Raw genomic sequence first — 102,578 nt, 5'->3', positions numbered from 1 at the left:
GCTGGGGTTCAACTTCGTGTGCGCCGGGGCTCGTACAACCCGCCCTCAACCGCACCGCTTCCCTTCTTCCCCCGCGCTGCGTTTCCGTTAGCGCGAAAGAGGCGTGATTCTAAGCACCTGCCCTCGTCTGCGCAACCCCTTTGTGAAAATATTTTGAAAAGCCCCCGTGCGCTGCCGCGCACGGGGGCTCGGGGTTCGTTGCACCAGGCGATCATGGCGGCGACCGACACCCGTCGCTCGCCAAGCTCCACCCGGCCGCCGGCGAATCAACGGTTCTTGAATACCGGTTTCCGCTTCTCGACGAATGCCGCCATCCCTTCCTTCTGATCTTCGGTCGCGAACAGCGAATGGAACAGTCGACGCTCGAAATGGACACCCTCGGCCAGCGTCGTCTCGTATGCGCGGTTCACCGACTCCTTGACCATCATGACCGCCGGCAGAGAAAACTCGGCGATCGTCGTCGCAGCGGCAATCGCCTCGTCGAGCAGCTTGTCGGCAGGCAGCACACGCGACACCAGCCCGGCCCGCTCCGCCTCGGCTGCATCCATGAAACGTGCGGTCAGGCACATGTCCATGGCCTTCGCCTTCGAGACAGCGCGCGGCAGGCGCTGCGTGCCGCCAGCGCCCGGCATCACGCCCAGCTTGATCTCGGGTTGACCGAACTTGGCCGTTTCCGCCGCGAAGATGATGTCGCACATCATCGCGAGCTCGCAGCCCCCGCCCAGCGCGAAGCCCGCGACGGCAGCAATGATCGGCTTGCGGATCTCGCGGACGGTCTCCCAGTTACGGGTGATGTAGTCGCCGCGGTAAACATCCATATAGGAATAGGTCGCCATCATGCCGATGTCGGCCCCGGCCGCGAACGCCTTCTCGCTCCCCGTCACGACGATTGCGCCGATCTCGTCGTCCGCGTCGAACGCTTTCAGCGCAGCGCCCAATTCATCCATCAATGCATCGTTCAGCGCATTCAGCGCCTTCGGACGATTCAGCGTGACCAGCCCGACTCGCCCCCGGGTCTCCACCAGGATGTTCTCGTAAGACATCTATTTCTCCTCGATCAATGAAATGAGAAACGCCTCGCACATGCGAATAGTTTGATGCTACCATTCTCCGACCAACCGGTCGGTTAATTAATCGATCCAACCCTTCTCAACGTCCATCAGGCCGCCGTCATGACCCATGCACTGTTCACGAAGCACGAAGACACGCTGAAACACGCCCTCGCCGCCATCGAGAGCCGCGGGTACTGGAGCCCGTTCGCGGAAATGCCGAGTCCCAAAGTGTACGGGGAAAGCGCGAACGCCGATGGCGAAGCGGCGTTCAAGGCACACCTCGGCAACACGTTCGTGCTCGACCAGCCGGCGTCCGGCGGAACCGTCGGCGCGGAGCAGTCGCCGTACGGGGTCGCGCTGGGCATCCGCTACCCGAAATCGACGCCCGACGAACTGATTGCCGCAGCCGCCGCGGCTCAGCGTGCATGGCGCGAAGCCGGCCCGAGCGCCTGGATCGGCGTCAGCCTGGAAATCCTCGCGCGACTGAATCGCGCGAGCTTCGAGATTGCCTACAGCGTGATGCACACGACGGGCCAGGCGTTCATGATGGCGTTCCAGGCCGGCGGCCCGCACGCGCAAGATCGAGCACTCGAAGCGGTCGCCTATGCATGGGACGAGTTGCGTCGCATCCCCGCCGATGCGCACTGGGAGAAGCCGCAAGGCAAGAACCCGCCGCTCGCGATGCACAAGCGCTATACGATCGTCCCGCGCGGCACCGGCCTCGTGCTCGGCTGCTGCACGTTCCCGACCTGGAACGGCTACCCAGGCCTGTTCGCCGATCTGGCGACCGGCAACACGGTGATCGTCAAACCCCATCCGGGCGCGATCCTGCCGCTCGCGATCACGGTCCGCATCGCCCGCGACGTGCTGCGCGAAGCCGGCTTCGATCCGAACGTCGTCACGCTCCTCGCGACCGAGCCGAACGACGGCGCCCTCGTGCAGGACCTCGCGCTGCGTCCTGAAATCAAGCTGATCGACTTCACGGGCAGCACGCAAAACGGCACGTGGCTCGAACGCAATGCGCACCAGGCACAGGTGTATACCGAGAAGGCGGGCGTCAACCAGATCGTGATCGACTCGACCGACGACCTGAAGGCCGCGGCCAAGAACATCGCGTTCTCGCTGGCGCTGTACTCCGGCCAGATGTGCACGGCACCGCAGAACATCTACGTGCCGCGCGACGGCATCCGGACGGCAGACGGTCATGCGAGCTTCGACGAAGTCGCGCAGGCCATCGCCGTCTCCGTGCAGAAGCTGACCGGCGACCCGGCGCGCTCGGTCGAACTGATCGGCGCGATCCAGAACGACGGCGTGACCGCGCGCATCGACGACGCGCGCAAGCTCGGCCGCGTACTCGCCGACAGCCAGACGCTCCAGCACCCGACGTTCGCCGACGCTCGCGTGCGCACGCCGCTCGTGCTGCAACTCGACGTGGCCGACCGCGCGAAGTTCACGCAGGAATGGTTCGGCCCGATCTCGTTCGTGATCGCGACCGATTCGACCGCGCAGTCGCTCGATCTCGCCGGCGAAATCGCGGCGGAACATGGCGCGCTGACGCTCTCCGTCTACAGCAACGACGACAAGGTGCTCGACGCTGCGCACGATGCGGCGGTGCGTGGCGGCGTCGCGCTGTCGATCAACCTGACGGGCGGCGTGTTCGTCAACCAGTCGGCCGCCTTCTCCGACTTCCACGGCACCGGCGCGAACCCGGCCGCCAACGCGGCGCTGGCAGACCCGGCGTTCGTCGCCAACCGGTTCCGCGTGGTGCAAAGCCGCGTCCATGTTGCGCCGAAGGCAGCGCCCGCGGAAGCCGGCCAGACGGCATAACCCGAATGGCCGACGTGCAAACGCCGCCACGTTCTCTACCATGAACGAATCCGTCAACCGGCGGGTTCGTTGCACATCGACACACCCATGACCGACGCCTACATCTGCGACGCGATTCGCACCCCCATCGGCCGCTACGGCGGCGCCCTGAAAGACGTTCGTGCCGACGATCTCGGCGCGGTGCCGCTCAAGGCGCTGATCGAACGCAACCGCAACGTCGACTGGTCGGCAATCGACGACGTGATCTACGGCTGCGCGAACCAGGCCGGCGAGGACAATCGCAACGTCGCGCGCATGTCCGCGCTGCTCGCGGGCCTACCGACCGCCGTGCCGGGCACGACGCTGAACCGGCTGTGCGGCTCAGGCATGGACGCCGTCGGCACCGCCGCGCGCGCGATCAAGGCGGGCGAGGCACGCTTGATGATCGCGGGCGGCGTCGAAAGCATGACGCGTGCGCCGTTCGTGATGGGCAAGGCCGCCAGCGCGTTCGCGCGCCAGGCCGCCATTTTCGACACGACGATCGGCTGGCGTTTCGTCAATCCGCTGATGAAACAGCAATACGGCGTCGATTCGATGCCGGAGACGGCCGAGAACGTCGCGGTCGACTACGACATCAGCCGCGCCGACCAGGATCTGTTCGCGCTGCGCAGCCAGCAGAAAGCCGCGCGCGCGCAGCGGGACGGCACGCTCGCCGAGGAAATCGTCCCGGTGACGATTCCGCAGAAGAAAGGCGACGCGCTCGTCGTATCCGTCGACGAGCATCCGCGCGAAACGTCGCTCGAAGCGCTCGCGAAGCTGAAGGGCGTCGTGCGCCCGGACGGCTCGGTGACGGCCGGCAACGCGTCGGGCGTCAACGACGGCGCATGCGCACTGCTGCTCGCCAACGCGGAAGCCGCCGATCAATACGGGCTGCGCTGCCGTGCGCGCGTCGTCGGCATGGCGACCGCCGGCGTCGAGCCGCGCGTGATGGGCATCGGCCCGGCGCCGGCCACGCAGAAACTGTTGCGCCAGCTCGGGATGACGATCGATCAGTTCGACGTGATCGAGCTGAACGAGGCATTCGCGTCGCAGGGTCTCGCGGTGCTGCGCATGCTCGGCGTCGCCGACGACGATCCGCGCGTGAACCCGAACGGCGGCGCGATCGCGCTCGGCCACCCGCTCGGCGCATCGGGCGCCCGGCTCGTGACCACGGCACTTCATCAACTCGAGCGTACGGGCGGCCGCTTTGCGCTCTGTACGATGTGCATCGGCGTCGGCCAGGGCATCGCGATCGCCATCGAACGCGTGTAACCGACGCACCGCGCGCCTATAACGAAGTCATGAAGGAGACACTGCATGTCATATCAGGCGATCCAGCTGGATATCGATCAGGCTGCCCACGTGGCCACGATCACCCTCAACCGTCCGGACAAGCTGAACAGCTTCACGCGGGCAATGCACCGCGAACTGCAGTCGGCACTCGATGAAGTCGAGACGGCCGGCGCGCGTGCGCTGATCCTGACGGGTGGGGGGCGCGGCTTCTGCGCAGGCCAGGACCTGGCCGACCTCGACTTCACGCCGGGCGCGTCCACCGACCTCGGCACGCTGATCGACGAACATTTCAATCCACTGATCCGCCGCCTGCAACGCATGCCGATTCCGGTGATCGCCGCCGTCAACGGCACGGCGGCCGGCGCCGGCGCGAATCTCGCGCTCGCCTGCGACATCGTGTTCGCCGCGCGCTCGAGCAGTTTCATCCAGGCCTTCGTCAAGATCGGGCTCGTGCCCGATTCGGGCGGCACATGGTTCCTGCCGCAACGCGTCGGCATGGCACGCGCGCTGGGGCTCGCCCTGACCGGCGACAAGCTCGGCGCCGAACAGGCCGAGCAATGGGGCTTGATCTGGCGCGCGGTCGACGACGATGCGCTCACCGCGTCGGCCCGTCAGGTCGCCAACCAGCTCGCGCAGCAACCGACGCTCGCGATCGCGTCGATCAAGCAGTCGATGCGCGACAGCGTCACGAATACGCTCGACCAGCAGCTCGACCTCGAGCGTGACCTGCAGCGCAAGCTCGGCCAGTCGTACGACTACGCGGAAGGCGTGAAGGCGTTCATCGAGAAGCGCGCGCCGCGGTTCGAGGGGCGTTGACATGACCACCTCCACCGACACGCTCGACCCCGATACGCTCGCCCGTGCGACAGCACGGGCCATGTACGACGCGGACGCCTGCAGCCGCGCGTTCGGCATGGAAATCGCCGAAGTGCGCGCCGGCTACGCACGCCTGCAGATGCGCGTACGGCCGGAATTCCTGAACGGGCACCAGACCTGCCACGGCGGCATCATCTTCACGCTCGCCGATTCGACGTTCGCGTTCGCGTGCAACTCGTACAACCTGAATACCGTTGCCGCGGGCTGCTCGATCGAATACCTGCGCCCCGTCTACGGCAACGACCTGCTGACGGCCGAGGCGATCGAGCAGACACGCAACGGCCGGCATGGCGTCTACGACATCCGCGTCACGAACCAGACAGGCGAAACGGTCGCGATGTTTCGCGGCAAATCGGCCCAGATCAAGGGCACGGTCCTCCCGGAAGACCGCTGACGTCCACGGCTCGCTCATAACAATCACTGGAGACAGGCATGACTACCCCGCTACCGCTCGAGCCGATCGAGACCGCTTCACGCGACGAGCTGACCGCGTTACAGCTCGAACGCCTGAAATGGTCGCTCCGGCATGCGTATGAGCACTCCCCCGTCTATCGCCGCAAATTCGACGAAGCGGGCGTGCATCCCGACGACCTGAAGACACTCACGGATCTGTCGCGCTTCCCGTTCACGACCAAGAGCGACCTGCGCGACAGCTACCCGTTCGGCATGTTCGCGGTGCCGCAGGACCAGATCTCGCGCATTCACGCGTCGTCGGGCACGACCGGCAAGCCGACCGTCGTCGGCTATACGGCGCGCGACATCGATACGTGGGCGAATCTCGTCGCGCGCTCGATCCGCGCGGCCGGCGCGCGGCGCGGCGACAAGGTTCATGTCAGCTACGGCTACGGTCTGTTCACCGGTGGGCTCGGCGCACACTACGGCGCCGAGCGCGCAGGGCTCACCGTGATCCCGTTCGGCGGCGGCCAGACCGAGAAGCAGGTGCAGCTGATCCAGGATTTCCGGCCCGACATCATCATGGTGACGCCGAGCTACATGCTGTCGATCGCCGACGAGATCGAGCGCCAGGGCCTCGATCCCGCGCAGAGTTCGCTGCGCATCGGCATCTTCGGCGCGGAACCGTGGACCAACGACATGCGCGTGGCCATCGAGCAGCGGATGGGCATCGACGCGGTCGACATCTACGGTCTGTCCGAAGTGATGGGCCCGGGCGTCGCGTCGGAATGCGTCGAGACCAAGGACGGCCCGACCATCTGGGAAGACTACTTCTACCCGGAAATCATCGACCCCGAAACCGGCGAAGTGCTGCCGGACGGCGAACTCGGCGAGCTGGTCTTCACGTCGCTGACGAAGGAAGCGCTGCCGATCATCCGCTACCGCACGCGCGACCTCACGCGCCTGCTGCCCGGCACCGCGCGCACGATGCGCCGGATGGAAAAGATCACCGGGCGCTCGGACGACATGATGATCGTGCGGGGCGTCAACGTCTTCCCGACGCAGATCGAGGAACAGCTGCTGAAGCAGCGGGCGCTGGCACCGCACTATCAGATCGTGCTGACGAAGGAAGGTCCGCTCGACGTGCTGACGCTCAATGTCGAGCCGTGCCCCGAAACCGCGCCCGACACGGCGGCGATCCATGCGGCCAGGCAGGCGCTCGCACACGACATCAAGTCGCTGATCGGCGTGACGGCCGTGATCAACGTGCTGCCCGTGAACGGAATCGAGCGCTCCGTCGGCAAGGCGCGACGCGTCATCGACAAGCGCAAGGGCTGATACCGGCTACGGCACGAGGGCGCTCCGGAACGGCGATCATGCGCGGCTCTCGAAAAAACAGCCCGACCGGCCAAAACCGGTCGGGCTGCCTCGTCTCGATGCGCCGGCTACACGTGCGTGCCGGCGTCACCGCGGATCAAGAATTCGGGAACAGCAGCCACATCCGGCCGATCTGCTTCATCCGTCCGGCCTGGTCGCCGGCGTCGTCGCCGAGCCCCCAGAAATAGTCGGCCCGCACGCCGCCCTTGATCGCGGAACCCGTGTCCTGCGCGAACACGAGCCGGTTCATCGGCGTATTCGTCAGCGGACGCGTGGTCTGCAGGAACACCGGCGTGCCGAGCGGGATCGACGACGGATCGACCGCGATCGAACGCTCCGCCGTGAGCGGCACGCCGAGCGCACCGATCGGGCCGTCCGCGCCGCCGTGCGGTGCATCTTCCTTCGTCGGCATGTCGCGGAAGAACACGAATCGCGGATTCGTGTCGAGCAACGCATCCACGCGAGTCGGGTTCGCCTTCGCCCATGCCTTGATGCCCTGCATCGTCGCCTGGGCGGGCGTCAGCTCGCCGCGATCGAGCAGCCACTTGCCGATCGAGCGATACGGCTGGTTGTTGGTGCCGCCGAAACCCACCCGCATCACCGAACCGTCGTCGAGCAGCACGCGTCCCGAGCCCTGCACCTGCAGGAAGAACGCCTCGATCGGATCGTCGACCCACACGAGTTCGTTGCCGTTCAGGATGCCGGCGCGCTCGAGCTGCGCGCGAGCGGGCAGCGCGGCACCGGCGCGATAGCCGGCCGGCCAGCGGTACAGCGCATATTGATAAGGACCGCGACGTACTCGGGAGCCGTGCAGCAGCGGCTCGTAATAGCCGGTCACGAGCCCGTCGAGCGTGCCGTCGGTGTTCGCCAGCTGGAACGGCGTGAAATACGTTTCGAAGAATGCGCGCGCACTGCTGACGTCGAGTTCGTCGAGGCGATCGGCGGCCGCGCAGGCGCGCTGCCATGCCGGCTGGCGCGCGAGCCGCACACAGTTCTGCCGCAGCGCGGCCGTCGCGCCGATCAGCGAATCGTCCTGCCAGCCCGGCACCTGTTGCCAGGCAACCGGCGTCAGCCGCTTCGCGGCGACCTGCCCCGGCACGATCGCCGCACCGGTCGGCGGCTTGAGCGTCGACGTGCGCGTCGGTGCGCCGCCGCACGCGGCAAGCAGCGCCGCCGTCGCGACCGCCGCAACCCAGCCGGCCGCCCGCGGCCCAAACCACATACAATGTCCGTTCTTGATGGAAACCGCCATGTCAGATTTTCTCGACCAATATCCGATGCTCATCTTCGCGCTCGAAGCCTTCGTAGCGCTTGCCCTGCTAATCTTCATCGTCGTGTGGACGTCGTCGGGCAGGAAGAAGCACGCCCGCGGCAACGACCGCCAGCCGCGCTGACCAGCGCCCGCACGCTCAATGCAGCGTGCGCGGCATGTGCAGCGCAAACTCGTCGACCGGCGCGTCGAACCGCTCGCCGTCCTCCGCCACGCAGAAGTACGCGCCGCGCATCGTGCCGACCGGCGTCGCGATCACGGCCCAGCTCGTGTATTCGAACTGTTCGCCCGGCTGCAGCAGCGGCTGGTGCCCGACGACGCCGAGCCCCTTCACTTCCTGCACGTGGTTTTCGCTGTCCGTGATGATCCAGTGACGCGCGATCAGCTGCGCCGCGACCTGCCCGGTATTGCGGATGGTCAGCGTGTACGCGAATGCGTATTGACGCCGATCGGGGTCGGATTGTTCCGGCAAGTAGCTGGTTTTCACCGAAACGGTGAACTGATACTGACTCATGATGTTTCCGCTGTAGGTAACCGCCCGCGCCGACTCGAGCGGCCGGGCCGCGGGCGCGCCGCACTGGTTCGGCATTCTATGCGGAATCGTGCCGCATCCGCACGGCCCGTCGCCGCGCACCGGGTCGCCGGACGGTAGAATGGCGGTTTTGCGCCGCTGCGTCCCCGCTCCCCTGTCATGACTCAATTCCGCATCGCTCCCAGCATCCTGTCGGCCGACTTTGCACGGCTCGGCGAAGAAGTCCGCAACGTGGTCGCCGCCGGCGCCGACTGGATTCACTTCGACGTGATGGACAACCATTATGTGCCGAACCTCACGATCGGCCCGCTCGTCTGCGAGGCGATCCGCCCGCACGTGCAGGTGCCGATCGACGTGCACCTGATGGTGCGCCCGGTCGACCGGATCGTGCCCGATTTCGCGAAAGCCGGCGCGAACCTGATCAGCTTCCACCCGGAAGGCTCGGACCACATCGATCGTACGCTGTCGCTGATCCGCGATCACGGCTGCAAGGCCGGCCTCGTGTTCAACCCGGCCACGCCGTTGAACTATCTCGACCACGTGATGGACCGCCTCGACTTCGTGCTGCTGATGTCGGTGAACCCCGGCTTCGGCGGCCAGTCGTTCATTCCGGAAACGCTGAACAAGCTGCGCGAAGCGCGCGCCCGCATCGACGCGTACACCGAGCGCACCGGCCGCGAGATCCTGCTCGAGGTCGACGGCGGCGTGAAGGCCGACAACATCGCGGAAATCGCGGCGGCCGGCGCGGACACCTTCGTCGCGGGTTCGGCGATCTTCGGCAAGCCCGACTACCGCACGGTGATCGACGAGATGCGTGCCGCGCTCGCCACCGTCGCGCGGAGCTGACGCCGTGGCCGATTCCTCGCTGGCCGGGCCCGCAGCTAACGGCACGGTCCGTTTCGCGACGCCGCGCATCGACGCGGCGCTGATCGACCTCGACGGCACGATGGTCGACACGGCCGACGATTTCACGGCCGGGCTGAACGGAATGCTCGCGCAGCTCGGCGCGCCGGCCACGTCGCGCGATGAGGTGATCGGCTACGTCGGCAAGGGCTCCGAGCATCTGATCCAGAGCGTGCTGAAGCCGCGCTTCACGCCCGACGAAGCGCACGCGCGCTTCGACGACGCGCTCGCGATCTACCAGACCGAGTACGCGAAGATCAACGGCCGCCACACGCGTCTCTATCCGGACGTCGCAACCGGCCTCGATGCGTTGCGCACGGCCGGCATCCGGCTCGCATGCGTGACGAACAAGCCGCACCGCTTCGCGGTCGAGCTGCTCGAGCAATACGGGCTGATCGATCGCTTCGGCATCGTGCTCGGCGGCGACAGCGTCGCGCGCAAGAAGCCCGATCCGCTGCCGATGCTGACGGCGTGCGAAGCGCTCGGCGTCGCGCCGGACGCGGCGGTTGCGATCGGCGACTCGGAAAACGACGCGCTGGCGGGCCGCGCGGCCGGCATGGCGACGCTGACGGTGCCATACGGCTACAACCACGGCAAAGCTATACAAACGATAAATTCGGATGGTATAGTCGATTCGTTGCTGGTCGCGGCCCGCGCGATCACCGCGCACAACGCCGGCCGGCCAACCCTCTGATTATTTCTTCCATCCGCATGTTTCTGAATAAAAAACGGAGTCTGAGCAGCATCGACCGGGGAGCCTGGCCCTGGCGTCGCTGGTCGCGCTAACCTCTTCGATGAGGTACGCTGAGGCACGTCTTCAGCGCCGTTTTTTATCTCGCTGCGCAGCCGCGCGCCGATCGTCGCACCACCTCGAGTTCTACCGCGTCCGAACGCTTGCGTTCAGGACCGGCCGCAGGCTCGCGACGTTCACGCCCGGCGTGCCGGCCGGCAACAGGCACTTCTCGATCGACCGCCCTTTCGCCGACGGCAGCCCGCGCAGCGTCAAGTGATCCCTGGCGCACGCCGCCGCTCGTCCCGAACAGGACCGGAACATGACCGAACTCGAATTCCAATCGCTTGCGAACGAAGGCTACAACCGCATCCCGCTGATCGCGGAAGCGCTCGCCGACCTCGAAACGCCGCTGTCCCTCTACCTGAAGCTGGCCCAGCCTGAACGCGCGGGCGCCAACTCGTTCCTGCTCGAGTCGGTAGTCGGCGGCGAACGCTTCGGCCGCTATTCGTTCATCGGCCTGCCGGCCCGCACGCTGGTGCGCACCCGCAACGGCGTGTCCGAAGTGGTGCGCGACGGCCAGGTCGTCGAGACGCACGACGGCGACCCGTTCGAATTCATCGAGTCGTTCCAGGCGCGCTTCAAGGTGGCGCAGCGCCCGGGCCTGCCGCGCTTCTGCGGCGGCCTCGCCGGCTATTTCGGTTACGACGCGGTGCGCTACATCGAGAAGAAACTTGCGAACACCGCGCCGCGCGACGATCTCGGCCTGCCCGACATCCAGCTGCTGCTCACCGAAGAAGTCGCGGTGATCGACAACCTCGCCGGCAAGCTCTATCTGATCATCTATGCGGATCCGGCCCAGCCGGAAGCCTATACGAAGGCCAAGCAGCGCCTGCGCGAGCTGAAGCAGCGCCTGCGCACGACCGTGCAGCCGCCCGTCACGTCGGCGAGTGTGCGCACCGAGACGTTCCGCGAGTTCAAGAAGGAAGACTATCTGGCCGCCGTGCGCCAGGCGAAGGAATACATCGCGGCCGGCGAACTGATGCAGATCCAGGTCGGCCAGCGTCTGACGAAGCCGTATCGCGACAATCCGCTGTCGCTGTATCGCGCGCTGCGTTCGCTGAATCCTTCGCCGTACATGTACTACTACAACTTCGGCGATTTCCACGTGGTCGGCGCGTCGCCGGAAATCCTGGTGCGCCAGGAAAAGCGCGGCGAAGACCAGATCGTCACGATCCGTCCGCTCGCCGGCACGCGTCCGCGCGGCAACACGCCCGAGCGCGATGCGGAACTCGCGACCGAACTGCTGAACGACCCGAAGGAAATCGCCGAGCACGTGATGCTGATCGACCTCGCGCGCAACGACGTCGGCCGCATCGCGGAAATCGGCTCGGTGCAGGTGACCGACAAGATGGTGATCGAGAAGTACTCGCACGTGCAGCACATCGTCAGCTCGGTCGAAGGCAAGCTGAAGCCCGGCATGACGAACTACGACGTGCTGCGCGCAACGTTCCCGGCCGGCACGCTGTCCGGCGCGCCGAAGGTGCGCGCGATGGAGCTGATCGACGAGCTCGAGCCGATCAAGCGCGGGCTGTACGGCGGCGCCGTCGGCTACCTGTCGTTCTCGGGCGAGATGGATCTCGCGATCGCGATCCGCACGGGCCTGATCCACAACGGCAACCTGTACGTGCAAGCGGCGGCCGGCGTCGTCGCGGACTCGGTGCCCGAATCCGAATGGCAAGAGACCGAGAACAAGGCGCGCGCGGTGCTGCGTGCGGCCGAACAGGTCCAGGACGGCCTCGATAGCGACTTCTGACCGGAGACTGACCATGCTGCTCATGATCGACAACTACGACTCGTTCACCTACAACCTGGTCCAGTACTTCGGCGAACTGGGCGAGGACGTGCACACCTATCGCAACGACGAAATCACGCTCGACGACATCGCGCGCCTGAATCCCGCCGCCATCTGCCTGTCGCCCGGCCCGAGCAATCCGCAGCACGCGGGCATCACGCTCGACGTGCTGCGCGAATTCGCGGGCAAGAAGCCGATCCTCGGCGTCTGCCTCGGCCACCAGGCGATCGGCGAAGCATTCGGCGGCCGCGTCGTGCGCGCGAAGACCATCATGCACGGCAAGGTGAGCCGGATCGAAACCGACTGCCGCGGCGTGTTCGCCGACCTGCCGAAGCATTTCGACGTCACGCGCTACCACTCGCTCGCGATCGAACGCGAATCGCTGCCCGACTGCCTCGAGGTGTCCGCGTGGACCGACGACGGCGAGATCATGGGCGTGCGCCACAAGACGCTGCCGGTCGAAGGCGTGCAGTTCCACCCGGAATCGATCCTCTCCGAGCACGGCCATGCGCTGCTCGAGAATTTCCTGAAGCAGAATCGCGCAGCGGCCCGCGCGGCCGCGCCGGCAGCCTGACGGGAGACGCACGATGACGATTACCCCGCAGGAAGCGCTGCAACGCACGATCGAGCACCGCGAGATCTTCCACGACGAAATGCTGCACCTGATGCGGCTCATCATGCGCGGCGACATGTCGCCCGTGATGGCGGCCGCGATCATCACCGGGCTGCGCGTGAAGAAGGAGACGATCGGCGAGATCGCCGCCGCCGCGACCGTGATGCGCGAATTCGCGAACCACGTCGAAGTGCAGGACAACTCGAACTTCGTCGACATCGTCGGCACGGGCGGCGACGGCGCGCACACGTTCAACATCTCGACCGCGTCGATGTTCATCACGGCGGCGGCCGGCGCGAAGGTCGCGAAGCACGGCAACCGCGGCGTGTCGAGCAAGTCCGGCAGCGCCGACGTGCTCGAGGCGCTCGGCGTGAACATCGACCTGCAGCCCGACCAGGTTGCCGCATCGATCGCCGAAACCGGCATGGGCTTCATGTTCGCGCCGAACCATCATCCGGCGATGAAGAACATTGCAGCCGTGCGCCGCGAGCTCGGCGTGCGGACGATCTTCAACATTCTCGGCCCGCTGACCAATCCGGCCGGCGCGCCGAACCAGCTGATGGGCGTGTTCCACCCCGACCTCGTCGGCATCCAGGTGCGCGTGATGCAGCGCCTCGGCGCGCAGCACGTGCTGGTCGTGTACGGCAAGGACGGGATGGATGAAGTGTCGCTGGGCGCCGCGACGCTCGTCGGCGAATTGCGCGACGGCAAGGTGCACGAATACGAGATCCATCCGGAGGACTTCGGCCTGCAGATGGTGTCGAACCGCACGCTGAAGGTGGAAAATGCCGAGGAATCGCGCACGATGCTGCTCGGCGCGCTGGACAACCAGCCGGGTGTCGCACGCGAGATCGTCACGCTGAACGCGGGCACCGCGCTCTATGCCGCCAATATCGCCGAATCGATCGCCGACGGCATCCAGCTCGCCCGCGAAGCGATCGCGAGCGGCAAGGCACGCGCGAAGGTCGACGAACTCGTGCGCTTCACGCAGCAGTTCAAGCGCTGACTCCCTTTACGAATCAAGCAGGAACCCACATGAGCGACATTCTCGACCGAATCATCGCCGTCAAGCGCGAAGAAGTCGCGGCGGCCATGCGCAGCACGCCGCTCGAGGCACTGAAACTGGACGCATCGGCGCGCGACCTGCGCGACTTCGTCGGCGCGCTGCGCGCGAAGCAGGCAGCCGGCCAGGCGGCGGTAATCGCCGAAGTGAAGAAGGCGAGCCCGTCGAAGGGCGTGCTGCGCGAGCATTTCGTACCGGCCGACATCGCGCGCTCGTATGCGGCCCACGGCGCCGCGTGCCTGTCGGTGCTGACCGACGAGCAATTCTTCCAGGGCAGCGTCCGCTATCTCGAGGAAGCGCGTGCGGCGTGCACGCTGCCGGTGCTGCGCAAGGACTTCATCGTCGACGCGTACCAGATCCTCGAGGCGCGCGCGATGGGTGCCGACGCGATCCTGCTGATCGCGGCCGCGCTCGACACGCCGCTGATGCAGGACCTCGAGGCGTACGCGCACTCGCTCGGCCTCGCGGTGCTGGTCGAAGTTCACGACCGCGACGAGATGGAACAGGCGCTGACGCTGAAGACGCCGCTGCTCGGCATCAACAACCGCAACCTGCGCACGTTCGAGACGACGATCCAGACCACGCTCGACATGCTCGACATGATTCCGCCGGATCGCATGGTCGTGACCGAGTCGGGCATCCTGTCGCGCACCGACGTCGACACGATGCGCGCGGCGAACGTGAACGCGTTCCTCGTCGGCGAAGCGTTCATGCGCGCCGACCAGCCGGGCGAGGAACTGGCGCGGATGTTTTTCTGATGGCGATCGAAAAGGAAATCAAGCTCGCGCTGCCGGCCGGCCAGGCCGATGCGGCGCGGCGCTTTTTCGAGACGCTGACCGGCGAAACCGGTAATGTGATCGCGCTCGCGAACGTCTACTACGACACGCCCGACCTCGCGCTGGCGCGCTCGAAGAGCGCGGTGCGCGTGCGCCGCACGCCGCACGGCTGGCTGCAGACCTTCAAGACGGTCGGCAGCGCGGAAGCCGGCCTGCATCGCCGCCATGAATGGGAATTGCCCGTCGCCGGCGATGCGCTCGAAATCGACGCGCTCGTCACCGCGTGCGACGTGCCGGAGGCTGCCGGCGCGCTGCGCGATGCGGCGCCCGCGCTGCACGCACTGTTCCGGACGGATTTTTCGCGTACGCTGTGGCGCATCGCAATCGGCGGCGCAACCGTCGAGGCCGCGGTGGACGTCGGCGAGATCGTCGTCCAGACGGAACGCGATACGCGCCGCGAACCGATCAGCGAAATCGAACTCGAACTGATCGACGGCCCGGAAGCGGCGCTCGCGACACTCGCCGCCGAACTGCAGCAAGCGCTGCCGGGCCTCGCCCCCGAAAACATCAGCAAGGCGCAACGCGGCTACCGGCTGCGCGCGCAATAAACCCGCATCACGCATGGCAACCCGCAAGACTCTCCGCACGCCGCAGCAGGCGTCGCTGTTCGATGATCCCGTGCCGGAAACGGCGCAGGACGATGTTCCCGCCCCGGCGCCTGCGCCGGCCGCAGCCGGGCGCAAGCCCGCAAAGAAGGCCGCGGCCGCCGCGCCGGTTTCCGCCGCGCCGCAGCCCGCTGCCGCCGACGCTCCCGGCACTCCCGCCGTCCCTGTTGTCGCGGATGTCCCGCACCTCGCCGCGCAATTCGACGCGCTGCCGGCCGTCTGGCGCGACGTGCTGAAACCCTTCACCGACAGCGACGCGTATGCGCCGCTGTGCCGCTTCGTCGACGACGAACGCGCGGCCGGCAAGACGGTCTACCCGACCGACGTGTTCCGCGCGCTGCGCCTGACGAGCCCGGACGACGTGAAGATCGTGATCCTCGGCCAGGACCCGTACCACGGCGACGACCGCGGCACGCCGCAGGCGCACGGCCTCGCGTTCTCGGTGCCGCCGGCCGTGCGCACGCCGCCGTCGCTGCGCAACATCTTCAAGGAAATCGCGGCGAACTTCGGCCACGACACGCCGCGTCACGGCTGCCTCGATACCTGGGCGCGCCAGGGCGTGCTGCTGCTCAACACCGTGCTGACGGTCGAGCGCGGTGCGGCCGCGAGCCACGCGAAGCGCGGCTGGGAGCAATGCACGGACACGCTGATCCGCGAACTCGCCAGCCGCCATCGCGGCCTCGTGTTCATGCTCTGGGGCGCGCATGCGCAGGCCAAGCGCGCGCTGTTCGACGCGAACGCGCACTGCGTGCTCGAGGCGCCGCATCCGTCGCCGCTGTCCGCTCACCGCGGTTTCCTCGGTTGCCGCCACTTCGCGCTCGCGAACGACTATCTGGTCGACGCGGGACGCGCGCCGATCGACTGGCGCCTGCCGGAGGTGGCCGAAACGCTTGCATAACCGCGTTGCGCATTTAGCGCTTCACGTTTCGCTTTCGTCCGCACCAAGCAAAAACGCCGCGCCCCTTTCGGGACGCGGCGTTTTTTTCATCCGTCGGACGCAGCGGGTGCGACGCACCCGCGTCGGCCTCAGACGGCAGCGATCGCTTCGCGTGCGCTGGCGAGCGCGGCGCTCTGCGCATCCGGCCCGAGGTTCAGGCCTTCAGCGTGGATGAAGTTCACGTCGGTCAGGCCGATGAAGCCGAGGAACGAGCGCAGGTACGGCGTCTGGCTGTCGTTCGGCGTACCCAGGTACTTGCCGCCGCGCGCCGTCACCACGTGAACCTTCTTGCCCTTGATCAGGCCTTCCGGACCGTTCTCGGTGTAGCGGAACGTGACGCCTGCGCGGGCGATCCAGTCGAAATACGTCTTCAGTTGCGACGACACGCCGAAGTTGTACATCGGTGCGCCGATCACGACGATGTCGGCCGCCTGCAGTTCGGCGATCAGCGCATCGCTCTTCGCGACGATCGCATTCTGTTCCGCGCTGCGCTGGTCGGCCGGCGTGAAGAATGCGCCGAGCACCGATTCATCGAGGTGCGGCAGCGCGTCGGCCAGCAGGTCGCGAACCACGACCTTCGAACCGGGGTTCGATTGTTGCAGCTTTGCCGTCAGTTCGTTGGCCAGCAGCGTGGATTGCGCACCTTGCGAGCGCGCCGCGGAATTGATTTGCAGAATGGTCGTCATGTCAGGCTCCGGTTTGGTTGCGCTTCGGTAGCGCGAGTGACGCCATTGTGCGTGGCCGCATGGCCGCGAAAAAGCGGGTTCAGGGCGACGGATTGTTGCAGCAACAGAACAATCCATGATCGCGCCCCGAAACCTGCCCGTGCATGCTCAGCCCTTCAGCCAGGCTTCGCGGGCCTTCTGCGCGGCAGCCGGTTTCGCGGCGGCCGCGAGCCGGTAGCGCGCGATTTCCGGCCCGTCCAGTTTCAGTTTCGCGGTCCGCAGCTCGTCGCGGCGGAACGCGTGCACCTCGACCTTGTCGCCCGGCCGGTAACGTGCGAGCAGCGTGTCGAGGTTCGTGCCGGTGACGCGCAGCCCGTCGAGCGCGATCAGCGTGTCGCCCGCCGACAGCCCCGCGCGATGCGCGCCGCCGCCTTCGTAGACCGCCGCCAGCGTGCAGTCCGCGCCGCCGCGCAGGCGCGCGCCGATGGTCGGCTTCGCGTTCGCACCCGCTGCAACTTCGGGCGTGAGCGTCACGCCGAACGGCGCGAGCAGGTCGGCGAGCGGCAGGTCGCGCGTGCCATGCACGGCGTCGGCGAACAGCCGGCCGAGCGCGACGCCCGTCGCTTCCTCGATCAGCGTCTCGACCTCGTTTTCTTCGACACCCGCCTGCTTGCCGCGATAGAACTCGCGGCCGTAGCGTTGCCACAGCAGACGCATCACGTCGTCGAGCGACTTGCGGTTGCGCGTCTGCGCGCGGATCGCGAGATCGAACGCAAGCGCGACGAGCGAACCCTTCGTGTAATAGCTGACGATCGCGTTGGTCGCGTTCTCGTCCTGACGGTAGTACTTGATCCACGCGTCGAACGAGCTGTCCGCGACGCTCTGCTTCAGGCGCCCCGTGCCGCGCAGCACGCCGCCGACGGTACGGCCGAGCGCCGCGAAATATTCGTCCTGCGACATCAGCCCGCTGCGCACCAGCATCAGGTCGTCGTAATACGACGTAAAGCCTTCGAACAGCCACAGCAGCGACGTGTAGTTTTCGCGCGCGAGGTCGTACGGCACGAACGCGGCCGGCTTGATGCGCTTCACGTTCCACGTATGGAAATACTCGTGGCTGCAAAGGCCGAGGTACGTGCGATAGCCTTCCGTCGTTTCCGGCCGGCCCTTCACCGGCAGGTCGGTGCGGTTGCAGATCAGCGCGGTCGACGCACGGTGCTCGAGGCCGCCGTAGCCGTCGCTGACCGCGAGCGTCATGAACACGTAGCGGTCCATCGGCGCCTGTTTCGATTTCGGTTCGAACAGCGCGATCTGCGCTTCGCACACGCGCTTCAGGTCGGTGCGCAGCCGCTCCATGTCGAGCTGCGTCACGCGCCCGGCGATCACGATGTCGTGCGGCACACCGTGCGCGTCGAACGTCGCCAGCGCGAATTCGCCGATCGTCACCGGATGGTCGGCGAGCTCGTCGTAGTTCGCTGCGCGATACGCGCCGAACCCGTAGCGCCTGGTCCCGCGTGCCTCGGGCAACGACGTGCCGACGCGCCACGTGCGAAACGCCGGGCCCGCCGGTTTCGCGATGTCGACCTCGCATGGCGCATCCTCGCGGCCGGCGGCGCTCAGGAACACGGCCGTGGCGTTGAAGAAGCCGCCCGAGTCGTCGAGATACGCGGAGCGGACCGACAGGTCCCATGCGTACACGTCATAGCGCAACGTCAGCGCGCCGTTCACCGGCGCGGCCTGCCACGTGTTCTTGTCGGTTTTCGCGATCCGCACCTTGCGGCCCGCGTCGTTGAACGCGGCGAGCGTCACGATGTTGCGCGCGAACTCGCGCACGAGGTAGCTGCCCGGAATCCATACCGGCAGCGAGAAGCGCTGGCCTTCGGGATCGGGATCGGCGACCGTCACCGTCACTTCGAACAGGTGCGCGGCAAGATCTTTCGGGGCAATCGAATAGCGGATCGGCTGGGTCATCGTGGCAATCGGTCGAAAATCGGACGGGAAATCAGACGGAATACGGCGGCGGAAACGAAGAGAGGCGCCGGCAGAGATCGCGGGCGCCCCTCGCTGGCCGGGCCATGCGGCCCGGCGTGTCGCCGGTTACTTGCTCGACGCGAGCGCCTGGTTCAGCTGGTCGGCCGACACCGCGCCCGGCAGGCGGCGGCCGTCGGGCAGGAAGATCGTCGGCGTGCCGGTGACGTTCATCCCGCGGCCGAGCGCGAGGTTCTTGTCGAGCGCGGTCGTATCGCAGGCGCCGGCGCCGGTCGGCACGCGATGGTCGAGCATCCAGCCCTCCCAGGATTTCGCGCGGTCGGTCGCGCACCAGATCGCCTTCGACTTCGTGGTCGAATCGGGCGACAGCACCGGATACAGGAACGTGTAGACGGTCACGTTGTCGACCGACTGCAGCGTCGTCTCGAGGCGCTTGCAGTACGGGCAGTTCGGATCGGAGAACACCGCGATCTTGCGGGCGCCGTTGCCCTTGACGACCTTGATCGCGTTCGCGAGCGGCAGGCTCGCGAAATCGATCTTGTTGAGGTCGGACAGGCGCGCGTCGGTCAGGTTCTTGTGCGTCTTGGTGTCGACGAGATCGCCGAGCAGCACGTAATCGCCGGCTGCATCGCTATAGATGATCTGCGTGCCGAGGTTCACTTCGTACAGGCCCGCGACGGGCGACTTCGACACGCTCTTGATCGGCGCGTCGTTGCCGAGACGCGCTTGCAGCGTGGCTTTCAGCTTGTCGGTGGTCTGGTCGGCCTGCGCGGTACAGCCGAGCGTCGCCATCGTGACGGCCAGCGCCAGCGATGCGATGCGGATCGTTTTTTTCATCCTGTCGTTCCTTCAGCTCAATCGGAGTGCACGTCACAGTGTACGCCGTAACGGAACCGAGTCCGACAGGCCGGAGGCACGAAGGTTCGCTCAGCCGAGCGCGGCCGACACGAGCCAGCGCTTCACGAGCGGTTGCGCGCCGACGAACGCCATGCCCGCGTTGCGGACCGCCTTCGCGAACGAGCCCGGAACCGCGAACAGCCGCTGCAGCCCGTCGGTCGCGACCATCAGTGCGCGGATGTCCTCGCGGCGCGAGCGCTCGTAGCGGCGCAGCAGCACCGTATCGCCGAGGTTGCGGAAGCTCTCCTTGTTCGCGATCGCATCGGCGAGTGCCGCGACGTCGCGCAGCCCGAGGTTCATCCCCTGCCCCGCGAGCGGATGGATCAGGTGCGCGGCATCGCCGACCAGCGCGACGCGCGGGGCGATCAGCTTGTCGACGGTCTGCAGCGCGAGCGGGAAACCGGCCGCCGGCGTCACGCATTCAAGCGTGCCGACCTGGCCGTGCGACACGCGCTCGACTTCCGCCGCGAGCTGCGCGGGATCGAGCGCGAGCAGTTCGTCCGCATGCGCGGTGTGCGCGGACCATACGAGCGACACGTGACCGTCCGGCAGCGGCAGCAACGCAATGATCTCGCCTTCGTGAAACCACTGACAGGCCGTCTCGCGGTGCGGCAGCGACGCCTTCAAGTTCGCGACGACACCCGTCTGCCGGTAATCGCGCCGCTCGACCCTGGCCCCCATTTGGGAACGCACCCACGAATGCGCGCCGTCCGCGCCGACCACGAGGTCCGCTTCGAGCACCTGGCCCGACGACAGCGTCAGCACGGCCGCGTCGTCGCGCACGTCGAAGCCCTGCGCACGCGCGTCGAACCACGTGAGGTTCGGCTGGAACCGCAGCGCCGCGTCGAGCGACGTCTCGATCAGCGACGATTCGGCGATCCAGGCCAGTTGCGGCACGGAGGCCTGGTACGCGGAGAAATGCAGCTCCGCGTGCGCGTCGCCGTACACGCGCATGTCGTAGACCGGCGCGAGCCGGCCATGGTCGAGCGCCTGCCAGACCCGCAGCCGCTCCAGCAATGCCTGCGAGCTGGACGACAGCGCGTAGATGCGGGTGTCGAACGCGAGATCGGCGGGGCGCGGCGTGGCCGGCTGGGCGAGCAAGGCGGTCTTGTAGCCGGACTGGGTCAGTGCGAGCGCGGCCGTCTTGCCGACGAGCCCGCCGCCGACCACGGCGACGTCGAAGGTGTGGTGGGCAGTCATGGCGGGCATTATAGCCGTGGGGCCAAACCCCTACGCGGCCGGACCTTGCGGGAAATCAGCAGAATCGCAGGCGGGTCCGGCAGCGCGGCGGCCCGTCGCATCGGGCGTTCGGGTGAAGGCCGGAAACCGGGGCGTCGGCACGGTACAATAGCGCCTTTGAACGTCGGCCCGCCGCGCCCCGCGCGCCGGCCGTCCCTATTTTCCCGCGCCGCCGTGCCTTGTCCGGCCGCGCTGCTCCACCCGTCCGAAGGATTCCATGAGTCTCAAATGCGGCATCGTCGGCTTGCCCAACGTCGGCAAGTCCACCCTGTTCAATGCGCTGACCAAGGCCGGCATCGCCGCCGAGAACTACCCGTTCTGCACGATCGAGCCGAACGTCGGCATCGTCGAAGTGCCTGACACGCGCCTGAAGGCGCTCGCCGAGATCATCAACCCCGAGCGCATCGTGCCGGCCGTCGTCGAATTCGTCGACATCGCGGGCCTCGTCGCGGGCGCGAGCAAGGGTGAAGGCCTCGGCAACCAGTTCCTCGCGAACATCCGCGAAACCGATGCGATCACGCACGTCGTGCGCTGCTTCGAGGACGACAACGTCATCCACGTCGCCGGCAAGGTCAGCCCGATCGACGACATCGAGGTGATCAACACCGAACTCGCGCTCGCCGACCTCGGCACCGTCGAGAAGGCGCTCACGCGCTACTCGAAGGCCGCGAAGTCGGGCAACGACAAGGAAGCGGTGAAGCTCGCCGCGGTGCTCGAGAAGGTGCGCGCGCACCTCGACCAGGGCAAGGCCGTGCGCGGCCTCGATCTGTCGGACGACGAGCAGGCGCTGCTCAAGCCGTTCTGCCTGATCACCGCGAAGCCCGCGATGTACGTCGCGAACGTGAAGGACGACGGCTTCGAGAACAACCCGCACCTCGAAGCGGTGCGCAAGTACGCGGAAAGCGAGAACTCGCCGGTGGTCGCGGTGTGCGCGGCGATCGAGGCGGAAATCGCCGATCTCGACGATGCGGACAAGGAAGCGTTCCTCGCCGACATGGGCATGGAAGAGCCGGGCCTCGACCGCGTGATCCGCGCGGGCTTCAAGCTGCTCGGCCTGCAGACCTACTTCACCGCGGGCGTGAAGGAAGTGCGCGCGTGGACGATCCATATCGGCGACACGGCGCCGCAAGCGGCCGGCGTGATTCATACGGACTTCGAGCGCGGCTTCATTCGCGCGCAGACGATCGCATTTGACGACTTCGTCGCGTACAAGGGCGAACAAGGTGCGAAGGAAGCCGGGAAGATGCGTGCGGAAGGGAAGGAATACGTCGTGCACGACGGGGATGTGATGAACTTCCTGTTCAACGTCTGAACCTTGCTCCGATACCCATGCAAAGCCCGCATTTTGCGGGCTTTTTGATTTTCGATTCCGGCAACTGCATCGCATTACTGCACCGTGCAATCCGACGTGCGCCCAACGCGGTTGCGCGGATGGTAACTTGACCAGACGAACTGACTGAAATAGCTCTCCGCGACCTCCGTCCATGTCCTAAGTCCATCGGCTTCCTGCAGCACATGCTTGGCGTTAACGAGCAACCACGACATCACGGCCTGGCTGTCGCGACACTTCGCGCATTCTCCTGAAGTACAGCAGCGCGCCAGCGTATGCAGGTCTGTCCGATACGCGTTGAATTTCGGCAACGCGGGCCACCCCGAGGCGAACCGTTCCGCATTCTGCGGATGACCTTCGCTGACACTCGGGCAACTGGCATAGCCGAATGTTCCCCAGGCGGTTTCCCCACGCATGAGTGCTGCCAGGTAGTACGGATGGCTCGCCACGGTTTCAGGGTATTTGGCCTTCAATTCGAGCAATACGTTCAGGAGTTGCTCCTCACCACGTCGGCGAAGCGGCCCGGCAACATCGTATGGACTGTAGTAATTGAACAGCAGTCGATTTCCGTTATCCCGGATCCTGCGCACCGTTTCTTCGATATAAGCCATTCCATCGATCGACACGGCAAAGACGAAACCTGCCCGTTCGTCGTCGCGATAATTAGCCAACGCCTTGTCGAACAAGCCAGTGAAACGCTTCCCGTTCGGGCCGATCGCGCGTAGTTCGTCATCGAGCGGGCCGCCACCGAACACCGAGACCGCAATGGTGACATCTTCGAAACCCTCGTAAGGAATTCGTCGAAGCCCGTTTGTCGAAACGGACACCTTCGGCATGTATTTCCTGAACACGCTTATCCGGTCCAGATAAAGCGCGGGCTCGCCGCCTATCAGCAATGGCGCGTTGATCCCGCGCGCCGCCTCATCCTTCACGCGTGCCTCGAGATGCAACGTATCGTTCAACTCATCCGACGCGACGTCGAATTCGTTTTCGAAGAACCAGCACCCCTTGCAGCGCAAATTGCATCGATTGGTGAGATGGTAAAGCGACGCGCGCGTCTCCCTCGCTTCGTTTCTGACTGCTTTGAAGCGCATCTTCATGTCGATTGAATCGTCCATCGTGGTCTCCTGATTTGAGGACGCAAGCGGGCCTGAGCGTCAACTCAGCAATCCTCTGGTGAGTTCCGGCCACAGCGACGCATGCTGGCGGCGGAACATGCCGACGTGACCGATTGCTCGGCCATCGCATTTTTCCGGGCTGATGAAATGGACGTGACATCTGGCTCGCGGCAACCATCGCAGCCAGTCTTCGATATTGGCCGGCGTCGCGAGCGGATCGTCAGTCGCTGCGACTACGGTGACGGGAGCGGAGAATTCGTTGTAGTAATGACGCGCAATGCCGACCCCGAACTCGTTCGCTACGTATCCGGGGCGGCGACACCATCGGGCCCACTGAAGCCCGACGCGTGCAGGCAGATCGTCGCCCCAGCCGAGCACCCGGGCAGGCACATAGCCGAGCAGACGTGCGGTAACCGGGACGTAGACATTTGCCAGCGACAATGTGGCAATTCGATTCGGCCACCGGATGTTGCCGACGTATCCGGATGAAGCGGATATCGCACACAGCGAGCGTACCGACGCGTGATTCGGCATCAGTCCGACCAGTTGTGCGCCGGCACTATGACCGATCAGATGCGCTTCGCTCGCGCCGGTTTCTCGAAGAAGCCAGTCAAGCGCTGCGGGCATGTCAAGCTGCCCCCAGTCTTGTTTGCGGGCACGCGACTGGCGAACGTGACGCACGTCGAGCGACGCCCCCATCCCCCGATAATCGAATACGAATACCGAATATCCCGTTGCGCGCAGCCAATCCGCGAATGGAAAATAAAACGACTGGCGAAGGCCCGTTGCAGGGCAAATGAGTACCGGTAAACAAGTGGCACCGGCCGCAGGAAAATACGTGCCCCCCAAGGGAAAACCGTCGCGTGCATGAAATGCAGCGCGTACACGGGGTATCGGCCGCCCGATCATCGCTCTGGGCTCGATAGGGTGAACACGCGAAGATGCGCCCCGTATTCGGTAACGAACCTACGGCCTGGTTTCTGAATCCAGCCGTATAACAAAGGACTCCAAATCGATTCGCCCATCGATTCACCCCGGTTATCGAAGTGATCAATGTATTAAGTCACTGCCGCCAATGAAATCAGACAAGTTCGATTTTTGACCACAAATGTCGATGCCGCCGCTGTCGCCGAAAAATCCATGTCGACACGGGAAACGGCATCCGCTTGTTCTGAAAGACAAATGGCCGGACCGGCTTTTGCCGATCAGGCCATTTGTTACGACGGGAACCTCTCCGCCAACCGACAGCGAACGCTCAGACCCGCTGCCGCATCGTCACTTCATCACATCGCCGACACCCGCCGCCCCGCCCCCGCTCGCGCATCGCGACCACGCTTGTTCAGCCAAGACGCAAACAGCACGAGCAGCGCGAGCACGGCCGTCGCACCGACTTCCATCCGGTGTTCCTCGCTGACGAACATCACGGTCAGCGTGCCGCAGATGAACAGGATCACCGCCCACGTGAGCCACGGGAACAGCCACATCCGCAGCGCCAGGTCGGCACCGCCCAATTCGAGCGTCCGGCGCATCCGCAGCTGCGAGATCGCGATCACGAGATACACGAGCAGCGCGATCGCACCCGACGTCGCCAGCAGGAAGCCGAACACCTGCTCCGGCATCAGGTAGTTCGCGATCACGGTCAGGAAACCGAATGCGGTCGATGCCAGCACGGCCGCACGCGGCGTACCGGTCGAATCCGTGCTGTGCAGGAACGCAGGTGCGTCCTTGCGCTTGGACAGCGAGAACAGCATTCGCGATGCGGTGTACAGCGCGGAATTCAGGCAGCTCGCGACCGACACGAGCACGATCACGTCGATGATCGCCTTCGCGTTCGGAATGCCGATCAGCTCCATCGCACGCTGATACGAGCCGTGCTTCGGCAGCAGCGGATCGTTCCACGGCACGATCGCCGCGACGACGAGGATCGAGCCGAGATAGAACAGCGTGATACGCCAGATGACGGAATTGGTCGCACGCACGATCTGGCGTTGCGGGTTGTCCGACTCGGCGGCCGCGATCGTCACGATCTCGGTACCGAGGAACGAGAACATCGTCGTCAGCATCGCCGCGAGCACCGCGCCGGCGCCATTCGGCATGAAGCCCTGGTGCGCGAAGAGGTTCGACACGCCCGATACGGCCGGCGCGGGCACGATGCCGACGATCGCCGCACCGCCGATGCACAGGAACACGACTATCGCGACAACCTTGATCAGCGCGAACCAGAATTCGAATTCGCCGTAGTTCTTGACCGAGAAGAGGTTGGTGATCGTCAGCAGCAGCGTGATGCCGAGCGCGAAGATCCAGGTCGCGACGCCGGGGAACCACGCGTTGAGGATGGTAGCCGCTGCGGTTGCCTCGATCGGGATCACGAGCACCCAGAACCACCAGTACAACCAGCCGATGGAGAAGCCCGCCCAGTGGCCGATCGCGCGATCGGCATAGGTCGAGAACGAACCACTGTCCGGATGCGCGACGGCCATCTCGCCGAGCATGCGCATCACCAGCACGACCAGGACGCCCGCGATCGCATACGCGAGGATCGAAGCCGGGCCGGCTTCCGCGATTGCGTGGCCGGAGCCGACGAACAAGCCCGCGCCGATGACGCCGGCAATCGACATCATCGTCACGTGCCGCTGCTTCAGACCCGTGCCGAGGCCTGTCTTGCTTCCACTCATGTGTCTCTCTCCAAAAAACGGTTCCGGTATGACCGGGTGTCGCGTGAAGGCGGCGGGGAGTTGTCGTTGTTGAACCCGGCAGCCCGCCGCGCATGCGCGCATACGGGCAGGAAGCCGGGTCGAGCCGTTCCGGTCGGTGCGCGACGCAGTCTGCGAAGCCGCGGGTGCGATGCGGCGCACGAGGTGCCCGCGCATCGCGTGCGCCCTTTCCGTCGGCTGTCGGTCAGCCGCCTTCGAAGCGAAGGAGTGTAAGCATCAAACGGTTCTTCACTAAGAACCAATTGAAGAATTTCGATGGATCCACTTGTTGCATCGATGCGAACCGATGCAACGCATGATCCGGTTCGACATCCGCCTGCCAGCCGCCGGATCGGGCAAGTGATGACGGCGCGTGCCCGCTCGGCATCACGGTGAACACGTTCCGTCGAAGCGGATCGCGTGCCGCGCCGGCGCGGCTCAGTTGGCGTCGTCCGGCCCTGCGTCGCGCCATTTGGCCGGCACGATTGCGCGCCATTCGCGCAGAAGCAGGTTTCTCACGGCGTCGGGATGCGCGGCCGACAGGCGCACCAGCACGATCGGCCAGCCCGCATAGTGGTCGGTCAGGTAATACACGTCGGGTTCCGCTTCGATCAGCCACGCGCGCTCGTCGGGGCCGACGCCCTTCACGACGAGCGTATCGCCGTCCTCGCGCAGGCGCGCGAGCATCTTGCCCTTCACCTTGAGTGCGGGCGTGCCGTACGACGTCCCCTCCTCGACGCCGCGCCATGCGAGCGCGATCTGCCGCACTTCGTCGAATGTCACGATGCGCCTCCAGCCGTGGATGATCGAGATCCGGCCACCGTAACGGAAATCGTGGACCGCGCCTAGCTGGAAGGCGCCGTGCCACGCACCAGGCGACGCGCGTCTAGCGGCCGGCCGCACGCACGGCCATCTGCGCGCGTCCGGTGGTGGCGACGATCGCGAACGCGATCGCATTGGCGGCCGCGCTGGCCAGGATCGGCACGAGATAACCGCCACCCGCGTCGTAGATGAAACCGGCCGCAGCCGGCCCGATCAGCGTGCCGAACGCGATGCTCGTGTACAACACGCCGATGATCGCGCTCACGTTGCGGCCGCCGAAGTAATCCATCACGACGGCGGGCAGCACGGCGACCCAGCCGCCGTAGAACACGCCGAACACGAGTGCGAACGCGGCCAGCGTCGCGACGCTGCCGGCGCCGGCCCACGCGACGAGCGCGACGGCCATGCCTGCGAACATCGCAAGCAGCGATGCGCGGCGGCCGAAGCGGTCGGCGAGGCCGCCGAGAAAGAAGCGCCCAGCCGTGCTGCCGACGCCGATCGCGCCGAGCAGCAGCACAGCCGTCGACGGTGCGACGCCATGATCGAGCGCATATGGCACGAGGTGCACGAACGGCACGAAGACGCCGAACGAGCACACGAGACACGCCGCGTAGAGGCTCGCGAACGGTCGCGACGTGACGGCCTCGCGCAGGGTCGCACCAGCCGGCACCGATGCGGCAGCCCGCGCGCGATCCGCAGCGCTCACGGCGCCCGGGGCCCCTGCCGTGTGCCCGCCCGCTTCCGGCAAGCCTCCGCCGGTGGCCGGATGCACGGCCTCCCCGTCCGGCAACAGCCCGCGCCCGCGCGGGTCGTTCTCGATCAGCAGCGACATCCCGGCGCCGATCGCGACGGCGAGCGCCGCAAGCGTGAAATAGGCGCCGCGCCAGCCGACGTGCGCGATCAGCGCGGCGGCGAGCGGCGGCATCACGAGCGTGCCGACGCCGATCCCCGCGACCGCGAGCCCCGACGCGAAGCCGCGCCGCCGCACGAACCAGCGCTGCACGGCGCCGACGGCCGGCACATACGCGCAGCCGACGCCGAGACCGACACCGAGCCCGTACGCGACATAGACCTGCAGCAGCGTATGCGCGGCGCCGGCCGCCGCGAGACCCGCCGCCGTCAGCAACATGCCGGTGACGGCGAGCCGCCGTGAGCCGAAACGATCGGCAAGCGGGCCGCTGACGATGCCGAAGCCGAAATACAGGAAGCCGGCCAGCGAGAACACGAGCGAGATCTGCCCGCGCGATGCGGCGAAATCCCGCTGCAGTGCTTCGACGAACGCGCTGAACGTGTACGCACTGCCGAAGCCGACGAACGTGACGGCGAACGCGGCCGCCACCACATACCAGCCGTAGAAGACGCGCGACGCGCGCGGGCCGCTCATGACGATGCTCCTCTCAGGTTCCGCCGGACACCGCGCGGCGCCCGGATTGCCTCATGGATATAGTTGAACTATGTTGGTCGCATCGACCGCCGCAAGTCAGCCGTGACGAATCGGATCCGATGCGACAACGGTACTCGCGCGCATGCATTGCCTCAAACGATATTTCGTCAGCCTTTCGCTTTAGAAAAACTCAATGAACCGTTCCCGTCTGCCACCGCTCAACGCGTTGCGCGCGTTCGAGGCGGCGGCCCGCCACCTGTCGGTGAAATCGGCAGCGCAAGAGCTGTCGGTCACGCCCGGCGCGGTGAGCCAGCTGATCCGCACGCTCGAGACCCATCTCGGCGTGCAACTGTTCGAGCGCGTGAACCGCGGCATCCTGCTGACCGCCGCGGGCCGCGACTATCTGCCGCCCGTGCGCAACGCGTTCCGGCAAATCGCCGACGCGTCGCAGCGCGTGTCGGGCGCTGCCGACAGCGGCGTGCTGACGGTGAGCGTCACGCCGTTTTTCGCATCCGCATGGCTCGTGCCGCGCCTCGCGCAGTTCCGCGACGCATGCCCGGACGTCGACCTGCAGATCGTCGCGAGCCATGCGCTCGCCGATTTCTCCCGCGACGGCGTCGACGTCGCGATCCGCCACGGTCTCGGCCGCTACATCGGGCTGTGCAGCGAACGGCTGCTGACCGTGGAGATCGTCGCGCTCGCGGCGCCGGAACTCGTCGCGCGGCTGGGCATGCCGGCCACGCCCGCCGACCTGGCCGGATGGCCGCATCTGCACGACGCCGAACGCAAGGGCTGGCACATCTGGTTCGACGCGCAGCGAATCGCCGATTTCGGCCCGCCGCGCGGCCCCGCGTTCGACGATTCCAGTCTGTTGCTGCAGGCGATCCTCGCCGGCCAGGGCGCCGGCCTGCTGCCGGCGGCGATGGTGCGCGGCGAGCTCGCGAGCGGCCGGCTCGTGCAGCTTGCCGACGTCGCGTGGCTCGACGACTTCGCGTACTACCTCGTCTATCCGCCGCATCATGCGGAGCGCGCGAAAGTCGCCGCGTTCCGTCGGTGGATTCTCGAGGCCGCCCAGGCCGACGGCGCGGCATCGATGACGGGCACGGCGTAGCATCGCAGCACCGCGGGGCGGCGGCAACGATCTCGAGCCGATCGGCTAACATGCGGCCCGGGCCGTCGGCCCGCCAGCCACCGGCAACGGACCACGACATCCGCAGAGAGACCATGCCCGCCCTGCTCCGCCGCGCGACCCGCATCGCGACCCTGTCGGCCGCGCTGTTCGGCGCGTGCGCCGCCCTGCCGCCCGCGGCGCACGCCTATCGCGCGTCGCCCGGCTACGGCAGCGAAGCCGACCTCGACCGGCACGACACGTACCGCAATCGCGACGGCGACACCGTCCATGCACCGGCGCATTCGAAATCGGGCCGCGTGCCCGAGGGCGCGAGCGCGCGCTGCCGCGACGGCACGTACAGCTTCAGCCGCCATCGGCGCGGCACCTGCTCGGGGCACGGCGGCGTCGCCGGATGGCTGTGAACGCGGGTCGGCCGAATGGCCAGCGCGGTGCCAGCGGCAGCCGGCGCCGAAGTACAATACGCGCTCGCGCCGCCAACCCGCGGCGACATCGCCGCGCCCCGCGCGGCGCGCTCCGTACCGAATCACCCGACGCCACGCACGCCGATGCGCTGCGCGGCAGTCTCAACCCTTTCTGAGTTTCACACCCAAATGGCCCAATACGTTTTCACGATGAACCGGGTCGGCAAGATCGTGCCGCCCAAGCGCCAGATCCTGAAGGACATCTCGCTGTCGTTCTTTCCCGGCGCGAAGATCGGCGTGCTCGGCCTGAACGGCTCGGGCAAGTCGACGCTGATCCGCATCATGGCGGGCGTCGACAAGGACATCGAAGGCGAAGCGACGCCGATGCCGAACCTGAACATCGGCTACCTGCCGCAGGAACCGCAGCTCGATCCGACGAAGACGGTGCGCGAAGCCGTCGAGGAAGGCCTCGGCGACCTGTTCCAGGCGAACAAGAAGCTCGAGGAAATCTACGCGGCCTATGCGGAACCGGACGCCGACTTCGACGCGCTCGCGGCCGAGCAGGCGAAATACGAAGCGATCCTCGCATCGAGCGACGGCGGCAGCCCCGAGCAGCAGCTCGAAGTGGCCGCCGACGCGCTGCGCCTGCCGGCGTGGGACGCGAAAATCGAGCACCTGTCGGGCGGTGAAAAGCGCCGCGTCGCGCTGTGCAAGCTGCTGCTCGAGAAGCCGGACATGCTGCTACTCGACGAACCGACCAACCACCTCGACGCGGAATCGGTCGACTGGCTCGAGCAGTTCCTGGTGCGCTTCCCGGGCACCGTCGTCGCCGTCACGCACGATCGCTACTTCCTCGACAACGCGGCCGAGTGGATTCTCGAACTCGACCGCGGCCACGGCATTCCGTGGAAGGGCAACTACAGCAGCTGGCTCGATCAGAAGGAAGAGCGCCTGAAGCAGGAAGAAGCGTCGGAATCGGCGCGCCAGAAGGCGATCAAGAAGGAACTGGAGTGGGTGCGCCAGAACCCGAAGGGCCGCCAGGCGAAGTCGAAGGCGCGTATCGCGCGCTTCGAGGAGCTGAACAGCCAGGAATACCAGAAGCGCAACGAAACGCAGGAAATCTTCATTCCGGTCGGCGACCGCCTCGGCAATGAAGTGATCGAGTTCAAGAACGTCAGCAAGTCGTTCGGCGACCGCCTGCTGATCGACAACCTGAACTTCAAGATTCCGGCCGGCGCGATCGTCGGCATCATCGGCCCGAACGGCGCCGGCAAGTCGACGCTGTTCAAGATGCTGACCGGCAAGGAACAGCCGGATTCGGGCGAAGTCGTGATGGGCCCGACCGTGAAGCTCGCGTACGTCGACCAGAGCCGCGATGCGCTCGACGGCTCGAAGACGGTGTTCGAGGAAATCTCGGGCGGCGCCGACGTGCTGACGGTCGGCAAGTACGAAACGCCGTCGCGTGCGTACATCGGCCGCTTCAACTTCAAGGGCGGCGACCAGCAGAAGATCGTCGGCAACCTGTCGGGCGGGGAACGCGGCCGCCTGCACCTCGCGAAGACGCTGATCTCCGGCGGCAACGTGCTGCTGCTCGACGAACCGTCGAACGACCTCGACGTCGAAACGCTGCGCGCGCTGGAAGACGCGTTGCTCGAATTCGCGGGCTCGGTGATGGTGATCTCGCACGATCGCTGGTTCCTCGACCGGATCGCGACGCACATCCTCGCGTTCGAAGGCGATTCGCAGGTCACGTTCTTCGACGGCAACTACCAGGAATACGAAGCCGACAAGCGTGCGCGCCTCGGCGAGGAAGCCGCGAAGCCGAAGCGCCTGCGCTACAAGCCGATCAGCCGCTGAACGATGCGGCCCGTGCACCCGGCAACGCGACGCCGGGTGCCGAACGCGGCCGCTTCCGGATCGGCAGAACGACAAAGCGGGCTCATGGCCCGCTTTTTTTTCATCCGCCTGTCTGCATTCGGCTGCGGCGTCCGGCGCGACGCCTACGCGAGCGCGCCCAGCTCGCGCAAACGCGCCTCGGTCGCGGCCGCGCTCGTGTGATGAATGCCGTGCCAGCCGAGTGCCGTCGCGGCCGCGGCATTCTTCGCGTTGTCGTCGATGAACACGAGCTCATGCGGCGCGATGCCCGGCAAGTGCGGCTCGATCCGCGCATGCATCTCGCGGTAGATCGCCGGATCGGGTTTCACGAGCTTCACGCGGCCCGACACGACGATGTCCTTGAAGCGCCGCAGGACCGGGAAGTTGTCCCACGCATACGGAAAGGTCTGCGCGGACCAGTTGGTCAGCCCGAAGAGCGGCATCCCCTGCGCATCGAGCCGGTCGACGAGCGCGGCGCCTTCGTCGAGCACGCCGCCGATCATCTCGTGCCAGCGCGCGTAGAACGCGCGGATCAGCGTCTCGTGCGCCGGAAACTTCGCGACGAGCTCGCTCGTGCCTTCGTCGATCGTCTGCCCGCCGTCCTGACGGATCACCCAGTCCATCGCGCAAACGTGGGTGAGGAACCAACGGCGCTCGGCTTCGTCTGGAATCAGCTGCCGGTACAGGTACTCGGGGCTCCAGTCGATCAGCACGCCGCCGAAATCGAACACCACCGCCTTGATCGTCATGCGAACTCCGTGGCGAGCACGTCGGCGAGCGGACGCGGCGTCACCGCATTGCCCGACAGCGTATTGTTTTCCCACACGAAGTGATGATGCGCGACGATCTGCGCGGCCGACAGGTGCGCGCGCTCGTTCGTCGTGTGCAGGTCGGACACGACGGTCGTCCGGTAGCCGAGCAGTGCCGCGCGGCGCGCAGCCGAATCGACGCAGAACTCGGTCGCATAGCCGCAGATCAGCACCGAACGGATGCTGTGGCCGTGGAGCTGCGCGGCGAGCGGCGTGTCGTGGAACGAATCGCTCACCTGCTTGCGGATGCGCCAGTCGGTGCGACCGACGATCAGTTCCTCATGCAGTTCCCAGCCGGGCGTGCCGGGCACGATGTCGTCGTCCGCATCGCCGTCGTGCTGCACGAAGCACACGGGCGCGTTTGACGCACGTGCCGCCGCCGTCAGCCGGTTGATGCCCGACACGACGTCGTCGAGCCGGTACGCGGGCCGCGCCCGCTGCACCAGCCCGCGCTGCATGTCGATCACGATCACTGCGGTATCTGCCATCGATTGCCCTCTCCGTCGTGGTCCGGCCGTCGCGCGGCCGGTATCTATCGTGTATGGCGCGTCGCGTCAGATCGGCTGCGTGCGCGCGTCGAGCCACGCCTTCGCGTCGCCGCTCACGTGCCGGCCGACGCGCTCGCGCACGGTCGCGTGATACGCGTTCAGCCACGCGCGTTCTTCCTCATGCAGCATCTCGATCAGCACGCAGCGCGTGTCGATCGGGCACAGCGTCAGCGTCTCGAACGCGAGGAAGTCGCCGAACTCGGTCTGCCCGCCCGCGCGGTTCACGACCAGGTTTTCGATCCGGATGCCCCATTTGCCGGGCCGGTACACGCCCGGCTCGATCGACGTGATCATCCCCTCTTCCATCGCCGTGTACGGCTCGGCCGGCGCGTAGTGCGAGATGACCTGCGGGCCCTCGTGCACGTTCAGGAAGTAGCCGACGCCGTGACCGGTGCCGTGGCCGTAGTCGAGCCCGGCCGCCCACATCGGCGCGCGCGCGATCGCGTCGAGCATCGGCGAGCGGATGCCGCGCGGGAAGCGTGCGCGCGACAGCGCCATCATCGACTTCAGCACGATCGTGAAATCGCGGCGCTGCAGGTCGCTGACCGTGCCGACCGGCACGACGCGCGTGATGTCGGTGGTGCCGGTCGTGTACTGGCCGCCCGAATCGACGAGCAGCAGGCCGTCGCCGGCGATCGTCGCGTGCGACTCGGGCGTCGCGCGATAGTGCGGCATCGCACCGTTCGCGTTGAAGCCGGCGATCGTCGCGAAGCTCGGCGACACGTAGCCGGGGCGGCGGGCGCGCGCCGCCGTGAGTTGCTCGTCGATCGTCAGCTCGGTGATCGTCTCGCGGTTCACCGCCTGCTCGAACCACGCAAAGAATTCGGCAAGCGCGGCGCCGTCGTGCTCCATCGTCACGCGCACGTGCTCGATCTCGGCGGACGTCTTGCGCGACTTCGCGAACGTCGACGGGTTCACGGCCTCGATCAGCTTCACGCCGGCCGGCACGGCCTCGAGCGTGCCGAACGTCACGCGGCGCGGATCGATCAGCAGCGTCGCGCCGTCGGGCAGCGTCGCGAGCGCCGCGCGCGCGGCGTCGTACGCGCGGACCTCGACGCCGTCCTGCGCGAGCGACGCGGCCAGCGCCGGCGACACCTTGCCGTCGGCGACGAACAGCGTCGCGCGATCGGCGCCGATCATCGCGTGCGCGACAAACACGGGGTTGAAGTTGACGTCGGCGCCGCGCAGGTTGAACAGCCACGCGAGATCGTCGAGCGTCGACACGAAATGCCATTGCGCGCCCTGCGCGTGCATCGCGCGGCGCACTTCGGCGAGCTTGCTCGCGCGCGTCGCGTCGGCCTGCGGCGCCACGTGCTCGAACACCGCGTCGCCCGGCAGCCCCGGGCGCTCCGGCCAGATCGCGTCGAGCAGGTCGAGATCGGTGCGCAGCGCGATGCCGCGCGCGCTCAGCGCGGCCGTCAGCGCGCGTGCCGCCGCGACGCCGAGCACGGCGCCATCGACGCCGACCGTCATCCCGGCCGGCACGTTCTGCGCGAGCCAGTCGACGTGCGGCGCGCTCTGCTGCCCGCCCGTCATCTTCATCAGCTGGACGCCCGTGCCGGCGAGTTCGGCCTCGGCCTGCACCCAGTAGCGGCTATCGACCCACAAGCCCGCGAAATCCGCGGTCACGACCAGCGTGCCGACCGAGCCCGTGAAACCGGACAGCCAGCGTCGCGCCTGCCAGCGTTCGGGCAGATACTCGGACAGGTGAGGATCGGCGGACGGCACGAGATAGGCGGCCAGGTCCTCGCGGACCATCGCGCCGCGCAGCAGCGCGAGGCGGGCCGGCACCGACGAGACTTCGGGGAGACGGGCATTCATGATTTCACCTGAGAGCGTTCAGCGACGGGCCGACACGGCGACCGTCACGGCTACGGCGAGGAACGCGACACCGGTGCAGACCGGCCATTCGAGCGTTTCGCCGTCGTAAAACAGTCCAGAGAGATTGCCGGCCATGCGCGCGGCGGCGGCGCCTGCGATGCCGACCAGCACCACGATCCACCATGCCGGCCGGCCCGTGCGCCGCATCGGATGCAGCCACCGGCCGAACAGCCCGACAGCCGCTCCCAGGACAAGGATTCCAAACCAGTTCATTCGACGCCTTCTATAAATTCAGATTCGTCCCATAGGCGTGAACGTTGCCAGCGGCTAGCATCGATTCATCCATCGAACCCGAGACCAGCCGGGCGCCGCGAACATTCGAGTGTAGGGGCCCACCCGACGTTATGGCAAGCGCGCACCCGCAGCCGTATTGAAGAAATCCTCATGCGAATCGCTCTCATCGATCCGGAGGCGCGTCATGCTGCGCTCCTGAACCGCCTGCTGTTTGCCGGCGGTCATGTGTGCCACGCGTTTCCGTCCAGCGCGGCATTCTTCGAGTGGCTCGCCACCGATACCTGCGACATGCTGATCATCGGCCACTGGGCCGGCGACCAGCCGGCCGAGGAAGTCATTCCGCGGGCGCAGGCGATCCTGCCCGGGCTGCCGGCCATCGCCGTGATGCAGCTGCCGCGCGAAAGCGAAGTCGTGTCGTGCCTGCACGCGGGCGCCGACGACTGCCTCGTGCGCCCGGTGAGCGGCCCCGAGCTGCTCGCACGCGTCACCGCGTTGAGCCGGCGCGCAGGTGTCCGGCGGCCGCCGAATCGCTCGCGCGAAATGTATGGAGAATACGCGTTCGATGCGACCCACAGCCTCGTGCGCTTCGGCAATGCGGTCGTCGCGCTCACGCCGAAGGAGTTCCGCTTCGCACAGCTGCTGTTCGCGAACCTGTCGCGGCCCGTGTCGCGCGCCCATATCCTCGAAACGGTCTGGGCCTGCCGCCGCGACATGAAGTCGCGCACGCTCGACACCCATGCGTCCCGGCTGCGCAGCAAGCTGCGGCTGCTTCCGGAGCGCGGCTATCGGCTTCTGCCGCTCTACGGCTACGGCTATCAGCTCAATCGCGTGCCGATCGAGCCCCCAAATTCGAGGCCGCGCCACGCCGATGCCCGGTATGCCGCAAGTGAGGAAATCGCTGAAACGCTATAATATGGGGCTAAACGATAGCCCTCGATATGCAACTCCTCACGATCGGAATCAACCACCACACTGCGCCTGTCGCCCTGCGCGAACGCGTGGCGTTTCCGCTCGAGCAAATCAAGCCGGCTCTCGTCACGTTCAAGAACGTGTTCCTCGGCCCCCAAGCGCCGAATGCGCCCGAAGCGGCAATCCTCTCCACCTGCAACCGCACCGAACTCTATTGCGCGACCGACGATCGGGCCGCCCGCGAGGGTGCGATTCGCTGGCTGTCGGAGTACCACCAGATTCCGGTCGACGAACTCGCCCCGCACGTCTATGCGCTGCCGCAATCGGAAGCGGTCCGGCACGCGTTCCGCGTCGCGTCGGGTCTCGATTCGATGGTGCTCGGCGAAACGCAGATCCTGGGCCAGATGAAGGATGCGGTGCGCACCGCGACGGAAGCCGGCGCGCTCGGCACCTATCTGAACCAGCTGTTCCAGCGCACGTTCGCCGTCGCGAAGGAAGTGCGCGGCACGACCGAGATCGGCGCGCAGTCGGTGTCGATGGCCGCCGCCGCGGTCCGCCTCGCACAGCGCATCTTCGAAAAAGTGTCGGATCAGCGCGTGCTGTTCATCGGCGCCGGCGAGATGATCGAGCTGTGCGCGACGCACTTCGCCGCGCAGAGCCCGCGCGAGCTCGTCGTCGCGAACCGCACGGCCGAACGCGGCCAGCGGCTCGCCGAACGTTTCAACGGCCGCGCGATGCCGTTGTCGGACCTGCCGGCCCGCATGCACGAATTCGACATCATCGTGTCGTGCACCGCGTCGACGCTGCCGATCATCGGCCTCGGCGCGGTCGAGCGTGCGGTGAAGGCACGCCGCCACCGGCCGATCTTCATGGTCGACCTCGCGGTACCGCGCGACATCGAGCCGGAAGTCGGCAAGCTGAAGGACGTGTTCCTCTACACCGTCGACGATCTCGGTGCGATCGTGCGCGAAGGCAACGCATCGCGCCAGGCCGCGGTTGCACAAGCCGAGACGATCATCGAAACCCGCGTGCAGAACTTCATGCAGTGGCTCGACACGCGCAGCGTCGTGCCGGTGATCCGTCACATGCATACGCAGGCCGACGCGCTGCGCCGCGCGGAAGTCGAGAAGGCGCAGAAGCTGCTCGCGCGCGGCGACGATCCGGCCGCCGTCCTCGAAGCGCTGTCGCAGGCGCTCACCAACAAGCTGATCCACGGCCCGACGAGCGCGCTCAACCGCGTGAACGGCACCGACCGCGATTCGCTGATCGACCTGATGCGCGGCTTCTACCAGCACGCGCCGCGCTCGAACGACCAGTCCGGCCACTAGCGCCGGCCGGTTGCCCCTGCCGCCGGCCGCGCGCCGGCCTATCCTTTTCGAATACCCCTTTTGTCCGGGAGCGTCGCTCCACACCATGAAGACGAGCATGCAACGCAAGCTCGACCAGCTGTCTATCCGGCTGGCCGAACTGAACGACCTGCTGAGCCGCGAAAACGTCACGGCCGACCTCGACCAGTACCGCAAGCTGACGCGCGAACACGCGGAACTCGGCCCGGTCGTCGAGCAGTACGCGCTGTGGCGCCAGTCGCGCAGCGACGAGACGGCCGCGCAGGAGCTGGTCGCCGATGCATCGATGCGCGATTTCGCCGAAGACGAGATTCGCAGCGCGCGGGAACGCATGGTTCGCCTCGAAGGCGAGTTGCAGAAGATGCTGCTGCCGAAGGACCCGAACGACGACCGCAACATCTTCCTCGAAATCCGCGCGGGCACCGGCGGCGACGAATCGGCGCTGTTCGCGGGCGACCTGCTGCGCATGTACCTGCGCTTCGCGGAACGCCAGCGCTGGCAGGTCGAGATGATGTCGGAGAGCCCGTCGGATCTCGGCGGCTACAAGGAAGTGATCGTGCGGATCGCCGGCCAGGGCGCTTACTCGCGACTGAAGTTCGAATCGGGCGGTCATCGCGTGCAGCGCGTGCCGGCGACCGAGACGCAGGGACGCATCCACACGTCCGCCTGCACGGTCGCGGTGATGCCGGAAGCCGACGAGATCGGCGAGGTCGAGATCAATCCGGCCGACCTGCGGATCGACACGTTCCGCGCGTCGGGCGCGGGCGGCCAGCACATCAACAAGACCGATTCGGCGGTGCGCGTCACGCACATCCCGACCGGGATCGTCGTCGAGTGCCAGGACGACCGCTCGCAGCACAAGAACAAGGATCGTGCGCTGAAGGTGCTCGCCGCGCGCATCAAGGACAAGCAGTATCACGAGCAGCACGCGAAGGAAGCGGCGACGCGCAAGAGCCTGATCGGCTCGGGCGACCGCTCGGAGCGGATCCGCACGTACAACTTCCCGCAGGGCCGGATGACCGATCACCGGATCAACCTCACGCTGTACCGGCTCGAGGCGCTGATGGATGGCGATCTCGACGAACTGATCGGCGCGCTCGTCACCGAACACCAGGCCGAACTGCTCGCGTCGCTCGGCGACACCGACTGAGGCCGCGATGCCCGATACCACCGCCGACGATCTGCTGCGCGCGTCGCCGCTCGACCCGGTCGATGCGCGCGTGCTCCTCGCGTACGCGCTCGGCTGGACCCGCACGCAGCTGATCACGCGCGGCGACGCCCCGCTCGAACCCGTCGCGATCGCGCGCTACCGCGCGCTCGAAGCGCGCCGCGTGGCGGGCGAGCCGGTCGCGCAGCTCGTCGGGATGCGCGAATTCTTCGGCCGGCCGTTCGATGTGACGCCCGACGTGCTGATCCCGCGCCCCGAAACCGAACTGCTCGTCGAAGCCGCGCTCGACGCGATCGACGGTCGCCCGCATCCGGCCGTGCTCGATCTCGGCACCGGCAGCGGCGCGATCGCCGTGTCGATCGCCGCCGAACGGCCCGACGCACGCGTATGGGCGCTCGACCGTTCGCCTGCCGCGCTCGACGTCGCCCGGCGCAACGCGCACAAGCTGCTCGACGCGCGCCGCCCCGGCGGCCCGCTGCACTGGCTGCAGAGCGACTGGTACGCCGCGCTCGATCCGACGCTCGCGTTCGACACGATCGTCAGCAATCCGCCGTACATCGCGCAGCACGATCCGCACCTCGCGCAGGGCGACCTGCGGTTCGAGCCGCGCGGCGCGCTCACCGACGATGCCGACGGCCTCAGCGCGATCCGCACGATCGTCGCGGGCGCCGGCGCCTACCTGAAACCGGGCGGCACGCTCTGGATCGAGCACGGCTACGACCAGGCCGAAGCCGTGCGTGCCTTGCTCGTGTCACGCGGCTTCGTCGCGGTCGAATCGCTCGCCGATCTCGCCGCGATCGAACGCACCACGGGCGGCCGCCGGCCCGTCTGACGGCCGGCCCGCCCGGTTGAAATCCGCTATCATTTCGTTCTAACGCCCCGCCAACGCAAGGTCAGTCATGGACACCCAACAACGCATCAAGCAAATCGTCGACGAAAACCAGGTCGTGCTCTTCATGAAGGGCAACGCGCAATTCCCGATGTGCGGCTTTTCGGGCCGCGCCGTGCAGGTGCTGAAAGCCTGCGGCGTCGACCAGTTCAAGACGGTCAACGTGCTCGAGGACGACGAGATCCGCCAGGGCATCAAGGAATTCTCGAACTGGCCGACCATCCCGCAGCTGTACGTGAAGGGCGAATTCATCGGCGGCTCGGACATCATGATGGAGATGTACCAGTCGGGCGAACTGCAGCAACTGTTCGCCGCCGCGTAACGCCCCGTTCCCGATGGCATCGCCCAGCGCGCCGCCACGCCGGCTGATCGTCGCGATCACCGGCGCCACCGGCGCGGTCTACGGCGTGCGGCTGCTCGAATTGCTGCGCGCCGCCGGCGGCGTCGAAACGCATCTGCTGGTTTCGAACGCCGGCTGGCTCAATATCCAGCATGAATTGCAGCTGTCGAAGGCCGAAGTCGAAAGCCGGGCGGATGTCGTGCATTCGGTGCGCGATGTCGGCGCGACGATCGCGTCCGGTTCGTTCGCAACCGACGGGATGGTGATCGCCCCCTGCTCGATGAAGACGCTCGCGAGCGTCGCGCACGGCCTGTCGGACAACCTGATCACGCGCGCGGCCGACGTCACGCTGAAGGAACGCCGCCGTCTCGTGCTGATGGTGCGCGAAACGCCGTTCAACCTCGCGCATCTGCGCAACATGACCGCCGTGACCGAAATGGGCGGCATCGTGTTTCCGCCGCTGCCCGCGTTCTACGCGATGCCGAAGACGATCGAGGAACTCGTCGACCAGACCGTCACGCGCGTGCTCGACCTGTTCGCGCTCAGCGCACCGATGACGACGCCGTGGGCCGGCATCCGGCCCGCACGGTAAGCCGCTCGCCGCGGCGCTTCGGCGCCGTTCTCCACGCATCTTCGTCGATTCTGCCGCCTTCCGGTTCGATCCAGCCGCGTCCAGCACTCCCCGCGCCTGCTCCCGCGCACCCAAATTATCAACCATTGAGATTCAATCAAATTCCGGCAAGCCGATTTATCAATGTCCGGTGCGCGCCTATAGTCACAGGCAACCCACTATTGCAGGCTCCCCACCATGAACCGCTTGCCTTCGCTTTACCTGTCACACGGCGCCCCGACGCTGCCGATCGACCCGACGCTGCCGTCCGGCGCATTCACGCACCTCGGCGCCGAATTGCCGCGCCCCCGCGCGGTGCTGATGCTGTCCGCGCACTGGGGCACGCAGCAGCCGGTCGCGAGCGTGGCCGCGCACCCGGAAACGATCCATGACTTCTACGGCTTCCCGCGCGCACTGTACGAGATCCGCTACCCGGCACCGGGCGCGCCCGAGGTCGCCGAGCGGGCGGCCGCGCTGCTGAACGCGGCCGGCATCGCGACCGCGACGACCGAGCACGGCCTCGACCACGGCGCGTGGGTGCCGATGCTGCTGATGTTCCCGGAAGCCGACGTGCCCGTCGCGCAGCTGTCGATCCAGCCGCGTGCGGACGCGGCCCATCACTTCGCACTCGGCCGCGCGCTGCGGCCGCTGCGCGACGAAGGCGTGATGGTGATCGGCTCGGGCCAGATCACGCACAACCTGCGCGCGGCCGATTTCAGCGCGGCGCCCGAGGATGCGGATCCGCGCGTCGCGGAATTCACCGACTGGTTCGAGGCGAAGCTCGCCGCGCGCGACGTCGACGCGCTGCTCGACTATCGCCGGCAGGCGCCGCACGCGGCGCTGATGCATCCGACCGACGAGCACCTGCTGCCGGTGTTCGCCGCGCTCGGCGCAGCCGACGACGACTACCAGCTCGGCATCCAGTCGCTCGGCACGTATCAACGCGTGCTCGCGATGACGAACTACGTGTTCGCGAGCGCGGCCGCCTGAATCACGCGACACGGCGACACAAGCGCCGAGCACAAATAAAAAGCCCGCCCGAGCATCGCTCGGACGGGCTTTTTTTTGCGGTTCCCGCCACCGCCGATTCCGGTGGCAGGTCAGGCGTCAGGCACCGACCCCTTCGAGGATCTCGTCGTGCGCCTCGCGCTCGTCGAGATACTGGGTCCGGTAACCGGTGTTCACACCCCAGAAGTAGAACACCAGCGAGATTGCCGCGACGATCAGCATGTCCCAGCCGTACGGCAGCACGCCGTAACCGCCGAATTCCTTGCTGCCGATCAGCGACAGGACGGCCATCGTCGGCAGGTACGCGACCAGCCACCATGCGGCCTTCAGGTCGGCGCCCCAGCCGGTCCAGCCCGACTTCGCCTGGAAGTAGAAATACACCGGCAGCGCGACGATCATCAGCAGGATGATTTCGCCCGTCAGCGGCCACTTCGCCCAGTACAGGATCAGCGACGCGCAGACGAACGCGAACGGTGCGATCAGCTTCATCAGCGGGATCGACAGCGGACGCTCGATGTCGGTCGCCGCGCGACGCAGCGCCATCAGGCTGATCGGGCCGGTCAGGTACGAGATCACCGTTGCGACCGAGATCACTGCCGCGAGCGAGCTCCAGCCGCGGAAGAAGAACAGGAAGATGAACGACACGAGCAGGTTGAACCACATCGCCTGGCGCGGCACACCGTAGATCGGGTGCACGTTGCCGAACATCTTCGGCATCGTGTTGTTGCGCTCCATCGCGTAGATCATGCGGGTGGTCGTCGCCATGTAGGTCGTACCGGTGCCGCTCGGGCTGATGAACGCGTCAACGTACAGCAGGATCGCGAGCCAGTTCAGGTTCAGCGCGATCGCGAGTTCGGCGAACGGCGACGAGAAGTTGAACTGCGACCAGCCCTTCGCGACGTCGGCCGGATTCACCGAACCGATATACGCCATCTGTAGCAGCACGTAGATCACGAGTGCGAGCAGGATCGACGTGATCACCGCGAACGGCACGCTGCGCGACGGATTGCGCGCTTCACCGGCCAGGTTCACCGGGCTCTGGAAGCCGTTGAACGCGAACACGATACCGCTCGTCGCGACCGCGGTCAGCACGGCCGACCAGCCGTACGGCGCGAAGCTCGCATTCGATGCAGTGCCGAGGTTTTCCGAGTGGAAGCTCGACAGCATCAGGCCGAGGATCGTGAGGCCGGGGATCAGGAACTTGAAGATCGTGATCGCGGTGTTCGCACGTGCGAAGGCCTTGACGCCCCAGTAGTTCAGCAAGAAGTAAATGACGACCAGCACGGCCGACAGCAGCAGGCCGGGTGTCGTCAGCTCGCCGTTCACGAACAGCGCATGCGCCCACGGATACTGCCACGTGCTCATGTACTGGATCGACGCCTCCGCCTCGATCGGGATCACCGATACGATCGCGATCCAGTTCGCCCACGCGCTGATGAAGCCCACCAGCGAACCGTGCGAGTAGCGCGCGTAGCGCACCATGCCGCCCGACTCGGGGAACATCGCACCGAGTTCAGCGTACGTCAGCGCAATCGCGAGAATCACGACCGCGCCGATGATCCATGCGCAAATCGCCGCCGGACCGGCAATCTTCGCAGCCTTCCAGGCGCCGAACAGCCAGCCCGAACCGATAATCGAACCCAGCCCCGTCAGCATCAGTGCAAACGGGCCGATGTTCCGTTGAATAGAACTCTTCACATCCTCTCCTATGTCTCAAAAAGCATGGTCGGCCCGCGGTCCGGGATCGGCTCGGACAGCAGCGCGCATGCAATTTTGGGGGGAAGGATCACCCGATCGGGGCAACCCGTCCACGCGGCGCGTAGTTTAACGGTTGCACCTCCAAGTTGGCGCCAAAATCGTTCGGCCCCTACAAAAAAGTCGCATCGTTTGCAAGGTTTGTAAACCTTATCTCCGCAATAACCCTGAGTGCATGGAAATCCGGTTGACCGCGCGACCGATTACCCGTATAAACAACGTTGCAGGATTTCAAGCGGCGAGTGAATTGGTTCTTTCGTAGTTCGCCCATCAACGGTACTCCGGTTGGTCCCATTACCCCCTTCCTTGATTTTCCGCACCCCATGGGCCTCGGCCCCGTTTTATCTTTTTAGGAACAAGTAACATGGCAACCGGTACCGTCAAGTGGTTCAATGACGCAAAGGGCTTCGGCTTCATCACCCCGGAAGGCGGCGGCGACGATCTGTTCGCGCACTTCTCGGAAATCCGCGTCGAAGGCTTCAAGACGCTGCAAGAAAACCAGAAGGTTGAATTCGAAGTGAAGACGGGCCCGAAGGGTCTGCAAGCTGCGAACATCCGTCCGGTCTAAGTTCGGCGCGATAATTCGTGTAAAAAAGCCCCGCTTCGGCGGGGCTTTTTGTTTTCCGGCGCGGGCAGCCATGCGGCCGCCGCCGATCGAGAATGGCCTCCGGTCAGCCGAACAGCCGCTGCGCGTGAATGCCGAGCCCGGTCGCGACGCTCGCGAGGCGATCGCCGAACACCGGCTGCGCGTCCGGGAATGCGCCGGCGAGCGCACCCGACAGGAACGCGAGCCCGGTCGAGCCGCCGGTGAAATACAGCGCGCCGACGTCGCGCGGCGCGACGCCCGCCAGCCGCACCGTTTCGCGCGCGGCATCGACGATGCGCGCCGTGTCGTCGACGCTCGCGTCGACGAGGCGTTCGGCGTCGAACGCGATCTGCAGATCCTCTTCCACGTCGTTCAGGTCGATCATCGTCTCCCCGCCCGCCGCCACGCCGATCTTCGCTTCTTCCGCGCGCGCCATCAGCGCATGCCCGAGCCGCTGCTCGACCACGCGCGTGAGCCGGTCGTACTGCCGCACGTCCTGGTACAGGTGCTTCATCAGCTTCAGCTCGCCCAGCCGCTTCGGCGTGTAGACCGTGTTGATGAGGTGCCAGGTCGCCAGGTCGAAGTAGATCCGGTTCGGCAGCTCGCGGCCCTCGGAATCGAGCGCGCGGTAGCCGAACGCCGGCAGGATCGCCGCCAGCTCGACGCGCCGATCGTAATCGGTGCCCGCGACGTGCACGCCGTGGTGCGCGAGCACGTCGTCCTTGCGCTCGAGGCGCGCCATCCGCTCCGGCCCGACGCGCACCAGCGAGAAGTCCGACGTACCGCCGCCGATGTCGGCGACCAGCACGAGCCGCTCGGCCTGCTGGCGCGACTCGTAGTCGAACGCGGCCGCGATCGGTTCGTACTGGAAATGCACGTCCGCGAACCCGACCGACTGCGCGGCCGCTTCGAGCTGGTCCTGCGCGAGACGGTCGGCGCGCGGATCGTCGTCGACGAAGAACACCGGCCGGCCGAGCACCGCGCGGCCGATCGGCGCGCCGGCGCGCGCTTCGGCCTTGCGTTTCAGGTGCGTCAGGAAGCGCGCGATGATCTCCGTGTACGCCATCGCGCTACCGTCGCCGAGATCCGTCGTCGTTTCCGCGAGCGGCGAGCCGAGGATGCTCTTCATCGAGCGCATCAGGCGGCCGTCGAAACCGTCGATATAGGACGCGAGCGCCGCCCGGCCGTATTCGACCGTCTGCTCGTCGTTGTTGAAGAAGATCGCGGTGGGCAGCGTCAGGTGGTCGCCCTCGACGGGCGCGAGGCGCATGGCGTCGCCGTCGGGCAGGGCCACGGCGGAATTGGACGTGCCGAAATCGATCGCGCAGTAAGTCATGGGAAGGTGCCGCAGCATGGCCGGCGCGAAAACGGAAAGGACGGGCTTTTTAACATGAAGCCCGCCGGATCACAACCGGGGGCCGCCGCCGGTGCGGCGCAACCGGCCCGAGGCGGAGATCAGGCGCACCTGCGGCAGGTCGGCGACAGGTGCGGACAAGGTGCTTGACGCACGCCTGCCCGCTTGCACCATCAGGCTGCGGCGTCGAAACCCTTCTTCCATGCGCCCGCATACACGACCTCGCCGATCGCATGGCGCGTGCGCGGCGCCTTTTCGCGTTCGCGCAACACCGGGTCGAGCTTGTCGACGTTGCCGTAGTGGCCGAGCGAGATGATCGCCGGAATCGCGACGTCGGCCGGAATCTCGAACGCATCGCGGAACGCCTTCGCATCGAAGCCGCTCATCTGGTGCGCGGCGAGACCCAGCGCGTGCGCCTGCAGCACCAGCGACATCGCGGCCGCGCCCGCATCGTACAGCGCGGTCGGCGCCGGCTCGCCCTTCGGCGTGAGCGTATGCGCGGTCACGGCGATCAGCACCGGCGCCGGCGCGTTCCAGCCCTGGTTGAACGGCACCAGCGTCGCGAATGCGTGCTTGAACGCCGCTTCGTCCTGCGTGCGATCGAACACGATGAAGCGCCACGGTTGCGCGTTGTAGGCGGACGGCGCCCAGCGCGCCGCTTCGAGCACCGCGTGCAGATCGGCGGCGCTGATCGGCTCGTCCGAATACGCGCGCGGGCTCCAGCGGCCGGCGATCAGGTCGTGAATCGAAACAGTGGTGGGAGCAGGTTTGACGGACATGCGGTTCCTCGCTGACATCGATGAAGGGCGCGAACGCCCGGCGAACCGCAAGCATAACCGCTTGAGCCGTCACGCGCCCGGTCATCCCGCGCAATGCAAATCAGCGTTCCTGCATTGACCGGCCGGCCCACGCGCGCGGGGCGGCCTGGTCGCCGCGCTCAGGCGGCCTGCGCGGCCGCGCGGGACGGGCCGCGATTGATCCGCAGCACGATCAGCGCACTGACGATGCAGAGCGCGCCCGAGATCATCGACGCGATCGTATAGGTGCCGAGGCTCGCGCGCAGCAGCCCCGCGCCGAGCGCCGCGAACGCCGCGCCCAGTTGGTGGCCGGCGACGATCCAGCCGAACACGACCGGCGCCGCGGCCTTGCCGAACACGTCGGTGGCCAGCCGCACGGTCGGCGGCACGGTCGCGATCCAGTCGAGCCCGTAGAACATCGCGAACAGCGGCAGGCCGAAGAAGTCGATGCCGAACGCATGCGGCAGGTAGATCAACGACAGCCCGCGCAGCCCGTAGTACCAGAACAGCAGCACGCGATTGTCGTAACGGTCGGACAGCCAGCCCGACAGCGTCGTGCCGAACAGGTCGAACACGCCCATCGCGGCGAGCAGCGACGCGCCCTGCACTTCGGACATCCCGTAGTCGCTGCACATCGCGATCAGGTGCGTGCCGACGTAGCCGTTGGTGCTCGCGCCGCAGATGAAGAAGCTGAAGAACAGCAGCCAGAAGTCGCGCGAGCGGCTCGCCGTCAGCAGCGTGCGGAACGCGACCGCGAGCGGGTTCTCCTTCGTCGCGTCGGGCGCCGCCGGCGCGTCGGCCGGCTCGCCGTACGGACGCAGCTGCACGTCGGCCGGCCGCTCGGGCAGCAGGAACGCGACCAGCGGAATCACGATCGCGGCCGCCACCGCGACGACCAGCACGACCGGCCGCCAGCCGTGGCGCTGCGCGATCGCCGCGAGCATCGGCAGGAACACGAGCTGGCCGGTGGCCGTGCTCGCGGTCAGGATGCCCATCACGAGGCCGCGCCGCGCATGGAACCAGCGTGTGACGAAGGTCGCGGACAGCGTCAGCGCGACGACGCCGGTCGAGCAGCCGACCATCAGCCCCCAGATCACGACCATCTGCCAGCTCTGCGTCATCATCGACGACAGCGCGACGCCCGCGCTCATCGTCACCAGCGCGGTGAGGATCGTCGGCCGCAGCCCGAAACGCTGCATCGCCGCGGCCGCGAACGGGCCCGTCAGGCCGTACAGCGCAATGTTCACCGAAATCGCCAGCGAAATCGCCGCGCGGCTCCAGCCGAGTTCGCGCTCGAGCGGCACCATCAGCACGCTCGGCGTCGCGCGCGTGCCGGCCGCCGCCAGCAGGATCAGGAAAACCACCGCCGCCGCGAGCCATCCGTAGTGGAAGCGCCCGCCGATTCGTGTCACTGCCCAGTTCATGTTGTCGCTCTCCAGTTGGCGGGCCCGCGCTCGCGCGCCTGCCCCGCCTCACCTCCGGGCCACCTCCGCCGCACGCTGCATCGGCTGACCCGGGCCGATACGTGGCATTTGTCTGTCGATCCGGTCGGCATTGTTACCGCTCGGTCACAAGTGTGTTGCGATCGTAGTGACCAGTCGGTAACATGTCAAGCAATTCACCACGCAGTCGAGGGTCATCATGTCGGGCATCGAGGCCGCCAACAAGCCGCCGGCACGCCGCACGCGCCAGCCGATCGCCGCGGCCGCCGCGCAGGAACACCTGCTGCGCGCCGCGGAGGAGCTGTTTTACAAGGAAGGGGTGCGCGCGGTCGGCGTCGAGGCGGTCGTGGAGCGCGCGGGCGTCAACAAGATGAGCCTGTACCGCCAGTTCTCGTCGAAGGACGAGCTGATCCTCGCGTACCTGGAACGGATGGATGCGTGCTTCTTCGAGCGTCTCGATTCGAGCGTCGCGAAGCATCCGGGCCAGCCGAAGGCGCAATTGATCCAGTATTTCGTCGATCTGGCCGAACGCGCGACGCAGAAGGACTATCGTGGCTGTCCGTTCGTCAACGTCGCGGCCGAATTCCCGGATACGTCGCATCCGGCGCGCGAGCGCGTCGCACAGAACAAGGAACAGCTGATGAAGCGGCTCGTCGAGTTGTGCGAAGGCGCGGGCGCCCGGCAGCCGAAAGCGCTCGCCGACGCGCTCGCGCTCATCGTCGAAGGCATCTACGCGGCGAGCCAGACCTACCGGCACGGCGAAACGCCGATCGGCACCGCGCCCGCGCTGGCCACGCAGCTGATCGAAGCCGCCTGCGCGTGACGGGCGGCGCACGCCCCAACCCGGCGTGCCCGCTCCGGCTACAATGCGGCCCTCGCTGCCGCTTCGCCCGACCGCCTCCGCCATGACCGATACCCGCCCCGACTCGCACGACGACATTCTCGCCGCCACGCGGCACTGGCTCGCGCGCGCGGTAATCGGGCTCAATCTGTGCCCGTTCGCGAAGAGCGTCTATGTGAAGGAACAGGTGCGCTACGCGATCAGCGACGCGACGACGCTCGAGGACGCGCTCGCCGATCTCGAAACCGAGCTGCGCGCGCTCGAAGCAGCGGATCCGCAGCAGGTCGACACGACGCTCATGATCTATCCGCGCGCGTTCGCGGATTTCGTCGACTACAACGATGCGCTGTTCTTCGCCGAGCGGCTCGTGCGGCAACTGCGACTCGACGGCGTGCTGCAGATCGCGAGCTTCCATCCCGAGTACCGGTTCGAAGGCAGCGAAGCCGACGACATCGAGAACTACACGAACCGCGCGCCGTATCCGATCCTGCACCTGCTGCGCGAGGACAGCATCGCGCGCGCGGTCGATGCGTTCCCGGACGCATCCGCGATCTACGAGAAAAACCAGGAAACGCTGCGCCGCCTCGGCCACGACGGCTGGATTGAATGGATGCGCCTGCCGGGCGACGACGTCTGACGCGTCGCGCGGCGGGTGGCTGGCGCGCGGCAGCCGGGCCGGACGTCGGTCCGCCTCGATCCGCCTCTGTCCGCCTCAGTCCGCGGACTGCTCGACGGCCTCGCCGGCCGCCGCCGCGGGCGCCGGCGCGAAGAAGCGCTCGTTCAGTTCGGCGAGCCCGAACATGCCGAGGATCTCGTTCAGCCGCTCGCCGGGCTTGCGGCGCGGCAGGTTCTTGTACTGCGCGATGATCAGCTCGTTCTTCATCGAATGCTCCCAGCCGACCAGCTCGGTCACGCTCACCTGGTAGCCGTGCGCCTCGAGCTGCAGGCAGCGCAGCACGTTGGTGATCTGGCTGCCGAATTCGCGCGTATGCAGCGGATGCCGCCACACTTCCGTCAGCGCGTTCGCGAGCGACTTGCCCTTGTTCTTGCGCAGCACGCCCGCGACTTCCGCCTGGCAGCACGGCACCAGCACGATGTGCTGCGCGCGCTTCGCGAGCGCGAACCGGATCGCGTCGTCGGTCGCCGTGTCGCACGCATGCAGCGCGGTGACGACGTCGACCGTTTCGGGCAGCTTCGGCGACGTGATCGAATCGGCGACCGACAGGTTCAGGAACGACATCCCGCCGAATCCGAGCCGCGCGGCGAGTTCGGTGGAGCGCGTGACGAGCTCCTCGCGCGTCTCGATCCCGTACACGTGCGACGCGAACGCCGGCGTGCCGTGCTCCGGCTGCTGCTTGAAGAACAGGTCGTACAGGATGAAGCCGAGATACGACTTGCCGGCGCCGTGATCGACGAGCGTCACGCCGCCCTTGTCGGCCTGCACGCTCGCGAGCAGCGGCTCGATGAACTGGAACAGGTGATAGACCTGCTTCAGCTTGCGGCGGCTGTCCTGGTTCAGCTTGCCGTCGCGGGTCAGGATGTGCAGTTCCTTCAGCAGCTCGACGGACTGCTCCGGACGGATTTCGTAGGTCTTGTTCGACATCGTGAAACGGCGCCGGGCCACGGTCGGTCGACCACGGCCCGGCGGCGGGAATTCGTGAGGAATGGCGACAGTTTACCGAAAATACGCGATCAGGCTCGCGCGCCGAGCCGCCAGAGCGACGTGACCTCGGCGCGGCGCGCGGCGTGCAGCGGATCGTCCGCGTCGGCCGACTTCGGGTGTGCGGGGCGGATGTCTTCGCGGCCGAGCACGACGAGACCGGCTGCGTCGATCCATTGCAGCAGCGTGTCGCGCGGCCGCAGGCCGAGATGCTCGGCAAAATCGGACAGGATCAGCCAGCCCTCGCCGCCCGGTTCGAGATGGTCGGCAAGCCCCGCGAGGAAACCGCGCAGCATGCGGCTGTCGGGATCGTAGACCGCGTATTCGATCGGCGCGCTCGGACGGGCCGGCACCCACGGCGGGTTGCAGACGACGAGCGGCGCGCGGCCGGCCGGAAACAGGTCGGCTTCGACGACGTCGACGCGCCCGGCATGACCGAGCCGCGCGACGTTCTCGCGGGCGCATGCGAGCGCGCGCGGATCCTGGTCGGTCGCGACGATGCGCTCGACGCCGCGCGACGCGAGCACGGCCGCGAGCACGCCGGTGCCCGTGCCGATGTCGAACGCGAGCGAGGTCGCGGGCAGCGGCGTGCGCGCGACGAGCTCGACGTATTCGCCGCGCACCGGCGAGAACACGCCGTAATGCGGATGGATCGGCGCGCCGCCGAGCGCCGGGATCGGCACGCCCTTCTTGCGCCATTCGTGCGCGCCGACGAGGCCGAGCAGTTCGCGCAGCGACACGACCGACGGTACACCGCCCGGGCCGTACGCTTCCTCGCACGCGGCGCGCACGTCGGGCGCGCGGCGCAGCGGGATCGTGTAGTCGGCGTCGAGCGGGATCAGCAGCATCCCGAGCGTGCGGGCGCGCTGCGATTGCGCGAGCCGGTGCAGGTTGAACGCGTCGCCCCCGACCGCGGCCTTCGCCTTCTTCGGCTTGCGTTCGACGCGGCGCGCCATCGCCTGCACGAGCTGGCGTGCATTCTGGAAATCGCCCTGCCAGACGAGTGCGGTGCCCTCGCACGCGAGGCGGTACGCCGCGTCGGCGGTGAGGCGGTCGTCGGCGGGCACGGCGCGCTTCGGCGGCTGCACGCCGGCTTCGGAGCGCCAGCGCACGGCATGTTCGGCGCCGTCGGCGTCGGTCCAGTGGAAAACGGGGAAATCGGTCACGCGAGCTCGGCTACGGTTGGCTTCAGACAGGCGGCGCTACCGGACTACCGGAGTGCGCCGCGCGGACCACACCATACCGCGCTTTGCCCGCGCCGCAAAGCGCGGACGACCGCCCTGCCCGCCACCCGCGCGATGCTCGCGGCGTGTCAGCTCTGGTCGTCGAGCGCCGCGTCCGGCGCGTTCTGCTTCACCGACGCGATGCCGTTCTCGCGGCCGGCTTCAGCCTTGTACAGCTCGCTCGTGCCGATGATCTCGTGATTGCCGGCCTTCAGGTTGAACATGAACTGGCCGTTGCTCGCGGCCTTGCGCTCGTAGCGCGCGTCGTCCGGCGCGTTCTTGCGCACGGACGCGACGCCGTTTTCCGCCGACGCCTTGGTCTTGTACAGCTCGCTGCGCAGAATGATCTCGCCATTGGCGGCCTTCAGGTGGAACAGGAACTGCCCGTCGTTCGCTTTCTTGATGACGAATTTCGCTGCCATGGTGCCCTCTCCAAAAAGTCGTCCGGCCCTCCGGACTGAGGCAGTCTAAACGCGATTGCAGCGCAAAACGTAAGGCGCACGAAACACGATCGTCAGGAATCGTCAGACGGCGCCGCGATTGCGCCGCTTCGTCCGGCCCGGCATCCCGGGCGTCGCGCAGGCATCGTCTAGCCGCCCCACCCCTGCGTCGCCGGCATGCGCAACGTGCCCGCATCGCTGAAACGCACGGTGCCGAGCACGCCGCCGGCGAGCCGGCCGCGCAGCGCGTAGGGCAACTCGCCGCTGGCCGCCGCGCCGGGCAGGTTCCACGCCTGCCGCGCGGCGGCGAACGCCGACACCGAAACGGGCACGTCGATCACGGCCTCGCCGAAGCGCGGCACGACGCCCGAGCGATCGCTGACCCCGCTCGCGAACGGCGTGCCGTTCAGGTCGAGCGCGACCGAAATGCCGTCGTATTCGATCGGCGTGTCATTCGGGTTCTGCACGCGCAGCTTCAGGCTGAAGCGCATCTCGAGGCCCTGTCCGGCCAGCGGGTCGAGCCCGGCGACGGTCACGCTCACGGGCTCGCGCGTCAGGCCCGCGCAACCGCCGAGCGCGAAGACGGCGGCGAACAACAGCAGCATGGCGCGCAGCGGCGCGATACGGAACACGGCTCGTGGCATGGGCTGGCCTCCTTGCGGCAATCGATCGGCGGGTCGTCGCCGCATTGTACCGAGCGCGCCGCGCCGCACCCTGATTCGTAGTTTTCGCGCACCGGCGAGATCGTTAATAGATTAAAACTACGGAAACGAACGACTAAACAGAAAGCGAATTAATGCCTCCCAGCATTCAATGGCGCGCGAAAAATTCAAGAGAAGCACTTTCTAATTTTTTCGTTTCCTTTACCCAAAACCATCAAGTATATTTACGCATCCTTCGAGCAGGCCGACAAACCTTCAAGCCGTATGACGGCGATTTTACGGAACGGCGACACGCCGTCCTTCCGTCCTGCGGCCTGGTACGGCCAGCCCCGTGGGTCGTCGGTTCAAAGGGAATGCACGCCCGCATAAGGGCGGGCGGCCCCGTGTCGTGCGCGCGAAATCAATTCAGTACAACCCGCGCCCGGCCATTTTGAACCGGCCAGTTAACCGACATCCGGAAACACAGAGGGGGCAGTAAACCATGATTACCTTCACGTAGTCGGCCGGCCGTCTTTTCGAATAATCCGTCATTGGCATTTCTCGTCGCTGTTGATTAACGGCGAGGGATTTCTTTTGCCGGCGTTTTCGCAGCACTGAACGATTCTTTCAACAATCGAGGTTTCAGTCATGTCGATCAACATTCACAAGATGCGTTACCTGCCGCTGGTTGCCGCACTCGCGCTCGCCGGGTGCGGCGGCGACGACAGCGGCGTCGGCTCGGCTTCCGCACTCAGCTCCGCCGGCGCGCCGCACTCGAGCTCGTCGCCCGCCGCCAACACGCCGCCGTCAGCCTCCAGCGTCGACAAGAGCGTGTCGCCCGTCGAGCTGCCGGACACCGTGGTACCGGTCAACTACCGGCTGTGGTTCCGCCCGAACGATGCGCTGAACGCGTTCGACGGGCGCGCCGACGTCGAGATCAAGGTGCTGAAGCCGGTCAACAACATCGTGATCGCCGGCCATCGGATCAAGTTCACGAACGGCCGCATCACGCTGCAGCCGGGCAACATCCAGCTGATCGCGACGCCGCAGGACAAGGGCGACTTCTACCAGCTGCGCCCCGTCGCCGGCACGATCGCGCCGGGCAACTATTCGCTGCACATGGAATGGTCGGGCATCATCAACTTCAAGTCGTACGACGATCCGGCCACGCAGACGGGCGGCAGCTGCGGCGACGATCCGTATCCGGGCTGCTCGGCCGCGGAAGGCGTGTTCCGCGTCGACCTGAAGAGCACCGACGGCACGACGAGCGGCGCGATCCTCACGCAGGGCGAAACCAACCTGTCGCGCCAGTGGTTCCCGGGCTGGGACGAGCCGGCCTTCCGCCCGACCTATGAAGTGACGGCCGAAGTGCCGCAGAACTGGCGCGTCGTGTCGAACGCGGCCGAGAAGCCGTCGACCAACGTCGGCGGCGGCTACAAGCTCGTGCAGTTCGAGAAGACGCCGCCGATGCCGTCGTACCTGCTGTTCTTCGGCGGCGGCATGTTCGATACCTACGAGGACGACTTCTCGAGCCCGCTGCCGGGCGGCAAGGGCGGCCTGCACCTGCGCGTGTTCACGCCGCCGGGCATGAGCGACTGGGCCAAGCCGGCGATGGACCGCACCAAGCAGGCGCTCGATTTCTATTACCGCTACACGGGCATCCCGCTGCCGCTGACGAAGTTCGATACGGTGGCCGCGAACGACGCGTTCAAGGAGCAGAAGGACCTGAACTTCGGCGGGATGGAGAACTGGGGATCGATCCTCGAGTTCGCCGACGACATCCTGCCGCAACCGGGCCAGCCGATGTCGCGCTACGGTAACGAGGTGCTGACGCACGAAGTCGCGCACCAGTGGTTCGGCGATCTCGTCACGACCGACTGGTGGGACAACGTCTGGCTCAACGAGTCGTTCGCGACGTTCTTCGAGACGAAGACGACGATCCAGTTCTTCCCCGACGAGTTCAGCTGGCTCGACCAGGTGAAGAACAAGTACCGCGTGATCAATCGCGACATCGGCCCGAACGCGTTCCCGGTCGCGCCGAACTTCAACGACTGGGCGTCGAACGACTTCGTGCTGAGCGCGAGCGCGTTCACGTACGACAAGGGCGGCCATGTGCTGAAGACGCTCGAGAACTATCTCGGCGAGCAGACGCTGCGAAAGGGCCTGCAACAATACCTGGTCGACTACTCGTTCGGCAACGGCACGCCGAAGCGCCTGTGGGATGCGCTGTCGAAGGAAAGCGGCCAGGCGGTCGGCCCGATCGGCGACAGCTACGTGCGCCAGACGGGCGTGCCGCTGATCTCGCTCGACACGCAGTGCGACATGACGAAGAACCAGACGGTCGTCACGCTGAAACAGCAGCCGTTCCCGAACAAGAACGCGTATCCGGGCCTGCAGTGGACGGTACCGATCACGCTCGCGTACGGCCAGGGTCTCGCGAAACGCACGACGCTCGCGCTGAAGGATACGCAGACGCAGACGCGGATCGACGGCTGCACGGGCGTGGTCGCGGATCCGAGCGGTCTCGACTACTACGTCGTGAACTACAGCGACGCCGCGTGGAGCGGCCTGCTCACGCAGGTCAACAGCTCGGTCGATCCGGTGCTGCTCGCGAACCTGAAGAGCGAGGCCGCGCTGCTCGTCGCGAACAACCTCGCGCCGGCTTCGCGTTCGACGTCGATCGGCTCGGTCGCTTCGCCGGCCGCGATGAAGCTGCGCCAGACGCCGAGCTTCGGCGGCATCGCGCCGACGGTGAAGGAACGTCCGTCGCTGCGCTACCAGGGCATGTTCAAGCCGCGCAAGACGCTGGTTCAGTAACGTGGTCCGGCCGGCCGGTGCTGCGCGGTACGCGGCGCCGGCCGGCGTTCGACGCTTCATGTTCCTTCACGTCCCTTCACCTCCTATCGCAGGCCCCGGATGCGGGGCCTGTTTTTTGTTGCCGCCGCGCGCGGCGCCCCGCCAATGCCGGCCTGGCGCCTGTTCACGCCGATAACGGGCCCTAGCGATCGTCGCGCCGGCGAAACGCCCACCACGCGGCGAGCGCGGTAAAGCCCGCGACCAGCAGCACCATCAGCCAGAAGCCGTGCTTGTTCTCCGAGAACGGCACGCCGCCGACGTTCATCCCGAAAAAGCCCGCGACGATGTTGATCGGCAGCGCGATCACGGTCACGAGCGTCAGCGTGAACAGCGTCCGGTTGTTCTGCTCGTCGAGCCGCGAACCGATCTCTTCCTGCAACAGCTTGATGCGCTCGTTGAGCCCCGACAGATCGGCGAGCACCAGCGAGAACTCTTCGGTCGACTCGCGCAGCTCCTGCACGTCTTCGGCGTGCAGCCACGCGGGCGGTTTCGCGAGCAGCCGGAAAATCGAGCCGGGCTCGGGCGCCAGCATGCGCTGCAGCCGCGTCAGCGTGCGGCGCATCGCGCCGAGCTCGATGCGGTTCGACGTGAGCCGTTGCGACAGGAAGCGATCCTCGATGCGATCGACGTCGATGCTCGTGCGCCGCATGATCTGGATCAGCAGGTCGGCCTGGTCGCGCAGCAGGTGCACGAGCAGTTCGGCCGGCGACCGGAACCGCTCGCCGTCGCGCACGCAGGCGCGCAGCGTATCGACCGAGCGCAGCGGCTTGAGCCGCGCGGTGACCATGATGCGCCGCTCGACGTGGACGAACAGCGTCGCGATTTCCGACGGCGTCAGCTCGAGGTTGAACATCACGTCGTTGACGATCGCGCGCAGCGCGCCGTCCTCCTGCTCGATGCGCGTCGAGCGCGATCCTTCGTGGAGGAATTCGAAGAAGCTGTCGGGCAATCCGAGGTGCGTGCGCATCCAGCGCTCGCTCGCGCCGTGCGCGAGATTGAAGTGCAGCCAGACGAAATCGTCCGATGCGGCCGCATCGCGCTCGCGGCACGCGCGCAGCCATGCGGCGGCCGCGTCGGCATCGAGCATCGCGCCCGATCCGCCCGGGACGAAGCGGAATCCGCACACCATGCCGGACGTATCGGCGCCGTAAGTCTGTACGATCAGGTCCATCGTGTCGAAGGTCGTGCGGCGCTCGCCGCGCCGCGCATCGCGCATTGCGGCGCCACGCCGGGAAATGGAAGGAAACGTATGCCCGATGCATGCGGCATTTTCGTGACATTGTCACATCCTGCCGTCCGGCGTAAGACGTCCCCAAAAACAACGCGCCGCCCGGTGGGCGGCGCAGGTGTGATGTGCAGGCTGGCGTGTGCCGGTTACTGCCGCGTCTCCGACTGCGCGGCGGTCGGGCAGGCCGGATCCTTGCCCCAGTGGCCGTCGCAGACGCGCCAGCGGCACAGCTGATCCTCGAAGAAGCCGCGCTCCGCGCAATCCTTCACGCGCGATGCGAGCGAACCGCCCGTCGCGGCGGCCGTCTTGGTCGGCACGACCTGCCCCTTCTGCGCGGCGGCCTTCTTGTCGGCCGGCTTCGTGCGGGCGACGAGCGCGGCGAGCAGGTCCGCATCCGGGTCGTCCTTCCCGGATGCCTTCGCGCTCCCGGTACGAGTCGTCGCTTCGCGCCGCTTCTTCGCCTGCGCGAGCTCCGCCTGCTGTTCCTTGTAATGCTTGCGAGCCTCCGCCTTCGCATCGGCCTTCGCGTCGGCCTTCGCATCGGCCTTCGCATCGGCCTTGCTGCGGGCGGCGACCTTGTCGCTCTTCGCGGCGTCGGCCTTCGCGGATTTCGTCGTCGCCGCTGCTGCGGCAGCGGTCGCGGCGACGGCGCCCGCCGTGGCTACGCCCGATGCATCGTCGGCACCGTTCGCGAGCGCGCGCGACAAGCGGCTGTTGTCCGCGCCCGACGCGCCCGATGCGGACGCAACGACCTGGGACGCGGCATCGTCGTTGACGATCGTCGCCGTTTGCACGACGGGGGCAGCCGACGCGGCATTCTGCGCGACCTGCACGGCGGCGGCGCTGGCCGGCTCGGCCTTCGCCGGTGCCTGCACGGGCGCGGCGGCCACGACGGCCGCCTCGCCGGATTGCTGCTGCCAGCGCCATGCGCCCCAGCCGCCGACGGCGACCACGAGCGCGACGACGGCCGCGATCGGCCCCTTCAGCGAACGGCGCGGCGGTTCGGCCGGCGGCGTGACACGTCCTTCCAGATTCGCGAGAATGCGCGACTGCTGCGGTTCGCCCCCGCCTGCCGGCTTGGTATCGGATAGCAGGCTGGGCGGGGTTTTCGAATTTGAATTTTCCGGCGCACTCATTCAGCGTCTCATTGAATCCTGGTTTAATTCACCGCGATAATATAGCCCGGCCTCTCAAAGCAGCCTGATTCTAAGAGCAAGCATTGCAAAACACAATCAATTCCAATTTCCGGGGATTTCGTTGATTGCCGTCGCACTCGTCGCCTATTTCGCCCTTGCCGTCGCGGTTGCGGCACTGTTGCTTTTACCGGGTATCCGCGCGACCGTTTTCGAATCCGTCGCCCAGTTTCGCGGCCGCCTGACGCGCCGCGCGAACGATCGCGCCGCACGTACGCGCAGTCAAATTGTTAAATCGGCAACCGTTACGCGCGGCGCATTAAGTGACGTGCAAAATTTACTGATCCGGCGGCGCTTGATGATTATGGTGTCGGCAGGTATTCTTGCGACGCCGCCATTGGTGGCCATTGCGTTACGCGGTCGGCAATTGTTTCAGTACGACGACACGGCGCGCGTGCCTGACGAGAAGATCGCCGCGCTGCTGCAGGGCGAACAGCTCGTGCCGCCGCCGCCGTTGCCGCCGGAAGTCTTTGCCACGAAGGAAGTCGAACAGGTGCGGCCGGCGCTGAGAGATGCAAGCCGCGACTGGAACCTGCTGGATCCCGATTTCCGTACGCGTTTGCTGCTGGTCTACAAGATCATGCACGAACAATATGGTTACGAGATGGCGCTGCTGGAAGGTTATCGGAGTCCGGAACGACAGAACCGGCTCGCGCAGATGGGCACCAACGTGACCAATGCGGCGGCCTTCCAGAGTTATCACCAGTTCGGGCTCGCGGCCGACAACGCGTTTTTGCGCGACGGCAAGCTGGTCATTTCCGAGAAAGATCCCTGGGCGATGCGCGGCTACCAGTTGTACGGACAGGTCGCCGAGCAAGTCGGCCTGACCTGGGGAGGCCGTTGGAAAATGATGGATCTCGGGCACGTGGAATACCATAAACCCGGTTTTAAACTGGGACGCGGCAGCTAGTCAGGGCTGCCGGACAAGAAATAATGAGGGCGGCATGGGGCTTTTTAATCACCCGGCAGGAAACGATTTGGGCGGTGCAAACGATCGGGCATTCCGTTGCGCGATTTTTGCAGGCCGCCGCTTCCGTTTTAATTCTCACAGCGTCCTTTCGTTATTGCGCGCGCCTTCTCCGATGCCGCGGGCGCATTGATGCCAGCCCCCTTCATCCCGTTTGACAGCATGGCGACACATCGCGGCGCCACGCTTGCCGCTCGGCGCGCCCGCGTCGCCTCACCGAATCGCACCGGAACCTGAACGTCCTATGCAACGCATCCTCAACGTGCTGACTCATCCGCGTACGCTCTCGATTGTCGGGATCGTCGCGCTAGCGGCGATTCTCTTCATCGCTGCCGACATGCTGCAGCTGCCGCTCCTGTGGGCGGCGGTCGCCTTCGCGGCGATCCTCGTGCTGTGGCTCGGCGTCGCGCTGGTGCGCCGCTGGCGCGTGAAGCGCGCGAACCAACAGCTCGGCCAGGTGCTGGAAGAGCAGGCGGAAACCGGCAAGATCGCCGCGCCGGCCGCGGCCGCGCTCGCCCCCGACACGAAGACCGCCGACCTCGACGTGCTGCGCACGCGCCTGTCCGACGCGGTGAAGACGATCAAGACGTCGAAGATCGGCCAGGTGTCGGGCGGCTCCGCGCTGTACGAACTGCCGTGGTACATCGTGATCGGCAACCCGGCCGCCGGCAAGAGCAGCGCCGTGCTGAACTCCGGCCTGCAGTTTCCGTTCGCGGACAAGAACAGCGCGGTGATCCACGGCATCGGCGGCACGCGTAACTGCGACTGGTTCTTCACGACCGAAGGGATCCTGCTCGACACGGCCGGCCGCTACTCGGTGCACGAGGAAGACCGCAGCGAATGGCTCGGCTTTCTCGGCCTGCTGAAGCGCTATCGTCCGAAGGCGCCGATCAACGGCATCATCGTCACCGCGAGCATCGCCGAACTCACCGGCAACCGCCCCGAGTTCGCGATCAACCTCGCGAAGAATCTCCGTCAGCGCGTTCAGGAACTGACGGAAAAGCTCGAGGTGTTCGCGCCGGTCTACGTGATGTTCACGAAGGCCGACCTGATCACCGGCTTCACCGAATTCTTCAGCAGCAGCGACAAGCACGAATACGACCGCGTGTGGGGCGCCACCCTGCCCTACGAGCCCGATGACAAGCGCGACGTGGTCGCGCAGTTCGACACGCACTTCGAGGAACTCTACGAAGGGCTGAAGGAAATCAGCGTCGCGCAGCTGTCGCTGTCGCGCGGCAACCAGCTGTCGCCGGGCCAGCTGAGCTTCCCGCTCGAATTCTCGACGATCAAGCCGTCGCTGCGTGCGTTCCTCGCGACGCTGTTCGAGAACAACCCGTTCCAGTACAAGCCGATCTTCCGCGGCTTCTACTTCACCAGCGCGCTGCAGGAAGGCGAAACCAACAGCACAGCCGCGCAGCGCATCGCGCACCGCTTCGGCCTCGACGCGAGCGCGCTGCCGAAGCCGCACAGCGCGTTCTCGAAGAACGGCTTCTTCCTGCGCGACCTGTTCTCGAAGGTGATCTTCGCGGACCGCCAGACCGTGCGCCAGTTCGCGAGCCCGACCAAGACCCGGCTGCGCTACGCGACCTTCTTCGGCTTCGTCGCGGCGCTCGCGCTTGCGCTCGGCGGCTGGACCTGGTCGACGATCGGCAACCAGCAGCTCGTCGCGAACGTGCAGGCCGACCTCGACAACGTCACGCGCCTGCAGCAGGGCCGCAACGACCTGCAGTCGCGCCTGCAGGCGATGGACATCCTGGAAGACCGCATCGAACAGCTCGAACAGTTCCGCCGCGACAAGCCGGTGTCGGTGTCGCTCGGCCTGTACCAGGGCGACCGTCTCGAGCAGCACCTGCTGACCGAGTACTACAACGGCGTGCGCCAGATCCTGCTGGCGCCCGTCTCGCAGAACCTCGCGTCGTTCATGAAGGACGTGAACGCGCACCCCGAACAGCTCGTGCCGATGACGCGCCCGCCGGAATCGGGTGCCGTGCAGGGCGGCGCGATTCCCGTGTCGACGAACCCGCCGGGCGCCACGCCGCTCGCCGGCGCCGCGCAAGGCGCATCCGCGGCGGCCGCCGCCGCGCCGCAACAGCCGGCCGCGCCGCAAGGCGGCCTCTACAGCGACGCGTCGCCGACCAACGTGCAGGACGCGTACAACGCGCTGAAGACCTACCTGATGCTGTCCGACAAGCGTCACGTCGAACAGGCGCACCTGACCGACCAGCTCGCCCGCTTCTGGCGCGGCTGGCTCGAGACGAATCGCGGCAACATGCCGCGCGACGAGATGATCAAGAGCGCCGAGCGCATGATCTCGTTCTATCTCGCCCGCGTGAACGACAACGACTGGCCGATGATCGACGCGAACCTCGCGCTCGTCGACCAGACCCGCGAGAACCTGCGCCGCGTCGTGCGCGGCATGCCGGCCCGCCAGCGCGTCTACGAGGAAATCAAGGCGCGCGCGTCGACCCGCTTCGCGCCGATGACCATCGCGCGCATCGTCGGCGACGGCAACCAGGGGCTGGTCGCCGGCAGCTACGCGATTCCGGGCACCTTCACGCGCGAAGCGTGGTTCGACTACGTGCAGCCGGCGATCCGCGACGCGGCGACCAAGGAACTGCAGGCGAAGGACTGGGTGCTGAACACGTCGACGCAGGACGACCTGACGCTCGAAGGCAGCCCCGAGCAGATCCAGAAGACGCTCGTCGGGATGTACAAGACCGAGTACGCGCAGCACTGGCAGAAGTTCATGCAGGGCATCGCGGTGCAGGGCTTCAGCAGCTTCGGCCAGGCCGTCGACGGGATGAACCGCCTCGGCGACCCGCAGGACTCGCCGATCCGCAAGATCCTCGAGACCGCGTACGACCAGACGTCGTGGGACAACCCGTCGCTGGCGAACGTCGCGATCAAGAAGGCGCAGACCGGCGTCGTGAACTGGGTCAAGCAGCTGTTCACGCGCTCGCAGGCCGGCCAGGTGGCGGCCGCGAACATCGACATCAACGGCAATCCGGCCGAGGTGCCGATGGGTCCGATCGGCCAGGAGTTCATCGGGCTCGCGCGGATCGTCGCGACGCACGACGGCACGTCGATGCTCAAGGGCTACATGGATTCGCTGTCGAAGGTCCGTACGCGCTTCAACGTGATCAAGAACCAGGGCGACCCCGGCCCCGGCGCGCGCCAGCTGATGCAGCAGACGCTCGACGGCAACGGCTCGGAACTCGCCGATTCGCTGAAGTTCGTCGACGAGCAGATGCTGACCGGCCTCACCGATTCGCAACGCAAGTCGCTGCGTCCGCTGCTGGTGAGGCCGCTGATGCAGGCGTTCTCGGTGGTGATCCAGCCGGCCAGCGCGGAAGTCAACAAGGTATGGAACGCGCAGGTCTACCAGCCGTTCCAGAGCTCGCTCGCGACCAAGTACCCGTTCGCGGCGAACGCGAAGGTCGAGGCCGGCGCCGGTGAAATCGCGCAGGTGTTCGGTCCGGACGGTGCGATCGCGAAGTTCGTCGGCACGACGCTGGGCCCGCTCGCGGTGCGCCGCGGCGACACGCTCGCCGCCCGCACGTGGGGCGACATGGGCATCGGCCTCACGCCCGACTTCACGAACGGCTTCGCGCGCTGGGTCGCCCCGCTCGCCGGCGGCGCCGCGGGCGGCGCGGCCGCGGCGGCCGAACCGCAGACCGTGTTCCAGATCCTGCCGCAGCCGAGCACGGGCACGACGGAATACACGATCGCGATCGACGGCCAGCAGCTGCGCTACCGCAACACGCCGCCGCAGTGGACCAACTTCGTGTGGCCGAACCCGCAGGGCTCGCCGGGCGCGACGCTGTCCGCGACGACCTTCGACGGCCGCACGGTGCAGCTCGTCAACGAACCGGGCCGCTACGGTCTCGAGAAGCTGATCAACTCGGCGCAGCGCAAGCGCCGTCCGGACGGCACCTTCGATCTCACGTGGGTCCAGGGCAGCGTGAACGTGTCGGTGACGATGCGCATCATCAGCACGTCGCAGCCGACCAGCGGCGGCGGCGATCAGCCGCAGCAGCAGAGCCTGCGCGGCCTGCAGCTGCCGTCGTCGGTCGCCGACGCGAGCGCGGGTGCCGCGCAGAACGCGACGCAGGCCGGCTCGGGCGCGCCGGCGGCCGCACCGGCCGTCGCGGCCGCCACCGCAACGAACGCACAGGGGGCGCAATGACGCAAACCGTTCAGGCGCAGATCGCCTATTTCGGCAAGATTCCGTCGCGCGGCGACTTCGTGAAGAGCCCGCACAATCCGCAGTTGCTGCAGACGCTCGATCGCTGGATCGCGCAGGCACTCGAACTGCTCGCGGAGGATCCGCGCTGGAAGATCGTCTACGAGGATGCGAAGCCGATGCATTTCGCGTTCCTCGGCTCGCGCAGCAAGCTCGCCATCGCGGGCCACATGGTCGCGAGCCACGACGTGTCGATGCGCCGTTTCCCGTTCCTCGGCGCGACCGCGCTCGAGGTCGACCGGCCGCTCGCGTTCCTCGCGCGCAGCCCGCTCGCGTTCGCGCGGCTGTGGTCGCGCGTCGCCGCGCAGATGCCGGCGCTGCTCGCGAAGGAGGAGCCGCCCGGCGCGCTGCAGGCGCTCGGCGACACGCAGGTGCCGATCGACGTCGGCGGCCCCGGCACGTCGCACGACGGCACCTTCAACGACTTCATCGAACACCAGTCGCTGTACGGCCTGCAGCAGATGCTGCTCGAAAGCGGTCATCCGGTGCGGCTGCGCGGCGCGATGCTCGCGCTCGGTTCGCTGTTGCGGCCCGTGATGCAGAGCGGCTCGTCGCACATCGAGCGCGGCCTCACGCTGCCGCTGCCGGTCGACCCGTTCTATCGCAGCCTCGTCGCCGCGTTCTGGCTCGAACTGATCGCACCGTTCGTCGCGCAGGCCGACTTCGAGCTCGCGATCTTCATCGGCACGATCGCCGAACGCGAACGGCTGATCATCGGCTTCAACGGCGCGTCGTCGAAGACGCTGCTGAGCGTCGTCGATCCGCAGACCTACGCCGCCCACAACATCGACATCGACGATCCCGAGTGGATCGACGCCCATGCGCAAAACGATCACCAGATCAGCAAGCTCGTCAGCTACCTCGACCAACCGCAACTCTCGCTGCGCGTCGCCATCGACGCCTTCCGCGAAGCGTTCATCGGAGGCTGACGGGATGCAACGCACGATTCAGGTCCGGCGCACGCGCTTGTCGCCCTTCGTATCCGCTCTCGCCGCCGCGGGCCTCGTCGCCTGCGGCGCGGCCCATGCGCAGAACACGGCCGGCGCGACCGTCACGCCGGTCGGCAACGGCACGGTCGCGACCGCCGCCCTGCCCGCGAACGCCAACCCTGGCGCCGCGCCGGCTACGGCGTCCGGCACGGTGGTGCGCGGCACGGCCGGCACGATCGCGCCGCCGCCCGCGAACGCGACGCCCGGCCAGGTGGTGGTCGGCGGCAAGGTGCCCGACGAGGCGACCAAGGCCGCCGTGCTGCAGAAGCTGCGCGACACCTACGGCGCGGCGAACGTGGTCGACCAGATCGAGGTCGGCGACGTCGCGACGCCGCCGAACTGGAGCGCGAACGTGCAGAAGCTGCTCGGCGCTCAGTTGAAGCAGATCAGCAAAGGCCAGCTGAAGATCAACGGCACGCAGATCGAGATGAAGGGCGAGGTGCACAACGAGGCGCAGCGCCAGCAGCTCGCGAGCGACATGGCCAATACGCTGAATCCGACTTATACGATCAAGAACGGGCTGCGCGTGTCGGCGTCCGAGCAGGGGCTGCTCGACCAGACGCTCGCGAATCGCACGATCGAGTTCGAAACGGGCAGTGCGACGCTGACGCCGCAGGGCAGGCAGATTCTCGATCAGATGGCGGCGGCGCTCGCGAAGATGCAGAACCGCACGGTCGACATCATCGGGCATACCGACAACTCGGGGAACCGGACGTCGAACATTGCGCTGAGCCAGGCGCGCGCGGATGCGGTGAAGGGGTATCTAATCACGAAGAGCATCCCGCCGCAGCAGATGACGACGACAGGGGTCGGGCCGGATCAGCCTATTGCGCCGAATGATACGGCCGAAGGGCGGGCGAGGAATCGGCGGATCGAGTTCCGGGTGGGGCAGTAAGCGGAGCATTCGGGGGCATGGCGAGAATCCAGCAATTCCGATGAAATTCGCTCTGCGCTGCTTGCGATCGGCCATTCTTCTGGTTTTCGGTGCGGTCTTCGTGCTGGTGGGCGCATCGGGCGTCATCAATTCGGCCATCCTCGTTCGCGCTGGCGCATGGCCTCATGTCCCCGCCTTCGTCGAGCGATGCGAGTTGTCTCTGCGATATGGCAAGTCCGACGTGACATGGGAGGCGCGCGCCGTCTTCCGCTATGGTGCCGGGCAGACGCAGCACTACGACACGACGTGGCAGCCTGCCGGGTCGCCTGTTTATTCGCGCTCCGCCGCGTCGAACATCGATCGCGAACAGTTCGCCGCGTTCACGAAGACGTATTGCAGCGCAGCCGCGAACGATGGGCTGCGCGTTTCGCCGATGTTTCCGGGTATTGCGCGGCGCAACGAAGCGGTTGTGGGCGGGGAATGGGTACGAGAAATCGGGTTCGGCCTGTTCGCCTTGGTCGGCGGGTTGATGCTGTGTGCGGTGAGCATTTCGCTGCTGCCTTGGATTGAGGATCGCAAAAGGCACGCGGTGAAGCGCAAAGCACGGCGCGCGCGGAATCGCGCCAGCGGTGCGTGATGCGGACGTGCAGGCGGGTTTCGCGGAGTTGCTTGCAGACGAGGCGCCACGCTGAATCTGCCGTGAGTCGATGTTCGGCGGTTCAGCATTCGAATATTGCGGTCATCTCGCGGAGCGCTCTTCCCTGATAGACAGCGAGGCTGGCGCTCCGTCATCCAGCAACGCCGCTCAATGAATGGGGGGAGTTGTGCCGCCCTTGTAGCCCCGCGCCCATTCCTGGCTCTGCTTGGCCGCCTGGTCGATACGTGCCGCGGCAAGATCGTCTTTCTTGCGCTGCTTCGCTTCCTTTGCGAGATCGCTCGACCCGAACGTATCCTTGTCGCGAGTGCGGAAGTACAGTGACGGCGCCAGCACGTGGTCTTGCCAGCTCGTCAACAACGTATCGTGGACAAGCATGTCGAACAGCGCCATGACTTCCTGCGGAAGCGGATGCTTGCCTTCGGCCCCTTCCTTCCAGGCCGACACCAGCTCCATCTCGGCTTCCGGCAGCATAGCCGCCTCGATCGCGTCCGCGCTCGCCTTGTTATTGGAGTCCCACGAATCCGGCATGTTACGGATACGCTCGGCGGATTGCTTCAGGCCGTCCTGATACGACGCGCGGCGCAGCTTCTTTGCCGCTTCCTTCTCGAGACGCTCCCAGACCGTCGAATAGTCCTTCGGCGCTTCCGCGATCAGCTTCTCATAGCGCTTTTGTGCCGCGTCGCTCGCTGCCTTCATGCCCCGCAGCTTCGCCTGGTCCTCCTGGCTGCGGCTGGCCAGCATGCTCATGTTGATGCCTTGTCGCTGCAGTTCCCAGTCGAGTTGCGACTTCGCCGTCTTGCGCTGCAGGTCAGCGTCGCTCATGTTGCGTTTCCAGTCGGCAACCGGGTCGGCAATCGTGCGGCGGAAGTCGGGATCCATGTAGCGGGCTGCGATCCAGCGCATGAAGACTTTCGAATGCTCCATGAAGTCGGCGCCGGGCTTGCGCGGGACGAGGGTGCGGTAGGCGTTGACCAGCGCCTTGATTCGATACTCCTTACCACCGTACTTGATCGGATCCGAGAGCTTGAAACGCTTGAACACCGGCGCGTTGTACAGGTACAGATCCTCCATGGTGTCCATGACCGCGCCCGCCTTGATCGCTTCCAGCAACATGTCTTGCAGCGGGACTCTCATCAATTCGGCATTGAGCCCCATGGCCCCGCTCGGCGCGCCGCCGACGACATCACAGCTCGTGCCCGGATAGAGAAACTGTTCGCCACGGGTTTTCTCGAGACTGTCGAGTCGCTGATAGAAGCGCATCTCATGCGCAGCGGCAAAATGAACGCAGCGCTGCACACTGGCCGGGATGGCGAGAGGACGATCCTTGAAGCTGGTTTTGAGCATACCCAGATAAGGCACCATTCCGATCAGCTCGCCGGCCTCCTCCGACATGATGGACGAAACTGCATCGAGCAATCCGACGAATTTGATCTGAATCGGCACACCGTCAATAGCGAGATCCGTGTCGTCCCTGCGCTTGTATTTCTCCGCCAGATCGTTGATGAACGCACGTGCGAGCACGCACCCTCGATCCGCGCCGAACACCGAAACCTCGATCGCCCGAACTTTCGGCATCTGGCTCTTGACGGCCTCGTACGCAGTCTTGAACTGGTCCTTGGCCGCGATCAACCGCGTATCGACACCTGTGCCGAAAGCTTTGGCCATGACGGAATTGTCACGCACGATCGGCACGTTCTCCATCGCTATACCGACAAAGAGGCTGCGAGCGACCGCCCAGCCCGCCTTCATCGGAGTGCCTTTGACGTTGTTCTTGAAGTCGTTCTTCGCGTTGCGCCACAGCAGCGTTCCGGTCGCCTTGGTTCGTTCCCAGTATCGCTCCGGCGATGCATTCAAGACGTTCATGACACGCCGCGCCTGAGCGGGAATGCGTTCGATATCCTTCCGAAGATCCTGGAATGCCTTGTCGATTGGTCGAAGCGAGAAATCCCCCTCGAGGAACCCATCGATGAGCTGCTTCTTTACGTCGTCGACACGTTTTTTTACGCTGGCCTGCTTGAGTGGCGTATTGACGCGCGTGAACGACTTGGCGACCGATTGCGCTCCGCTCAACGCCTTCTTGCCCCCCATCTTGCTCGCGGCTACGGCAGCATTGATCCATTCCTCGGCCTTGGCTGACTCGTTGAGGGGCGTGCCCAATCCCGAATAATAGAAGCGAAACCAGAACTGATTCGCGGGCCGTCTCGGATCCTCCATATCGCGATGCGCTTCCCAGAGCCGGGCGATATTGGAGTATTGCGAACTCGATGGATCGTCGATATCGCGATGGCGTCCGAATGCATCGAAGAAAAAGCCCATCCGAATCGTCGCGCCGCACGGCATGCAATCGCCCTTCGGGTACATCGTCGCATTCTGGTTTGCGATTTGGGCGTATACGGATGTCGGCGTCGCGTCATCCGGATCGAGTTTGACTCTTTCAGCCATGCTTTTTCTCCTCGACACGCGGCGGCGGAACCAGCCCGTCGGATATGGGTGGCACTGCGACCGGTTCGAACTTGTCGCTCGTCAATTCAGACAGAACATTCTTCGGCAACGATTGCATGGACTTCGCAAAAGCGCCTGGCTTGCCGGCATCCGCTTGCAACATGCGCTGGATCTCCGGATGCGAGTCGAAGCGACTGTTCACGAGCAGGTTGTAGTAAGCGTACTGCTTCAAATCGTCGAGATCGACGAGGCGGTACTTCAACCATGCCAACGCAACAACTCGAGCGACACGACGAAACTGCTGGTCTTCACGCTCGTCGTACCGCTTGCTCAATTGCGCCTGATACCTGCTCGCCATCCAGCGCGAAACATCGATCATCGGAATACGCGATTCGTCCATCAACGCGCCAGGAAACTGAAGCTCGACGTGACGATCCGGATAGAAGTGAACCTCGAGGATTCGATCGCCTACCTTCTCCGGAACCTGCGATGGGGGCAACGTCGCCTTTGCCTCGGCGTGAAGCGTTTCCTCATTGCCTTTATGCCACTGGTCGACGTCGACGTAATTCCACTTGACCGTGAACTCGGTTCCCTGGAGCTTGTAGCAACATGTCACTCCGCCGCCACCACCCGGCAAGCTGTTCCCGCCACCCGCCTTGTTTCCGTGGGCATCGGTGATCGTGAATCCGTCCAGGTTGTACGGCAGATAGTTGTGAGCGATGACCGAAACGCCGCTATATGTCGGCTCCGACTTGCCACACGCCGCCATGGCCGTCACGAGCAGACACCCAGCCAGAACACGGCTCGCCAGCCCCGAAAATCCCGTCGCGCTATTCACTGATGTTTTCCTTCCGAATATTGTCCAGCATGCGTTGCAGGCTTATCCCACGCATCGGTATCGTTCCGTCCGTCACGTAAGCTGCCCTTCGCTCATAGCCCGAACCTCTCTCCACGAAATCAACCATGTCGCGCCTCGTCCACACGCGGTGACGGCAGCAAGCCGTCAGGAAGCGCCGGGACAGCCACGGGTTCGAAGCGGCCGCTCGCCAAAGCCGACAGCACGTTCTTCGACAAGGTCTGCATCGACTTCGCGAACGTACCGGGTTGACCGGCATCAGTCTGCAAGATGCGCTGGACCGTCGGGTGCGAATCGAATCGACTGTTCACCAGCAGGTCGAAGTACACGTATTGCTCGAGATCACGCCAGTCGGTCAGCCGATATTTCAGCCATGCAGCAGCCACTGCACGCGCGATGCGACGATGCGATTGCCCGTCCGTATCTGCAAATTTCCTATCCAGTTGCGCCTGATAACGAGTCGCCATCCATCGGGAAACCCCGACGATCGGAATACGCGACTTGTCGAGAAGTTCGCCCGGAAATTGAAGCTCGACGTGACGATCCGGATAGAAATGAACTTCGAGAATGCGGGCGCCGACCTGCTCAGGAACGACCGACGGTGGCATCACGACCTTTGTCTCGACCTCCTGCATGTGCGAGTCGTCCATCGTCCATCGGTCTGCATCGTAATACTTCCATTCGACCGTGAACTCGGCGCCCTTGAGTTGGTAGCAACACGTCACGCTCCCCCCCACCTGCACCCGGCGGGTCGTCCCCGCCCCCGCTTGCCTTGTTTCCAAACGCGTCCATCACGGTGAAGCCGCTCATGTTGTACGCCAGATAATTCCGACCCATTACCGAAATTCCGCTATACACCTGCTCCGACTTGCCACACGCGCTCAAAGCCGCCGCAAGCAGGCACATCGCCAGCGCGGACCTACGCCACGCCACGAAGCGCCTCCATCGATTCCCGCTCGTGCGCATCGCGGATCGCATCCCATGTCGCGTCGTCGATCGCCGCCAACGCGTCATTGAGCGTCGTCTCTCCATGAGCCACGGCTCCAAGGCACACCCGCACCGCCGGATGCTCGTCGAACCGGGGCGCAACCAGCACGCCCGTCATCACGTAGCACTGCAATTCCGCTTCTTCGGCAATCCCGTGCGCTGCTGCGCGTTCGAGTTGCTCGACAACCTGATCATGGAGTTCCGCATCGGACAGGTGATCGACCACCGCCGCCATCGTCTCGCGAAACTTCAGCACGAGCTTGTCCGGGTACCCGAGCTCGATCAGTAGCGCGTGCTGCCGCTCGCTGAGGTCCGGTGCGTCGCTTGCCGACATCACACCTTCAACCGCCGGCGTGTCGTTGCGCCACACGACTTCGTCGAGCCGACGATCGCGATATCGGATCTCGCTAAACGGCGCGACGAACCGCTGCGCCTGCGTGTCGCTCCACACCTGTCGGAGCCGCCCGAATACATGATTGTCGAAGAAGAACAGGTAGTACGCGCGACCGTTCGGCAGCGCATACTTCACGTACTGGCGCAGATGTGCATCCAGCGCGTCGAACGACCACGCCGAGCACAACCACGTCACCGCATGCAGATCGACGGCGTCCAGCCATAGTTGACGCAGCACGCGATGCTGCTCCGCATCCCCGCCGTCGAGTGCGCGACTGTCGAACGCAATCAGATACGGTGCGATATCCGTATAGGCATCCAGCCCGGTATCGGTCCAAAGGGACGCGTAACGCAGGCCGCGCACGGCTGCCAGCTGCGTGTCCAGCTCCTGATAACCGCGCGTGTCGACGAGCACGTACAGACGCATCGGTCTGCCGTCGCCGGCCTCGTGCTCCAGCGATGCCTTCAGCGTCTCCACGAATGCCGGCCATTCACGCTCGCGCGGATTGGGCCCATCCGCCGCCATCTCGATGGTGTCACCCGTATCGTTGACTTCGTCCATCAATCCGCCTCAACCATCGATTCACGACCGCTATGTGCATTCAGCACGCATTGCTTGCACGTGCCGCCCGGCATCGCGGGCAGCGGATACTGCATGCTCGTCGGTCCGCTGAACTGGTGTTGAGCGCCCTTGAAATCGACCTTCCCCGGCGCGTGAATCTCGATGTTGCCGCCCTTGATCCGGATATAGGCGCCACCCGACGTGAGCAGGATCTCCTGCTTCGCGGCCACGTCGACGGCCTCGGTCGCCGCCATCATCTTCACGGTCTTCTGCGCTGTGAGTTCGATGCTGTCCGCATGCGCCTGAACCTCGACCTTGCCCTTCGCGGCGAACAGCTTCATCCCGGCGTTCTGCGCGAACAGGCTGATGCGATCCCGGATGCCGGCGATCAGCGACTTCCCGCTGGTAATGAATGTACTTTGACCACTGACGATATTGGTCTGCCGGTCGCTCGCCAGATGCACCGACTGCTGCGACGCCACCCCGATCCCCGCCGGGCTCGCGAACAGCATCACCGGCTCCTTGAACGCATTCGCATTCCCCGTCCCGCCGCCTGCAGTCCTGCCGCCGCCCGAGGCTGCCCCCGCCACGCTGTTCTGCGTCGCCTCGGCGAATTGCTTGAGCGCATCGCGACCGGTACCGAGACTCTCCGCCTGATGCATCTCGCTGACCTGCGACATCGATTCGATCAGCCCCTCGGCATTGCCAAGCTGCTGCTTCGCCTCACTCACGTCGAGTGGCTGGCTGTTCGCCTGCTTCGGATGCGTCGTCACGTACAGGCCCTGCCCGGCCCGCATCGCACCGTATGCATCCGTGCGCAGGTCGAAACCGGAGCCGAGATACGCACCGCGCGTGTTCCCGTTCTGCTCGATCAGATAGCCGAGGTGAAGCAGCGAATTCGCGCTGCTGCTGAACAGGCGCGCGCGGTTCTGCCCGGTCGCGTCATCGAGCACCATCTCGTTGTGCCCCGATCCCGCATACTCCTTCGACCGGAAGCCCGACAGGATCCCGTTGCTATGCCACTGTGGCCTGGTCGCACCGTTGTACACGCGATGCATGACGATCGGCCGGTCGCAGTCGCCGCCGATGTAGCCGATCAGCACTTCCTCGCCGACCCGCGGAATATGCACGCCGCCGTACCCGCCGCCGGTATCGGACTGCACGACACGCATCCAGCACGACGCGTTCTCGCGGCCTTCGCTCTGGCGGTCCCAGACGAACATGACCTTGATCCGGTTCAGCTCGTCCGTATAAACCTCTTCGCCCTTCGGCCCGACGACGATCGCCGTCTCGAGCTGCATCGCAGGCTTGCGATGCTCGAACGGGCTGCGGTACGGCACGCTCGCGCGCTGCGCTTCGACCTCGACGAGATAGAACCCGGCAGAGCCGTCGTCATGCCCAACTTCGAACGCCGCCGCTTCCCCGTGACCGGCCTTCACCTGCGCCAGCTGGTCCTGCAGGCTATGCGGAAAACTCGCTTCGTGGTCCGAAACCGGCAGATTGTTCTCGATGTACCGCGTGACGCCGATGGCCGCGAACTCGCGCTCGCCCGCCGAATCGCGATCGTGCTCGGGATGACCGCTCAGCGTGAAGCGCCGGCCGGCATCGATCGCGCGTACGCCGCCCACGCCGAAGAAGCGCTTCGCGCGCGACTCCCATTCCTCGAGACGAATCTTCGACAGGTGTTCGCCGCGGTCCTGGCCCGGATACGTGTACGCGCCGGTGTATTCGTAGATTTCCGCCTGGCCCGGCAGGTCGCCCTGGCCGGCCTTGGTCGGCAGCGACGTGCCGTTCGGATTGCCCGCCGACGACGGCGCTTTGTAGTCGAACGTGCGCGTCGTGTGCAGCGTGCTTTGCAACGTCCGCGATGCGGTCCATTGCGTGAACCCGGCGGTTTCGGTGCCGCTGCCGGAACGATCGAACGTGACGACATTCGGCGACAGCGCATCGACCGCATGCACGTCGTCGGTGATGACGAGCGTATGCGCCTTCCCGTCTTCGCTGTGCCGCCAGAACCCGAACAACCCTTCGTCCTCCATCAGCCGATGCACGAAGTTCCAGTCGGTTTCGCTCTGGCGACAGTACGACCGGGACGGCAACGGTTTCGACAACGCGAACTGGTATCGGCCCCTGGCCTGCGGATGCGTATCGAACACGTCGGAGAGAATCGCGTCGACCGGCTGGTCCTGCCAGTACCGCATGTCGCTGCGGAACTTGAGGAAATGCATCCACGACGCGAAGCGCAGCTGGTAACTCGACAGGCTGCCGTCGGCGCCGAGCCGTCGCGCCGTATGGACATAGCCGTTGATCGGCAGATACGACTTGTCCGCCTGCTGGATCCACAGCGTGATCGGCTGCGCGATCAGCGTCTTGAGCTCGACGTCGCTCGCGGTGGACACCAGGTCGAGCGCCACGCTGAAATCGCGGCCGAGCGCCGAACGGGTCACGGCGCGGCGCGGCACGAGCGCATTGTTCGGCAGCGACGGGATGTCCGTCTTCAGCAGCCGATCCTGCTGGATCAGGCCACCACGAATCGCCTGTGCCAGTTCGGTCACGTTCATGCGTCACCCTTCTTCTCGTTCATCGCGAGCCCGCCGGGCCCGCGCTCTCAGGTCAAAAAACGGCGGCTCACGACTGCTCGTCGGGCCTCACCCCCAGCAGCTCGCGGATGTGCGACAGCGACCCGTCGTCCTTCACGACGCTCTCGAGCCACTTGTGCAGCGGCATGTCGGCCCATTCGGCGGCCTTGTCCGCGAGATACGCGACCGGGCTGTGCGGCTCGGTCTGGCGGAAGTAGCGCGCGACCGCACGCAGCTGGTCGACGGCCTGCGCACGGTTCTGGATGCCGGCGATCATTTGCGTCACCGGCGGACGCGGAGCGGTCTGCGACTGCACATGGGTCTCCTCGGTGTGGAACGCGTCGCCGAAGCTCGGCTCGATGCGCTCGGGCTGCGCCTGCGGCGCCGACGGCGCATGCGGCGCGCTGCCCGTATAGCCCTGCTCGCGCGCGAAGCGCTCGACGAGCCGGTACACGGTCTCGAACGCGTCGCGCGTCTGCCGGAAGCTCGGCGCCGAATCGCCGGCGCGTTCGACGAGCCGCTCCTCGAACGCGTCGAGCGAGATTTCGAACGCCTTCAGGTTCGCGAGCAGCGTCGTGTAGAACGCGATCGACGTCACGCGCCGCGACGCATCGACCTGCTCGACCGACGGCTTGCCGCGCGCGATGTCGTCCGCGTGTTCCGGATCGCGCTTCACGGCCTGCGCCACATGCTGCGCGACTTCCCAGTCGAGCGTGGTGAACGCGTTCGATGCGCCGTCGGTCACCGGAATGCCGCGCAGCAGCTCGGCCGTGCGGCCGGACAGCCACGCGATGTTGCCGAGCCGGTATTCGACGTCGTCGCCTTCCGGCAGCGGATGCACGGTGTCCCAGTAGTCGCGGCACAGGCCTTCCAGCAGCGCATAGCCTTCGGTGAGGCCGGTGATGCCGTCCTCCAGCGCGAGCGCCTCGGTCAGCCATACGGCGAGCCGCAGGTCCTTGGTGCGCGTGCGCAGCAGCGCGCCCGCGTGATCGACGACGAAGCCCCAGTCGGCCTCCTTGATCTCGGTCACCCACTCGCCCTGGTCGAGCGTCGGATCGTCGTAGCGCCGCGCGTCCTGGATCGCGTCGAATTCGTTCGAGAACAGCAGGTCGTCGCCGCTGGGCGACGCATCGCTGATCGGCGTCAGCAGCTCGGGGAGATTGATCGGCATGGTTCAGTGAATCCGTTGATGCATGAGATGTCGCGTGCGGAGGCTCATTCGACCGTATAGGCGAATTCGCCGGCCTCGTCCGCGCGCACGGCGATGCGCGCGATGGCCGCACCGTCGGCGATCCGGCCGAGCACGTGGCCCGCGATCTCCGGCAGCAGCGTGCCGTTCAAAATGTGGTCGACGTTGCGGGCACCCGAATCGACCTCGGTGCAGCGCGCGAGCACCGCGTCGACGAGCGATTCGTCCCACTCGAACGCGGCCTTGTGGTTCGCTTCGATGCGGCGACGGATCCGTTCGAGCTTCAGCTCGATGATCTCGGCCAGCACGTCGTCGGAAATCGGGTAGTACGGCACGACCTTCATCCGGCCGAGGAACGCCGGCTTGAACGTCTTGTACAGCTGCGGGCGCAGCGCCTCGGCGAGTGCGTCCGGATCGGGCAGTTCCTCGGCCGGCTTGTTCAGGCACGCCTGCATCACCGCAGCCGATCCGACGTTCGACGTCAGGATGATCAGCGTGTTGCGGAAGTCGATCTCGCGCCCTTCGGCGTCGTCCATCGTGCCCTTGTCGAACACCTGGAAGAACATCTCGAGCACGTCCGGATGCGCCTTCTCGACCTCGTCGAGCAGCACGACGGAATACGGGTTGCGGCGCACGGCCTCGGTCAGCACGCCGCCCTCGCCGTAGCCGACGTAGCCCGGCGGCGAGCCCTTCAGGCCCGACACGCTGTGCGCTTCCTGGTACTCGCTCATGTTGAGCGTGACCATCTTGCGCTCGCCGCCGTACAGGATGTCGGCCAGCGCGAGCGCCGTCTCGGTCTTGCCGACGCCCGACGGCCCGACGAACATGAACACGCCGCGCGGCTTGTTCGGATCCTCGAGGTTCGCGGTCGCCGTGCGCACGCGCTGCGCGATCGCGTCGAGCGCATGGTCCTGGCCGATCACGCGCGCGGTCAACAGCGGCTGCAGGTTCAGCACGGTGTCGATCTCGTCCTTCACCATCCGGCCGAGCGGAATGCCCGTCCACGCGGCGACGATCTCGGCGACGACGTGGCCGTCGACCTGCAGCGGCACCATCGGCTCGCCGCCCTGCAGCGCGTGCAGCGCCGCGACGCGTTCGGCCAGCTTCTCGCGCGTGGCCGGCACGTCGACCGGCTCGCCGTCTTCCGACGGGCCGCGCGCCCGGTCGAGCGTGTCGCGCAGTTCGGTGATCTCGACGACGATCGCGCGCTCGGCTTCATAGCGCGCTTCGTCCTCGGTCAATTGTGCGAGCGCCGTGTCGCGCGCGCCGCGCAGCTCGCCCAGGCGCTCGTCGTGCGCGGCGCCGCCCGCTGCTTCGCGCTCCAGCGACGCGATTTCCGCGTCGATGCGCTCGATGCGCTTCTTCGTGTCGTCGATCGCCGCCGGCGTCGCGCTGTGCGCGAGCGCGACCTTCGCGCACGCGGTGTCGAGCACGCTGATCGCCTTGTCCGGCAGCTGACGGCCGCTGATGTAGCGATGCGACAGGCGCACGGCCTCGGTGATCGCATCGTCGAGAATGCGCACGTTGAAGTGCTTCTCCATCAACCCGGACATCCCGCGCAGCATCGCGGCCGCGAGCGGCTCGCTCGGCTCCTCGACCTTCACGACCTGGAAGCGCCGCGCGAGCGCCGCATCCTTCTCGAAGTACTTCTTGTATTCGCTCCAGGTCGTCGCGGCGATCGTGCGCAGCTCGCCGCGCGCGAGCGCCGGTTTCAGCAGGTTCGCCGCGTCGTTCTGGCCGGCCTGGCCGCCCGCGCCGATGATCGTGTGTGCCTCGTCGATGAACAGGATGATCGGATGCGCACTCTTCTTCACCTCGTCGATCACGCTCTTCAGGCGGTTCTCGAACTCGCCCTTCACGCTCGCGCCGGCCTGCAGCAGGCCCATGTCCAGCACGTGCAGCGCGACGCCGCGCAGCGGCGGCGGCACATCGTCGGCCGCGATCCGCAGCGCGAGGCCCTCGACGACCGCCGTTTTGCCGACGCCGGCCTCGCCGGTCATGATCGGGTTGTTCTGGCGGCGGCGCATCAGGATGTCGATCGCCTGGCGAATCTCGGCTTCGCGGCCGATCACCGGGTCGATCTTGCCGTCACGCGCGCGCTGCGTGAGGTTGGTCGTATACGTGTCGAGCGCGGGCGTCTTCGACGGGCCGGCCGCGGGCGCGGCGCCGTCGGCGGCCGGCGCGACGTCGCCGCCTTCCGCATCCGCCTGGCGCGGCTCGGCCTCGCTCGAACCGGCCATGATCTCGTCGAACTTGTGCTTCAGGTCCGTCACGTTCATTTCCGCGAACTGCGACGACATGCGCTGCGCGAACTGCGCGAGATCGGGCGCGGTCAGCAGCGCGAGCAGCAGGTGCCCCGAACGGATGCGGCCGAGCTGCGAATCGAGCGACGCGATCAACCAGGCCTGTTCGAACAGCGCGATCAGGTGCACGGAAAACACCGGCGTGCGCGTGTTGCCCGTCTTCAGGCGCGTGAGTTCGCGCTCGAGATCGGCGCGCAGCGCATGCGGATCGACGCGGCTCGCACGCAACGCGAGCGGCAGGTCGCCCGTCGCCTGGTCGAGCAGCGCGAGAAGCAGATGCTCCAGATCGACCTCGTAATGGCCGCGCGCCAGGCACGCGCTCGCCGCGCGCTCGGTCGCGTGCCGGCACAGCGGGTTCAGTTTCGTGATCAGGGTCTTCAGAGGCGTGCTCATGGCGTCGATCTCAGGTTCGATTGTTTGTTGTCGTTCGGAATCAGTGAATCACGTGCAGTTCGTAGCGGGCGTCCGAGCGGTCTTCGGCCGCGTCGCGGGTGCAGAGGAACGCGTCCCAGCCGAGCCGCGAGCCCGCGCCGAGCACGCTCGCGCCGACCTCGGTGCGTTTCAGCACGAGCTTCACCTCGTATTCGAGCGTGACGCCAGCGAGCAGCGTCAGCATGCGTTCGAGCGCGACGGCCTGCGCGCCGCCGGGCAGGAACGCCTCGTAGTCGCGCTTGGACAGCGGGCCGACGACGATCCGCGCGCGCATGTCGCGCTGCCATACGCGTTCACCGACGAGCGCCGTCGCGCCGAGCACCGCGTTGACCTCGCCGAGCACGCTCAGCTGGTCGGGCGGCACGTCGTACCACTTGCCGACGAACTGGTCGATCTTCACCGGCACGCGGAAGTAATCGGACAGCGTGCGCTGCAGGTAGGCGGCCGACATCGGCCGGTGCCGCGCGGCGAGCGCGTAGCCGGCGACGGCCTCGTCGAGCACGCCGCCCGCGCCGGCCGCGAGGCTGTCGCGCACCTCGTCGCTCGGCACGCCGGCGATCGCGAGCAGGAGCGGCAGGTAGCGCTCGTCGCGGTCGAGTTCGTAATGGAACGGCAGCCGGTATTTCTTCCACGCCGCGTAGAACAGCGCGGTCGCGCGGTTCGAGAACACGTCGAAGAAGGCGCGCGCCGCGTGGTCGCGCTTCAGGTGCTCGCGCGCGACGATCTGCTCGGTGTAGTGCAGCGGCAGCGCGCCCTGCCCGCCGAGCAGCCCGAAGAATGCGGGTGTCAGTTCGACGTGACCGAGCTCGCCGGCCGCGAGCGCGGCACCGCGATCCTCGCCCGAGTCGAGCAGCGTGCCGTCGTCGTCGAACGAGCGGGCGCCTTCGATCTCGCTCGGCGGAAAGCCGAGCGACAGCGTGTTGCGGAATTCGATGCGCTGCGCGACGACGTCGCCCTGCCGCCACGCACCGGGGGCATCGGACGCCTGCCGCGCAAACAGCCCTTCGAGCACGCGCACCGCCTGGAAGAACTCGAAGCGGTGCGGCTCGTCGAGCAGCGCGTCGACTACGCCAGGATCGATTCGCCGGTGCGGGGCTTGCATCGAATGATCTCCTCGCCGGTGCGCTTCGACACCACGACTAGTTGAACGAAACTGTTGAGATGGACGTACAGCCCGAAGAAGCTATCGAGCACGCGTACGAACGATGCGAGGCTCGCGCCGACGAAGTGCTCCTCGTCGATCGTCAGGCGGATCTCGATGCCGCGCACGAAGGTCGCGAACGGCTTGCCGGGCAACCACTGCACGGCGCCGCGCTGCTCGACGCCGGCGAGGCCGTCGATCTGGCGCATCGACACGGCGGTGCGCCGCAGGTCGTACAGCGTCAGCATTTCCTTCAGCGGTGCGAGCCCGTGCGCGACCAGCGACACGTGGTTGAGCGCGAGATGCGACACGAGCCGCCAGTGCGCGGCGCGGCCGCGCTCGAAGCGCACGCTCTGCGTCGGGCGCCGCAGCATCGAGATGCCGCTCGTCTGCGCGCCGCCTTCCTGGAACAGGTCGCCGCCTTCGAGGCCGAAGGCGAGCATCGCCGGCAGGTCGCGGTTCGTGCAGGTGAGGTCGAGGCTCAGCGTGTCGGTCTGCGGCGAGGTCGGCTCGAAGTCGATGTCGACGATCGAGATCTCGGTTTCGTAGCCGGGGCTTTTCTGCGCGACCCAGTCGTTGCGGCGTGCGAACCAGTAGTGACCGATCCGTGCCGATTCGCCGTGATGCAGCGAATAGAACGGCCGGAACTCGATCACCGATTCTTCATGCGCCTGCTGCCGGACGAGCTTCACCGAATCGATCGAGTACACCTCGTACGCGAACGCGCGGCGCGCTTCGGCGATTACCGGGTACGACACCGCGCGGTGCGTGATGCGGATCGGCTCGCCGTGCTGGCGGAACAGGTTGACGATCGGCGTGCAGAACAGCCGGAAATGGCTGGCCGTCAGCAGCTCGAGCAGCCGCGCGACGTGCGAATCGCTGCGCACGTCCTGCAGCACCAGATGCAGCGTCGCGCGCTGGCAGCGGCCCGACGCGCGCGCGATCGCCGCAAGGTCGAAATCGACGAAATCGAACTTGTCGGGGAACGCGAAGTATTCGGTGAGCAGGCGATACGCGGGGTGCGACTTCGCCGGGTAGTCGATCAGCGCGTCGTCCTCGTCGAAGCCGGCGTGCGCGATCGGCAGCTTGCGCAGCGCGGTCCAGCGGCCGTTGCGCTCGGGCTCGACGTACGCGCCGAGCACGTTGACGAACAGGCAGTCGGTCAGCGCGGCGACGAACGACTGCTCGCCGTGCAGGTGCGCGCGCAGCGTCGCCAGCTTCAGCGCGCCGAGATCGAGCTGCGCGGCGAGCGATTCGAACGTGATCGAGATCACGCCCGTCGCATTGGACGGCAGCACCGTCGCGCTCGGCGCGAGCGCGACCGGCGTGTAGCGCGCCTCCGAGATGCGGATCGGCGCGAGCGTCACGTCGTAGGCGGTGCGGAACCGGCACTGCACGCCGCGGATCGGGCGGCTCTTCAGCTCGGTACCGCGGTCGATCACGACCGGTTCGGTCTGCTGGCCGGGCGACGCCGGCGTGAACTGCGCGATCGAGCACGACGGGAACGGCCGCAGGTAGTGCGGATACAGCACTTCCAGCAGCGCTTCGGTGAATTCCGGGTAGTCGTCGTCGAGCTTCTTGTTGATGCGCGCGCCGAGCAGCGCGAACGACTCGATCATCCGCTCGACGTGCGGATCCTCGCAGTGCTCGCCCGACAACGCGAGCCGCGCGGCGATCTTCGGATAGCGCTCGGCGAAATCTCGCGAATAGCGCCGCAAAAACGATAATTCGCGCTCGTAATACGGCAGCAATTCTTCCATCGACGACCCCGAACCTCAATATTTCCTGCCGGACCCTGATCCACCACCGGGCGGTCCGGCCCGCTCGGCAGCTCGATTCACAGCATTCTGGCCGCGCGTGCGCGCGTGACCGAATACTGCAGCGTCGACGGCTGCAGCATCGCATCGAAACTCACCGGCTCTTCGGCCGGGTGCACGACGAGCAGCGCCTGGATCGCGAAGTAAAGCGCGTTGGTCGACTGCTCGTTCAGCTCGAACGTCACCTGCACCTGCTGCAGCCGCGGCTCGTGGCGCGCGATGGCCTGCTGGATCGACTTGCAGATGAACGCGCGGTCATAGTGACTCGCGAGGCTCAGCCCCGCGAAATCGTTCAGCCCGTAGGTCAGCACCGACTTCTGGCATTCCGGCAGCGCGGCCAGCTCGATTTCGGTGTGCGCGATACGGGTGTTGAGGATCGCCTCGACGTCGCGGGCGACCGTGTTCTTGAGCTCGTCCAGCGACAATTGCCGCATCGCGGCCGAGGCCGGCAGATGCGGTTCGTCGTCGAACAGCTTGTCGAGAAAACTGGGTTCGAATCGTTTCATCGGCCGGCGTGCACAGCGAAAACGGCAACGGGACGCCGAGCGCCCCGTTGCCGCAACCGACCTTAGACCGCGTAGGTCTTGTCGTTCTTCGTCAGGCTCCAGGCGCCTTGCGTGTTGCCGCCCTGGTTGCCGCCGATCTTCTGCTGGGTCTGCTTCCACTGCACGGCCGCGTACTTCAGCGAGAACGTCTCGAGCGGCAGACCTTCTTCGCGAACGCTCGGCGCGATGCTCGAGATGATCACGTACTTGAGCTTCACTTCCAGATACTGCACGCGCTTGCCTTCACCGTCCGCGCGCGAGAAATGGACCGTCACTTCGTCGAACGTGGTGCCGCCCGATGCGTGCTGGTACAGCAGCGGGCTCGACGAATCGATTTCCTTCGTGAAAATCATGTCGCCGTGCTCGCAGCGCGTCATCGTGTGACCGCCTGCGGTCGATGCCGTTGCCGAACGCGGCTGAACGATCGAGTGATCCCACGATTTCAGCTCGATCCAGCCTTGATGGTCTTTGTCCGCGGATTCGCCCTTCACCGCCGGACTACCAAACTGCAGGTGCATATGTAACATGGCCCTTCGACTCCCCAAAGAGGTGGTTTTAACGTCCTACCCAGGCGGCCCGCCCGGGCGATTTACTCGCTTATGAATTTGCCGGTTTGGGCAGATCAGCGACAAGTCGCAGAGAAATCGAGAGTTCGTCGAGCTGAAAGTGCGGACGCAGGAACGCGACCGAACGATACGAGCCCGGCTTGCCCGGAATCTCCGACACTTGTATGGATGCCTCGCGCAGCGGAAATTGCGCCTTCTGTTCCTGCGACGCGTTGTCGTCGAGCAGGACGTATTGCGAAATCCACCGGTTGAGGAAAGTCTCTACATTCTGCGCCGATGCGAAGCTGCCGATCTTGTCCCGCATCATCGCCTTCAGGTAGTGCGCAACGCGCGATACCGAGAAGATGTACTGAAGCTGGGCGGACAGGACGGCGTTCGCATTCGCGCTGTCGGTGCTGTATTTTTTCGGTTTCTGCACCGATTGCGCGGCGAAGAACGCAGCGTAATCCGAGTTCTTGCAATGCACGAGCGGGATGAAGCCGAGGTCGCTCAGCTCCTTCTCGCGGCGATCGGTGATCGCGATTTCGGTCGGGCACTTCAGCGCGACTTCACCGTCGTCGGTCTTGAACGTGTGCGTCGGCAGGTCCTCGACGAGACCGCCGCCCTCGACGCCGCGGATCGCCGCGCACCAGCCGAAGTCGTCGAATGCGGCCGTCAGGCGTGCCGCGAAGGCCCACGCTGCGTTGCACCACAGGTACTTGTCGTGCTCGGTGCCGTCGACGTCCTCGACGAAGTTGAAGTTCTCCGCGGTCTGGCCGTCCTTCGGATTGAACGGCAGGCGGCCGAGGAAGCGCGGCAGCGTGAGGCCGACGTAGCGCGAGTCCTCCGAATCGCGGAACGACTTCCACTTCGCGTATTCGACGGTGTCGAACACCTTGCCGAGATCGCGCGGCTTGCCGAGGTCGGAGAACGACTCGAGGCCGAGCAGCTCCGGCGACGCCGACGCGATGAACGGCGCGTGCGCGGCCGCCGCGACGTGCGACATCTGCTCGATGAAGTACATGTCTTCCGGCTGGCGCGAGATCTCGTAATCGCCGATCAGCGCACCGAACGGCGAGCCGCCGAACGTGCCGAACTCTTCTTCGTAGACCTTCTTGAACAGCGCGCTCTGGTCGAACTCGCTCGCGCCCTTGAAGTCGCGCACGAGGTCGCGCTTCGGTGCGTGCAGCGCCTTGATCTTGATCGTCTGACCGGTGTTGCTTTCCTTGACCAGGTAATCCATCCCGCGCCACGTGCTTTCGAGGCGCTGGAATTCCGGCGCATGCATCACCGCGGACAGCTGCGTGGAGATCAGGCGATCGAGTTCCGCGACGCGCGCGTCGATCGTCGCCGACAGGTTGTCCGACACGATCACCGTGCCGTCGAGCACCTGGTGCACGAGTTCGCCGATCAGGTCCTTCGCACGTGCATGCTCGGAATCGGATTTCGCGACCTTGCTCTTCTCGACGATGTCGTCGAGCAGCGAAGTCCCGGCGGCGTATTCCGCGCCGCTCGCTTGGGCCGCAGCCGTTTGCTGGTTCATCTCAACACTCCGTCGTCATTCGCCGTCTTTGTCGCCGCCGGTGCCCTTCGCGAGCTCCTGCAGCTGCTGCGTGTTCTTCAGCACTTCGGACAGCAGGTCCTCGAGCTTGTCGTTGCCGGCGAGCTTGTTGCGCAGGTCGGCGAGCTTCGAGCGCGCCTCGAGCAGGCGGCGCAGCGGCTCGACCTGTTCGACGACTTCGTCCGGGCTGAAATCCGACAGCGAACGGAACTTCAGGTCGACCGCGAACTTGCCGCCTTCCGGGCTCAGGCGGTTTTCCACCTGGAACGCGGCACGCGGCTCGATCGCCTTCATCACGTCGTCGAAGTTGTCACGGTCGATGTTGACGAACTTGCGGTCGCGCAGCTTCGGCTGCTCGACTTCCGACTGGCCCGCCAGATCGCCGACGATCCCGACGACGAACGGCAGTTCCTTTACCTCGATCGCGTCGCCCTTCTCGACCTCGTAGGTCAGCTGGACGCGCGGCGGCCGTATTTTCTGCAAGCTTTTCTGAATGCTTTCTTTCTTGGCCATCTCGACGGCTCCCAGGTTAGTTGTGGTTATCGCGTCAGTTGCGCAGTGCGCTGAACGGATCGGCGCCGCCCTTCTGCGGCGCGGTGTTGCCCGACGCCGTCGGCGTGGTGGCAGCACCGGCGGCTACCTCGGTTGCGGCGCCGCCGCCGGCGCCGGCCTTCGGACGGTGAATCTGGCGACGCACGACCTTGCGGGTTTGCGCCTTCTGCTCCGGCGGGAACAGCGCCGATTCGCCAAGCGTGTCGCGCAGCTGCTTCGCGAGCGCCTGCGCGTCCGACTTCGCATCGCCTGCGAGCGACGAATCCTGGCGCAGTTCGCCGAGCGACTGCGTCGCGATCCGCAGCCCCGCGACCGCGAGCACGCTCTTCGCCTGACGGTCGGTCGCATCGCGCTGCAGCGCTTCCTGCGCGGCGACGATCGCCTGGCCGTAGTGGTTCTGGGCAAACTGGATCTGCGCGATGCGCGACCACGGTTCTTCGCGCGTCGGATCCGACTTCGCGAGCTGCTGGTACAGGCCGAGCGCCTTGTCCTGGTCACCCGATTTCGCGACGGCGTCCGCATCGGCCAGCGACTTGTTGAACACCTCGGCAGACGGCGGCGCCGGCGGCTGGCTCGCACAACCGGCGATCACGCCGCAAGCCAGCACTACCCCAGAAAGTTTTGCGAAGAGACGGTCTTTCATCGTTATATCCACCGGCGCGTGAGTATTAAAATCGTTGAGAATCTGGTTCTTTTGCTTTGCAAGAAGCGCGCGGGTATAGTACCGATCAATTTTTCATAATTCAATCGCTGCGTGCAGAGTAATTCCTTTTAAAATCGTGCGCTACCCCCTCGAAACGCCTCTGGCAGCGGCTCGCCGACGGCTTTCGCACCGACCGGAATGCGCAAGTTTTACTTGGCCGGCAACGCCTCGCGCGAGCGACGGAAAAAATTTCCGAAGGCACGCTGCCGGGCACGCGTGCTTAATAGTTGAACGGCCGATACGCCGGGCATACGCGGCGAACGCGGAAATACCCGGCAGTTTTGACAGGGGAGTTAAAGGCGGCACGCCGGAAACACGATGAGATCGTCCATGATTCGCTATGCGCTGCCGCTGATTGCCTGCGCGCTCCTGGCCGGATGCGCGGCCGCCCCGCTGCTCGGCTCCGCCGCGAGCGCCGTCATGCAGGCCGCCGGCGTCGGCAAGCCCGACGTGCCGGATGCCCAGAAACCGCCGCGCAACATCGGGCTCACGCTCGCCGCCGCGCCGAACCTCAATGCCGCGAACGATCACAAGCCGCTCGCGTTAGTGGTCAGGCTCTACGCGCTGAAGGATCCGACTTCGTTCCAGCAGGCGCCGTTCGACGCATTCACCGATCCGACCAAGGAAAAGGCCGCGCTGGGCGCCGATCTGCTGAACGTGCGTGAAATTACGCTGATTCCGGGCCAGCGCTATACGGCAACCGAAAAGCTGTCGCGCGAAGCGCAGGCATTCGGCATCGTCGCGCTGTTCCGCGATCCCGCAATCCAGCGATGGAAACTGACGTTCGACCCGGCAAAGTCGGAGAAATCCGGCATAATCATCGGCCTGCATAATTGCGCGATGACGGTCACCGACGGCTCTGTCATCGCACCGCAACAGGGTGCGCCTTCGCAACCGCTGAATTTGCTTTCGTCGGTGACCTGCGGTTAAACATGACGCACGAATGTCATTTAACAAGAGTTAACAAAATGGCGATTAATTCGGGCACGAACAAATCGATTACATCGCAACGCGACATTAACCGGATTTGACATGAGTTATTCGGCCAAGGTGCTGTGGGGGGAAGGGCTGTTCCTCCGGCCTCAACACTTTCAGCGGCAGGACGCGTACCACGAGGCGCGCCTGTTCGAATCCATCCAGGCGATCCAGCCGTACAACTGGGGCGTGCGCTCGGTGCGCATCGACCGCGATGCGCTCGGCAGCAACGTGCTGCGCGTGGCCGAGCTCGCGCTCGTGTTTCCGGACGGCGCGCTTTACGCCGCGCCGCAGGCCGACGACCTGCCGCCGCCGATCGCGCTCGACACGCTGCCCGACGGCATCAACGAATTCGTGTTCTACCTCGCGCTGCACCCGCTGCGCGAGAACGGCACCAACTACAGCGACGATCCGGCCGCCGGCTTCATGACGCGTTTCGTCAGCGAGCAGACGAGCGTCGCCGACAACTTCACCGACGCCGCCGAAGCCGACATCACGTTCCTCAAGACGCAGGTCAAGCTGATCGCGCACAGCGAGCCGCGCGACCAGCTGCTGTCGGTGCCGCTCGTACGCGTGCGCCGCACAGCGACGTCCGGCTTCGAGATGGACGACAGCTTCGTGCCGCCGTGCCTCGCGATCGACGCGTCGCCGATCCTGCACCAGCGGCTGCGCCAGCTCGTCGACGCGCTGCAGGCGAAGGTGAACGCGCTGTACGGTTTTCACCGCGAACCGTCGAAGAACATCATCGAATTCCGCTCGGGCGACATCGCGTCGTTCTGGCTGCTGCACACGGCGAACGCCGCGTTCGCGACGCTCGCGCACCTGCACCAGCACGCGGCGCTGCATCCGGAGCGGCTGTTCCAGGAACTGCTGCGCCTCGCGGGGCAGCTGATGACGTTTTCGAAGGGCTACACGCTCGCCGACCTGCCCGTGTATCGCCATGACGATCCGGGCCCGAGCTTTGCGCGTCTCGACCTGATGCTGCGCGAGCTGCTCGACACCGTGATCTCGACGCGCTACTTCGCGATCACGCTCGACGAGGTGCGTCCGTCGTTCCACCTCGGCCGCCTCGATTCGGGCAAGATCGACGACAAGACCGAGTTCTATCTCGCGGTGTCAGCGGACATGCCGAACGTCGAGCTCATCGATGCGGTGCCGGCGCGCTTCAAGGTCGGCGCGCCCGACGACGTCGACAAGCTCGTGCTGTCGGCGATGCCCGGCGTGCGGCTGTCGTACATGCCGCAGGTGCCGCCCGCGATTCCGGTGCGGCCCGGTGCATGCTATTTCCAGCTCGATTCACGCGGCGCGTTGTACGAGCGCATGCTGCAGGCCCAGTCCGCGATGATCTACGCGCCGACTGGCATCAATGACCTGAAATTCGAACTGATCGCGGTCACATCATGAGCTACGCGCCTTCCCTGTTCGGCGACAACGCGCCGGCCCCGCTGCATACCCCGGCGTCGACCGACGCCGCGTTCCAGGCCCGTTCGCTGCTCGACCTGCTGTACGACGGGTTCTTCATGCTGTTCCTGCTCAAGAACGGCCGCGAGCCGGACAGCGCGAGCGAGTTCAGCACGAAGATCCAGGAGTTTCTGGCGGATTTCGAGCGTGGCGCGAAGAAGCTGAACATCCCGGCCGAGGACGTGTATGGCGCGAAGTTCGCGTATTGCGCGGCGGTCGATGAAATGGTGCTGTCGTCGCATTTCAAGATCCGCACCGACTGGGAACGCCGGCCGCTGCAGCTCGTGCTGTTCGGCGAGCAGCTCGCGGGGGAGAAGTTCTTTCAGTATCTCGAGGAATGTCGCGCGCAAGGCGCGGCGCGGTTGCAGTCGCTCGAGGTGTTTCATATGTGCCTGCTGCTCGGGTTCCAGGGCAAGTATCTGCTCGAGGGGCCGGAGAAGCTCGCTTACCTCACCGCGCGGCTGGGGGATGAAATCGCGCATATGAAGGGCAAGCGGGCGGCGTTTGCGCCGCATTGGCCGCTGCCGGATCAGATCGCGCATCGGCTGAAGCGGGAGGTGCCGGTTTGGGCGATCGGGGCGGTGTTTGCGCTGGTGGCCCTGCTCGGGTATCTCGGGCTCAATACCTATCTCAAGGACAAGACGCTGCAGGCGTTGGCGCCTTATTCGCAGGTGATCAAGGTCGGGCCGGAGTCGGCGAATTTGACGATTTCGTTGCCTTGAGGGGCAGGCTTTTCGTTCGGATGTTGACGCTTCGTAAAGAAAGGACCGCTCGGCGGTCCTTTTTTACTGTGTTGCGTGGGGCGCGTCGTCGTGCGTCGTCAGAGCAGAATGAATTCCTCGTTGTCGACGTAGAACACGAACGCGTCGAACAATTGCGCGACGCTCGGCTCGTCGACCTGGTCATGCGCATTGATCACGATGTCCTCGATCGTCGCGCTATTCAGCGTTACGCGCCAGCCGGGTTGCGGTGCGGTAGCGGGCGGCGTGGCGGCTTCGGGGTCGTTGGCGTCTTCGGTGAATGCGCCCTCTGTATCGAGCGTCCAGGGCATCGGCGGCAAACAGAGCCAACCGGAAAAATCGCCGGGATGTTCGAGAATGTGTTTCAGCGACGCGGTGGTCGCGGTGATGGTCGACATGGGTATTGCGGTGGTAACGGGACTGGAGTCAATACGCCCGAGCCAAGATGCGGCGGTTGCACAAGCGTGTCTGCGCAGCGGCGCTCGTGTCGAGCAAGGCGTGATTATGCCAAGTTCGTATGCGCGAGGTCGGCTCGCAACCCGCGCCGACAGCAAGCGATTGAACTCGTCCCACTCGTATTCCTGCTCCCCCGCCGGCGTGCGCTTGCGCACCAGATTCCCGCGCGCGTCGTACTCGAAGTGCATCCCCGCATACGCCTTCAGCAGGTTGCCCAACACCTTCGACACCTCGACCGGCAACGTGCTTTCCGGCCGCACCGGGCTCGAACGGGAGGCCGGCGTTTCGGTGGACCGCACCGGATCGATGATGTTGCTCGCCGGGTCGAACGCAAATCGCTCCTTCGCGACCGGACTGGTGGCCTCGATCAGCCGCCCGACCGGATCGTATCGATAGTCCGTCCCGCCCTTGCGACTGTCCTCGATCCGCGACAATTGCCCGGCCGCGTCATAGCGATATCGCTCCTCGGCGAGCGGCGCGGGCAATGTCGATCGTCGAACAAATCTTAGACGTGGTGTCCGCGCACCAGATTGCCGCAGAGCGCTATCAGCAAAGAGTCAACTACGCGCGTGCCCAAAGTGTCGCTGGGCCGGCTGTGATTCGATCTAACTCGCCGGACGACCCATAATGGAAGTCCCACCGAGACTCGCCCGTCCATCCTTTCGAGAACGCTAGCGCAGTTTTCGGCTTTTCATCCACCGAGTATTCAAAAAGATAAATCGAAAATGCCCCACCCTCACCAACAGCGACGTAAACCTTGAGAGATTCACCAAGCGGTTTCATTCTAGCAATACCCGTCACGCGAGACGTGACCTTCTCCGGATTATCAATCCCCTTATGCGTGATACTACACACATCGATTACACCATCGTCTTCGCTGTACAAATCTGCACCGAGCGCTCGAATGGTCTTTTGACCTGGCATGACTGTCACGACATGCCGTCCATTTCGGAAGCCTGCGCTGTACTTTCCTAGCCAACGTGCTTCGTCGACGCTCTCATAGCGTTTCTTGAGCAACTTTGGCGCGGAGAAACCCTGTCGCTGCTCCTCATATGGAAGACATGAAAAATAGTCACCGGACGAAAATTTCCAATCGCCTATCGAATCCCTGATTTCAAGATATTGAGAGTAGAGATTCGCCGTGTCGTACGACTCGAATTTCTCACGAAGCGCGGTCAATATATTCTCGACCACTGGCTCTTCCAATAACATTTCTCCGACCTCCTAGGCACAACAGCAATTGAACGCCCCCTTCCCTGGCGATGTCACCAGTAGACCCAGCTAGATACTGATCGACTGCTGATGGAGTCACAGATTGCACTCTCCATTTTTTGATGGCGTTCACCTCTGCCATGCGATCCTGCCGGTCAATGGGGAAATCCGATCTAAATTCTTTCAACGCATTTCTAGAATAATCGCCACTCAACAATCTAATTGGCCGAGCAAACAAACAGCCTGCCGCAACGCCAGCGGCGTCAGCTGGCTGTCCAGCAGATGCAAATCGAGCCTGACTGAGACCGGACGACGCTGGCTGATGACATATGTATCGCTCGGCCTCGTGGAGATTACTCAATCATCGACTTCAGGTGGGCAGCCTAGAGCTCACCTCTCCCCAAGCGTCAAGCCTTTGAGACTCACCAACACCGGTTATAGTGCAGCCCCGTCTATAAGTCGCGCTCCTTCACTCTCCCAATCGAAAAGCACGGTGCCTGGGCGCAGAACACCACCCACGTCGTAGTCGCATTGCGCCAATCGCTAGGTGCCAGCCCGCCTTTGGCTGCGGGGCGTTGAGTAATTTCCTCAATGTGACGCGATCCGTAAACCCACCTCATCGTATTCATAGCGCATCATCATGCCGTCGCCCCCGTTTGCTCGGTCAAATGGTCGATTCCGTCGTACTTGATTTCCATCTCCCCCAACCTCGACATCCAACATATATACCGGGAGCCGCTCGAGCAGCCTTTCGTTTCTACGCTTCTGACAAGTACGCCTTCAACATTTCTAGAAGCTCAGTCTTTGAATAGACGAACTCCTCTCCCGCACTCATCCCACCAATCGTGTCGAGCCGCGTGTCGAGCCTCTTATCACCATAGCGATATGCCCTAGCATCAAGCGACTTGAGATAGACATATCGAGCACAGATTTCCGGATCATAGGTTTGCGCTTCGATGAACTCCATTATTTTCGTGACCAATTTCAGTTTTTCATCGCGTTGATTCATCGTCAGCACCTGCATGACTCTGCCGCGACGCCTCCGCAACGCGTGCCGACAGCAAGCGATTGAATTCGCCCACTCGTATTCCTGCTCACTTGCACTTCTATTTACACCATTTTTTTACATCTATCAATTTAAGCCCATTCATCTCAAAAAAATCGAAATCAACAACCAATGACATGTCAGTCGATATAAAAACAAGATCATTCAATATCCCACCTCCAAACTCGACCACCACATTCAGAATTTCTATCGCCCCCACCTTCAGCAAGCCGCAATATTTCCAGTCCTCGTCGACCAAAACATAAAAACCGCCCCCGAAATTCCGAATATCTGCCAATTGAGAATGAAGCTCTCCCGCAGGAATCCGGATTTTTTCTTGCCGAAGATCAGCACAAGTTATTCTTAATCCATCCAAAATTGAATCCGTCTCCTCAAGGGATAGCAATTCTGGACGAGCAAGAGATGGAAATAACACCGCCACCTTGGAAAGGTACGTGCCTAAAATCTTCTTTCCGTTGGCCCTCCTGAAAAGAAGCTCCTTCCGGTACTCACTCACATGGTTCTCGCTCATTGGCACCCCCCGTAATAAGCCTTTCCTTTCGGATTAGCTATTTTAGGTCGACCATAGTCATTCATCCGCGTGTCGCCGCTGATTGGATCGATCTTTACCTTGCCCGCCTCCCAGTGGGGATCGTCAAGGTGGCTCACATCCATCGTTTGTTGCTGGACAGTGGCCTGAATTTTTCCTCCACCTCCTTGTGGAATTTCATAACGATACTCCCGGCCAGATGCGTTCTTTGATTGACCGATTGGTTGTTGGCTCGTCGGAATACCTGCCTGCCGCATTGCTTCGCGACGAGCTGCTCTCGAGGTTAGACAACGAGCCAATCCAAGTGGATCGATCCATCCCGTCGAGTTCGGTGCGTATTGATAGCAATTGTCGCCTCCCGCGAGACCGATCGGGTCCTTTGACACGAAGCGACCTGAATTCGGATCGTAGTACCTGTGTCGGTTATAGGTGAGCCCCGTCTCCTCATCAACCTGCTGCCCCTGAAACCGCAACGGGTTCTTCGGTACGACACCCGCAGCCTTCGACACTCGCGCAATCACCTCCCGCGCTTCGCCCCACGCCTTATACGACGCTTCCCACACGACGTCTCCGTCGTCATCCGTCAGCAACTGAGGCGTCCCAATCTGATCGCAGTGGTAATAGAACAGCACCGCGTCACCCCGCCGCTCCGGCATCTTCTGCAGCGGATCATCCTCCGGAACGTAGCGGTCGGTACTCTTCCACTCCGGCGTCGAGATTCCCTCAACCGGTTCCGCCATATACTGCGCCAGCGGCACAAACGTTCCCGGCTCGTACAGATAGTGCGTGCCGCGCTCGCCATCGCTCTCGTACGCCAGCGTGTCGCCATCCCACCCGAACACCGTCCGCTCGCCGTTCACCTCCTTAGCGATCCGTCGACCGAACGCGTCATAGAAATACCGTGACTGACTCTGCCGCGACGCCTCGGCAACCCGCGCCGACAGCAAGCGATTGAACTCGTCCCACTCGTATTCCTGCTCCCCCGCCGGCGTGCGCTTGCGCACCAGATTCCCGCGCGCGTCGTACTCGAAGTGCATCCCCGCATACGCCTTCAGCAGGTTGCCCAGCACCTTCGGCACCTCGACCGGCAACGTGCTTTCCGGCCGCACCGGGCTCGGACGGGATGCAGGCGCTTCGGTGGACCGCACCGGATCGATGATGTTGCTCGCCGGGTCGAACGCAAATCGCTCCTTCGCGACCGGACTGATCGCCTCGATCAGCCGCCCGACCGGATCGTATCGATAGTCCGTCCCGCCCTTGCGACTGTCCTCGATCCGCGACAATTGCCCGGCCGCGTCATAGCGATACCGCCGCTCGGCGAACGGCGCGGGCGAGGTCGACCGCTGGATCGTCTGCTGCAGTACGCGTCCTGCCGGGTCGTAATGCGTGCGCTGTCCGACCTTGCTCGACAACATGCGTACCGTCTCGCGATGCAGGTCATCGCGCTCGAATTGCACACGCTCCTCGCCATCGAGCAGCATCCCGTGCACATGCCCCGAGCCATACATCAGCCAGTCAACCGCATGCCCATCCGGCCGCACGGTACGTCGTCGGTTGCCGAGCTCGTCGTATTCGTGGTGCCAGACGTAGCTACGCCGCTCGCCGAACAGATCGTACGCGTGATGTTCGCGCACCAGATTGCCGACCGGATCGAAGAAGAACTGCACGCGACTGTACCGGTTCACCGCGTCGATCAGCCTGCCGCTCCGGTCGTAGGCAAACCGCTCCTCGCTTTCCCCCGCCACACGCTTCATCAGGCGACCGGTTGCGTCGACGTCGATCGATATCACGCAACCCGCTTCATCAACCGAAACAAGGCTACCGCTGTCCGGGTCGTATTGATAACGCGTCGACTTGCCGTCAAAACCGATTTCCTCGATCAACCGCCCCGCCGGATCGTAGTGGAACTGGTACGTCGCAAGGTTCGCATCGGTCAGCGCGGTCAAGCGGCCGAGACGGTCGTAGCGATACGCAATCGTCTGCCCGAGCGCATCCGCGCGGCTCGCAATACGACCCGCTGCATCGTAGCCGTATCGGGTCGATCGATTGAGTTGGTCCGTATGCCGCAACAACCGGCCTTCTGCGTCGTATTGCACGTGCTCGACACCCGCCGGCGAACGCGTCTCCGTCAATTGGCCGTTCGGGCCATAACCATAGGCAACCACGCCACCGGACGCGTCCTTTGCCTCGATCACGCGGCCGATATCGTCGTACCGCCACTCCGTCTTCTTTCCGGAGCAGTCCGTGTAGCTCGTCAATTGCCCGGCGTCGTTGTATCCAAGCGCCTTCGAGCCGCCCTTCGCATCGGTGATCTGCGTAGGCAACCCCTTGTCGTTGTAGGCGTACTTCGTCGCATGCTCGAGCGGATCGATTTCCTCGACGAGATTGCCCGCATCGTCGTACCTGCGCTGCCACACATGCCCGTTCGGATCGACGAGCCGGATCATCTGATCCTTGCCGTCGTATGCCATCTCGACGATGCTGCCGTCCGCGCGCTCGTGCCAGGTCCGGTTGCCACGTGCGTCATAACGCATCTGCTCGATGCTGCCGTCCTGCAGAATGTGCAGCGTCAGATTGTTATGCTCGTCGCGCCGGAACCATTCCTCGCTGCCGTCCGGATAGGCGATTCGATAAACGTATCCCTTGATGTTGAAGTAGTAGCGTGACGTCTGACCGAGCGCATCGGTCACGTAGGTCAGCCGAATGTTCGGATGCCATGCAAGGCGGATATCGAGGCTACCGTCGTCCGCGTACTCGCGCACGCATTTCGCGTTCGCGTTGTCTTCAGCGTCCGCGCCGTCCCATTCGAGCGTCATCCCGCGGCCGGTGCGATCGGTATAGCGCGTCACGAGATGGCGGTGGTACTGGTAGCTCCATGCGTTGCCATACCGGTCGGTTGCGCGCACGAGATCGCCCGCTTCGTCATAGGCGTAACTCGCAAGCGTACGGCGCTTTCCATCGTCGAGCACCTGCTCGATCATCACGATCCGGCCTTGCTTGTCGTGCTCGAACGACAGCACGTTGCCGCTCGCATCGATCAAGCGTGCCACGCGGTCGAGCGCGTCGTAATCGAGCGTGATCGTATTGCCCGCACGATCCTTCTGCATCGCCAGCCGGAACGCATTGCCGCGCCGTTCATACACGTGAAGCTCGTCGTGGCCGTATGCAATCGTGACCCACGTCTCGTCCAGACGCGTCAGCGTCAGGTTTTCCGCGAGATCGTCATGCACACCTCCGGCTGCAAGCGCGCGATATTCGATGCTGCGCCCGCTGGCATCATGAACGAACCATCTATCGCCTTCGACATCGATGCGCGTCGTGTACGGCGTGAGCCACCGCGCGCCAAGTTCCCCGTTGTCGTATGCGGAAAGGCGCGACCGGTACGTGCGCGCCCAGACGAGCGGCAGTGCGCCGGGCAGTTCAAAGTCCGTGTGAGTGAACGTCTCATCGCCGAAAGCAAAATCGATCGACCCGGTCGACGCGCCAGTCCCGCAACTTTTACAAGGACTCTGGCCGGCACCTTCCGCATGCGCCTGCTGTCCGATCGCACCCGCCGGCTCCTGAGGACGATCGTGCTGCGCGCGCCCCTTGCCGCCGGGCGGCACGTCGGCGGTCTTTTCGTGAAGCTTCCCGCGTGCGCGCACCCTTGCCACGGCCTCGATCACTTGCGCGATCAGCCACAGCATCTTGCCTTCTTCGCTGCCGTTCAGATCGCGGATCGCCTTCGCGACTTTCGGCGCCTCGTCCTTCAGGAACGCGACGATATCGCGGAACGGTTGCAGCCACGAGTCCGGAGCAAGCTTCGCAGCAGTCCCGACCGTCGCGTTCCCGGCTTCCTTCCCCAACGCGATCGAACCTTCGTAACCGTACTCGATCGCATCAACCACCAGCATCGGGTTGTACCAGGACCGCTTGTCCATCTTCCGGGCGATCTGCGCAGTACGTCGCACGTTGGCGCTGCTGTCGAAAATTTGCCCTTTGAGGGCGAGTTCCAGCCCGGTAGCAATACCGAGCATCAACTCCTGCGCCTTATGCGCGCAGTCGTTCAGCAGCTCGACAAGAACGTCCTGCAGGGTCTTCAGGAAGTTCTCGATTTCGGTCGCGGCCGCGGCGTTGACATGCGTGACGAGCACCGAAATGAGCGCCGCGCCGAGATTGCCGCGAGACACCAGCAATTGATTGCGCACGAGCGCCAGCAGCGGCCGTGCCGACAGTCGAAACGATGCCAGCGGCGGCGGAACCGGAATGACGCCGATCAGGTTGATCGCAAGCCCAAGGTAATCGAGCAGATTGGCGTGGCGCTTCTCGACGATCATCACGATGTCGCACACCGCATCGTAAAACGCCATCAGGTTGCCGATGATCGGCACCGCGCTTGCGAAGGTCTTGAGATCCTCGAACGAAATGTGATTGCCGCTGATCTTGAGCAGCCACTTGTTGAAACGGTCGCCTCCCGCCGCTACATCTTTCGGCGAAATATCGCTGAGCCAGGAAACGGCCTGTTCCTTCTCGGCGCCCGGTGGAAGTTGTTGTGCCATGTCGTTGTTCGTTCAATTCGTTTTTTCAAGACGGCTGACGAGCCGCCCTCTCAGGATTTCAGCGGTCCGCCGAACCCGCTCGTCGGAAGCTTCATGCCGGTCGCACCGGCGGCTGACGCCACCGTCGTAGCGCCCTTTCCGGCGATCCCTGCGACACCAGGTAGCGCGCCCTGCAGCGCACCGGATGCCGCCTTCGCGGCCGGCGCGGCCAGCGCCGCGAGCCCACCTTGGCGAGCTGCCTGCACCATCCCGGCCACCTGCTTCGCGGCACTGCCCAGGCTCGATGCCGTCTGTAGCGCGGAAACAGCGCCTGCCCCACCCAGTGAACTTGCGGCAGCCGGCAATGCGGAACTCGCCAGTCCGCCCAACGCAGCACTGGCTCCACCTCCGCTCGCAAGCCCCATCGCAGCCGTCGTCGCCGCAGGTGCCATCCCCTTCAACTGGCTCGCGAGCTGGTCCGTCGCCGCGGCTTGCGCCGCCTGCGGCGACGGCTCGACGGGCTCGACCGGCCACTGCGCCTGCTTGAAGTAATTTGCGGGTTGAGCCGACTCGCGCGGATCCTTCCCGAACTCGACACGCACCGCACCCGGCGGCAAACCGCTCACCGCCGTATAGCCGCTGTTGTCGAGCGCCCCTTTCTTCAGCACGGCGCCGTTCACGTCTCTCACCGTGAACAGCCCGCCCTTCACTGCCTCGCCGTTCACGTACTTGTGAAACAGCTCCAACTGCCCCGGCTGGTCCGGCCGCGGGCTCGGCAGCGGATAACCCATGCTCGCCGGGCCCGCGAACGTATGCGACGCGCCCTTCACATCGACCGCACCCGGCGTATGAATCTCGATGTTGCCGTCCTTGATGCGGATGTACCCGCCGCCGCTCGTCAGCAGAATCCCCTGGTCGGCCGCGATCTCGATCCGGTCGGTTGCGGACACAACCTTCACCGCCTTCTGCGCGGTCACCTCGACGTTGTCCGACTGCGCCTGGATCTCGACTTTTCCCTTGCCCGCGAACAGCTTCATCCCCGCGTTCTGCACGAAGAGGCTCAGCTTCTGTCCGATGCTGCCGATCAGCGACTTGCCCGCGGCGATGTGCACACTCTGTCCGCTCGCGACGTTCACGTGATCGTTCGCGACCACGTGCAGCGACTGCTGCGTCGACATCCCGATCCCGGACGGACTGCCGAACAGCATCACCGGCTCCTTGAACGCATTTGCGCTGCCCGTGCCGCCGCCCGCCGTGCGTCCACCGGACGCGTTGCCCGACGCGCTGTCCTGCGTCGCGTCGGTGAACGCGCGCATCGTGTCGTGGGCTTCCTTGAGGCTTTCCGCCTGATGCTGCTCGCTCACGCCCGACATCGCCTCGACCAGGCTTTCGCCCGTCACCAGTTGCTGCTGCGCTTCCTTCACGTCGAGCGGCTGGCTGTTCGGCGCCTTCGGGTGCGTGGTCACGTACAGGCCCTGACTTGCCCGCACCGCGCCATACGCGTCCGAGCGCAGATCGAAGCCACTGCCCAGATACGACCCGCGCGAATTGCCGTTCTGGTCGATCAGGTAGCCCAGATGCAGCAGGCTGTTCGCGCTGCTGCTCATCAGCTGCACGCGGTTCTGCCCGGTCGCGTCGTCCATCACGAGATGGTTGTAGCCGCTACCCGAATACTCCTTCGACCGATACCCGGACAGAATCCCGTCGCTATGCCACTGCGGCCGGTTCGCGCCGTTGTACACGCGCCCGACTGCCAAAGGCCGGTCGCAGTCGCCACCCACATAGTCGATCAGCACTTCCTCGCCGATGCGCGGCACGTGCACGCCACCGTAGCCGCCACCGGTATCCGACTGCACGACGCGCACCCAGCACGACGCGTTCTCGTTGCCCGGGTTCAGACGATCCCATACGAACTGCACACGAATCCGGTTCAGCTCGTCCGTGTAGACTTCCTCGCCCTGCGGCCCGACGACGATGGCCGTCTCGAGATGCATCTTCGGCTTCTCGTGCTCGAACGGGCTGCGATACGGCACGCTCACGCGCTGCGCTTCGACCTCGACGAGATAGAAGCCGACCGAGCCGTCGTCGTGCGGCACGCGGAACGCGGCGTCGGCACCGTAGCCCTCCTGCGCTTGCGTCAACGCGTCGCGCAGGCTGTACGGAAAGTCCGCGCTGCTGCTCGCGACGGGCAGGTTGTTCTCGATCCACCATTCGACGCCGATCGCCGCGAATTCACGCTGGTCGGCCGGATCGCGATCGTGTTCGGGATGATCCGCCAGCGTAAAACGACGGCCAGCATCGATCGCGCGCACGCCGCCCGCGCCGTGGAAGCGCTTCGCTTGCGACTCCCATTCCTCCATCCGCAGCTTCGTCAGATGGTCGCCGCGCGTCTGGTCCAGGTATGTGTACGCACCGGTGTACTCGTAGACTTCGAGCTGGTCGGGCAATTCGCCCTGGCCGCCCATCGTCGGCAGCGTCGTGCCCTTCGGGTTCGACGGTTGGGACGGATTCTTGTAGTCGAACGTGCGCGTCGTCCGGGTCACGCTCTGCAGCGTGCGCGAGCCCGACCATTGCGTGAACGCGTCGGCTTCGCTCGCCGCGCCGCCCCGATAGAAGCGCGCGGTCTCCGGCGACAGCGGCGCGAACGCCTGCAGGTTGTCGGTGATCACGAGCGTATGCGACTTGCCGTCGTCGGCCTGCTGCCACGTGCTGTAGAGGCCTTCGCTCTCCATCAGCCGATGCACGAAATGCCAGTCGGTGTCGTGCTGACGCGTGTATGAACGGCTCGGCAGCGGTTTCGACAGCGCGAAGCGGAAATGCCCCTGCGCCTGCGGATGCTGGTTCAGCACGTCGCTGATGATCTGGTCGACGGTCGTGTCGTTCCAGAGCCGCTGGTCTCGGCGAAACTTCAGGAAATGGGTGAAATCGGCGAACGTTAGCTGATAGGTCGTGAGCCCGCCGTCGGCGCCGAGGCGGCGCGCGGTGTGTACGTACCCGTTGATCGGCCGGTAGCTGCGATCACCTTGCTGGATCCACAACGTGACCGGCTGCGCGATCAGCTTTTTAAGCTCCAGATCGCTGTCGGTCGACAGCACATCGAGCGTGAATTCGTACGCGCGCCCGATGCGCGAACGGCCGACGGCCCGCTGCACGGTCAGCACGTTGGCGCCCAATGGCGTATCGAGCTTCAGCAGCCGGTCCTGCTGAAGCAACCCGCCGCGCAATGCGGCAACAGTGTTCTGCATGTTCATGGCAACGGCCTTTTCTTCTTTTTGGCGCGCCCTCGGATGGCGCGTGATGCGATTTTCGCTCGCGCGATTTTACATACAAATTACTAGCCGACTCGGAAAATGACCTGATTTAAAAGAGTATTTTTTAATCGTCGGTCCGAACGTCCATGGCAAACCTTTCTAACGCTCATCCAGCGCTCACGTGCCACGTCGTCACACCGCGCTGCCACCCCGCCGCCCGCTGAAATCGATTGCAATCAGGGCCAATTCGACTTCCGGCGCCGCCCGGTTGCGAGTAGTGTCTACGTGCCCGTCATTCGGCCCGGCCCGGGCACGATCGATGCCCGGTGCGCCATCACCACACTGAACACTGGAGATCCACGATGAAACGTTCGAAGTTCCTGCTATCTGGCCTGCTGCTCGCGTCGGCCCTCGGTTTCACGGCCGTCGCCGCGCACGCGGAAGACCTGCTCGACTCGGTGAAGAAAGCCGGCGTGCTGCGCGTCGGCCTCGAAGGCACGTATCCGCCGTTCAACTCGCGCGGCACGTCGGGTCAGCTCGAGGGCTTCGACGTCGACGTCGCGAATGCGGTTGCCGGCAAGCTCGGCGTGAAGACGCAGTTCGTCCCGACCGAATGGAGCGGCATCATCGCGGGGCTGCAGGCCGGCAAGTTCGACGTGATCGTCAACCAGGTCACGATCACGCCGCAGCGCAAGGAAGTGCTCGACTTCAGCGAGCCGTACACGTACTCGGCCGCGCAGCTGATCCAGCGCAAGGACGACACGCGCAACTTCAAGTCGCTGGAGGACTTCAAGGGCAAGAAGCTCGGCGTGACGCTCGGCACCAACTACGACCAGATGGCGCGCAGCGTGCCGGGCATCGAGGTGCAGACGTATCCTGGCGCACCGGAAAAGCTGCGTGATCTCGCGGCAGGCCGGATCGAGGCGACGCTCGACGACCGCCTGATGCTGCCGTACATGATCAAGACGTCGAACCTGCCGCTGCGCTCGGGCGCGGTGCTGAACGGCGGCAAGCAGGAGATGGCGATCCCGTTCCGCAAGGGCAATCCGAAGTTCGAGAAGGCGATCAACGACGCGCTGGAGTCGCTGCGCAAGGAGGGCACGTTGAAGAAGATCTCGATGCACTGGTTCGGCAGCGACGTGACGGTGCCGGTCGCGCAGTAAGCGGTTCGCCGCGCTTGCATTGCGTCACGTCACTCGCTGCGGCGAAGGCGTGACGCCTCTTCTCTCCCGCTCTCTTCGCTCTCCCCTTCGCTCAGGCCGCTTCGTCGAAGCGCGCGAGCAGCATCTGGCCGATCGGCGTCAGGGCCGGGCGCGCAGCCACCTCATTCACGCGTACCTGCGTAGCGTCGACGAGCCGCTTTTCGACGAGCACGGCGAACGCGGGGTTCGCCAGGTCGACGCTGTCCGGTGCGCGGGCTATGCGCAGCAGCATCGAGAATTCATGCGGACTCAACATGGTCCTTGTCTCCTGATCGTCCGCGATCCAGCTCGATCGGCGTCGATCGTGTTTTCGAATGGAATGGTGCGAGGCATAGTCGATGCGCCGCCGGGAGCGAGATCCCGGTTGACCGTTGCGCAACGCGGGCACGGCGTCGCGTGCGGGTCACGCACGCCCGGATCGCGACGGTGGCGCCGCGGCGGGAACGTGCAACGTTAGGGGCGCAGCGTGACGCGGGCGTGACAGGGAAAGGGGGCGCAACGATGTGCGATGCGCACTCGGATTGCCAGCGCAGCGCACGTCGTGCGGATCGGGGCGGGAGCGTAGGCATCTTCAGCCTCGATGGCGATGCCTGTGGCCTATCTGACGCCCAACGAGTTCAAGCAGCGGTATTGTTCAACTGAAGCAACCGAGGCCGTTCTCCAAGATTGAAATGGCCCGAAGAAATCAGGCAGGTCAGCCGGACGACGCCCGTCCCCGCGGATTGGCGATAAAGCACAGTCGGGAACCATTGCCCGGATGTGCAGCGTGCACGCCGGTGATCGCTACGAACGAAAAAAGGGGTTACGGAAAAACTCCGTAACCCCTTTTCGGATTTGGTGCCGGCTGCAGGACTCGAACCCGCCACCTGATGATTACAAAGCTCCGGAAGAATCTCGGAGAATCAAAGTGTTAGAGCGAAATTCGTTCTACAAGGACGTTGTAAGAGCGGGGCTGAAACGCAATGCCGGCAAGGCTCCGGCTTTGGTTGTAGAACAAAAAAGCATCCCAAATTACCGGGACACACGGAGCTGACGCGTCGGCGTTCTGCCAATTTCGGTCGCTCTACTTGTGTGGCTAGAACAACGACAAGTGTCCTTGGCAATTCGCCGCACTCCAGCACGCCGGCACCCCATGTATTGCAGTCCCGCGGCCTCTCGTCGCCGAGTCACGCACGGATATCATCGTCTATGGCGATTAGGTTGACGGTAACGAAACACGATGTCGTAGAATTCCCCAAAACAACGAGTGGAAGCACGCCAATGAACCTTGAGACCAACGTGCCAGAAGATCTGTGGGAAGCGGTAAGAGCTAACTACGAGAGGGGAAATTTTACTGGTTCGATTCTGGATGCCTTCTATTTTCTCAGTGAATTGCTTCGTCAGAAGTCGGGCGCAGAGGGGGATGGTGCGTCGCTGGTCGGGCAGGCCCTTGGCGGAGCCGTGCCGAAAATCAAGCTCAACAGGTTGCAAAGCGAATCCGAATGGAATGTACAAAAAGGGGTGGAACAACTATTTCGCGGCTTCTATCAAGCATTTCGCAATCCACGCAGTCACGAAAAAATATCAGACACCGAAAACGATGCCCGTATTTTGATTCTTTTTACCGGTTATCTGGCGCGACAGATTGATAAAGCCAAGTCGCAATTTTCTAGGCAGGATTTTATTCGGCGAGTCCTCGATCCTGATTTCGTCCCAAATGCACGATATGCAGAACTCCTAGTGGAAGATATACCAGTTGGGCAGCGCCTTGAGGTGTTTCTGGATGCATACAGAGAAAAGGAGACGGTCAAAGGAGACCATTTGCGTCACTTTTTTAACGCATTGTTGCCCACACTTACCGTAGATGAACGAATCCAAGTCGATCAGATTATCTCAGATGAACTGAAGACAACAGACGACGATGCGACTGTTCGTGCGGTGATTGGTTCTTTGGGCGGTGATATCTGGCCACGACTCGCGGAGGTATCGCGCCTGAGAATCGAGCATAAACTTGTACGATCTGTTCGGGAGGGCCGTTTTGACTCGAAACAAAAGGTGTGTCGCAGCGGCGGTCTGGGTACCTGGGCGAGGAACTTGTTCCCTCATTTCTCTCTGAAGCGTGAGATGCTCGGCGCACTCACGGATAAACTGCGCTCCGGAAATCGGGCGGAGGAAGATTATGTATTTCAGTATTTGTTTCCATCCATAGGAGATTTACATAGTTCAATTCCGGCGACGCTCGACATCGTTTTTAAAACGAAGATTCGAAATGGAAGCGAAAGATTCCATGCAGCACTCACTGTATATACCCCATGGGAAAAAGAGGTCTGGAGCAAGGACCTCATTAAGGCGGTCGATGAGTTTAAAGCCGCGCCAGACTTTGATGAGATGGATGACGAAATTCCATTCTAGCAATAGATGCATTTATTCCGCCTCAGATGACGTCGGAAATCTCCCACGCCGTGAGATCGTCGAATCACTTAATTTTGAAGCACATAGGCGTTTAATCATTGGAAAGGATATCTCTACCTCGCGGAGCTGACGATCCAACTACTCTCGACTGTCCACCGAGGGGAAAGGCGGATGGCTCTTATTGGTTGGCAAGCGACATCGACGGGAATCGATGAGGAGCTAAAAAAGGGACACCTTTGTGTTGCTTGTATGTTGATAGCCGACCAAAACTGACCCGTTTGCGGCAAGTTTTTTCATCGAAAATTGGCCCACATGTTCGAATGCCTGCTTGGGATGCCAAGCAGGAGAACCGGAGTGATTACGGTGAGCATGTTGGCCAAAATCCGGCGGATGCACTTCCGCGATGGCGTCCCTCTCCGGGACATTTCTCGACGTACCGGGCTGTCCAGAAACACGATCCGACGATGGCTTCGAGAGCCGTCCACTGGCGAGCCAAAATATCCGAAACGTGCCTGCAAGAGCGTCATCGACGCATGGGCAGAACAACTGCATCAGTGGTTGATTGCTTGACTCGCGCCGGCCGAAACGAGATCGGCGGACGGCAACACAAATGTACGAGGAGTTGCGCGCTGCTGGCTACGACGGGAGCTATCAACGCGTCTGCTCATTTGTGCGGAGCTGGAAACAGGAGCGGGATGACGGTCCGCAACGCGGTGCGTTCGTGCCTATGTCATTCGAATATGGGGACGCGTTCCAGTTCGACTGGAGCTGCGAATACGTCTTTATCTGTGGGTTGCGTCGACGCCTCGAAGTCGCTCATGTGTGTGATTCACGGACATCGTTTCAACTAATATGGGGCGATGGAGCGCGAAATCTCGATGCGATTACGTTGGGTGCGCATGTATCACGAGACCGGCAACGCCGGTCTCGTGATACATGCGTTGTGGCATCTCCAGGCCG

General features: G+C 65.1%; 86 protein-coding genes, 1 tRNA gene and 3 pseudogenes. 40 read left to right on the top strand and 50 right to left on the bottom strand.

Features of this window, described 5'->3' with window-relative positions:
- Positions 1-266: 266 nt before the first annotated feature.
- Positions 267-1,043: an enoyl-CoA hydratase gene (locus NQV17_RS31520; protein ID WP_044845869.1), complete on the bottom strand. Its 777-nt coding sequence runs from the start codon at positions 1,041-1,043 to the stop codon at positions 267-269.
- Between the two features lie 129 nt (positions 1,044-1,172).
- Between NQV17_RS31520 and paaN the strand changes: the two genes are divergently transcribed.
- The 5 genes from paaN (at position 1,173) to paaK (ending at position 6,797) form a co-directional block, all read left to right on the top strand.
- Complete coding sequence (paaN, locus tag NQV17_RS31515; protein WP_257775255.1) at positions 1,173-2,879, top strand: phenylacetic acid degradation protein PaaN; 1,707 nt, start codon at positions 1,173-1,175, stop codon at positions 2,877-2,879.
- Between the two features lie 87 nt (positions 2,880-2,966).
- A complete protein-coding gene (gene pcaF, locus NQV17_RS31510) occupies positions 2,967-4,169 on the top strand; it encodes a 3-oxoadipyl-CoA thiolase (protein ID WP_257775254.1) in 1,203 nt (400 codons plus the stop codon).
- 45 nt (positions 4,170-4,214) lie between these two features.
- Positions 4,215-5,006: a 2-(1,2-epoxy-1,2-dihydrophenyl)acetyl-CoA isomerase PaaG gene (gene paaG / locus NQV17_RS31505; protein ID WP_257775253.1), complete on the top strand. Its 792-nt coding sequence runs from the start codon at positions 4,215-4,217 to the stop codon at positions 5,004-5,006.
- Position 5,007: 1 nt separating this feature from the next.
- Positions 5,008-5,460: a hydroxyphenylacetyl-CoA thioesterase PaaI gene (gene paaI, locus NQV17_RS31500; RefSeq protein WP_257775252.1), complete on the top strand. Its 453-nt coding sequence runs from the start codon at positions 5,008-5,010 to the stop codon at positions 5,458-5,460.
- Between the two features lie 38 nt (positions 5,461-5,498).
- Positions 5,499-6,797 carry a phenylacetate--CoA ligase PaaK gene (paaK, locus tag NQV17_RS31495; RefSeq protein ID WP_044845874.1) on the top strand — a complete coding sequence of 433 codons (1,299 nt, stop codon included), beginning with the start codon at positions 5,499-5,501 and terminating at the stop codon, positions 6,795-6,797.
- A 136-nt stretch (positions 6,798-6,933) separates the two neighbouring features.
- Here the strand turns inward: paaK and NQV17_RS31490 are convergent, their stop codons facing one another.
- A complete protein-coding gene (locus NQV17_RS31490; RefSeq protein ID WP_257775251.1) occupies positions 6,934-8,058 on the bottom strand; it encodes a murein transglycosylase A in 1,125 nt (374 codons plus the stop codon).
- A 28-nt stretch (positions 8,059-8,086) separates the two neighbouring features.
- Here NQV17_RS31490 and NQV17_RS31485 point away from each other — a divergent pair, with 28 nt between their 5' ends.
- Complete coding sequence (locus NQV17_RS31485; RefSeq protein WP_006758475.1) at positions 8,087-8,230, top strand: hypothetical protein; 144 nt, start codon at positions 8,087-8,089, stop codon at positions 8,228-8,230.
- A 15-nt stretch (positions 8,231-8,245) separates the two neighbouring features.
- Here NQV17_RS31485 and apaG read toward each other — a convergent pair whose 3' ends face one another.
- Positions 8,246-8,620 carry a Co2+/Mg2+ efflux protein ApaG gene (gene apaG, locus NQV17_RS31480; RefSeq protein WP_057924835.1) on the bottom strand — a complete coding sequence of 125 codons (375 nt, stop codon included), beginning with the start codon at positions 8,618-8,620 and terminating at the stop codon, positions 8,246-8,248.
- Between the two features lie 177 nt (positions 8,621-8,797).
- On the opposite strand from apaG, the gene rpe reads away from it, so the two are divergent.
- The 8 genes from rpe to NQV17_RS31440 all read left to right on the top strand — a co-directional run bounded on the left by rpe (position 8,798) and on the right by NQV17_RS31440 (position 16,141).
- Positions 8,798-9,484 (top strand): ribulose-phosphate 3-epimerase, encoded by a 687-nt coding sequence (rpe, locus tag NQV17_RS31475; protein WP_044845875.1) that lies wholly within the window; start codon positions 8,798-8,800, stop codon positions 9,482-9,484.
- A 4-nt stretch (positions 9,485-9,488) separates the two neighbouring features.
- The gene (locus NQV17_RS31470) at positions 9,489-10,235 is read left to right on the top strand and encodes a phosphoglycolate phosphatase (protein WP_257775250.1); all 747 of its coding nucleotides are present in this window, start codon (positions 9,489-9,491) and stop codon (positions 10,233-10,235) included.
- A 358-nt stretch (positions 10,236-10,593) separates the two neighbouring features.
- On the top strand, positions 10,594-12,087 hold the full coding sequence (gene trpE, locus NQV17_RS31465; RefSeq protein WP_059449739.1) for an anthranilate synthase component I: 1,494 nt from the start codon (positions 10,594-10,596) through the stop codon (positions 12,085-12,087).
- 13 nt (positions 12,088-12,100) lie between these two features.
- Positions 12,101-12,700 carry an aminodeoxychorismate/anthranilate synthase component II gene (locus NQV17_RS31460; protein ID WP_044845877.1) on the top strand — a complete coding sequence of 200 codons (600 nt, stop codon included), beginning with the start codon at positions 12,101-12,103 and terminating at the stop codon, positions 12,698-12,700.
- Between the two features lie 13 nt (positions 12,701-12,713).
- On the top strand, positions 12,714-13,745 hold the full coding sequence (gene trpD / locus NQV17_RS31455) for an anthranilate phosphoribosyltransferase (RefSeq protein ID WP_039318793.1): 1,032 nt from the start codon (positions 12,714-12,716) through the stop codon (positions 13,743-13,745).
- A 29-nt stretch (positions 13,746-13,774) separates the two neighbouring features.
- Positions 13,775-14,560: an indole-3-glycerol phosphate synthase TrpC gene (trpC, locus tag NQV17_RS31450; protein WP_044845878.1), complete on the top strand. Its 786-nt coding sequence runs from the start codon at positions 13,775-13,777 to the stop codon at positions 14,558-14,560.
- Entirely contained in the window at positions 14,560-15,186 is a 627-nt protein-coding gene (locus tag NQV17_RS31445; protein ID WP_257775249.1) for a CYTH domain-containing protein, read from the top strand. The genes trpC and NQV17_RS31445 overlap by 1 nt, the downstream gene beginning before the upstream one ends.
- Positions 15,187-15,199: 13 nt before the next feature.
- Positions 15,200-16,141, top strand: coding sequence for a uracil-DNA glycosylase (locus NQV17_RS31440; protein WP_257775248.1), 942 nt, complete (start codon positions 15,200-15,202; stop codon positions 16,139-16,141).
- Between the two features lie 128 nt (positions 16,142-16,269).
- On the opposite strand, the gene NQV17_RS31435 is transcribed toward NQV17_RS31440, so the two are convergent.
- The 4 genes from NQV17_RS31435 to NQV17_RS31420 form a co-directional block, all read right to left on the bottom strand.
- Positions 16,270-16,866 carry an FMN-dependent NADH-azoreductase gene (locus tag NQV17_RS31435; RefSeq protein ID WP_124487907.1) on the bottom strand — a complete coding sequence of 199 codons (597 nt, stop codon included), beginning with the start codon at positions 16,864-16,866 and terminating at the stop codon, positions 16,270-16,272.
- A 147-nt stretch (positions 16,867-17,013) separates the two neighbouring features.
- On the bottom strand, positions 17,014-18,813 hold the full coding sequence (locus NQV17_RS31430; RefSeq protein WP_257775247.1) for a M61 family metallopeptidase: 1,800 nt from the start codon (positions 18,811-18,813) through the stop codon (positions 17,014-17,016).
- Positions 18,814-18,939: 126 nt separating this feature from the next.
- Positions 18,940-19,668: a DsbC family protein gene (locus NQV17_RS31425; RefSeq protein ID WP_044845883.1), complete on the bottom strand. Its 729-nt coding sequence runs from the start codon at positions 19,666-19,668 to the stop codon at positions 18,940-18,942.
- Between the two features lie 90 nt (positions 19,669-19,758).
- A complete protein-coding gene (locus tag NQV17_RS31420) occupies positions 19,759-20,937 on the bottom strand; it encodes a UbiH/UbiF family hydroxylase (RefSeq protein WP_257775246.1) in 1,179 nt (392 codons plus the stop codon).
- Positions 20,938-21,184: 247 nt separating this feature from the next.
- On the opposite strand from NQV17_RS31420, the gene ychF reads away from it, so the two are divergent.
- Complete coding sequence (gene ychF, locus NQV17_RS31415; protein WP_059532716.1) at positions 21,185-22,279, top strand: redox-regulated ATPase YchF; 1,095 nt, start codon at positions 21,185-21,187, stop codon at positions 22,277-22,279.
- Positions 22,280-22,353: 74 nt separating this feature from the next.
- Here the strand turns inward: ychF and NQV17_RS31410 are convergent, their stop codons facing one another.
- The 6 genes from NQV17_RS31410 to NQV17_RS31385 all read right to left on the bottom strand — a co-directional run bounded on the left by NQV17_RS31410 (position 22,354) and on the right by NQV17_RS31385 (position 28,314).
- On the bottom strand, positions 22,354-23,415 hold the full coding sequence (locus NQV17_RS31410) for a radical SAM protein (RefSeq protein ID WP_257775245.1): 1,062 nt from the start codon (positions 23,413-23,415) through the stop codon (positions 22,354-22,356).
- Positions 23,416-23,454: 39 nt separating this feature from the next.
- Positions 23,455-24,324 carry an alpha/beta fold hydrolase gene (locus NQV17_RS31405; protein WP_257775244.1) on the bottom strand — a complete coding sequence of 290 codons (870 nt, stop codon included), beginning with the start codon at positions 24,322-24,324 and terminating at the stop codon, positions 23,455-23,457.
- Between the two features lie 374 nt (positions 24,325-24,698).
- The gene (gabP, locus tag NQV17_RS31400; protein ID WP_257775243.1) at positions 24,699-26,090 is read right to left on the bottom strand and encodes a GABA permease; all 1,392 of its coding nucleotides are present in this window, start codon (positions 26,088-26,090) and stop codon (positions 24,699-24,701) included.
- 223 nt (positions 26,091-26,313) lie between these two features.
- Positions 26,314-26,508 (bottom strand): hypothetical protein, encoded by a 195-nt coding sequence (locus tag NQV17_RS31395; protein WP_257775242.1) that lies wholly within the window; start codon positions 26,506-26,508, stop codon positions 26,314-26,316.
- A gap of 38 nt (positions 26,509-26,546) precedes the next feature.
- Complete coding sequence (locus tag NQV17_RS31390; protein WP_124571705.1) at positions 26,547-26,891, bottom strand: MmcQ/YjbR family DNA-binding protein; 345 nt, start codon at positions 26,889-26,891, stop codon at positions 26,547-26,549.
- 103 nt (positions 26,892-26,994) lie between these two features.
- Positions 26,995-28,314 (bottom strand): MFS transporter, encoded by a 1,320-nt coding sequence (locus tag NQV17_RS31385; RefSeq protein WP_257775241.1) that lies wholly within the window; start codon positions 28,312-28,314, stop codon positions 26,995-26,997.
- Positions 28,315-28,507: 193 nt separating this feature from the next.
- Here NQV17_RS31385 and gcvA point away from each other — a divergent pair, with 193 nt between their 5' ends.
- From gcvA to ettA, 3 genes are all read left to right on the top strand, one after another.
- Positions 28,508-29,425, top strand: a complete 918-nt coding sequence (gene gcvA, locus NQV17_RS31380) for a transcriptional regulator GcvA (protein WP_044845890.1) — start codon at positions 28,508-28,510, stop codon at positions 29,423-29,425.
- A gap of 113 nt (positions 29,426-29,538) precedes the next feature.
- Positions 29,539-29,847, top strand: coding sequence for a DUF3761 domain-containing protein (locus NQV17_RS31375; protein WP_044845891.1), 309 nt, complete (start codon positions 29,539-29,541; stop codon positions 29,845-29,847).
- Between the two features lie 189 nt (positions 29,848-30,036).
- Complete coding sequence (gene ettA / locus NQV17_RS31370; RefSeq protein WP_044845892.1) at positions 30,037-31,704, top strand: energy-dependent translational throttle protein EttA; 1,668 nt, start codon at positions 30,037-30,039, stop codon at positions 31,702-31,704.
- A 143-nt stretch (positions 31,705-31,847) separates the two neighbouring features.
- Here ettA and NQV17_RS31365 read toward each other — a convergent pair whose 3' ends face one another.
- The 4 genes from NQV17_RS31365 to NQV17_RS31350 form a co-directional block, all read right to left on the bottom strand.
- A complete protein-coding gene (locus NQV17_RS31365; protein ID WP_257775240.1) occupies positions 31,848-32,471 on the bottom strand; it encodes an HAD family hydrolase in 624 nt (207 codons plus the stop codon).
- The gene (locus tag NQV17_RS31360) at positions 32,468-33,019 is read right to left on the bottom strand and encodes a cysteine hydrolase family protein (RefSeq protein ID WP_257775239.1); all 552 of its coding nucleotides are present in this window, start codon (positions 33,017-33,019) and stop codon (positions 32,468-32,470) included. Before NQV17_RS31360 ends, NQV17_RS31365 begins: the two co-directional genes overlap by 4 nt.
- 66 nt (positions 33,020-33,085) lie before the next feature.
- On the bottom strand, positions 33,086-34,900 hold the full coding sequence (locus NQV17_RS31355) for an aminopeptidase P family protein (protein WP_257775238.1): 1,815 nt from the start codon (positions 34,898-34,900) through the stop codon (positions 33,086-33,088).
- A gap of 18 nt (positions 34,901-34,918) precedes the next feature.
- Positions 34,919-35,173, bottom strand: a complete 255-nt coding sequence (locus NQV17_RS31350) for a hypothetical protein (RefSeq protein WP_044845896.1) — start codon at positions 35,171-35,173, stop codon at positions 34,919-34,921.
- 171 nt (positions 35,174-35,344) lie between these two features.
- Between NQV17_RS31350 and NQV17_RS31345 the strand changes: the two genes are divergently transcribed.
- The 7 genes from NQV17_RS31345 to NQV17_RS31315 all read left to right on the top strand — a co-directional run bounded on the left by NQV17_RS31345 (position 35,345) and on the right by NQV17_RS31315 (position 41,446).
- Positions 35,345-36,106 (top strand): response regulator transcription factor, encoded by a 762-nt coding sequence (locus tag NQV17_RS31345; RefSeq protein WP_257775237.1) that lies wholly within the window; start codon positions 35,345-35,347, stop codon positions 36,104-36,106.
- A 26-nt stretch (positions 36,107-36,132) separates the two neighbouring features.
- Complete coding sequence (gene hemA, locus NQV17_RS31340) at positions 36,133-37,431, top strand: glutamyl-tRNA reductase (RefSeq protein WP_044845898.1); 1,299 nt, start codon at positions 36,133-36,135, stop codon at positions 37,429-37,431.
- Between the two features lie 85 nt (positions 37,432-37,516).
- Positions 37,517-38,599 (top strand): peptide chain release factor 1, encoded by a 1,083-nt coding sequence (gene prfA / locus NQV17_RS31335; protein ID WP_044845899.1) that lies wholly within the window; start codon positions 37,517-37,519, stop codon positions 38,597-38,599.
- A 7-nt stretch (positions 38,600-38,606) separates the two neighbouring features.
- Positions 38,607-39,449: a peptide chain release factor N(5)-glutamine methyltransferase gene (gene prmC / locus NQV17_RS31330; RefSeq protein WP_257775236.1), complete on the top strand. Its 843-nt coding sequence runs from the start codon at positions 38,607-38,609 to the stop codon at positions 39,447-39,449.
- Between the two features lie 67 nt (positions 39,450-39,516).
- The gene (grxD, locus tag NQV17_RS31325) at positions 39,517-39,828 is read left to right on the top strand and encodes a Grx4 family monothiol glutaredoxin (protein ID WP_011883132.1); all 312 of its coding nucleotides are present in this window, start codon (positions 39,517-39,519) and stop codon (positions 39,826-39,828) included.
- 13 nt (positions 39,829-39,841) lie between these two features.
- Positions 39,842-40,438 (top strand): UbiX family flavin prenyltransferase, encoded by a 597-nt coding sequence (locus NQV17_RS31320; RefSeq protein WP_044845901.1) that lies wholly within the window; start codon positions 39,842-39,844, stop codon positions 40,436-40,438.
- 216 nt (positions 40,439-40,654) lie between these two features.
- Positions 40,655-41,446 carry a class III extradiol ring-cleavage dioxygenase gene (locus NQV17_RS31315; RefSeq protein ID WP_175816750.1) on the top strand — a complete coding sequence of 264 codons (792 nt, stop codon included), beginning with the start codon at positions 40,655-40,657 and terminating at the stop codon, positions 41,444-41,446.
- A gap of 117 nt (positions 41,447-41,563) precedes the next feature.
- Here NQV17_RS31315 and NQV17_RS31310 read toward each other — a convergent pair whose 3' ends face one another.
- A complete protein-coding gene (locus NQV17_RS31310) occupies positions 41,564-43,162 on the bottom strand; it encodes an APC family permease (protein ID WP_257775235.1) in 1,599 nt (532 codons plus the stop codon).
- A gap of 421 nt (positions 43,163-43,583) precedes the next feature.
- On the opposite strand from NQV17_RS31310, the gene NQV17_RS31305 reads away from it, so the two are divergent.
- Complete coding sequence (locus NQV17_RS31305; protein WP_006477070.1) at positions 43,584-43,787, top strand: cold-shock protein; 204 nt, start codon at positions 43,584-43,586, stop codon at positions 43,785-43,787.
- 103 nt (positions 43,788-43,890) lie between these two features.
- Here NQV17_RS31305 and NQV17_RS31300 read toward each other — a convergent pair whose 3' ends face one another.
- The 3 genes from NQV17_RS31300 to NQV17_RS31290 all read right to left on the bottom strand — a co-directional run bounded on the left by NQV17_RS31300 (position 43,891) and on the right by NQV17_RS31290 (position 47,380).
- Positions 43,891-45,141: an Hsp70 family protein gene (locus tag NQV17_RS31300; RefSeq protein WP_257775234.1), complete on the bottom strand. Its 1,251-nt coding sequence runs from the start codon at positions 45,139-45,141 to the stop codon at positions 43,891-43,893.
- A 191-nt stretch (positions 45,142-45,332) separates the two neighbouring features.
- Positions 45,333-45,938, bottom strand: a complete 606-nt coding sequence (locus NQV17_RS31295) for a nitroreductase family protein (RefSeq protein ID WP_044845905.1) — start codon at positions 45,936-45,938, stop codon at positions 45,333-45,335.
- 158 nt (positions 45,939-46,096) lie between these two features.
- Positions 46,097-47,380, bottom strand: coding sequence for an MFS transporter (locus tag NQV17_RS31290; protein ID WP_257775233.1), 1,284 nt, complete (start codon positions 47,378-47,380; stop codon positions 46,097-46,099).
- 217 nt (positions 47,381-47,597) lie between these two features.
- Between NQV17_RS31290 and NQV17_RS31285 the strand changes: the two genes are divergently transcribed.
- Both NQV17_RS31285 and NQV17_RS31280 read left to right on the top strand, forming a co-directional pair.
- Entirely contained in the window at positions 47,598-48,221 is a 624-nt protein-coding gene (locus tag NQV17_RS31285) for a TetR/AcrR family transcriptional regulator (RefSeq protein WP_257775232.1), read from the top strand.
- Positions 48,222-48,303: 82 nt separating this feature from the next.
- On the top strand, positions 48,304-48,876 hold the full coding sequence (locus NQV17_RS31280) for a DUF1415 domain-containing protein (protein ID WP_257775231.1): 573 nt from the start codon (positions 48,304-48,306) through the stop codon (positions 48,874-48,876).
- A 75-nt stretch (positions 48,877-48,951) separates the two neighbouring features.
- Here the strand turns inward: NQV17_RS31280 and NQV17_RS31275 are convergent, their stop codons facing one another.
- The 4 genes from NQV17_RS31275 to NQV17_RS31260 all read right to left on the bottom strand — a co-directional run bounded on the left by NQV17_RS31275 (position 48,952) and on the right by NQV17_RS31260 (position 52,206).
- A complete protein-coding gene (locus NQV17_RS31275; protein WP_257775230.1) occupies positions 48,952-49,842 on the bottom strand; it encodes an SAM-dependent methyltransferase in 891 nt (296 codons plus the stop codon).
- A gap of 89 nt (positions 49,843-49,931) precedes the next feature.
- Positions 49,932-51,065, bottom strand: a complete 1,134-nt coding sequence (locus NQV17_RS31270; RefSeq protein WP_257775228.1) for a class I SAM-dependent methyltransferase — start codon at positions 51,063-51,065, stop codon at positions 49,932-49,934.
- 146 nt (positions 51,066-51,211) lie between these two features.
- Positions 51,212-51,544 (bottom strand): YegP family protein, encoded by a 333-nt coding sequence (locus NQV17_RS31265; RefSeq protein ID WP_257775227.1) that lies wholly within the window; start codon positions 51,542-51,544, stop codon positions 51,212-51,214.
- Between the two features lie 167 nt (positions 51,545-51,711).
- Entirely contained in the window at positions 51,712-52,206 is a 495-nt protein-coding gene (locus tag NQV17_RS31260; RefSeq protein WP_257775226.1) for an LEA type 2 family protein, read from the bottom strand.
- Positions 52,207-52,851: 645 nt separating this feature from the next.
- Here NQV17_RS31260 and NQV17_RS31255 point away from each other — a divergent pair.
- Positions 52,852-55,020: a M1 family metallopeptidase gene (locus tag NQV17_RS31255; protein ID WP_257775225.1), complete on the top strand. Its 2,169-nt coding sequence runs from the start codon at positions 52,852-52,854 to the stop codon at positions 55,018-55,020.
- 181 nt (positions 55,021-55,201) lie between these two features.
- On the opposite strand, the gene NQV17_RS31250 is transcribed toward NQV17_RS31255, so the two are convergent.
- Together NQV17_RS31250 and NQV17_RS31245 are read right to left on the bottom strand one after the other, a co-directional pair.
- Positions 55,202-56,230, bottom strand: a complete 1,029-nt coding sequence (locus NQV17_RS31250; protein WP_044845996.1) for a transporter — start codon at positions 56,228-56,230, stop codon at positions 55,202-55,204.
- A 203-nt stretch (positions 56,231-56,433) separates the two neighbouring features.
- Positions 56,434-57,423 (bottom strand): phage tail protein, encoded by a 990-nt coding sequence (locus NQV17_RS31245; RefSeq protein ID WP_257775224.1) that lies wholly within the window; start codon positions 57,421-57,423, stop codon positions 56,434-56,436.
- Between the two features lie 121 nt (positions 57,424-57,544).
- Between NQV17_RS31245 and NQV17_RS31240 the strand changes: the two genes are divergently transcribed.
- From NQV17_RS31240 to NQV17_RS31220, 5 genes are all read left to right on the top strand, one after another.
- The gene (locus NQV17_RS31240) at positions 57,545-58,390 is read left to right on the top strand and encodes a M15 family metallopeptidase (RefSeq protein ID WP_257775223.1); all 846 of its coding nucleotides are present in this window, start codon (positions 57,545-57,547) and stop codon (positions 58,388-58,390) included.
- Between the two features lie 301 nt (positions 58,391-58,691).
- Positions 58,692-62,633, top strand: coding sequence for a type VI secretion system membrane subunit TssM (gene tssM / locus NQV17_RS31235; protein WP_257775222.1), 3,942 nt, complete (start codon positions 58,692-58,694; stop codon positions 62,631-62,633).
- On the top strand, positions 62,630-63,619 hold the full coding sequence (gene tagF / locus NQV17_RS31230) for a type VI secretion system-associated protein TagF (protein ID WP_044845917.1): 990 nt from the start codon (positions 62,630-62,632) through the stop codon (positions 63,617-63,619). The genes tssM and tagF overlap by 4 nt, the downstream gene beginning before the upstream one ends.
- Positions 63,620-63,623: 4 nt before the next feature.
- A complete protein-coding gene (locus tag NQV17_RS31225) occupies positions 63,624-64,574 on the top strand; it encodes an OmpA family protein (RefSeq protein WP_257775221.1) in 951 nt (316 codons plus the stop codon).
- A 40-nt stretch (positions 64,575-64,614) separates the two neighbouring features.
- Positions 64,615-65,190, top strand: coding sequence for a DUF3592 domain-containing protein (locus NQV17_RS31220; protein WP_257775220.1), 576 nt, complete (start codon positions 64,615-64,617; stop codon positions 65,188-65,190).
- 168 nt (positions 65,191-65,358) lie between these two features.
- On the opposite strand, the gene NQV17_RS31215 is transcribed toward NQV17_RS31220, so the two are convergent.
- The 14 genes and pseudogenes from NQV17_RS31215 to NQV17_RS31150 form a co-directional block, all read right to left on the bottom strand.
- The gene (locus tag NQV17_RS31215; RefSeq protein ID WP_257775219.1) at positions 65,359-67,653 is read right to left on the bottom strand and encodes a DUF2235 domain-containing protein; all 2,295 of its coding nucleotides are present in this window, start codon (positions 67,651-67,653) and stop codon (positions 65,359-65,361) included.
- The gene (locus NQV17_RS31210) at positions 67,646-68,422 is read right to left on the bottom strand and encodes a DUF3304 domain-containing protein (protein WP_124487919.1); all 777 of its coding nucleotides are present in this window, start codon (positions 68,420-68,422) and stop codon (positions 67,646-67,648) included. The genes NQV17_RS31215 and NQV17_RS31210 overlap by 8 nt, the downstream gene beginning before the upstream one ends.
- Before the next feature lie 188 nt (positions 68,423-68,610).
- A pseudogene (locus NQV17_RS31205) lies at positions 68,611-69,415 on the bottom strand (hypothetical protein).
- Positions 69,416-69,428: 13 nt separating this feature from the next.
- Positions 69,429-70,451 carry a DUF4123 domain-containing protein gene (locus tag NQV17_RS31200; RefSeq protein ID WP_257775218.1) on the bottom strand — a complete coding sequence of 341 codons (1,023 nt, stop codon included), beginning with the start codon at positions 70,449-70,451 and terminating at the stop codon, positions 69,429-69,431.
- A complete protein-coding gene (locus tag NQV17_RS31195; protein ID WP_257775217.1) occupies positions 70,451-73,012 on the bottom strand; it encodes a type VI secretion system Vgr family protein in 2,562 nt (853 codons plus the stop codon). The genes NQV17_RS31200 and NQV17_RS31195 overlap by 1 nt, the downstream gene beginning before the upstream one ends.
- A gap of 67 nt (positions 73,013-73,079) precedes the next feature.
- Complete coding sequence (gene tssA / locus NQV17_RS31190) at positions 73,080-74,201, bottom strand: type VI secretion system protein TssA (protein WP_257775216.1); 1,122 nt, start codon at positions 74,199-74,201, stop codon at positions 73,080-73,082.
- Positions 74,202-74,245: 44 nt separating this feature from the next.
- Positions 74,246-76,915 (bottom strand): type VI secretion system ATPase TssH, encoded by a 2,670-nt coding sequence (gene tssH / locus NQV17_RS31185; protein WP_257775215.1) that lies wholly within the window; start codon positions 76,913-76,915, stop codon positions 74,246-74,248.
- Positions 76,916-76,955: 40 nt separating this feature from the next.
- Positions 76,956-78,056 carry a type VI secretion system baseplate subunit TssG gene (tssG, locus tag NQV17_RS31180; RefSeq protein WP_257775214.1) on the bottom strand — a complete coding sequence of 367 codons (1,101 nt, stop codon included), beginning with the start codon at positions 78,054-78,056 and terminating at the stop codon, positions 76,956-76,958.
- On the bottom strand, positions 78,020-79,855 hold the full coding sequence (gene tssF / locus NQV17_RS31175; protein WP_257775213.1) for a type VI secretion system baseplate subunit TssF: 1,836 nt from the start codon (positions 79,853-79,855) through the stop codon (positions 78,020-78,022). The genes tssG and tssF overlap by 37 nt, the downstream gene beginning before the upstream one ends.
- Before the next feature lie 77 nt (positions 79,856-79,932).
- The gene (tssE, locus tag NQV17_RS31170; protein WP_044845929.1) at positions 79,933-80,418 is read right to left on the bottom strand and encodes a type VI secretion system baseplate subunit TssE; all 486 of its coding nucleotides are present in this window, start codon (positions 80,416-80,418) and stop codon (positions 79,933-79,935) included.
- A 62-nt stretch (positions 80,419-80,480) separates the two neighbouring features.
- Complete coding sequence (locus tag NQV17_RS31165) at positions 80,481-80,984, bottom strand: type VI secretion system tube protein Hcp (protein ID WP_006477093.1); 504 nt, start codon at positions 80,982-80,984, stop codon at positions 80,481-80,483.
- A gap of 70 nt (positions 80,985-81,054) precedes the next feature.
- A complete protein-coding gene (gene tssC, locus NQV17_RS31160; protein ID WP_006751237.1) occupies positions 81,055-82,545 on the bottom strand; it encodes a type VI secretion system contractile sheath large subunit in 1,491 nt (496 codons plus the stop codon).
- 15 nt (positions 82,546-82,560) lie between these two features.
- Complete coding sequence (tssB, locus tag NQV17_RS31155; RefSeq protein ID WP_257775212.1) at positions 82,561-83,076, bottom strand: type VI secretion system contractile sheath small subunit; 516 nt, start codon at positions 83,074-83,076, stop codon at positions 82,561-82,563.
- Between the two features lie 34 nt (positions 83,077-83,110).
- Positions 83,111-83,758, bottom strand: a complete 648-nt coding sequence (locus NQV17_RS31150) for a M48 family metallopeptidase (RefSeq protein WP_257775211.1) — start codon at positions 83,756-83,758, stop codon at positions 83,111-83,113.
- Positions 83,759-84,136: 378 nt separating this feature from the next.
- Here NQV17_RS31150 and tssJ point away from each other — a divergent pair, with 378 nt between their 5' ends.
- The 3 genes from tssJ (at position 84,137) to icmH (ending at position 86,976) form a co-directional block, all read left to right on the top strand.
- On the top strand, positions 84,137-84,748 hold the full coding sequence (tssJ, locus tag NQV17_RS31145; RefSeq protein WP_044845932.1) for a type VI secretion system lipoprotein TssJ: 612 nt from the start codon (positions 84,137-84,139) through the stop codon (positions 84,746-84,748).
- Between the two features lie 102 nt (positions 84,749-84,850).
- A complete protein-coding gene (tssK, locus tag NQV17_RS31140; RefSeq protein WP_124487867.1) occupies positions 84,851-86,197 on the top strand; it encodes a type VI secretion system baseplate subunit TssK in 1,347 nt (448 codons plus the stop codon).
- Entirely contained in the window at positions 86,194-86,976 is a 783-nt protein-coding gene (gene icmH, locus NQV17_RS31135) for a type IVB secretion system protein IcmH/DotU (RefSeq protein ID WP_257775209.1), read from the top strand. Before tssK ends, icmH begins: the two co-directional genes overlap by 4 nt.
- A gap of 98 nt (positions 86,977-87,074) precedes the next feature.
- Here icmH and NQV17_RS31130 read toward each other — a convergent pair whose 3' ends face one another.
- From NQV17_RS31130 to tssI, 7 genes and pseudogenes are all read right to left on the bottom strand, one after another.
- Complete coding sequence (locus tag NQV17_RS31130; protein ID WP_124893530.1) at positions 87,075-87,392, bottom strand: hypothetical protein; 318 nt, start codon at positions 87,390-87,392, stop codon at positions 87,075-87,077.
- A gap of 123 nt (positions 87,393-87,515) precedes the next feature.
- Positions 87,516-87,950 (bottom strand): annotated as a pseudogene (locus NQV17_RS31125) (RHS repeat domain-containing protein); the annotation flags it as partial.
- A gap of 61 nt (positions 87,951-88,011) precedes the next feature.
- Positions 88,012-88,662, bottom strand: a complete 651-nt coding sequence (locus NQV17_RS31120) for a hypothetical protein (protein ID WP_257775208.1) — start codon at positions 88,660-88,662, stop codon at positions 88,012-88,014.
- A 757-nt stretch (positions 88,663-89,419) separates the two neighbouring features.
- Positions 89,420-89,686 (bottom strand): hypothetical protein, encoded by a 267-nt coding sequence (locus tag NQV17_RS31115; RefSeq protein WP_257775207.1) that lies wholly within the window; start codon positions 89,684-89,686, stop codon positions 89,420-89,422.
- Between the two features lie 82 nt (positions 89,687-89,768).
- On the bottom strand, positions 89,769-90,239 hold the full coding sequence (locus tag NQV17_RS31110; RefSeq protein ID WP_257775206.1) for a hypothetical protein: 471 nt from the start codon (positions 90,237-90,239) through the stop codon (positions 89,769-89,771).
- The gene (locus NQV17_RS31105; protein WP_257775205.1) at positions 90,236-94,795 is read right to left on the bottom strand and encodes an RHS repeat-associated core domain-containing protein; all 4,560 of its coding nucleotides are present in this window, start codon (positions 94,793-94,795) and stop codon (positions 90,236-90,238) included. The genes NQV17_RS31110 and NQV17_RS31105 overlap by 4 nt, the downstream gene beginning before the upstream one ends.
- Before the next feature lie 50 nt (positions 94,796-94,845).
- Entirely contained in the window at positions 94,846-98,025 is a 3,180-nt protein-coding gene (gene tssI / locus NQV17_RS31100) for a type VI secretion system Vgr family protein (protein WP_257775204.1), read from the bottom strand.
- Between the two features lie 362 nt (positions 98,026-98,387).
- Here tssI and NQV17_RS31095 point away from each other — a divergent pair, with 362 nt between their 5' ends.
- Positions 98,388-99,188, top strand: coding sequence for a cystine ABC transporter substrate-binding protein (locus NQV17_RS31095; RefSeq protein ID WP_257775203.1), 801 nt, complete (start codon positions 98,388-98,390; stop codon positions 99,186-99,188).
- A gap of 91 nt (positions 99,189-99,279) precedes the next feature.
- Here the strand turns inward: NQV17_RS31095 and NQV17_RS31090 are convergent, their stop codons facing one another.
- The gene (locus NQV17_RS31090; RefSeq protein ID WP_257775202.1) at positions 99,280-99,483 is read right to left on the bottom strand and encodes a hypothetical protein; all 204 of its coding nucleotides are present in this window, start codon (positions 99,481-99,483) and stop codon (positions 99,280-99,282) included.
- A 579-nt stretch (positions 99,484-100,062) separates the two neighbouring features.
- A tRNA-OTHER gene (locus NQV17_RS31085) sits at positions 100,063-100,197 on the bottom strand.
- 290 nt (positions 100,198-100,487) lie between these two features.
- Here NQV17_RS31085 and NQV17_RS31080 point away from each other — a divergent pair.
- Together NQV17_RS31080 and NQV17_RS31075 are read left to right on the top strand one after the other, a co-directional pair.
- Positions 100,488-101,618 (top strand): TIGR02391 family protein, encoded by a 1,131-nt coding sequence (locus tag NQV17_RS31080; RefSeq protein WP_257775201.1) that lies wholly within the window; start codon positions 100,488-100,490, stop codon positions 101,616-101,618.
- Positions 101,619-101,951: 333 nt separating this feature from the next.
- Positions 101,952-102,471, top strand: a pseudogene (locus NQV17_RS31075) (helix-turn-helix domain-containing protein); the annotation flags it as partial.
- Between the last annotated feature and the right edge of the window lie 107 nt (positions 102,472-102,578).

Source organism: Burkholderia sp. SCN-KJ, from assembly GCF_024656005.1.
Lineage (GTDB): Bacteria > Pseudomonadota > Gammaproteobacteria > Burkholderiales > Burkholderiaceae > Burkholderia.
The sequence above is the reverse complement of the archived record's forward strand: the minus strand, read 5'-3'. Positions and strand labels throughout refer to the sequence as shown.

What these genes read in the sequence shown, in the direction of transcription:
- NQV17_RS31485 (WP_006758475.1), top strand. Translation starts at nt 8,087, where the DNA reads ATGTCAGATTTTCTCGACCAATATCCGATGCTCATCTTCGCGCTCGAA.
- prmC (WP_257775236.1), top strand. Translation starts at nt 38,607, where the DNA reads ATGCCCGATACCACCGCCGACGATCTGCTGCGCGCGTCGCCGCTCGAC.
- NQV17_RS31220 (WP_257775220.1), top strand. Translation starts at nt 64,615, where the DNA reads ATGAAATTCGCTCTGCGCTGCTTGCGATCGGCCATTCTTCTGGTTTTC.
- NQV17_RS31420 (WP_257775246.1), bottom strand. Translation starts at nt 20,937, where the DNA reads ATGCCCGCCATGACTGCCCACCACACCTTCGACGTCGCCGTGGTCGGC.
- NQV17_RS31260 (WP_257775226.1), bottom strand. Translation starts at nt 52,206, where the DNA reads ATGCCACGAGCCGTGTTCCGTATCGCGCCGCTGCGCGCCATGCTGCTG.
- NQV17_RS31090 (WP_257775202.1), bottom strand. Translation starts at nt 99,483, where the DNA reads ATGTTGAGTCCGCATGAATTCTCGATGCTGCTGCGCATAGCCCGCGCA.
- NQV17_RS31350 (WP_044845896.1), bottom strand. Translation starts at nt 35,173, where the DNA reads ATGAACTGGTTTGGAATCCTTGTCCTGGGAGCGGCTGTCGGGCTGTTC.
- tssJ (WP_044845932.1), top strand. Translation starts at nt 84,137, where the DNA reads ATGAGATCGTCCATGATTCGCTATGCGCTGCCGCTGATTGCCTGCGCG.
- NQV17_RS31215 (WP_257775219.1), bottom strand. Translation starts at nt 67,653, where the DNA reads ATGGCTGAAAGAGTCAAACTCGATCCGGATGACGCGACGCCGACATCC.
- NQV17_RS31355 (WP_257775238.1), bottom strand. Translation starts at nt 34,900, where the DNA reads ATGAATGCCCGTCTCCCCGAAGTCTCGTCGGTGCCGGCCCGCCTCGCG.
- NQV17_RS31490 (WP_257775251.1), bottom strand. Translation starts at nt 8,058, where the DNA reads ATGTGGTTTGGGCCGCGGGCGGCCGGCTGGGTTGCGGCGGTCGCGACG.
- NQV17_RS31360 (WP_257775239.1), bottom strand. Translation starts at nt 33,019, where the DNA reads ATGGCAGATACCGCAGTGATCGTGATCGACATGCAGCGCGGGCTGGTG.
- NQV17_RS31195 (WP_257775217.1), bottom strand. Translation starts at nt 73,012, where the DNA reads ATGAACGTGACCGAACTGGCACAGGCGATTCGTGGTGGCCTGATCCAG.
- NQV17_RS31120 (WP_257775208.1), bottom strand. Translation starts at nt 88,662, where the DNA reads ATGTTATTGGAAGAGCCAGTGGTCGAGAATATATTGACCGCGCTTCGT.
- NQV17_RS31165 (WP_006477093.1), bottom strand. Translation starts at nt 80,984, where the DNA reads ATGTTACATATGCACCTGCAGTTTGGTAGTCCGGCGGTGAAGGGCGAA.
- tssI (WP_257775204.1), bottom strand. Translation starts at nt 98,025, where the DNA reads ATGAACATGCAGAACACTGTTGCCGCATTGCGCGGCGGGTTGCTTCAG.
- NQV17_RS31375 (WP_044845891.1), top strand. Translation starts at nt 29,539, where the DNA reads ATGCCCGCCCTGCTCCGCCGCGCGACCCGCATCGCGACCCTGTCGGCC.
- NQV17_RS31255 (WP_257775225.1), top strand. Translation starts at nt 52,852, where the DNA reads ATGTCGATCAACATTCACAAGATGCGTTACCTGCCGCTGGTTGCCGCA.
- NQV17_RS31110 (WP_257775206.1), bottom strand. Translation starts at nt 90,239, where the DNA reads ATGAGCGAGAACCATGTGAGTGAGTACCGGAAGGAGCTTCTTTTCAGG.
- tssG (WP_257775214.1), bottom strand. Translation starts at nt 78,056, where the DNA reads ATGCAAGCCCCGCACCGGCGAATCGATCCTGGCGTAGTCGACGCGCTG.
- icmH (WP_257775209.1), top strand. Translation starts at nt 86,194, where the DNA reads ATGAGCTACGCGCCTTCCCTGTTCGGCGACAACGCGCCGGCCCCGCTG.
- NQV17_RS31095 (WP_257775203.1), top strand. Translation starts at nt 98,388, where the DNA reads ATGAAACGTTCGAAGTTCCTGCTATCTGGCCTGCTGCTCGCGTCGGCC.
- NQV17_RS31080 (WP_257775201.1), top strand. Translation starts at nt 100,488, where the DNA reads ATGAACCTTGAGACCAACGTGCCAGAAGATCTGTGGGAAGCGGTAAGA.
- NQV17_RS31300 (WP_257775234.1), bottom strand. Translation starts at nt 45,141, where the DNA reads ATGACTTACTGCGCGATCGATTTCGGCACGTCCAATTCCGCCGTGGCC.
- NQV17_RS31245 (WP_257775224.1), bottom strand. Translation starts at nt 57,423, where the DNA reads ATGAGTGCGCCGGAAAATTCAAATTCGAAAACCCCGCCCAGCCTGCTA.
- tssE (WP_044845929.1), bottom strand. Translation starts at nt 80,418, where the DNA reads ATGAAACGATTCGAACCCAGTTTTCTCGACAAGCTGTTCGACGACGAA.
- NQV17_RS31280 (WP_257775231.1), top strand. Translation starts at nt 48,304, where the DNA reads ATGACCGATACCCGCCCCGACTCGCACGACGACATTCTCGCCGCCACG.
- paaK (WP_044845874.1), top strand. Translation starts at nt 5,499, where the DNA reads ATGACTACCCCGCTACCGCTCGAGCCGATCGAGACCGCTTCACGCGAC.
- NQV17_RS31520 (WP_044845869.1), bottom strand. Translation starts at nt 1,043, where the DNA reads ATGTCTTACGAGAACATCCTGGTGGAGACCCGGGGGCGAGTCGGGCTG.
- NQV17_RS31250 (WP_044845996.1), bottom strand. Translation starts at nt 56,230, where the DNA reads ATGGACCTGATCGTACAGACTTACGGCGCCGATACGTCCGGCATGGTG.
- tssK (WP_124487867.1), top strand. Translation starts at nt 84,851, where the DNA reads ATGAGTTATTCGGCCAAGGTGCTGTGGGGGGAAGGGCTGTTCCTCCGG.
- tssH (WP_257775215.1), bottom strand. Translation starts at nt 76,915, where the DNA reads ATGAGCACGCCTCTGAAGACCCTGATCACGAAACTGAACCCGCTGTGC.
- NQV17_RS31430 (WP_257775247.1), bottom strand. Translation starts at nt 18,813, where the DNA reads ATGACCCAGCCGATCCGCTATTCGATTGCCCCGAAAGATCTTGCCGCG.
- NQV17_RS31345 (WP_257775237.1), top strand. Translation starts at nt 35,345, where the DNA reads ATGCGAATCGCTCTCATCGATCCGGAGGCGCGTCATGCTGCGCTCCTG.
- NQV17_RS31265 (WP_257775227.1), bottom strand. Translation starts at nt 51,544, where the DNA reads ATGGCAGCGAAATTCGTCATCAAGAAAGCGAACGACGGGCAGTTCCTG.
- prfA (WP_044845899.1), top strand. Translation starts at nt 37,517, where the DNA reads ATGAAGACGAGCATGCAACGCAAGCTCGACCAGCTGTCTATCCGGCTG.
- pcaF (WP_257775254.1), top strand. Translation starts at nt 2,967, where the DNA reads ATGACCGACGCCTACATCTGCGACGCGATTCGCACCCCCATCGGCCGC.
- NQV17_RS31405 (WP_257775244.1), bottom strand. Translation starts at nt 24,324, where the DNA reads ATGATCGGGCGGCCGATACCCCGTGTACGCGCTGCATTTCATGCACGC.
- NQV17_RS31305 (WP_006477070.1), top strand. Translation starts at nt 43,584, where the DNA reads ATGGCAACCGGTACCGTCAAGTGGTTCAATGACGCAAAGGGCTTCGGC.
- hemA (WP_044845898.1), top strand. Translation starts at nt 36,133, where the DNA reads ATGCAACTCCTCACGATCGGAATCAACCACCACACTGCGCCTGTCGCC.
- NQV17_RS31285 (WP_257775232.1), top strand. Translation starts at nt 47,598, where the DNA reads ATGTCGGGCATCGAGGCCGCCAACAAGCCGCCGGCACGCCGCACGCGC.
- NQV17_RS31105 (WP_257775205.1), bottom strand. Translation starts at nt 94,795, where the DNA reads ATGGCACAACAACTTCCACCGGGCGCCGAGAAGGAACAGGCCGTTTCC.
- NQV17_RS31460 (WP_044845877.1), top strand. Translation starts at nt 12,101, where the DNA reads ATGCTGCTCATGATCGACAACTACGACTCGTTCACCTACAACCTGGTC.
- gabP (WP_257775243.1), bottom strand. Translation starts at nt 26,090, where the DNA reads ATGAGTGGAAGCAAGACAGGCCTCGGCACGGGTCTGAAGCAGCGGCAC.
- tssA (WP_257775216.1), bottom strand. Translation starts at nt 74,201, where the DNA reads ATGCCGATCAATCTCCCCGAGCTGCTGACGCCGATCAGCGATGCGTCG.
- ychF (WP_059532716.1), top strand. Translation starts at nt 21,185, where the DNA reads ATGAGTCTCAAATGCGGCATCGTCGGCTTGCCCAACGTCGGCAAGTCC.
- trpE (WP_059449739.1), top strand. Translation starts at nt 10,594, where the DNA reads ATGACCGAACTCGAATTCCAATCGCTTGCGAACGAAGGCTACAACCGC.
- NQV17_RS31130 (WP_124893530.1), bottom strand. Translation starts at nt 87,392, where the DNA reads ATGTCGACCATCACCGCGACCACCGCGTCGCTGAAACACATTCTCGAA.
- tagF (WP_044845917.1), top strand. Translation starts at nt 62,630, where the DNA reads ATGACGCAAACCGTTCAGGCGCAGATCGCCTATTTCGGCAAGATTCCG.
- ettA (WP_044845892.1), top strand. Translation starts at nt 30,037, where the DNA reads ATGGCCCAATACGTTTTCACGATGAACCGGGTCGGCAAGATCGTGCCG.
- NQV17_RS31365 (WP_257775240.1), bottom strand. Translation starts at nt 32,471, where the DNA reads ATGACGATCAAGGCGGTGGTGTTCGATTTCGGCGGCGTGCTGATCGAC.
- NQV17_RS31150 (WP_257775211.1), bottom strand. Translation starts at nt 83,758, where the DNA reads ATGAAAGACCGTCTCTTCGCAAAACTTTCTGGGGTAGTGCTGGCTTGC.
- NQV17_RS31435 (WP_124487907.1), bottom strand. Translation starts at nt 16,866, where the DNA reads ATGACGACCATTCTGCAAATCAATTCCGCGGCGCGCTCGCAAGGTGCG.
- NQV17_RS31210 (WP_124487919.1), bottom strand. Translation starts at nt 68,422, where the DNA reads ATGGCGGCGTGTGGCAAGTCGGAGCCGACATATAGCGGCGTTTCGGTC.
- NQV17_RS31425 (WP_044845883.1), bottom strand. Translation starts at nt 19,668, where the DNA reads ATGAAAAAAACGATCCGCATCGCATCGCTGGCGCTGGCCGTCACGATG.
- trpD (WP_039318793.1), top strand. Translation starts at nt 12,714, where the DNA reads ATGACGATTACCCCGCAGGAAGCGCTGCAACGCACGATCGAGCACCGC.
- NQV17_RS31115 (WP_257775207.1), bottom strand. Translation starts at nt 89,686, where the DNA reads ATGCAGGTGCTGACGATGAATCAACGCGATGAAAAACTGAAATTGGTC.
- NQV17_RS31440 (WP_257775248.1), top strand. Translation starts at nt 15,200, where the DNA reads ATGGCAACCCGCAAGACTCTCCGCACGCCGCAGCAGGCGTCGCTGTTC.
- paaI (WP_257775252.1), top strand. Translation starts at nt 5,008, where the DNA reads ATGACCACCTCCACCGACACGCTCGACCCCGATACGCTCGCCCGTGCG.
- rpe (WP_044845875.1), top strand. Translation starts at nt 8,798, where the DNA reads ATGACTCAATTCCGCATCGCTCCCAGCATCCTGTCGGCCGACTTTGCA.
- NQV17_RS31200 (WP_257775218.1), bottom strand. Translation starts at nt 70,451, where the DNA reads ATGGACGAAGTCAACGATACGGGTGACACCATCGAGATGGCGGCGGAT.
- trpC (WP_044845878.1), top strand. Translation starts at nt 13,775, where the DNA reads ATGAGCGACATTCTCGACCGAATCATCGCCGTCAAGCGCGAAGAAGTC.
- NQV17_RS31290 (WP_257775233.1), bottom strand. Translation starts at nt 47,380, where the DNA reads ATGAACTGGGCAGTGACACGAATCGGCGGGCGCTTCCACTACGGATGG.
- apaG (WP_057924835.1), bottom strand. Translation starts at nt 8,620, where the DNA reads ATGAGTCAGTATCAGTTCACCGTTTCGGTGAAAACCAGCTACTTGCCG.
- NQV17_RS31225 (WP_257775221.1), top strand. Translation starts at nt 63,624, where the DNA reads ATGCAACGCACGATTCAGGTCCGGCGCACGCGCTTGTCGCCCTTCGTA.
- tssC (WP_006751237.1), bottom strand. Translation starts at nt 82,545, where the DNA reads ATGAACCAGCAAACGGCTGCGGCCCAAGCGAGCGGCGCGGAATACGCC.
- grxD (WP_011883132.1), top strand. Translation starts at nt 39,517, where the DNA reads ATGGACACCCAACAACGCATCAAGCAAATCGTCGACGAAAACCAGGTC.
- tssM (WP_257775222.1), top strand. Translation starts at nt 58,692, where the DNA reads ATGCAACGCATCCTCAACGTGCTGACTCATCCGCGTACGCTCTCGATT.
- tssF (WP_257775213.1), bottom strand. Translation starts at nt 79,855, where the DNA reads ATGGAAGAATTGCTGCCGTATTACGAGCGCGAATTATCGTTTTTGCGG.
- paaG (WP_257775253.1), top strand. Translation starts at nt 4,215, where the DNA reads ATGTCATATCAGGCGATCCAGCTGGATATCGATCAGGCTGCCCACGTG.
- NQV17_RS31295 (WP_044845905.1), bottom strand. Translation starts at nt 45,938, where the DNA reads ATGTCCGTCAAACCTGCTCCCACCACTGTTTCGATTCACGACCTGATC.
- paaN (WP_257775255.1), top strand. Translation starts at nt 1,173, where the DNA reads ATGACCCATGCACTGTTCACGAAGCACGAAGACACGCTGAAACACGCC.
- tssB (WP_257775212.1), bottom strand. Translation starts at nt 83,076, where the DNA reads ATGGCCAAGAAAGAAAGCATTCAGAAAAGCTTGCAGAAAATACGGCCG.
- NQV17_RS31385 (WP_257775241.1), bottom strand. Translation starts at nt 28,314, where the DNA reads ATGAGCGGCCCGCGCGCGTCGCGCGTCTTCTACGGCTGGTATGTGGTG.
- NQV17_RS31445 (WP_257775249.1), top strand. Translation starts at nt 14,560, where the DNA reads ATGGCGATCGAAAAGGAAATCAAGCTCGCGCTGCCGGCCGGCCAGGCC.
- NQV17_RS31410 (WP_257775245.1), bottom strand. Translation starts at nt 23,415, where the DNA reads ATGGACGATTCAATCGACATGAAGATGCGCTTCAAAGCAGTCAGAAAC.
- NQV17_RS31315 (WP_175816750.1), top strand. Translation starts at nt 40,655, where the DNA reads ATGAACCGCTTGCCTTCGCTTTACCTGTCACACGGCGCCCCGACGCTG.
- gcvA (WP_044845890.1), top strand. Translation starts at nt 28,508, where the DNA reads ATGAACCGTTCCCGTCTGCCACCGCTCAACGCGTTGCGCGCGTTCGAG.
- NQV17_RS31320 (WP_044845901.1), top strand. Translation starts at nt 39,842, where the DNA reads ATGGCATCGCCCAGCGCGCCGCCACGCCGGCTGATCGTCGCGATCACC.
- NQV17_RS31275 (WP_257775230.1), bottom strand. Translation starts at nt 49,842, where the DNA reads ATGTCGAACAAGACCTACGAAATCCGTCCGGAGCAGTCCGTCGAGCTG.